83 protein-coding genes, 1 tRNA gene and 4 pseudogenes (1 of these 88 running past the window's edge) are annotated in these 115,343 nt (G+C 41.5%); 48 read left to right on the top strand and 40 right to left on the bottom strand.

The window, feature by feature from the left end:
* Both V7K61_RS13545 and V7K61_RS13540 read right to left on the bottom strand, forming a co-directional pair.
* Nucleotides 1-2,456: the 5' portion of an efflux RND transporter permease subunit gene (locus tag V7K61_RS13545; protein ID WP_335053786.1), read on the bottom strand. The gene continues 955 nt to the left of window position 1, outside the view; only the first 2,456 of its 3,411 coding nucleotides appear in the window; its start codon is at nucleotides 2,454-2,456; its stop codon lies beyond the left edge, outside the window.
* A gap of 43 nt (nucleotides 2,457-2,499) precedes the next feature.
* Nucleotides 2,500-3,030 (bottom strand): PadR family transcriptional regulator, encoded by a 531-nt coding sequence (locus V7K61_RS13540; RefSeq protein ID WP_335053785.1) that lies wholly within the window; start codon nucleotides 3,028-3,030, stop codon nucleotides 2,500-2,502.
* A 749-nt stretch (nucleotides 3,031-3,779) separates the two neighbouring features.
* On the opposite strand from V7K61_RS13540, the gene V7K61_RS13535 reads away from it, so the two are divergent.
* From V7K61_RS13535 to V7K61_RS13525, 3 genes are all read left to right on the top strand, one after another.
* Nucleotides 3,780-4,019 carry a hypothetical protein gene (locus V7K61_RS13535; RefSeq protein WP_335053784.1) on the top strand — a complete coding sequence of 80 codons (240 nt, stop codon included), beginning with the start codon at nucleotides 3,780-3,782 and terminating at the stop codon, nucleotides 4,017-4,019.
* A gap of 82 nt (nucleotides 4,020-4,101) precedes the next feature.
* Nucleotides 4,102-4,326, top strand: coding sequence for a hypothetical protein (locus tag V7K61_RS13530; RefSeq protein WP_335053783.1), 225 nt, complete (start codon nucleotides 4,102-4,104; stop codon nucleotides 4,324-4,326).
* Between the two features lie 195 nt (nucleotides 4,327-4,521).
* Nucleotides 4,522-5,340 carry a PD-(D/E)XK nuclease family protein gene (locus V7K61_RS13525; protein WP_335053782.1) on the top strand — a complete coding sequence of 273 codons (819 nt, stop codon included), beginning with the start codon at nucleotides 4,522-4,524 and terminating at the stop codon, nucleotides 5,338-5,340.
* A 62-nt stretch (nucleotides 5,341-5,402) separates the two neighbouring features.
* On the opposite strand, the gene V7K61_RS13520 is transcribed toward V7K61_RS13525, so the two are convergent.
* A complete protein-coding gene (locus V7K61_RS13520) occupies nucleotides 5,403-5,936 on the bottom strand; it encodes a hypothetical protein (protein WP_335053781.1) in 534 nt (177 codons plus the stop codon).
* Between the two features lie 133 nt (nucleotides 5,937-6,069).
* Between V7K61_RS13520 and V7K61_RS13515 the strand changes: the two genes are divergently transcribed.
* From V7K61_RS13515 to V7K61_RS13480, 8 genes and pseudogenes are all read left to right on the top strand, one after another.
* Nucleotides 6,070-6,711 carry a GNAT family N-acetyltransferase gene (locus tag V7K61_RS13515; RefSeq protein WP_335053780.1) on the top strand — a complete coding sequence of 214 codons (642 nt, stop codon included), beginning with the start codon at nucleotides 6,070-6,072 and terminating at the stop codon, nucleotides 6,709-6,711.
* A 178-nt stretch (nucleotides 6,712-6,889) separates the two neighbouring features.
* Complete coding sequence (locus V7K61_RS13510) at nucleotides 6,890-8,917, top strand: amylo-alpha-1,6-glucosidase (protein ID WP_335053779.1); 2,028 nt, start codon at nucleotides 6,890-6,892, stop codon at nucleotides 8,915-8,917.
* 65 nt (nucleotides 8,918-8,982) lie between these two features.
* Nucleotides 8,983-9,332: pseudogene (locus tag V7K61_RS13505) on the top strand (MGH1-like glycoside hydrolase domain-containing protein); the annotation flags it as partial.
* Nucleotides 9,333-9,771: 439 nt separating this feature from the next.
* A complete protein-coding gene (locus V7K61_RS13500) occupies nucleotides 9,772-11,205 on the top strand; it encodes a sensor histidine kinase (RefSeq protein WP_335053778.1) in 1,434 nt (477 codons plus the stop codon).
* 396 nt (nucleotides 11,206-11,601) lie between these two features.
* Nucleotides 11,602-12,276 carry a response regulator transcription factor gene (locus V7K61_RS13495; protein WP_094351405.1) on the top strand — a complete coding sequence of 225 codons (675 nt, stop codon included), beginning with the start codon at nucleotides 11,602-11,604 and terminating at the stop codon, nucleotides 12,274-12,276.
* Between the two features lie 55 nt (nucleotides 12,277-12,331).
* Entirely contained in the window at nucleotides 12,332-12,544 is a 213-nt protein-coding gene (locus tag V7K61_RS13490) for a CopG family transcriptional regulator (protein ID WP_335053777.1), read from the top strand.
* A gap of 282 nt (nucleotides 12,545-12,826) precedes the next feature.
* Nucleotides 12,827-14,173 carry a hypothetical protein gene (locus V7K61_RS13485; protein ID WP_335053776.1) on the top strand — a complete coding sequence of 449 codons (1,347 nt, stop codon included), beginning with the start codon at nucleotides 12,827-12,829 and terminating at the stop codon, nucleotides 14,171-14,173.
* A 207-nt stretch (nucleotides 14,174-14,380) separates the two neighbouring features.
* Nucleotides 14,381-19,060, top strand: a complete 4,680-nt coding sequence (locus tag V7K61_RS13480; RefSeq protein WP_335053775.1) for a response regulator — start codon at nucleotides 14,381-14,383, stop codon at nucleotides 19,058-19,060.
* Nucleotides 19,061-19,285: 225 nt separating this feature from the next.
* On the opposite strand, the gene V7K61_RS13475 is transcribed toward V7K61_RS13480, so the two are convergent.
* Nucleotides 19,286-19,717 (bottom strand): ATP-binding protein, encoded by a 432-nt coding sequence (locus V7K61_RS13475; RefSeq protein ID WP_335053774.1) that lies wholly within the window; start codon nucleotides 19,715-19,717, stop codon nucleotides 19,286-19,288.
* Nucleotides 19,718-19,871: 154 nt separating this feature from the next.
* Here V7K61_RS13475 and V7K61_RS13470 point away from each other — a divergent pair, with 154 nt between their 5' ends.
* A complete protein-coding gene (locus tag V7K61_RS13470) occupies nucleotides 19,872-21,062 on the top strand; it encodes a SpoIIE family protein phosphatase (protein WP_335053773.1) in 1,191 nt (396 codons plus the stop codon).
* Between the two features lie 42 nt (nucleotides 21,063-21,104).
* On the opposite strand, the gene V7K61_RS13465 is transcribed toward V7K61_RS13470, so the two are convergent.
* The 3 genes from V7K61_RS13465 to V7K61_RS13455 all read right to left on the bottom strand — a co-directional run bounded on the left by V7K61_RS13465 (nucleotide 21,105) and on the right by V7K61_RS13455 (nucleotide 27,308).
* Nucleotides 21,105-21,431 (bottom strand): STAS domain-containing protein, encoded by a 327-nt coding sequence (locus V7K61_RS13465; RefSeq protein WP_335053772.1) that lies wholly within the window; start codon nucleotides 21,429-21,431, stop codon nucleotides 21,105-21,107.
* A 355-nt stretch (nucleotides 21,432-21,786) separates the two neighbouring features.
* Nucleotides 21,787-23,778 (bottom strand): glycosyltransferase, encoded by a 1,992-nt coding sequence (locus tag V7K61_RS13460; protein ID WP_335053771.1) that lies wholly within the window; start codon nucleotides 23,776-23,778, stop codon nucleotides 21,787-21,789.
* A 701-nt stretch (nucleotides 23,779-24,479) separates the two neighbouring features.
* The gene (locus V7K61_RS13455) at nucleotides 24,480-27,308 is read right to left on the bottom strand and encodes a DUF3131 domain-containing protein (protein ID WP_335053770.1); all 2,829 of its coding nucleotides are present in this window, start codon (nucleotides 27,306-27,308) and stop codon (nucleotides 24,480-24,482) included.
* Nucleotides 27,309-27,725: 417 nt separating this feature from the next.
* On the opposite strand from V7K61_RS13455, the gene V7K61_RS13450 reads away from it, so the two are divergent.
* Nucleotides 27,726-29,036: a hypothetical protein gene (locus V7K61_RS13450; RefSeq protein ID WP_335053769.1), complete on the top strand. Its 1,311-nt coding sequence runs from the start codon at nucleotides 27,726-27,728 to the stop codon at nucleotides 29,034-29,036.
* A gap of 30 nt (nucleotides 29,037-29,066) precedes the next feature.
* Here the strand turns inward: V7K61_RS13450 and V7K61_RS13445 are convergent, their stop codons facing one another.
* Entirely contained in the window at nucleotides 29,067-29,744 is a 678-nt protein-coding gene (locus V7K61_RS13445) for an S-layer homology domain-containing protein (protein WP_335053768.1), read from the bottom strand.
* A gap of 240 nt (nucleotides 29,745-29,984) precedes the next feature.
* Here V7K61_RS13445 and rpiA point away from each other — a divergent pair, with 240 nt between their 5' ends.
* Both rpiA and V7K61_RS13435 read left to right on the top strand, forming a co-directional pair.
* Nucleotides 29,985-30,695, top strand: a complete 711-nt coding sequence (gene rpiA / locus V7K61_RS13440; RefSeq protein WP_335053767.1) for a ribose-5-phosphate isomerase RpiA — start codon at nucleotides 29,985-29,987, stop codon at nucleotides 30,693-30,695.
* 321 nt (nucleotides 30,696-31,016) lie between these two features.
* Nucleotides 31,017-32,648 carry a serine/threonine protein kinase gene (locus V7K61_RS13435; protein ID WP_335053766.1) on the top strand — a complete coding sequence of 544 codons (1,632 nt, stop codon included), beginning with the start codon at nucleotides 31,017-31,019 and terminating at the stop codon, nucleotides 32,646-32,648.
* A gap of 261 nt (nucleotides 32,649-32,909) precedes the next feature.
* On the opposite strand, the gene V7K61_RS13430 is transcribed toward V7K61_RS13435, so the two are convergent.
* The 4 genes from V7K61_RS13430 to V7K61_RS13415 all read right to left on the bottom strand — a co-directional run bounded on the left by V7K61_RS13430 (nucleotide 32,910) and on the right by V7K61_RS13415 (nucleotide 36,932).
* Nucleotides 32,910-34,088: a CapA family protein gene (locus tag V7K61_RS13430; RefSeq protein ID WP_335053765.1), complete on the bottom strand. Its 1,179-nt coding sequence runs from the start codon at nucleotides 34,086-34,088 to the stop codon at nucleotides 32,910-32,912.
* A 217-nt stretch (nucleotides 34,089-34,305) separates the two neighbouring features.
* Nucleotides 34,306-34,390 (bottom strand) — tRNA-Ser (locus V7K61_RS13425).
* A 439-nt stretch (nucleotides 34,391-34,829) separates the two neighbouring features.
* A complete protein-coding gene (locus V7K61_RS13420; RefSeq protein ID WP_335053764.1) occupies nucleotides 34,830-35,165 on the bottom strand; it encodes an STAS domain-containing protein in 336 nt (111 codons plus the stop codon).
* Between the two features lie 321 nt (nucleotides 35,166-35,486).
* Nucleotides 35,487-36,932, bottom strand: a complete 1,446-nt coding sequence (locus tag V7K61_RS13415) for a PQQ-dependent sugar dehydrogenase (protein ID WP_335053763.1) — start codon at nucleotides 36,930-36,932, stop codon at nucleotides 35,487-35,489.
* Between the two features lie 65 nt (nucleotides 36,933-36,997).
* Between V7K61_RS13415 and V7K61_RS13410 the strand changes: the two are divergent.
* The 5 genes and pseudogenes from V7K61_RS13410 to V7K61_RS13390 form a co-directional block, all read left to right on the top strand.
* Nucleotides 36,998-37,285: pseudogene (locus tag V7K61_RS13410) on the top strand (hypothetical protein); the annotation flags it as partial.
* Nucleotides 37,286-37,486: 201 nt separating this feature from the next.
* Complete coding sequence (locus tag V7K61_RS13405; RefSeq protein WP_335053762.1) at nucleotides 37,487-37,759, top strand: hypothetical protein; 273 nt, start codon at nucleotides 37,487-37,489, stop codon at nucleotides 37,757-37,759.
* 226 nt (nucleotides 37,760-37,985) lie between these two features.
* A complete protein-coding gene (gene ilvD, locus V7K61_RS13400; protein WP_335053761.1) occupies nucleotides 37,986-39,692 on the top strand; it encodes a dihydroxy-acid dehydratase in 1,707 nt (568 codons plus the stop codon).
* Nucleotides 39,693-39,924: 232 nt separating this feature from the next.
* Nucleotides 39,925-40,263 carry a hypothetical protein gene (locus V7K61_RS13395; RefSeq protein WP_335053760.1) on the top strand — a complete coding sequence of 113 codons (339 nt, stop codon included), beginning with the start codon at nucleotides 39,925-39,927 and terminating at the stop codon, nucleotides 40,261-40,263.
* Between the two features lie 236 nt (nucleotides 40,264-40,499).
* The gene (locus V7K61_RS13390; protein ID WP_335053759.1) at nucleotides 40,500-41,513 is read left to right on the top strand and encodes an alpha/beta hydrolase; all 1,014 of its coding nucleotides are present in this window, start codon (nucleotides 40,500-40,502) and stop codon (nucleotides 41,511-41,513) included.
* A 241-nt stretch (nucleotides 41,514-41,754) separates the two neighbouring features.
* Here V7K61_RS13390 and V7K61_RS13385 read toward each other — a convergent pair whose 3' ends face one another.
* The 3 genes from V7K61_RS13385 to V7K61_RS13375 all read right to left on the bottom strand — a co-directional run bounded on the left by V7K61_RS13385 (nucleotide 41,755) and on the right by V7K61_RS13375 (nucleotide 50,760).
* Nucleotides 41,755-47,172: an ATP-binding sensor histidine kinase gene (locus tag V7K61_RS13385; protein ID WP_335053758.1), complete on the bottom strand. Its 5,418-nt coding sequence runs from the start codon at nucleotides 47,170-47,172 to the stop codon at nucleotides 41,755-41,757.
* A 428-nt stretch (nucleotides 47,173-47,600) separates the two neighbouring features.
* On the bottom strand, nucleotides 47,601-48,155 hold the full coding sequence (locus V7K61_RS13380) for a RidA family protein (protein ID WP_335053757.1): 555 nt from the start codon (nucleotides 48,153-48,155) through the stop codon (nucleotides 47,601-47,603).
* A gap of 955 nt (nucleotides 48,156-49,110) precedes the next feature.
* Complete coding sequence (locus V7K61_RS13375; RefSeq protein ID WP_335053756.1) at nucleotides 49,111-50,760, bottom strand: Ppx/GppA phosphatase family protein; 1,650 nt, start codon at nucleotides 50,758-50,760, stop codon at nucleotides 49,111-49,113.
* A gap of 349 nt (nucleotides 50,761-51,109) precedes the next feature.
* Here V7K61_RS13375 and V7K61_RS13370 point away from each other — a divergent pair, with 349 nt between their 5' ends.
* The 4 genes from V7K61_RS13370 (at nucleotide 51,110) to V7K61_RS13355 (ending at nucleotide 56,512) form a co-directional block, all read left to right on the top strand.
* Nucleotides 51,110-51,991: a 4-hydroxybenzoate solanesyltransferase gene (locus tag V7K61_RS13370; RefSeq protein ID WP_335053755.1), complete on the top strand. Its 882-nt coding sequence runs from the start codon at nucleotides 51,110-51,112 to the stop codon at nucleotides 51,989-51,991.
* 296 nt (nucleotides 51,992-52,287) lie between these two features.
* Nucleotides 52,288-54,042: an asparagine synthetase B family protein gene (locus V7K61_RS13365; protein ID WP_335053754.1), complete on the top strand. Its 1,755-nt coding sequence runs from the start codon at nucleotides 52,288-52,290 to the stop codon at nucleotides 54,040-54,042.
* Between the two features lie 368 nt (nucleotides 54,043-54,410).
* Nucleotides 54,411-55,067 (top strand): pentapeptide repeat-containing protein, encoded by a 657-nt coding sequence (locus tag V7K61_RS13360; protein ID WP_335053753.1) that lies wholly within the window; start codon nucleotides 54,411-54,413, stop codon nucleotides 55,065-55,067.
* Nucleotides 55,068-56,116: 1,049 nt separating this feature from the next.
* Nucleotides 56,117-56,512, top strand: a complete 396-nt coding sequence (locus V7K61_RS13355; RefSeq protein WP_335053752.1) for a hypothetical protein — start codon at nucleotides 56,117-56,119, stop codon at nucleotides 56,510-56,512.
* 99 nt (nucleotides 56,513-56,611) lie between these two features.
* On the opposite strand, the gene V7K61_RS13350 is transcribed toward V7K61_RS13355, so the two are convergent.
* The 3 genes from V7K61_RS13350 to fraC all read right to left on the bottom strand — a co-directional run bounded on the left by V7K61_RS13350 (nucleotide 56,612) and on the right by fraC (nucleotide 59,209).
* A complete protein-coding gene (locus V7K61_RS13350) occupies nucleotides 56,612-57,391 on the bottom strand; it encodes an ABC transporter permease (protein WP_335053751.1) in 780 nt (259 codons plus the stop codon).
* Between the two features lie 210 nt (nucleotides 57,392-57,601).
* Nucleotides 57,602-58,609 carry a septal junction protein FraD gene (fraD, locus tag V7K61_RS13345; protein WP_335053750.1) on the bottom strand — a complete coding sequence of 336 codons (1,008 nt, stop codon included), beginning with the start codon at nucleotides 58,607-58,609 and terminating at the stop codon, nucleotides 57,602-57,604.
* Nucleotides 58,610-58,669: 60 nt separating this feature from the next.
* On the bottom strand, nucleotides 58,670-59,209 hold the full coding sequence (gene fraC / locus V7K61_RS13340; RefSeq protein WP_335053749.1) for a filament integrity protein FraC: 540 nt from the start codon (nucleotides 59,207-59,209) through the stop codon (nucleotides 58,670-58,672).
* A 398-nt stretch (nucleotides 59,210-59,607) separates the two neighbouring features.
* On the opposite strand from fraC, the gene V7K61_RS13335 reads away from it, so the two are divergent.
* Nucleotides 59,608-60,744: a cob(I)yrinic acid a,c-diamide adenosyltransferase gene (locus V7K61_RS13335; protein WP_069068662.1), complete on the top strand. Its 1,137-nt coding sequence runs from the start codon at nucleotides 59,608-59,610 to the stop codon at nucleotides 60,742-60,744.
* Nucleotides 60,745-60,809: 65 nt separating this feature from the next.
* Nucleotides 60,810-61,013, top strand: a pseudogene (locus V7K61_RS13330) (helix-turn-helix transcriptional regulator); the annotation flags it as partial.
* A 91-nt stretch (nucleotides 61,014-61,104) separates the two neighbouring features.
* On the opposite strand, the gene V7K61_RS13325 reads toward V7K61_RS13330, so the two are convergent.
* The 3 genes from V7K61_RS13325 to V7K61_RS13315 form a co-directional block, all read right to left on the bottom strand.
* Nucleotides 61,105-62,073 (bottom strand): PleD family two-component system response regulator, encoded by a 969-nt coding sequence (locus tag V7K61_RS13325; protein WP_335053748.1) that lies wholly within the window; start codon nucleotides 62,071-62,073, stop codon nucleotides 61,105-61,107.
* Between the two features lie 76 nt (nucleotides 62,074-62,149).
* Nucleotides 62,150-62,677 (bottom strand): response regulator, encoded by a 528-nt coding sequence (locus V7K61_RS13320; RefSeq protein WP_335053747.1) that lies wholly within the window; start codon nucleotides 62,675-62,677, stop codon nucleotides 62,150-62,152.
* A gap of 528 nt (nucleotides 62,678-63,205) precedes the next feature.
* Nucleotides 63,206-63,442: a hypothetical protein gene (locus V7K61_RS13315; RefSeq protein WP_335053746.1), complete on the bottom strand. Its 237-nt coding sequence runs from the start codon at nucleotides 63,440-63,442 to the stop codon at nucleotides 63,206-63,208.
* Between the two features lie 622 nt (nucleotides 63,443-64,064).
* On the opposite strand from V7K61_RS13315, the gene V7K61_RS13310 reads away from it, so the two are divergent.
* Nucleotides 64,065-65,075, top strand: coding sequence for a cyanophycin synthetase (locus V7K61_RS13310; RefSeq protein WP_335053745.1), 1,011 nt, complete (start codon nucleotides 64,065-64,067; stop codon nucleotides 65,073-65,075).
* 65 nt (nucleotides 65,076-65,140) lie between these two features.
* Here the strand turns inward: V7K61_RS13310 and V7K61_RS13305 are convergent, their stop codons facing one another.
* Nucleotides 65,141-65,491, bottom strand: coding sequence for a hypothetical protein (locus V7K61_RS13305; RefSeq protein ID WP_094351438.1), 351 nt, complete (start codon nucleotides 65,489-65,491; stop codon nucleotides 65,141-65,143).
* 384 nt (nucleotides 65,492-65,875) lie between these two features.
* Between V7K61_RS13305 and V7K61_RS13300 the strand changes: the two genes are divergently transcribed.
* Nucleotides 65,876-66,097 carry a hypothetical protein gene (locus tag V7K61_RS13300; protein WP_335053744.1) on the top strand — a complete coding sequence of 74 codons (222 nt, stop codon included), beginning with the start codon at nucleotides 65,876-65,878 and terminating at the stop codon, nucleotides 66,095-66,097.
* A 230-nt stretch (nucleotides 66,098-66,327) separates the two neighbouring features.
* On the opposite strand, the gene V7K61_RS13295 is transcribed toward V7K61_RS13300, so the two are convergent.
* From V7K61_RS13295 to gatB, 9 genes are all read right to left on the bottom strand, one after another.
* Nucleotides 66,328-66,807, bottom strand: coding sequence for a YbjN domain-containing protein (locus V7K61_RS13295; protein ID WP_335053743.1), 480 nt, complete (start codon nucleotides 66,805-66,807; stop codon nucleotides 66,328-66,330).
* Between the two features lie 163 nt (nucleotides 66,808-66,970).
* Entirely contained in the window at nucleotides 66,971-67,828 is an 858-nt protein-coding gene (locus V7K61_RS13290; RefSeq protein WP_335053742.1) for a nitrate ABC transporter ATP-binding protein, read from the bottom strand.
* A 163-nt stretch (nucleotides 67,829-67,991) separates the two neighbouring features.
* Nucleotides 67,992-68,384: a hypothetical protein gene (locus tag V7K61_RS13285; protein ID WP_335053741.1), complete on the bottom strand. Its 393-nt coding sequence runs from the start codon at nucleotides 68,382-68,384 to the stop codon at nucleotides 67,992-67,994.
* A gap of 84 nt (nucleotides 68,385-68,468) precedes the next feature.
* Nucleotides 68,469-70,469 carry an ABC transporter ATP-binding/substrate-binding protein gene (locus tag V7K61_RS13280; RefSeq protein ID WP_335053740.1) on the bottom strand — a complete coding sequence of 667 codons (2,001 nt, stop codon included), beginning with the start codon at nucleotides 70,467-70,469 and terminating at the stop codon, nucleotides 68,469-68,471.
* Between the two features lie 121 nt (nucleotides 70,470-70,590).
* Complete coding sequence (ntrB, locus tag V7K61_RS13275; protein WP_335053739.1) at nucleotides 70,591-71,430, bottom strand: nitrate ABC transporter permease; 840 nt, start codon at nucleotides 71,428-71,430, stop codon at nucleotides 70,591-70,593.
* Nucleotides 71,431-71,512: 82 nt separating this feature from the next.
* A complete protein-coding gene (locus V7K61_RS13270) occupies nucleotides 71,513-72,895 on the bottom strand; it encodes a CmpA/NrtA family ABC transporter substrate-binding protein (protein WP_335053738.1) in 1,383 nt (460 codons plus the stop codon).
* Nucleotides 72,896-73,470: 575 nt separating this feature from the next.
* Entirely contained in the window at nucleotides 73,471-74,595 is a 1,125-nt protein-coding gene (locus tag V7K61_RS13265) for a hypothetical protein (RefSeq protein ID WP_335053737.1), read from the bottom strand.
* Between the two features lie 131 nt (nucleotides 74,596-74,726).
* Nucleotides 74,727-75,968 (bottom strand): bifunctional ornithine acetyltransferase/N-acetylglutamate synthase, encoded by a 1,242-nt coding sequence (gene argJ / locus V7K61_RS13260; protein WP_335053736.1) that lies wholly within the window; start codon nucleotides 75,966-75,968, stop codon nucleotides 74,727-74,729.
* Between the two features lie 665 nt (nucleotides 75,969-76,633).
* Nucleotides 76,634-78,109, bottom strand: a complete 1,476-nt coding sequence (gene gatB, locus V7K61_RS13255; protein ID WP_335053735.1) for an Asp-tRNA(Asn)/Glu-tRNA(Gln) amidotransferase subunit GatB — start codon at nucleotides 78,107-78,109, stop codon at nucleotides 76,634-76,636.
* A 129-nt stretch (nucleotides 78,110-78,238) separates the two neighbouring features.
* Between gatB and V7K61_RS13250 the strand changes: the two genes are divergently transcribed.
* Complete coding sequence (locus tag V7K61_RS13250; RefSeq protein WP_335053734.1) at nucleotides 78,239-78,751, top strand: DNA topology modulation protein; 513 nt, start codon at nucleotides 78,239-78,241, stop codon at nucleotides 78,749-78,751.
* Between the two features lie 383 nt (nucleotides 78,752-79,134).
* Here V7K61_RS13250 and purH read toward each other — a convergent pair whose 3' ends face one another.
* Nucleotides 79,135-80,655, bottom strand: a complete 1,521-nt coding sequence (gene purH / locus V7K61_RS13245; protein ID WP_335053733.1) for a bifunctional phosphoribosylaminoimidazolecarboxamide formyltransferase/IMP cyclohydrolase — start codon at nucleotides 80,653-80,655, stop codon at nucleotides 79,135-79,137.
* A 228-nt stretch (nucleotides 80,656-80,883) separates the two neighbouring features.
* Here purH and V7K61_RS13240 point away from each other — a divergent pair, with 228 nt between their 5' ends.
* From V7K61_RS13240 to coaBC, 7 genes and pseudogenes are all read left to right on the top strand, one after another.
* Nucleotides 80,884-81,462 carry a Uma2 family endonuclease gene (locus V7K61_RS13240; protein WP_335053732.1) on the top strand — a complete coding sequence of 193 codons (579 nt, stop codon included), beginning with the start codon at nucleotides 80,884-80,886 and terminating at the stop codon, nucleotides 81,460-81,462.
* 343 nt (nucleotides 81,463-81,805) lie between these two features.
* Entirely contained in the window at nucleotides 81,806-82,591 is a 786-nt protein-coding gene (locus tag V7K61_RS13235; protein WP_335053731.1) for an RNA ligase family protein, read from the top strand.
* A 78-nt stretch (nucleotides 82,592-82,669) separates the two neighbouring features.
* Nucleotides 82,670-83,827, top strand: coding sequence for an AAA family ATPase (locus V7K61_RS13230; protein WP_335053730.1), 1,158 nt, complete (start codon nucleotides 82,670-82,672; stop codon nucleotides 83,825-83,827).
* A 710-nt stretch (nucleotides 83,828-84,537) separates the two neighbouring features.
* Nucleotides 84,538-87,183: pseudogene (locus V7K61_RS13225) on the top strand (beta strand repeat-containing protein); the annotation flags it as partial.
* Between the two features lie 288 nt (nucleotides 87,184-87,471).
* Nucleotides 87,472-88,077 (top strand): alpha/beta hydrolase, encoded by a 606-nt coding sequence (locus V7K61_RS13220; RefSeq protein ID WP_442936313.1) that lies wholly within the window; start codon nucleotides 87,472-87,474, stop codon nucleotides 88,075-88,077.
* A gap of 154 nt (nucleotides 88,078-88,231) precedes the next feature.
* A complete protein-coding gene (gene isiD, locus V7K61_RS13215) occupies nucleotides 88,232-88,444 on the top strand; it encodes a protein IsiD (RefSeq protein ID WP_094351471.1) in 213 nt (70 codons plus the stop codon).
* Nucleotides 88,445-88,519: 75 nt separating this feature from the next.
* Nucleotides 88,520-89,731 (top strand): bifunctional phosphopantothenoylcysteine decarboxylase/phosphopantothenate--cysteine ligase CoaBC, encoded by a 1,212-nt coding sequence (coaBC, locus tag V7K61_RS13210; protein WP_335053728.1) that lies wholly within the window; start codon nucleotides 88,520-88,522, stop codon nucleotides 89,729-89,731.
* A 25-nt stretch (nucleotides 89,732-89,756) separates the two neighbouring features.
* Here the strand turns inward: coaBC and V7K61_RS13205 are convergent, their stop codons facing one another.
* Nucleotides 89,757-90,236, bottom strand: coding sequence for a DUF6985 domain-containing protein (locus V7K61_RS13205; RefSeq protein WP_335053727.1), 480 nt, complete (start codon nucleotides 90,234-90,236; stop codon nucleotides 89,757-89,759).
* Between the two features lie 114 nt (nucleotides 90,237-90,350).
* Between V7K61_RS13205 and V7K61_RS13200 the strand changes: the two genes are divergently transcribed.
* From V7K61_RS13200 to V7K61_RS13170, 7 genes are all read left to right on the top strand, one after another.
* Nucleotides 90,351-91,121, top strand: coding sequence for a lipoate--protein ligase family protein (locus V7K61_RS13200; protein ID WP_335053726.1), 771 nt, complete (start codon nucleotides 90,351-90,353; stop codon nucleotides 91,119-91,121).
* A 183-nt stretch (nucleotides 91,122-91,304) separates the two neighbouring features.
* On the top strand, nucleotides 91,305-92,816 hold the full coding sequence (locus tag V7K61_RS13195; protein WP_335053725.1) for a restriction endonuclease-related protein: 1,512 nt from the start codon (nucleotides 91,305-91,307) through the stop codon (nucleotides 92,814-92,816).
* Nucleotides 92,806-96,219: a hypothetical protein gene (locus V7K61_RS13190; RefSeq protein WP_335053724.1), complete on the top strand. Its 3,414-nt coding sequence runs from the start codon at nucleotides 92,806-92,808 to the stop codon at nucleotides 96,217-96,219. Before V7K61_RS13195 ends, V7K61_RS13190 begins: the two co-directional genes overlap by 11 nt.
* A gap of 2 nt (nucleotides 96,220-96,221) precedes the next feature.
* Nucleotides 96,222-99,392: an RNaseH domain-containing protein gene (locus V7K61_RS13185; protein WP_335053723.1), complete on the top strand. Its 3,171-nt coding sequence runs from the start codon at nucleotides 96,222-96,224 to the stop codon at nucleotides 99,390-99,392.
* Between the two features lie 523 nt (nucleotides 99,393-99,915).
* Nucleotides 99,916-100,272, top strand: coding sequence for a hypothetical protein (locus V7K61_RS13180; RefSeq protein WP_104900334.1), 357 nt, complete (start codon nucleotides 99,916-99,918; stop codon nucleotides 100,270-100,272).
* 104 nt (nucleotides 100,273-100,376) lie between these two features.
* Nucleotides 100,377-101,399 carry a spore photoproduct lyase family protein gene (locus V7K61_RS13175; protein ID WP_335053828.1) on the top strand — a complete coding sequence of 341 codons (1,023 nt, stop codon included), beginning with the start codon at nucleotides 100,377-100,379 and terminating at the stop codon, nucleotides 101,397-101,399.
* 576 nt (nucleotides 101,400-101,975) lie between these two features.
* Nucleotides 101,976-103,457: a site-2 protease family protein gene (locus V7K61_RS13170; RefSeq protein ID WP_335053722.1), complete on the top strand. Its 1,482-nt coding sequence runs from the start codon at nucleotides 101,976-101,978 to the stop codon at nucleotides 103,455-103,457.
* A 62-nt stretch (nucleotides 103,458-103,519) separates the two neighbouring features.
* On the opposite strand, the gene V7K61_RS13165 is transcribed toward V7K61_RS13170, so the two are convergent.
* The 5 genes from V7K61_RS13165 to V7K61_RS13145 all read right to left on the bottom strand — a co-directional run bounded on the left by V7K61_RS13165 (nucleotide 103,520) and on the right by V7K61_RS13145 (nucleotide 110,606).
* Complete coding sequence (locus V7K61_RS13165; RefSeq protein WP_335053827.1) at nucleotides 103,520-104,773, bottom strand: glycoside hydrolase family 10 protein; 1,254 nt, start codon at nucleotides 104,771-104,773, stop codon at nucleotides 103,520-103,522.
* Nucleotides 104,774-104,826: 53 nt separating this feature from the next.
* A complete protein-coding gene (gene nifN, locus V7K61_RS13160) occupies nucleotides 104,827-106,137 on the bottom strand; it encodes a nitrogenase iron-molybdenum cofactor biosynthesis protein NifN (protein WP_335053721.1) in 1,311 nt (436 codons plus the stop codon).
* A complete protein-coding gene (gene nifE / locus V7K61_RS13155; RefSeq protein WP_335053720.1) occupies nucleotides 106,137-107,540 on the bottom strand; it encodes a nitrogenase iron-molybdenum cofactor biosynthesis protein NifE in 1,404 nt (467 codons plus the stop codon). The genes nifN and nifE overlap by 1 nt, the downstream gene beginning before the upstream one ends.
* Before the next feature lie 359 nt (nucleotides 107,541-107,899).
* On the bottom strand, nucleotides 107,900-108,856 hold the full coding sequence (gene nifH / locus V7K61_RS13150) for a nitrogenase iron protein (RefSeq protein ID WP_094331809.1): 957 nt from the start codon (nucleotides 108,854-108,856) through the stop codon (nucleotides 107,900-107,902).
* A 559-nt stretch (nucleotides 108,857-109,415) separates the two neighbouring features.
* Nucleotides 109,416-110,606 carry a substrate-binding domain-containing protein gene (locus V7K61_RS13145; protein ID WP_335053719.1) on the bottom strand — a complete coding sequence of 397 codons (1,191 nt, stop codon included), beginning with the start codon at nucleotides 110,604-110,606 and terminating at the stop codon, nucleotides 109,416-109,418.
* 541 nt (nucleotides 110,607-111,147) lie between these two features.
* Between V7K61_RS13145 and V7K61_RS13140 the strand changes: the two genes are divergently transcribed.
* The 4 genes from V7K61_RS13140 (at nucleotide 111,148) to V7K61_RS13125 (ending at nucleotide 113,929) form a co-directional block, all read left to right on the top strand.
* Nucleotides 111,148-111,513, top strand: coding sequence for a hypothetical protein (locus V7K61_RS13140; RefSeq protein WP_335053718.1), 366 nt, complete (start codon nucleotides 111,148-111,150; stop codon nucleotides 111,511-111,513).
* A gap of 99 nt (nucleotides 111,514-111,612) precedes the next feature.
* The gene (locus V7K61_RS13135; RefSeq protein WP_335053717.1) at nucleotides 111,613-111,987 is read left to right on the top strand and encodes a hypothetical protein; all 375 of its coding nucleotides are present in this window, start codon (nucleotides 111,613-111,615) and stop codon (nucleotides 111,985-111,987) included.
* 483 nt (nucleotides 111,988-112,470) lie between these two features.
* Nucleotides 112,471-113,112, top strand: coding sequence for a hypothetical protein (locus V7K61_RS13130; protein WP_094353381.1), 642 nt, complete (start codon nucleotides 112,471-112,473; stop codon nucleotides 113,110-113,112).
* A gap of 10 nt (nucleotides 113,113-113,122) precedes the next feature.
* Nucleotides 113,123-113,929: a pentapeptide repeat-containing protein gene (locus tag V7K61_RS13125; RefSeq protein ID WP_335053716.1), complete on the top strand. Its 807-nt coding sequence runs from the start codon at nucleotides 113,123-113,125 to the stop codon at nucleotides 113,927-113,929.
* Nucleotides 113,930-114,029: 100 nt separating this feature from the next.
* Here the strand turns inward: V7K61_RS13125 and V7K61_RS13120 are convergent, their stop codons facing one another.
* Both V7K61_RS13120 and V7K61_RS13115 read right to left on the bottom strand, forming a co-directional pair.
* Nucleotides 114,030-114,365 (bottom strand): XisI protein, encoded by a 336-nt coding sequence (locus V7K61_RS13120; RefSeq protein ID WP_335053715.1) that lies wholly within the window; start codon nucleotides 114,363-114,365, stop codon nucleotides 114,030-114,032.
* Nucleotides 114,353-114,535 carry an element excision factor XisH family protein gene (locus tag V7K61_RS13115; RefSeq protein ID WP_335053714.1) on the bottom strand — a complete coding sequence of 61 codons (183 nt, stop codon included), beginning with the start codon at nucleotides 114,533-114,535 and terminating at the stop codon, nucleotides 114,353-114,355. Before V7K61_RS13115 ends, V7K61_RS13120 begins: the two co-directional genes overlap by 13 nt.
* A 24-nt stretch (nucleotides 114,536-114,559) precedes the next feature.
* On the opposite strand from V7K61_RS13115, the gene V7K61_RS13110 reads away from it, so the two are divergent.
* Nucleotides 114,560-115,270 (top strand): hypothetical protein, encoded by a 711-nt coding sequence (locus V7K61_RS13110; RefSeq protein ID WP_335053713.1) that lies wholly within the window; start codon nucleotides 114,560-114,562, stop codon nucleotides 115,268-115,270.
* Nucleotides 115,271-115,343 lie beyond the last annotated feature (73 nt).

The raw sequence follows: 115,343 nt of genomic DNA, 5'->3' as shown, positions 1-115,343 counted from the left end.
GTGAGGACGCTATTGGCAACATCACGCTGGGTCATACCCAATTGTTGAGCCTCGGTGCGATCGACATCAAGACGTAATTTCGGCGCATCGACAACTTGCTGGAGATGTACATCTACAGCCCCAGGAATACGCGTCATCCGCGCGGCGATTTGTTGGGCAATTTCAAAGTTGGCTTTTGAGTTTTTCAGAGGGCCAGATATTTGCACGTCAACAGCAGCAGGCAAACCGAAATTGAGAATTTGAGTCACAATATCAGCCGGCTCAAAAAAGAAAGTGTAGTTGGGAAATGTCGCTTTCAATTTCTGGCGGAGTTCCTTGACGTAAGAAAAAGTTGCACCAGATTCTTTTAGGGAGACAAGAATATCAGCATCAGCCTGTCCAATTGTCGCGCCGTTGTAGCCATAAGTAAGGTTAATGCCACTGGTGGGTAAGCCAATGTTATCCAGAATCAAAGCGAGATTCTCTTTCGGTACAGTCTGGCGGATAACGCCTTCAACTTCGCTGACAATTTTTTCTGTCTGTTCCAAACGAGTACCTGGTAAGGCTCGAACATGGAGGCTAAACTGACCACCATCGACTTCCGGGAAAAAGTCTTGACCGACGAACGGCAACAAAACTCCGGCACTGACGATAAATGCACCAAATAGCACAAAGACTATGTGGCGGTGATTTAATGCTGAGGTCAGAACGTTGTAGTACCAACTGCGAAATTTCTCAAATTGTCGGTTAAATTTTTCGTGTAACCGCCATATCCAATCTTTCTTCACAGATTTGGCAGTTGTCGTTGTTGCTTCTTGTGCCTGGTGGTTATCGCTACCATTATTATTGTGAACTGGCGAATCTATATGATGGTCGCGATTATCATGGATTTCAACTAGTGAAGAATGGCTGTTGTTACCATTATTGTTTTGAACTGGCGAATCTAGATGATGGTTGTTATTACCATTACGATCCTCGTTTTCTCTATGCCAGTCTGCTTCATGTGGTAAAAGATAACTTGCCATTGTCGGTACTACAGTCCGAGATAGCACATAGGAAGCAAGCATCCCAAATACTACCGCCATCGCTAGGGGGACAAATAGGTACTTTGCCACTCCACTGAGAAACACGACCGGCACAAAGACAATACAAATACATAATGTTGCTACAAGTGCGGGAGTGGCGATTTGCTGTGCCCCATCTAAGATTGCTCGCTTGATGGGTTTACCTTGTCCCAGATTTCGGTGGATATTTTCAATTTCCACTGTGGCATCATCTACCAAAATCCCAACAGCTAAGGATAAACCACCTAAGGTCATGATGTTGAAAGTTTGTCCCAAACGACTCATGACAATAATTGAAACTAGCATCGAGAGAGGAATCGATACGGCTACAATTACGGTGCTGCGCCAACTTCCCAGGAAAATCAAAATCATTAGCGCGGTGAGACAGGCTGCAATCAATCCTTCTTTGAGAACGCCTTCAATAGAAGCTTTCACAAATATAGATTGATCGAACAAAAACGCTAGATTCAGTTCTGGAGGCAAGGTGGATTGGATACGAGGCAAAGTTTTTTTGACTCGCTCGATCACATCAATGGTTGAGGCATTCCCACTCTTTAGGATACTCAGTAAGCTCGATCGCCTGCCATTCTGACGGACAATGTTCGATTGCACGCCAAAGCCATCTCTTACCTGCGCGACATCACGAATGGAAATGACAGTACCATTAACTTGCTTAATTGGTAAGTCATTGAGGGCTTCCACCACACTTGGACTATTGTTGATTTGTACGGCGAAGTCGCGATCGCCTATTTTCATATCCCCTGCCGGCAAAACCAGGTTTTGGGCACTGACAGCATTAGTCACATCTTGGGCAGAAATGCCATTAGCCAACATCGCTTGGGGATCGATATCAACCATAATTTGCCGAGGTTTACCACCATAGGGCAGAGGTACACTCGCTCCTTGCACTGTTGCTAATTGGGTACGGACGAAGTTGGTTGCATAGTCGAACAGCGCTTCTTCTGGCAAGGTTTTGCTACTGACACTCATCTGGATAATCGGCACCGAAGAAGCGTTGTATTGAATGATGAATGGCGGTGTAATTCCAGGTGGCAAAGGGCGGAGAATTGTTTGGCTGACAGAGGTAATTTGAGCCACTGCTGAGGCAATATTAGCGTTGGGTTGGAAAAAAACCTTGACGACACTAACACCACTTAAAGATTGCGACTCAATATGTTCGATGTCACCAACGGTTGTTGTCATAGCGCGTTCGCTAATGGTGACAATTCGCTGTGCCATTTCCTCAGATGTGGTACCAGTGTAAGTCCAAACTACGCTGACAACCGGAATGTTAATTGCGGGGAAAATATCAACTGGTGTACTAAATATCGTGACTACACCCAGGATCACAATCATCAAAGCGGCGATCGCGAATGTATACGGAAGACGTAAAGCAATTTTGACGATCCACATAGTTAGTTAGGATACTTCAAAAGTTTTTGGTGTTAAAGCTTTTCTACTGTGGCGTTTGAGCTAATTGCAGTTGTTCTGTTTGGAGTTGCTCAACTAGCCACTCAATCTCCGATTTGATCACTTCAAATGCCCGCCTTTGCACTTTCCCTTGATAAAAATCATTACTAATTTCAACTGCTTTTTTCTCTGCAAGGCGTAACTGACATGACATTAATCGATGTTCAATTAACTGCACTCGTTCTTTGGGTAATAAATGGCTAAAGAAAAAAAATTTGATTAGAAATCGCGATCGCGCATTCACCCAGCTTTCATGAGGATATGCCAACATCTCTTGATACCAAGTGTTTTTGCCGAGGGGTGTAATCTCATATACCTTTCCACAATGTCCACCTTCTTCTCCTTGTTCTGCACATAAAATCACTTCACCTTGTTCTTCCATGCGCTTCAGCAGAGGATAAATCGCGCCATAGTTGACACAAATACTGCAACTCATAAACATCTCTAGTTGCTGTTTGAGCCGATAACCGTTTAATGGTTCTCGCTGTAATAAACCTAATACTGCCAACTTCAGCATTTTGATATATCAATCTGATATGTCGATCAACAATATCAAATTGAGCTTTTTTAGCCAAGTACCCAAGGTTCAATTGTCAGCATTCTTTGTCATGCCTCACGATGCTAGCCGGATAAATTATCTCTGGGGTAGGAGCAAGTGAGACGCCCACCTCACAATAGTTAGTTGAGTATTTTTTATTTGAAAGTCCCTTAGTGCCAAAAGTGAGGATTCATTGGCGTATTTAAACAGGATTTGTAGTATCTTATGCTGTTTAAATAATTTTCTCTACAGTTTACCTTGAGCTAAGTAACTAAGTTACTTGACCTAACACCTAAGTTACCTTATAGTTAGTTTAACAGTAGAAACCACGGTGACTTAGTAAGGTTACGGGTGAATTCAAGAAACTTAGTGAGTAAGACATAAAGGCAAAGACTGGAACTGCAAATTCTAAAAAAGGCAAGTATACAAATTGCCTGTAGGAATTTCGAGAGTTCAATGCGCGTAGTGCGCGTTCTGTGCTGTTACGCGCATTGAACGCCTAATTTTTGATATCCAGATTGCCCTGGTAATTCATCAAAGAGCTTAATTTTTCATGAGCCGCAAATATCAAAACCACCTTTGTTGGTATTCCCACTCCACTCAGGAGTAGGACTTTTGTCTACCTTAACTTGGTGGGAGCAAAGCTGTGGAGATTCGCTGTTTCCTTAGTGTGGTCGGGGGAGCGCAAACTGCTACCTAGATTCAACTTTCAAAACAGGAAAAAAACTATGAAACCCAGTCTCAAAGATAACGATAATCTGTTGTTCAGGTGGTTTTGTATAGGACTCAAATATTTTCTGCTGGCGCTGCTGGGGCTGGGAATAGCCTTTGTTGTGTCTCACACTTTAGGGGCAAATGCGATCGTTGGGATGCTTTTATCCGCAAGTCTACGGTCATGGGTTGCCAAGATAGCGATTTTCCTAGTCTGTCTATTTGCGATCGCCATGATGTTCGAGTCTTGGGGTTGAGACTCATACTGACCATAAATAGCCTTTAGCTGAGTGAAGTTCAGCTAAAGGCTTCGTAATCTTTTCACTTGGAGATCATATCATGCCTAACAACAACAACGGCTCTGGGGTAGAAACACTTTCGCCACTTTTAGTAATCTTAGTGGCAGGGTCAATTTCTTTAGCGATCGTTAACAAAGCTAATCACCCGGCATATTTTGACATCGTTAAAATAGCTATAGCCTACAGCTTTGGCTCAATCAAGTCCCAAGGAAAAACTAAACATTCCAATTACCAGGATGAGGTAGATAAAGACGAGTTGAAATAGCAGATGTAAAGGCAGTAAAAAATACCTGTTTTTTACAGATAGTCTACCAAAGGTGAGTTGCAGATTATACAGCATATTTCAAGTTACTGAAGTACACAACGATTCATCTCAAAGCCAGGTATAAAGCCTGCTTTACTTCTGACTCCTGAATTCTGAATTCTGAATTCTGCTGTAATTTCCTTCTAAAATAGAAGAATGCTGTCAACTCCCACTCAACTACTGCGACTGTCTCAAGGACAACTTAACTTACTAGAAGCTTGTCCGCGTAAATTTCAACATACCTATCTCGAAAAACTCAACTCTCCCTCAAATCCAGAACAAGAAGAACGGCTAACTTTGGGTAGTCGTTTTCACTTGCTAATGCAACAGCGAGAAATGGGTTTGCCAATTGGTAGTTTCCTAGAAGCAGATGCTCAACTACAAAGCTGGATGCTAGGTTTTGCTGATGCAGCGCCAGAAATCTTAACGGCTGCATCAGATAATCAAACTTTCCGTGAAAGCGAACACTACCGCACTCTGCAAGTTCAGGATTATTTGCTGACGGTTGTCTATGATTTATTGATTGCAGATAACCAACAAGCGCAAATTCTCGACTGGAAAACTTATCCGAAACCACCCAATAAACGCAAGTTAGAATCCAACTGGCAAACACGGCTTTATCTATATGTATTAGCAGAAACTAGCGACTATTTGCCAGAAAAAATTTCTATGACTTATTGGTTTGTCCAATCTGAAGGAAAACCGCAAAATATTAAATTTAATTACAGTACTGCTCAACACGCACAAACAGGAAAGAAACTTAATCAACTATTAAGTCAGTTAACTAATTGGCTGGAAAATTACCAAAATAACCAGCAGTTTCCCCAAGTAGTGGAGGGTAGCAAAACCTGTGATTCTTGTCAGTTTGCCAAACGTTGCGATGCCTACGGCGGTAAACTACGCATCCAATCTACTGAAGAAGCAGTGAAAGACTCATTGCCAAGTTTTGACAGTATTCAAGAAGTCTCACTTTGATTTGATCCGCAGGATTGTTTCGCTAAAACAAATTCCTTATATCTTTAGACTCTTGCGTAAAGTCAAAAAGTAATGTAAAGTCCTTTGTCTAAATCTAAAGCATTTGCAAGCATTTTTATTAAAAGAGCTAGATTCGGTAAATACTCTTTTTTTTCATTCAATAACAAACTAAGCAATTCAAAATTATTCTTCACTTGCTCAAGAGATTGAAAATACGACCCCATTTTGCCAGGGTTAAAATAGTTTCCTGGAACGCCGAAACTTTTACCTAACAAGGGAGATATATCTTTATCCAGTTCATTGAGTAACATATCATAGAGAGGCAACCAATCATAACCAAGTCCAATATCACATTGAGGATTATAATACTTGGTAATTGCAAAATCACCATACTGGCTTATGTCATTTGTCTCGATCGTTTCTTTCCAAAAAGAATCTAAAGGTTCGCCTTCATCAGGATATTTCAGGTATGAAAAATTATTTTCGATAAAGGTAATCAAATCGTTGCTTTGGTTAATAACAAGTGCATTGACTAAGATATCAGCCAATTCTTGAAGAAACGTATCGTAATCAAAGACAAATGCTTTATGCTCCATTGACATTTTTTAAAATTCCTTGTCGCCAAAATTTAACATAGTGCTGTTAGCTGACAAAATAAATCTTCTTAAATAGTTGAGAACCCTAAAAGCCCGTAATCATCTATGTAAATAAATCACAACTTCTAAATTTATGTCAAATTTTGATGAAACTGAAGCAATTTATGTGCGCGAATTAGGAATTGATGACATTGCTCCTGTTTACCACTTGGGAGAAAGCTTATTTACCAGCGATTTATACCCTTATTTATACCGCACCTGGGACGAATGGGAGGTAATTGGACTTTACAACACCGATCCAGAATACTGTCTTGTGGCCGAAACAGACGGGGAATTAGCAGGATTCATTTTGGGAACCATTATCACCAAAGCATCCTGGACTTATGGATACATTTTATGGTTGGGAGTTAGTCCAAAGTATCAGCGTCGGGGAGTAGCAGACAAGTTGGTTGATAAAGTCGTCGCCCGGATGATTGAAGATGGGGCGCGGTTCATGTTGGTAGACACTGACCCTACCAATACTTCAGCATTAAAGTTTTTTAGTCGCAAAGGTTTTGGTAATACTCGTCAGCATATTTTCTTGTCGATGAATTTAAGCAAGCACGAATATTATGGCAGATTGATTGATTACGAACACCAAAAAGCTGAAAGAGCCGGTTACAAGCGATCGCGTCCAGCAATTCGTGCCCGGAAAGCTGATAGTGTAGCTAATGAAATCGTTCTCAATCCTCTAGCGAATGAATCTCCAATAACTGAGGAGCAATCTCCAACCTAACAAAAGTGAGGAGTAGCCCTTTCAAGCTGGGTAAAATTTGGGGACGATCTTTTCTCCGTGTTCTCTGTGCCTCTGTGGTTCAATAAATTACTTTCAAACCGTAGATGCATAGAAAACGCAGAGAGAAAAGCATGATAGCGATTGTTAATTTTGAATTTAGAGCAAAGTGGCGTGACTTATGTGTATAGAATTTGGGCGGGAAATCTGCGGCAATCTTGACATTGCAGAATCGCGGGAGTGGTTAGTTAGTAACGGTATTGGTGGTTACGCCTCTGGGACTGTGGCTGGTTTATTGACTCGCCGCTATCACGGATTATTGGTAGCAGCATTGAAACCACCTCTGGGTCGTACCTTAATGGTGGCAAAACTAGATGAAACTGTCCTGTACGATACTCGCTCTTATTCTCTAGACACCAATCGTTGGGCAGATGGTATTGTTAGTCCGCACGGTTATCAAAATATTGAACGTTTTTCTCTGGAAGGTACAATTCCTGTATGGTCTTTTGCTGTTGCTGATGCCTTATTAGAAAAACGGGTGTGGATGCAACAAGGCGCGAACACAACTTATGTTCAATATACTTTGCGTCGTGCCACTCAACCGCTAAAGTTGACGCTCAAAGCAATAGTCAACTACCGCGATTATCACAGTGACACTCAAAGCAATGGTTGGCAGATGTCTGTAGAGGAGGTGGAACAGGGGATTTGTGTAACTGCTTATCCGGGTGCTGTACCACTATATCTACTGAGTGATTCACCTAAAGGCGATGCCTACGGCGGCAAGCTACGCAACCCCTCACGCCCTAGTGTATCTGTTGTCCACGATTGGTATCATGGTTTTGACTTAGCAGTTGAACGCTATCGGGGATTGAGAGATAAAGAAGACCACTTCCACGCCGCCACCTTTGAAGTTACACTGAATCCTGGGGAAGCGATGGCATTTGTAGCCAGCACAGAAAAAGAACCAAATCTCAATGGTGAAGCTGCACTTAAGTTACGTCGCGCTCAAGAGCAGAAGTTAACAGGATTTTGGAAAACTAATCGACCCCTCAAGACTAAGGAATCACCTAGCTGGATCAACCATCTAGTACTCGCTGCTGACCAGTTTCTTGTCGATCGCTCATTGCCAGAAGACCCTTACGGCAAAACCATCATCGCTGGTTATCACTGGTTTAGCGACTGGGGACGCGACACCATGATTAGTCTACCTGGTTTGACAATTTCTACTGGTCGCCCAGAGGTAGCACGCTCAATTCTTCGCACCTTTGCCAGATACGTAGACCAGGGAATGTTACCTAATCGCTTTCCCGATGTGGGTGAGCAACCAGAATATAATACAGTCGATGCCACTCTCTGGTACTTTGAAGCAGTCCGCGCCTACTACAGCGCTACAGACGATGATACTTTGCTAGGTGAACTCTTTCCCATACTTGCAGACATCATTGATTGGCACTCTCGCGGTACACGCTACAACATCCACCTCGATGCCGCCGATGGCTTACTTTATGCAGGCGTTGCAGGCGTACAACTCACCTGGATGGATGCCAAAGTTGACGATTGGGTAGTTACGCCGCGAATTGGCAAACCGATTGAAGTTAACGCCCTCTGGTACAATGCTTTACGGACAATGGCAAAGTTTGCCCGTCAGCTTGGAAAACCACACCAAGAATATGAGGCAATGGCAGAGCGGGCAAAGTATAGATTTTCTCGCTTCTGGAATGAAGAGACAGGTTATTGCTATGACGTTTTAGACAGTCCTGATGGTGATGATGCCGCGTTGCGTCCTAACCAAATATTTGCTGTGTCATTACCAGAAAGTCCGCTCACACCTACGCAGCAAAGGGGTGTGGTTGAGGCTTGCGGGCGATCGCTGCTAACTTCTTATGGGTTGCGATCGCTAGCCCCAGATCATCCTCAGTATCAGGGTAAATACGGTGGCAATCAGTATCAACGGGATGGAGCCTACCACCAGGGAACCGTTTGGGGTTGGTTGTTGGGGCCGTTTGTCTTAGCACACCTGCGCGTCTACAAAAATCCCGAACAGGCTCGTCAATTTTTGGAACCAACGGCTAATCACCTCAACGCACACGGTGTTGGTAGTCTCAGCGAAATTTTTGATGGTGATGCCCCGATGACTCCACGGGGATGCATTGCCCAAGCGTGGACAGTGGCAGAGGTTTTGCGTGCTTGGTTGGCGACAACGAGTTGATGCGAGGAATAACTTAGGACTTAAAGATTGATTTACTAAAGTGCAGATATGCACAGGGCGATCTTATGACAATTTTAACCCAAGAAGAAATTAGATTAGCAGAAGCCCTAACTCACAAAGCCCATTGGCGCAGATGGGGGCCATATTTAAGCGATCGCCAATGGGGAACAGTGCGCGAAGATTACAGTCCCAACGGTACAGCCTGGGACTATTTTACCCACGATCAGGCTCGTTCTCGCGCCTACCGTTGGGGTGAAGATGGCATTTTGGCATTTCTGATAATCATCAACGACTTTGTTTTGCGTAGGCGTAGCCCGTCGTAGACATCGCACTTTGGAATAGCGAAAATTCTATTCTCAAAGAAAGAATTTTTGGTCTAACTGGTAGCGAAGTAAATCATGGGGAAGATGTTAAATTAATCCAGCAATTTGGTGAATATGAAGCACAGTATCAAGAACCAGAAATAGAAAAGGATAAAGACGCGATCGCTTTAACATAACAACATCCAAATCTGATTCTCTCGAAATAGTGAAAAAGGCTTGTTGTTACCACCCCGCCTCGGAATCAATTTTGAGGATTAAAAATTTTAAGGTAATTCTCAGCAGAAATTAATTTAATTACTAGTAAATGCATTTAGATTATTATTAGATAAAAATTCGCGGATTTGAGATGGCAATTAAATAAAAATATTTAGCAATCTTTTTGGAATGGCTGCACTTTTCACTGTAGGTATGCAACAGAAGTAAGTTAAAATCAGCTATAACTAAAGATGTAGCGGTTAACAGTAACTTTACATTTAGCAGTCTGATTTTATTTTTCAAGCCTTATTAAACACCTAAAATGCAACCGAAACAGTGAAGCAAATCATAAAATTTGGGATAAATATAGATCCATTTTCCTTACAATCACGCCTCACGGTTGGTATTGCATCATTTTCCGCTTTAGTATTAGGTAGCCTTGCTACATGGACTAGTTGGAAAATGCAGCAAATTTTAGTTGATAGTCATAAATATAATATAGAACAAATTGCCAAGCGCTTGCCGCAAGATGTGCAAATTTATAGTGAAATGATGCAACCTGAAACTGGGTTGCAAAAGGCTATTAATAATTTAGCAAATACTAACACTCTATTATGGCTAAAAAGTCCCGATCATAAAATTTTAGCAAAATCTACCACTTTGGATTTATTATCTGATACTACGGTAGCTGAATTAATGACCCTGACTAAGATGCCGATTAAACCACAAGTTTACAAAGTGAACCAAAGCTACTTTGTTCTATGTGGTAGTTCTGTACAAGTGCAGGGTAAGTTATTGGGTGAGTTATTTGTAGTCAAGGATATTACTCGCGAACAGAGAATGTTTGTGGTAATGGTGCAGAGTTTAGGTATTACTAGTATTTTGGCAATTATTGTTTTAACTGCTGCGATCGCATTTTATATTAAGCGCTCTCTGCAACCCCTGCGTCAGCTAAATCAAATGGCTTCTGTGATTTCCGCTGAAGATTTAGGACAAGCGCAGCTATATCTTGATAATGCACCCAGTGAAGTTAAAGAATTAGCTCAAACTTTAACCATGCTGTTATCGCGCCTTTCCCAATCATGGGAGCAAGAGCGAGAATTTGTAAGTAATGTTTCTCATGAATTACGCACGCCTTTAACAATTGTACATGGATATTTACAAAGCGTCTTACGAAGGCAGAATAACTTAACCCAAACTCAACAAGAAGCTTTAGAAACTGCGGCATCGGAAGCTGAACGCACTATTCGTCTGCTACAAGATTTACTTGATTTAGCACGTGCAGATAGCGGATACCTATACTTTCAAATGAAATCTTATGTGCTGAATGACTTGGTTGAAGAAGTTGTTATGATGGCAAAAAAATATAGCGATCGCACAATTACAATCGAGTCAGAAATTTATCCAATTGAGATCAAAGCAGATTATAGTCGCTTTAAACAAGTGTTATTAAATTTAATTGATAATGCCATTAAGTATTCTGAGGCTGACACATCCATAATTTTTAAGTTAGATCGGCTTCAAGATCGGGCTATTATTCAAGTTTGTGACAAAGGTTTTGGTATCCCTTTGCAACAGCAAGCACGGATATTTGAGAGATTTTACCGTGTAGATGAATCTCGCTCTCATACTACTGGGGGTTGTGGTTTGGGTTTATCGATTGTTAAGACACTTGTAGAAGGTATGGGAGGCAGTGTCAGTGTGGAATCAAAGTTAGGAGAAGGGAGTATGTTTACAATCAGTTTACCTACATATAGTAGTTCCATCTGATTTGTAAAATTTGCAAGATTCAGATCCCCAGTTTCTTGATTTAATTGCAGACATAGTAAAGATGACAGAGAAACTTGGTGTTGCTGAATTCCAGGATGAAAAGGATTTTGCGTGATTTCAAAACCTTTGTAGATAACTTGCAATGCAACATTTCTACACCAAGATTCATACATCTAATCAGCAATGCCAGAAATTTAAGCATCGGGTAATCTATTTAGAAGTCACCCCGTTTCCTGTGAAAATAAAGGCAGCCCTCGTTTAACTGGCAAAGCAGGTTTGGGTTTATCGATTGTGAAAAACCTAACCGAAGGTTTGGGAGGCAAAATTGCCATCCTTTCAAAGCCAGGTTATGGGTAGCACTTTTATTCTCACATCACCTGCTTTAGGAGCAAAAATATGACAGCACATATCCTTTTGGTGGAAGATGAAGTCAAACTGGCGCGATTTGTTGAATTAGAACTTAATAGCGAAGGATACCGGGTAAGTGTCGCCCATGATGGCATCGCGGGCTTGACTCTGGCGCGAGACTCATCACCAGATTTAGCGATTCTGGATTGGATGCTTCCAGGGTTGACAGGTTTGGAAATTTGTCGGCGTTTGCGAACAACAGGTAGTACAGTACCAGTGATTTTGTTGACAGCAAAAGATGAAGTGAGCGATCGCGTCGCCGGATTAGATGCAGGAGCCGATGATTATGTAGTTAAGCCCTTCAGCATTGAAGAACTATTAGCTAGAATTCGCGCTCATCTCCGGCGCACCCAAGAAACAGACGAGGATTTGTTGCAATTTGAAGATTTAAGCTTAAATAGGCGCACTCGTGAAGTATTTCGGGAAAAACGAAGCATTCAGTTAACAGCAAAAGAATTTGACTTATTAGAATATCTCCTTTCACATCCCCGTCAAGTATTTACTAGAGATCAAATTTTAGAGAAAGTTTGGGGTTACGATTTCATGGGTGATTCTAATATTATTGAAGTATATATTCGTTATTTGCGACTTAAGTTAGAAGAAAATAATGAAAAACGTTTGATTCATACAGTCCGTGGTGTAGGCTATGCACTACGGGAGTAATCGTAATAACGTGGTGAGAAGGAGAAAAACAACATATTCAAGATAAAAGAGAATTATGAAGAAAAAATGGGCTGTTAAACGACTGACAGTAAATCTCACAACCCAGGAAATGAAGAAACTTGAACAATACTGTACTCTCACAGGAAGACCAGCAACAGACGTAATTAGAGAATTGCTCCGAGGTCTTGAGGTTGACAATACTGAAAACTCTGAGATGGGAAAAGCAGACTCAACAATCACTGTTGGCAGTGGGTCAAAATCACAGTAAATATCGACTCGAATATAGCGTTTCCTAATCAGAATGAGGTACAACTTAACCTCACCCCCAACCCCTTGATAACAAGAGGGGTTGGGGGTGAGGTTTTAATATGTACTTCATGCACCTGGGAACTTCTATATCCCGCCAAATTAACGCTTTTACACCTTTTGCCTTTCCTGTGTCTTAACAAGCATCGATTATGGGCATCATAATCCCAGTCCGAATACATCAGCTAGCAGCCAGAAAACTATTTGGCAGCAAGTTTTTCATTTATAAATATAGTATCAACCGATGGTATATAGTTTTAGACCTTATCTCTTTGTTTCTCGGTATAGTTTGTACGCTGTATTTCTTTTGGGATGCCTACAGATTCAATTGGGAGTAATCTGTAGCGTAGGTATTTGGATATTATCAGAAGCTAAATTACAAGCAGCCCAAGCACATCAGACCTGGAAATCACCTTCAGAATTGACCAAGCAAGTCACCACAATAAATCCTGAGTCAGCAGAGCAATACTCAAAACCACTCCCCTATCGATTAAAATCAACACCTATTTTGCTGGCGGCACCCGAAAACTTCAATCCTGATTTGCGATTACCGCGATCGCTACCCGAACCACCGCAGAATTCTAGTCCACCATCGCTACCCGAACCGCAGCAGAATTCTAGCCCACCATCGCTACCCAAACCACCGCAGCAGAATTCTAGTCCACCAACAACTGCCACCGAAGCAAAAACGCCGGATGCAGTTTTGGAAAGTATTCATACAGACTATCACTATCAGACAGATAACTTTGGTCAAACTAATTTTTTCTTAGAACCAACAGTTCAGTTTCGATTGAGAAATGGCAATAAAATATTTTTCAAGACAGGTTTTAACTTCTTTGAGCAACGCGGCGTTGAATCAATTACTAATTTTCCTTTGCAAGTTGGATGGCAAGGAAAAATTGGACAAGTGACTCTACAAACAGCAGCCGGAGTCGATGTGTTCAATCGTTTACCTACAGCTATCAATCTCAATGTTAAGGTAGATGTTCCCATTTCGCCGCCGCGAGTTTCGTCATCAGGTCGATTGCTATCGGCAGTAATAATATCAGGTAATTTAGAACAAGAACCCTATAAATCCAATGCTCGAACTTTAGACAATCAAATTACTGCTTGGCGATTTGGGCCTGATTTATACTGGCAGATTGACCGTAATACCAGCTTGTTTTCGTCATTGCGTTTGGGTAATTACAACGATGGTAATTCTGAGGTGCAGTCTTTTAGTAGGTTAGAGCGCAAGTTCGGACAATTTTCTTTGGCAGCTAACTTATTCACTTGGAGTTACGATCGCGATTTAGAACGCACAAGCGGCTATTTTTCTCCACCAGATTTTCTAGTTTACAACGGTGAGGTAGCTTGGGAGGGAGATATTGCTCAATTCTTACGCTGTCGCCTTGCTGCCAACTTAGGACGGCAGCGACTTAAAGGAGAATTTGACAACGCCAATACCTATCAAACGCGCTGTACGGTAAAACTGTCGCCCAGTATAGAAGCAGACTTGAGCTATAGCTTTAGTAATATCCGCAATAAAGAAACCGACGGAAGCGCCTACGGTGGTAATTCCTTCACAGGACAGTTGCGGGTCAAGTTTTAACAAAAAAGAATTCAGGAGTCAGAATTCAGAAGTCAGAATGAATATAGAATCAAGCACTATATATTTTTGATTTTTTGATTTTTTGAAAATTATAAACTTTGACTATCAAAGTATTCTTAATTTTAACTTCTAACTTCTAACTCCTGGATTCTGAATTCTGAATTCTGAATTCTGTTTTTAAAATCCAAAATGGTATAAGGCTGGAGAATGAAAGCACCATTACCTGATAACGAAACACAGCGAATCGAATCTCTTTTGCAGTATAAAATACTCGATACTCCTTCAGAAGCAGCCTTTGATGACCTCACCCGTTTAGCCTCGTATATTTGTGGAACTCCCATTGCCTTAATCAGCTTAATTGATACTAATCGCCAGTGGTTCAAGTCAAAAGTTGGTTTGGATACCCTACAAACACCCCGCGATTTGGCATTCTGCGCCCATGCTATTCTGCAACCTGAAGTTTTTGTTGTGCCTGATGCAACAGTTGACGAAAGGTTTGCGACAAACCCCTTTGTCACCTCTGACCCAAATGTTCGGTTTTATGCTGGTATCCCGCTGACTAATCCTGAAGGATATGCGCTAGGAACACTTTGTGTAATTGACCATGTACCAAGAAACCTCTCTCCAGAACAACTTGAAGCATTACGAATTATTGGCCGCCAGGTAATTAAGCAACTAGAAATGCGCCGCAATTTAGCAAGTTTGGTATTGGCAAGTGATACACGCAAACAGTCCCAGAAGACACGCAAACAATTTTTTCAAAGGATAGCCGCAGGGTTTGGGTTAGCATCGGCAGTTTTAGTTTTGATTGGCGTGATTTCTTTTCAAAACACATACAGGTTGATTGATACGAATAATCAGGTACAACAAACCCAAGAGAAAATCAATAAACTAGAAGAATTACTGTCCGAGATGAAAGATGCTGAGACTGGACAACGCGGTTACATCCTCACTGGACAAGAAAGTTATCTAGAACCCTATCAAGCAGTAGTTGGAAACATCGATCGCAAAATTGTAGAACTGAAAGATTTAATCGCAGATCAACCTAACCAACAAAAGCAGTTCGTAACCCTTGAATCTCTGATAGCTGCAAAACTTGCCATACTCAAGCAGACTATATACCTGCGTCAAAATCAGGGATTTGAGGCGGCGTTGCAGGTAATCCAGACAAATCAAGGAAAACATCTCATGGATGATTTCCGCAAAATCATTAATGAGGTAGAGAATGACGATAGAGGGTTACTTCAACAGCAGTCACAAGCTGCAAAAGCCAGTGCTAACAACACAGTTTTGACACTGGCGATCGCTATTTGTTTAAGTTTTTTGATTCTGGCCATAGTCTACTACTTTATTTACCGTGAAGCAAAAGAGCGGAAATTAACAGAAGAAATACTGAATCAAGAACGCAATTTTATTTCAGCAGTCCTTAATACAACCAGCGCTTTGGTAATAGTTCTTGACCCGAAAGGGCAAATCGTTCGCTTCAATCAAGCTTGCGAACAAATTACTGGTTACTCATTTGATGAGGTGAAAGGGAGGCATTTCTGGAACCTGTTTCTACTTCCTGAACAGGTAGAGCCGGTTAAAGCAGTTTTTGAGCAGTTGCGATCTGGTGAAGCGCCCAAAGAATACGAAAACTATTGGGTAACTAAGGATGGCAGCCGACGGCTCATTTCTTGGACTAACACTACCTTGAAAGACTATGAGGGCTACGTTGAATACATTGTTGCTACAGGTATTGACATCAGCGATGTCTTTGAGGAACTTCGCTTACGCAAACGAACTGAACAGCATTTGAAAGCAGAGTATGCTACAACCCGTGTCTTGGCAGAGTCAACCACAATCAATGAAGCCATGCCCCAAATCTTGCAAGGAATCTGCGAAAGTTTGGGATGGGATTTAAGTGAATTTTGGATGGTAGATCGGCGAGCAAATCTACTGTATTTGCTAAATTCATGGTATAAAATCTCCTTCGAGATGCAAGAATTTGACATTCTCAGTCACCAGACCACGTTTGCACCAGGAATTGGGCTACCTGGTCGTGTCTGGGCTAGTCTTGAACCTGTTTGGATCGCTGATGTCGTTAAAGATCGGAGTTTTATCCGCTCTCAAATAGCTGCCGAAGCAGAACTACATGGAGCTTTCGGTTTTCCGATCCGTAGTGGTAAAACAATCATCGGTGTGATTACCTGCTTGAGCCATAAAATCCAGCAAGCTGACCCGAATTTGGCAAAAGTTATGAATTCTATTGGTGAGCAAGTAGGGCAGTTTATTGAGCGCAAGCAGGCAGAAGAACAACTCCAACGCCAAAACTTGCGATCGCAACTATTTACTGAAATCACCCTCAAGATTCGTCAGTCTTTGCAAATCAAAGAAATTCTCCAAATCACTGTCACTGAGGTACAAAAAATTCTCCATAGCGATCGAGTTTTGATTTATCAGCCTTTGGCAGATGGATCTGGAGCCACGGTAGTTGAGGCAGTCATTTCTGGCTGGCTGGCAATTAAAGAGAAAGAGCTAGTCGATACTTACTTTCAAGCCGAATATATCCAGCAGTATTATCTACAGCAGTACCGTCAAAAACCGGATCTGGGGCTTGCTGACTTGGATATAGCTGAAGTCCAAAAAAATCATCTCGAATTACTGCAACAATTTGGAGTCCAGTGTAATTTAGTCATACCGATTCTTGTCAAAGAAGAACTCTGCGGTTTACTTATTGTCCATCAGTGTGGCAGTTGCCGCCAATGGTCTAGCTTTGAAACTCATCTTTTACGGCAAATAGCTGACCAAGTAGGTATTGCCTTAGCCCAAGCCCAAATGTTAGATGCAGAAACTCAACAACGACGAGAACTTGAAATTGCGCGTCAGCAAGCGGAATTAGCTTCTCAAACCAAAAGTGCCTTTTTGGCCAACATGAGCCATGAAATTCGGACTCCCATGAATGCTGTGTTGGGGATGACAAGCTTAATGCTAGAAACTCCCCTAAATTCCGAACAGCGGGATTTTATGGAAACAATTCGCATTAGTGGCGATGCTCTCTTAAGCCTGATCAACGAAATTTTGGATTTGTCCAAACTAGAGGCTGGGGAAATGGCACTAGAAACTCTAGATTTTGACTTATCTACCTGTGTAGAAGAGGTGTTGGAATTATTAGCTCCCTCAGCCCATCATAAGGGATTAGAAATTGCAGGATTAATCTATAGCAACGTCCCCACCCGCCTCCAAGGCGATGCTGGCCGCCTGCGGCAAATTCTTATGAACCTGATTAGCAATGCAATCAAGTTCACCAGCAAGGGTGAGGTAGTATTACGAGCAGAATTGCGTTCGCTTTCCCTAACTACAGCCACTATCTATTTTGCGATCGCAGATACCGGTCTTGGCATTACCCCTGAAGATCAATCCAAACTCTTTAAGCCATTTACCCAAGTAGATGCTTCCACCACCCGTAAATATGGCGGCACAGGTTTGGGATTAGCCATCTGCAAGCAACTGGTAAGCTTGATGGGAGGAGAAATGGGCGTAGAAAGCCGCTTGGGGAAAGGATCTAAGTTTTGGTTTGAAGTAACTTTTGCCAAGAAAGTTGACCCTATTTCCTTAGAAGGCGAACGCGAACTTTTACTCAATCGGCGCTTGTTAGTGGTGGATGATAATGCTACAAATCGCAAAATCATCTACCATCAAGCTACCAGTTGGGGGATGCTGGTGGATCAGGCTGCTTCGGCTACTACTGCCCTCAAAGCTATTCAGGAAGCCGCCAAGCAAAAAAATTTCTATGACGTTGCTGTGATTGATATGCAGATGCCAGAAATAGATGGCATGACTTTAGGAGAAAAAATTAAGGCAAATTCTGCGATCGCCGGGCTACCTTTGATTATCCTTACCTCTACTAATCAACGCGATGAAATCCAGCGATCGCTAAAAATAGGATTTGCGGCTTATTTAGTCAAACCTGTTAAGCCTTCCCGACTCCTCGATACCATCATGACCATCTTAGGAATGCAGCCAGAAGAGGAGTCAGAAGTCAGAATTCAGAATTTAAAACTGAAAAATTCTGAAAACAACCGCAACTATTATTCTCCTAACTCCCACAAATTAAGAATTCTCTTAGCCGAAGATAATTTGGTGAATCAGAAAGTCGCTTTGAAGCAACTCAAAAGTCTGGGTTATAGCGCTGATGTCGCTGGTAATGGGAAAGAAGTTTTGCAGCTATTAGAAAAAATTCCCTACGATTTAATTCTGATGGATTGCCAAATGCCAGTTCTCGATGGTTTAGAAACCACAAAAGAAATTCATCGTTGGCAAGAAAGCAGCTTTGCTAGTGGTTATCGTCCTGTGGTAATTGCAATGACAGCTAATGCCATGAGACAAGACCAACAAATGTGTCTAGATGCCGGTATGGATGACTATTTGAGCAAGCCAGTAATAAAAGAAAAATTGGCGGGAGCGCTAGAACGTTGGGGAAATGCGATCTTCGAGGCAAAAGAAACAACTGCCACAGAGCAAACTACGACAGATGTCGGTACAGTTAACCTTCCAATTGATTGGGAACGTTTGCACCAACTCTCAGAAAACAACCCAGAATTTGAATTGGAACTACTGCAAATATTTGTTGAGGATATTCAACCTCGTCTAGAGTTAATTAAAATAGCGATCGCAGCTCATGACTTTGAGCAAATAGTACTCCAAGGTCATCAAATTAAAGGTTCTAGTGCCAATATGGGAGTTACAACCATGCATCTGGCAGCAGAAAAACTAGAACAATTAGCTTATAAGCAAGAGCGTCGAGGTTCTAATAACTTAATCGTAGAGTTAGAAGATTTTATTAAACGCATCCAAGAATTTTTAACAGAACAGAATTCAGGAGTCAGGAGTCAGAATTCAGTATGAATTCTGTACGACACAACGACCGGCTCAGTGCATCGCTGGCAGATGAATAAACGGGTTTAAGTCCCCCACAAAACAAGAAAAATTGGTGGTCAACAAGAAAGTTGCGGGTCTAAATCCCCAACTAATTGCATTCTGACTCCTGTTAGCGATAGCGGGGCGTTTAGCCCATTCTGACTCCTGAATTATTTTTTAAGCAGGAGTCAATAGTCAGTATCTCCCGACTTTCTACTCCGATCCTTTTTTGTAAGATTTACTCATAAATAAACAGTAACGATTATCTCCTGTCGGCTCATAGCTCAACTTGTCAGCAATGGCGGACATGATTTTTAAACCCCGCCCGCGCTCTCGATCGTTATCCTCAAATTCAGATGTTTGGTGCAATTTCTGTTCTAAGTTAAATGCTTTGCCTTGAGACCAAATGCGAATTTCGATGTATTCATCTAACCGCACAGCTTCCATCTCAATCGGAGTTTCAATAGGTAAATTTTTGTGGGCATGTTCAACAATGTTGGTAAAGCCTTCGATCATCAGCGTTTGACATTGCCACCAAATTTCTTTATCGGTAATAGGTGGTTGATTCATTTGCTCGAACCAAGATAAAACTTGAGGTGAAGCTGTCAGGTCTGTATTGACTTTGAGATAAATTTTATGATTCACTTCTTAACTAAGAAAATAAATTTTTTAAAATCATCATATTCGTTAATTAGTTTATTTAATTTGAGTACTTTTACTATACATGAAACGCTAAATTGCATATAACTTGAATTAAAGCAACTATTTATCGATCATTTTACTTAGAAAACTGTAATTTATGTTTAAAATTCTGGTTATTGATGATGACCCGACGGTGCGAGCAGTACTGAAAAGCACACTCCAAAGGCAGGGTTATGAGACTACTGTAGTCAGCAATGGCGAAGAAGGAATTAAACAAGCACAACTGCTACATCCGGCTCTGATTATCTGTGACTGGATGATGTCCCAGGTAGATGGGTTAGAAGTGTGTCGTCGAATTAGAACAGATCCAGAATTGGCAACTACTTTTTTTATTCTATTGACGGCTAGGGGAGCAGCTCGAGGAGAGGAGGAAGATAGAGTTAGGGGACTTGACGCTGGAGCGGATGAGTTTATCTCTAAACCGATAGAGATGAATGAATTGAAAGCACGCGTAAGAGCAGGACTAAGGTTACACCAGCTAAATCAGGATTTACAAAGTCAAAAGCAAGCTTTGGAGACGCTAAATCAGGATTTGCAAACTCAAAAGCAAATTTTGGAAGCAGAATTGTCTGAGGCCGCTGATTATGTGCGATCGCTTTTACCCTCACCGCTTGTAGGAGCAGTAACTACAGAAAATCTGTTTATTCCCTCAGCACAACTAGGGGGTGATTGCTTCGACCATTATTGGATTGACGAGGATCATTTGGCAATTTATTTGTTAGATGTATCAGGTCATGGGGTGGGTTCAGCCCTCCTATCGGTATCCGTACAGAATGTTTTGCGATCGCAATCTCTACCTAACACTAACTTTTGTCAACCAAGTGAAGTCCTAAAAGCTCTCAATCATGCCTTCCAAATGAGTAAGCACGGTGATAAATACTTTACAATCTGGTATGGAGTTTATCACCGCCTTAAACGTCAACTCATTTATGCCAATGCCGGACATCCACCAGCTTTACTGTTATCTAATACCTCCACTAACAACATCGAAGTTAAACAGCTAACTTCTTTAGATTTACCAATTGGCTTTTTACCTGAAGTTCAATTTGAGGATGCAGTTTTGGAAGTCGAAGAAAACAGCACTTTATACATCTTTAGTGATGGTGCTTATGAAATTAATCAGTCAGATGGTAAAATCTGGGGGATCGATGCTTTCATTGAATTACTAACCAAATATAGTCAAAAACATACTTGCAACCTCAATCAACTATTAGCAAAGATTCTCACCTTAAATGCTCAAGACAATCTTGATGATGACTTATCTTTAGTAAAAGTTAATTTTGGTTAGAATAGTCAAATATGCATAGTTAAGTTTGGATTGGATAATAGCTTATTGTGTTGCCAATATTTGGCGGCGAAATTCATCTTTATCAGCAAAGGTTTGAAAAATCCTATCCATTTTAGTCAGTTCAAACAACATCCTGACTTGATCGCTTATCGAACAAACAAACAGTTTAGCATTAGCAGTTCGTACCATTTGCATAGCTGATACTAAAGCACCTAAACCAGAGCTATCAATAAACTTGACTTCTTTCATGTCGATCAACAAAATATCGGCTCCGTTTGCTAGCATACCTCTAACTTCACGACGTAGTTCGTTACCTCTAATACCATCTAAAATTCCAGATACTTCTAGTACTTTTACACTCAAATTCATGGTTTTATTTCCCTATTGTGTATTTATGTATTTATATAGGACTCATATTTGATTTTTGAACAAAACTCAGTACACCTTTATTCCTTCTTCCCAGTCCCCAGTCCTTACCTCTACGAGTGATTCAGAAATCAAAGACGCTCGATAGCGCAGCGTTAGCGACGCAGGAGCGTCTGACTCGCTACCGGATTGCTATATTTTGGCATTAACTTCATGCAAACTGCAAGAGATAAAGTCTACAATTATTTTTGTTTTAATACTTGCTGATTACTATTATTTGCTATAGCACTAAAAAAGCTAGCGTCAACCCATTTCCGAGAAATTTAAAAAGCTTCAAAATAGCCATATTTTTGACCTTTTAAACATCTTTTGGAGGCTGCCAAACAGATGCGCGGATGATCGCCCACAAAAGTAATAAATTATAGATAGCCCATGCACCATTGAGTAGGTGAACATCAAGATTATTTAAATGACCAATTGCGAATTGGTAAAGGCTCCATAACATTCCCAAGATGGTAAGGATAAAAACAACCAACTGTGGCCAAACAAGCCGGAGATAAATCCCGGATTGGCGCTGCTTAGGTGTGACTTGGAAATTGAGTTTTTGTCCTGTTAAGACACTCCATACAGCTTGGATTAATAAGGGAAATAAAGCGATCGCATATTGTTCAGAACGCCATACTTCTCTAGCTGGAATGCCCCAAGTAGCTGTAAGGAAAGTCAGACGGTTAATAATAAAAGCTGGGAAAAAGTGTATGGCAAAGTCAGACCCATAGGTTTTAACTGGAACAATGTCCGTAAAAAAATAGATAATTGGACAAGAAATAAAAACCAAAGTTGCAAAACCAGAGAAATAACTATACATCGTCTTGAAATATTGCAACCTTTGCCAAAACGTTAGCCCTGATTTTGTCAGTGGATTTTCCCTCACTAGCACTTGGATAGTTCCTTGTGCCCAGCGTAGCCGCTGTTTAAGAGTAGAACTTAGATCGTCTGGGGCTAAACCTTCTGCCAAAAGTTCATTGTGATAAATAGATTTCCAGCCAGCACTATGCAGACGCATGGCTGTATTCATATCTTCTGTAATGCTATTACTGGATACACCACCAACTAAATCAAATTCATCTAAACGTTTTTCATCTTTGGCAAATTCATCAGCAAAATTTTGCAGTCCGACACTAACTAATGCTTCACGTCTGAGGATCGCATTTGTGCCCGTATAAAACGCGGCATTCATGCCATCTTTACCTTGTTGAAGTGGCCCATAAAATAAATTTGCTCGATGTCCAAAAGGATCGCCTGGAGGAATATTGTAAAAATCCTGGCGCGTCTGTACAAAAGCAATTTGATTCTGGTCGTATTTTCCGGTTGAAAGATTATAGGCGTAGAAATAAGGCAGAACTCGCTTGAGAAAATTTCGCTTGGGAATGTGGTCAGCATCTAGAGTAACAATAAAATTTCCTGAAGTTTCTCCAGAAAAAATTGCGTAATTGATGTTGCCTGCTTTGGCATGATGTGCTACACCAGGCGTCTTAGGACGAGCAATGTAGCGAAAACGAGTGAGTTCAACTAGTTCTAGTTCTTTTTTGTAAATAGCTTCTTCTAAATTTTTCCGTTCGGTAATTAGGCGATCGCGTAGCGTCTCCGCAGGAGAATCGCTAATACTTTGATGAGTCGCAGGTAGCCAAAGAATCAGCGATCGCAAACTTTGCACAAATCCAGCCGCAGGCTGATTCACCACTGATTCTGATGTTTGCAGCCATTGTTCGGCAGCTTGAGTCTTAGGTGTCAGATTTTCCAGTTGCTTTAAGCGTTCCAACAAACTATAGTGTTCTGCATCAATCCGTTCGGCTTCTAGCTGTAATTGTGCTGACTGCAAATCTTCAATACACAATCTTTCTGTCATCGCTCGCATATCAGCTGAGTTACCATCATCCAGCACATAAACGCGTAACTTGATTGGGGGATAATCCATTGCTAGGGCGGCTTTGGCAGTTTCTTCGACAATTTCCGGCGCCTCATTGTAGCAGGTTACAAACACATCTACTGTTGGCCAGTCGGCTCTGGGTATGGATGGGGTCATCTGGTCGAGAGACTTAATTTGTCTAACTAAAGGTCGCCACAACCCAATTACAAACATTACGCCACCGAAATAGCTGTAAATCTCTGCTATCAGCAAAGGAATAGATATCCAGAGGGCATCAAAATTGATCGAATGGGTGATGCGCCATTGCAAATACCAGATACCAAAAATTAAATTGATTTCTGCCAGATAACGAAATAACAGCGTTCTTTTTTTGAGTAATGAGCGGCTGTTCCCAGAAAAGTTTGTCAGAGAAACTGAAGTCATCTTAGTACCGATAGTTAATGTATCTGCATCCCCATCAAAATAAGTATTCCCTAGTTAAATTTGTGACTAACAACTTTTTGTTGACAAACCCAAAATTGGCGTTGCTGAATTGAGTTACGAATCTGGATGTAGAGATGTAGCACTGCTACGTCTCTACAAGGATTTTGGTATTACTAAGACTTATGCAAAACTACACACTGTAGGGGCAATTCTATGAATATTAGACCTCTTGCAAAAGTCCCTAACACCCCACCCCCAGCCCCTCCCCGCAGGCCTACCGTGTATACACAAGTCAAATTACCCCCCTTAATCCCCCCTTGGAAAGGGGGGAAAAAGAAATCAATCTAGTTCCCTCCCCTTTGCAAGGGGAGGGTTAGGGTGGGGTAAAACGGACACGAAAAACCAGGTGAGTAAACTATTTCAGGCTTGTGTATACACCGTAGCCCCGCAGGCGGGGTGGGGTTCTTTTTTTGATTTATGCAAGAAGTCTATTGGTGACAACGTTTTGCCCTCACCTCCAGCCCCTCTCCCATCCGTGAGAGGGGAGCTAGATATTCAATTCCCCTTCTCCCAAGGGAGAAGGGGTTAGGGGATGAGGGCGTGAGGGATTTGCAAAACGCCTGTCCGATATAGTTTTCGGCTTAAGTTGACACCAATGTTTTATGAATTGCCCCTATCTGAAAATCAGGATTTTGGTTATGTTATTTTGTGCCAGTTACTAGGTGAGTCTTTTCACTATCTGAAACCCAGTAACTTCCAGAACTATCAGAAGTTAACTTGGTTTGTTGTGTGGCAGTATTTGGTAGACCTCGCCCAGAATTTCCCTTGCTAACTGTCTGCCACCAAAGGGAGTTCATAGTGGTCGGACGAATTAAGGGTTGTCGATTTGTCACATTGTATAGCAAGGATTGCAAAATCATACTGTTGGTGCTGCTGGTGAAACCAACTGCTGTTTTGCCGGTGGTTTCATAGAAGCCCTCATAAAATCCAACTAATGGATTATATAAGTCAGTCGTTCCTTCCTGTAACTGTTGACTATACTTATTGTCTGGAAGCAGGGCATGATAGGCAAAAGCGACTGCTGTACTTACCAATCGCCCTTTTGGTACTGGTTGACCGTCATCTCCTAAAGCTACCCAAGACTCCCCTTGTCCAGTAATTGTACTGTGGACAGTGTAAGGTTTACGATCAATCAAGGTTGTTGCTGAGGCTGTGAGAGTGCCGGTGCGACGGTAACGTTCAGCTTGTGCTTGGAAAATTGGCTCAAAGAGCGATCGCATTTTTGGATCTAGTCCAAACTCCAATGCATAGAGTACAAAAGGATTACTAACTGTGTATTGGTTAACTTTAGAATTAGTATCTGTGCGATGGCGTTGAATTGGGACTTTCAATCCTTCCACTGAGGCAGTTTGATATTCACCCCCAACAGCAGAACGATCGAGATTAAACCCCCATAATTGAAAAGCACGAGCGGCATATTCCTCATAACCCAAGCGGATTTCGGGGTTAACGCGGGTGAGATATCGCCCATCTTCCTCTTTGGTAACGGTGGCACTAGAAAGAATACCTTCACGCACCACACGCAAGTATGACCAATCCAGGACAATTTTATCTACAGCAGCCGTGTATTCTGGATGACAGCTTTTTAAGTTGTAAAGCGCTGCCAGCATTCTACCTAAATCTAAAGCTGACCAGCCGTTGCCTTCGGGAACTGGATTTCCACCATAATCGACTGGTTGGAGCGATCGCGTATCATAACTCCGACTCGGCAATTCACCAGCAAATAACGGTAACTTTGTCAAGGCTCCTAATAGATGGCGGGTACGCTGGTCAAATTCTTTGGGGGTAATTGTATCGAGCGATCGCGCTGCATGGAGTGCTGCGAGATAATCTCCCAATCCCCAGAGGGTTGCACCTTTGAAATCACTGCGATCGTCTATCAGCCCACTCTTGGGGTGATAATTTGCTTGGAAGTATCGCCAAGCCGCCTCTGCATAGCGCCGTTCAACAGGCGTTAGTGGCCGATCTAGTTTCAGGTTAGATGATGGCTGGGGACTATCCACTGGTGGAATTGGTGCAACAGCTACTTCTGTAGGTTTAGAAGTTGCGATCGGAGTCGTAACAGTAGAATTCGGTTGATTTGCAGGTGTTGCGATCGGAGTCGTAACAGTAGAATTCGATTGATTTGCAGGGGTTGCTGAAGAAGTATTCTCACTAGGCTTGCTAGTAGACACACTCGCAGAAGTGGAAGCAATTAAAGGGTGATTTCCCCTAGATTTGTAGTATAAAATCTCCAAAATTAACCCATTAGTATTACCAGTCAAAGCTTTGTTGGGTTGTTTTGATTCTTCATAGATGCCAGCATAGTAACCGCTATCATCAGGACTGCGAAGATCCTTGACTGCATCAAAAACTTTTTGGGCATAAGCATTATCTGGAAACAGATAGCGCCAGCCAAAAGCAGCTTTTGTACTGAGGCTGCGAAACTGTGGATAAGGTTGATTGGTATCGGTAATAGTTGCCCAATTTGTACCGTTGGCGTAAACGGTGTTGTAGAGAAAATAAGGTGCTTGGTCGATATTATCTTCTGTCACCGCAGTTAACTGACCTGTGGTATCAAAACGCCGTTTTTGTACGTCTAGAACCTTAGCAGCAAAATCAGCTAACTCACCCTGCAAGCCAAATTCAATCCCATCAAGGATATAAGACTCACTCACAACATAATTATTAGCGTTGGTGGTTTGAAAGTCACGCGTATCAACGGGAATTTGCACACCATTAACTTCGACCAATTTAAACGGTTCTAAAGCAATAGCCTTGGATGCAGAAAAACCCCAAAGTTGATAACCCCTAGCGGCGTATTCTTCGTAGCCGAGTCGTCCTTCTTGCACTAGTAAGGTTTTGTTGTCAGGGAGAACAGTAGCACCATAAAGTTGTTCATCTTTGAGCGATCGCGCCACCTGCCACTTCGCTATAATTCCTTTGAGCCAGTCATTATATTGAGGATGGCAGGTACGGATGACATCAAACGCAGCCATTATTCGCCCAACATCCAAAGCAGACCAGCCAAGACCACGCTCTAGCGGATTGTTACCATAATCAACCATCTGTGCAGTGGCTGCGTTATAGACTTTATTTGGTAAGGCATCTTCAAATAACTTCAGACTGCTAAGAGTCGTCAAAAACTTATTGAGGCGGGAATCAAAGTCTGCTTGATCGGTAAGATTCAACCATCGTGCAGCATTCAATGCCATCAGGTAGTTACCCATATCCCAGAGTGTACCTGAAGGATAACCCCCAGTAGAATTGGTAAATCCCGTTGCTGGCTGATAATTTTTGACAAAATACTGCCAAGACGCACGAGCATAAGTTTGTTCTTCAGATGTAAGCGGGGTTGTAATATTGCTACAGCTATTAGAATTTTGGGATAAGACTGGTGTCGGAATGTAAAACAAAAATTGCAAAAATGTTCCAATTAAGAACAATGCAATCCATCTCAACAGCTTTGGTTGAGGGGGTTTGTATATCATAATTTAAAGAAGAAGTTAGGAGCGTCATAGCCCGTCTGTACAGTTATAATTCATAAATCAAGTTTTATCCGGTATAAAAAACAGACTTGGCGATCGCTTTAGTCAATAGCGGTCAACCATTTTCACCGCAGAGATGCCACTTCTACTAATCTGTCGGCTAGTCCTGTAGAAAATGGAAACTGGAGCGATCGCAGCTAAGATACTCAAAATTAATTTTTAAACTAAACCGTTTAGTTTAAATAGTGATTAGTAAATTTTTGACTTACTTGTAACTAATAATTTCTTGAGAAGTTAGGATGAAATCACAATCGAACTTTAGTTGAGACGTTTCCTTTCCCAGGCAATAAAAGCATCAAACAGCAATGCCTCTTCCGTCGAATTCTACCAATTTATAGTAAATCTCACTTAGCAAATCCCATGCCACATCGTCATTATCCTCCCGCCTACTTACGCTATCTCAAAGCCAGGTTATGGAATCTAGGGCGGCCTGGTTTTTGGGGAACTGCGATTTTTTTATCTGTAGTTGGGCTAGCAACCTGGCAATACTGGTCAAACCCAGATATTTTCGTTTATAAGCAAAAAAAACCAGTCGTTTTACAAAAGTCTGCTGATTCCTCACTGTCAGAAGAAAACAAAGCTATTGCAGCAGATATTGATAACCTGCCAGTTTTATTTAATGACTTTGACCAAGCAACTCTCTCATTAAACGCAAATGCGCCTGAAGAAAAGACTGACGCAAAAAAGAGCAAAGGCTTATTAGATGATGCAATTAACAAACAAAAGTCTGCTAATACCAAATTAAATCCTGGTTTAGGTGTTAACGGCGACACCTCCCCAGCCGCGAAAAATCCCTTTGTCCAACAAACAGACAATTTATTGCGTACTGGAACAGTTGATAGTAGTAACCCGTTTCTAGGTCTTAAAACCTTAAATACGGCGTCTGAACCAACAGGGGCAGACCAAACATCTTCTAGCCTGGGTGTTGGATTCACTAATCAAACCAATAAGAATCAAAATTCTCTCTCTATCAACCCTTTGCAAGCAGCGCTTAATCAATCGACAAACCAGAAATTGTCTAGCTTCAATGGTACCACTCCAACTCAGACAAATGCTTTAGGGCAAGTCCCCGCTCCAGGAACAACCCTAATGCCACCCATCAATAGCTTAACCAGTCAGAATTCTCTACCAAACACAGGCTTAACTCCTGGGACAGGCAACACGTCAACGGGTACGAACTTCCCACAAAATCCCTACAGTAATTTAAATAACGGTCAAGTAGTGCCTAATAATGGGTTAACTACGGGTACGAACTTACCGCAAAATCCTTACACTTATTTAAATAACGGTCAAGTAGTGCCTAATGTAACACCAAATAATACTGTACCTTACTCTAGCCAGAGTCCGAGTCAAAGTGTTGTCACACCCACAAACCCCGTGGGATATGGGAATTATGGCTTGCAGCAACCAACGCAACCACCACAAACTAATTATGGGAATTATAGCTTGCAGCAACCGATGCAACCACCACAAATTAATTATGGGAATAATGGCTTGCAGCAACCGACTCAACTACCACAATCTAATTATGGGAATTATGGCTTGCAGCAACCGACCCAACTACCACAAACTAATTATGGGAATAATGTGTTGCAACAGCCAACACAGTCTAATTCCGTATATCTTCTTCGCCAACTTCGAGACAAGTATAAAAATCCGGGTCAAAACTGATTTTAAGCACGTTGGCTCGATCAAGTCTAGTTAAGGTGATTGTGGGCTATTTGGAATCACCGGAACTTCTGGTGTTTCGGGTTGTTGCTGTTGTCGTTGCAAATATTTACTCAATACATAAGCCATATCCCCACGAGTTACGGGTTTTAATGGGGAAATATTGCCTTGAGCATCTGTATTCAGAAATCCCTCAGTAGCTACTGTAGCGATCGCTTTTCTAGCCCAAGTTGGGATAGACTTTTCATCTGGATGTGAAGCCAGAATCTCATTTACAGCGGTATCGGGAAATTGAAATACACCATAAGCCTGGGCGAAAATAGCCAGAGCTTCTGCCCTTGTCACCTTTTGATTAGGGAAGAATTCATTACCCCGATAGCCTTTCATGATGTCAGTTTTTAAGACTGTCTGTATATCATTAAATGCCCAATAAGAACGAGGAACATCTGGAATCGCTAAATTTTCTTTGGTAACAGCTTCTCTTTTATCTAACCGAAATGTCTTTACCATAATCGACGCTAATTCTGCCCGACTCAGTAACCTTTCTGGATAAAACTTACCATCGGGAAAGTTTGTCATCCATTTGACAGCAGTTACTTGTTGAATGGAATCAGCTGGTATTCCAGAATTAGATTCTGGTACTTGAGCAATTGCTGGCAAGCTTTGTAGTACTGCCATTAAGGAGAGAGTAATTGAAAGCTGACGTATCATGATAACTACTTTTAGCTGCTAACGTGAATTAAAAAACTACGTTACTGAGGTTAACGCAAAATTTAGTCTCAGTTAATGACGAATTTCGGCTAGGCAATGTTGCTGCCGTTACGTAGTGCGTTAGCTGGTTTTGATCGTCAAGGGAGTAGAAATCAGCAAAAACTTGTTTTTTCCCTTTGATGTTTTGGCGTTATCTGCCCACTACTATGGACTATAGTCAGTTTTTCAGGAGTTTTGGGAATGACAGCAGCAGCAGATCCCGTAAAGTTGATGAAGCAAGAAGTTGGCAAAGCCGCCGCCGCCCTAGTCAAGTCGGGTTCCATTGTCGGGTTGGGTACGGGGTCAACTACAGCATATACGATTCAGTTTTTGGGCGATCGCCTCAAGTCTGGTGAACTCAAAGATATCATTGGTATACCTACCTCGTTTCAGTCAGAAGTGCTAGCGAAGCAGTACGGTGTCCCTCTCGCCACCTTGGATGCAATTGACCACATCGATATTGCCATTGATGGCGCAGATGAAGTCGATCCGCAGAAGAATTTGATTAAAGGCGGTGGTGCAGCACATACCCGCGAAAAAGTTGTAGACTACCTAGCAGAACAGTTCATCGTCGTGGTAGACAGTGGCAAGTTAGTAGAGCGTTTAGGTTCTACTTTCGCTGTACCCGTGGAAGTGATCCCAATGGCAATTACTCCTGTAACCAATGCCATCAAAAAACTCGGTGGCAAACCAGAACTCCGCATGGGTGTAAAAAAAGCTGGGCCAGTAATTACTGATCAAGGCAACTTTGTCTTAGATGTCAGATTTGACTCTATTGAAGATCCAGCCGGACTAGAAAAGACATTGAATAACATTCCCGGCGTTCTGGAAAATGGTATTTTTGTTAACTGTGTCGATTTAGTTTTAATTGGCGAAGTCAAAGATGGTCAGCCATTAGTGCGGCAACTGTAAGAATTTTGGATTTTAGATTTTGGATTTTAGATGTCTCTAAAATCCAAAATTAAGCAATGTTACTTTTTATAAAACCTAAAAAATAGCTTTAGCCCGTCTTCCGCTTTAGGCTTGCTGCACTCCCGCGTTATCATCTGAGAAAGATAAAACTGTTGCGATCGTGGGGAGGTCTTTCTTACTTCAAGAATTCCAATAACTAAATCATCCCGTAAGATAGACAGGCAAGAACCCTGCCCGATAAAAATATGGGAAAATTTTTGGGAAATCCCTCAAAACTCAGGACTCGCTACTTATCTGCTCACTCAGGACTCAGGACTCTTTATGTTAGCAGGCACAATTTTGCAGGATGGAAAATATACCCTAATTCAAGAAATAGGGCGGGGTGGCTTTGGCATTACCTTTAAAGCTACGCATCACTACTTGGGTCAGGAGGTGGTGATGAAAACCATCAATGAACGGCTGCGACAACATCCTGATTTTGCCAAATTCGAGCGCCAATTCCAAGATGAAGCCAGACGATTAGCTACGTGTATTCACCCAAATATAGTCCGAGTTAGTGACTTTTTTGTGGAAGCTGGACTGCCTTACATGGTGATGGAATACATTCCTGGCGAAACTTTGGGAGACGCATTTGTATTACCAGGGATAACTCTGCCAGAAGCCACAGCAATTCATTACATCCGGCAAATTGGGGCAGCGTTGCAGGTAGTACACAACAACGGTTTGTTACACCGCGATGTCAAACCAGATAATATTATTCTTCGGCAAGGAACACAGGAAGTAATACTAATAGATTTTGGCATTGCCAGGGAATTTAATGGCGGTGTCAGGCAGACCCATACAGGTTTGGTTTCTGAGGGTTATTCTCCCATTGAGCAGTATATGACGCAAGCGGCGCGTACACCCGCCACGGATGTTTATGGTTTAGCAGCGACTTTGTATGCACTGTTGACAGCCCAAGTTCCCATGCCAGCATTATTGCGCGATCGCGAACAAATGCCTTCCCCCCGCGAACTGCAACCACACTTGAGTGCTGCTGTCAACCAGGCGGTAATGCGCGGTATGGCAGTAGAGTCTCGTTTTCGGCCAGCGACAGTTGCTGAGTGGCTGCAATTGCTACCTGGAAATGAGGTGAATGGGACATCGCAAGTTTTACCCACTTACGCAGTGCCAACTGTCAATTTATCTGCCCAGCAAGCAGCAACTGTCATTGGAAAAACAGCCCAAAATTCTATTCATAGACCATCTGTGTTGGCGCAGCCCAACCCAGGTATGGCTAAGGAAACTGTACTGGCTAAAAATCTGGGGTCATCTAAAGTATTTATTGGTATGGGTGTAGCCTTAGTTGCTGCTACGGCAGGTTTTGGGATAGCGAGTTTATTACCCAAATCTCAGCAGCAGCCGACTGCCAAGCCACTTGTTGAAAAGCCAACTCAAGAATCAGGCGCGAAAGCACCTAATTTTGATAGTACATCTTCACCCAGAGGTGAAGAGACTAACACTACCTCAAGAACCGAAACAGCACCTGGCTCTAATTCTAAGCAGCGTCGCCGCAATCGTCGTTCTTCTCAAGAAGAATCTACCAGCAGCCCTACAAGAGAATCACAACGCGGTGATTCCGAACAATCTACACCTTCACCTAGCGTTTCCCCCACACCCTCGTTAGTGGAGAAACTAAGGGCAATCCGCTCATCTCGAAAAGCTTCCCCCGCCCCTGCACCATTGCCATTCCCACAAAATAACTTACCCGCTTCTAGTCAAAATCCTGCCTCCCCTCAACCCGTAAGTCCATCAAAACCTCTACTTATACCACCAGCACCACCAGCAGAATCCAAACAATCAGATCCTTCTGCTGTGGTAGTACCAACACTGGAAAAGCAAAATTCACCGACTAATAGTCAACCCCAGAATATTCAGAAGTTCGAGGAAAAGCCACAAGATGACAATAACTAGTACCGCAAGGCGGAATTCAAAATTCAAAATGACGCTCTCTACGAGACGCTAAAAGCGTAGCTTGCTTCCCCGTAGGGGTACGCGGACTCGCTAACGCTGCGCTAACAAAATTCAAAATTAATACAGCGTAAGCGTTTCATTGGTTTGGAATGGGTGGTTTATTTCCGCCGTGTTGTACTAGTCAATTTTGGATTTTGGTAAAGCAGCGCGATGAGTCCTATTAACTAATTACGAATTACGAATTACGAATTACGAATTATTTTAGGAAGGATTAAGTTTATTCTGTACAACAACTTCCCCCTTCTTATTAATCTTCACCGGATTCTTGGGAAAAGCTTGATTATTCAAATAACGCATAAGTTTTACAGTTTGAAAACTCCGATCGATATGAGGAATTCCCTGCCGATCCATCCGAACGGGAATAATTTTACTTGAAACCAAATCTCCTGTTGAGTTGAGTTTGACTTCTAAAATCATTGAGTCACCTGTTTGGGCATTTGTAGATAAAGTCCGATATCCCAAAAAGTTTCCTAAAGAATAGGCAATGATTTTTCCCTGATAAATTTCCATCGCTCTGGGAACGTGAGGCCCATGTCCTAGCACTAAGTCTGCTCCGGCGTCAATCATGTTTCGAGCAAACGCGATCGCATTACCTCGGTTTTCTCCATAAAAAAACTCTGTTTGATTCTTAACGTGTAGTGCCCCCGTTCCTTCCGCTCCAGCGTGCATCGATACTACTACAATATTGGCTTTATTTTTGGCTTCTGCCACGAGTGCTTTAGCCGCTCCTAAATTATGGATGGAATTATACATTTCATAAGGAGAAAATCCGATCATTGCCACAGGGATATTGTTAGCTTCCAAATAAAGAATTTGATTTTTATGACCTAATGTTGCAATGCCCACAGCCTGAAGATTTTTCATTGTATCTTTGAACCCTACCGGGCCAAAGTCCATTGCATGGTTATTTGCCATATTGAACACATTAAAACCAGCCTCAGCAAATAGCCGAGCATATCCAGGTGGAGAACGAAAGGCAAAGACTTGTCCTCGACTAATATCTTTAGCAGTATAGGGATAATTAGTTAGGCTACTTTCAAAATTCCCAAACAAGATATCAGATCCTTGCAAGTGAGTTCTCACTGACTTTGGTAATAATTGATCTCGAAAACGGGGTAATCTATGGTTAGGGAAATTAGTGCCGGGAATAATATCTCCAACAGCTTTGATGGTGATAGTATCTGGAAAGGTTTGTTGTTGTGTTTTTGATGGTGTAACAGGAATAACTAATGGAAATTGCACAGCCTTAGTAGGCATAGTAGCAGCGTTTAATCGCTGTGATTGACCAAGCCGGATAATGACTCCTATACTAATACCCAGATATAAAGAAATGCTGATTAGACTAAATGAGAATACTCGCCCCAAGCTGCGATCTACCATCGTTCACTCCTCACACGATGGCATTAGTTTATCCCAAAAATCTGTAAAATCTGTATTAGCGGTGTATATTTTAGTGGTTTTGGCAAATATTTGACTACGTAAATATGAAGCGATAATCCTATCTAACTTGCAAATAAACAGACAAATTCCTCAAGAGCCTTGCTAAAGGTAGGCAAATTTCCGCCACATGGTAGTAAATTTTCAGTAATCTTTTGAACGGAGAGGGGGGGATTCGAACCCCCGTTGGGTTTCCCCAAAACGCATTTCGAGTGCGTCACCATGAACCGCTCGGACACCTCTCCAACTATTTATTCAGACATTTGAGTATATATTCTACATTCAAATGCTGTAAATTTAGGGAAATCTTGCTGAATTCCCTATACTACTATAGCATTATCGCTTTTTTTGCGTAATGCAATCCTCCAAAAACACCAACGGCAAATTAAGGTCTGTAGACATCGAAAAAGACATCACAAGATTCATCTTACTTACATTAGCATGGCTTAAAAATAACAGTCCTCGTATTATTCTGTGAAATATTTTTTAACTCTTTTGTTAAGAAAGATGTGACTAATGCATAGATCCTGAAACTAAAAATCCCACCTTTTCATAGGTGGGATGAGTTAAGTATTGAATTGGTTACAGGGACAGGCAGAGCAAAAATCTTAAATCTCTACTGTACTTAGATATTTAGTAACTTGTTTTTTTCAGTATCAGTACAGACAACAAAAATCCCACTAATTAGAATGATTGAAGTGCTTCTGTTTCACTGTCATAAGTCTCAAAAACCGTTATGAGTTGGGTTATCGTCAGAATATCATTAACTTTCGGGGGAAGATTTGTTAATTTAAGTTTCCCACCCTGGTTATTTGTTGTAGTATAACCTGATACTAACTCACCTATTCCCGAAGAGTCGATTGTAGTCACTCCGCTTAAATTGAGCAAAATATTTCTAGCACCATCTGCAAGTGCGCTGCTGATAGATTCGCGAAGGGTTAAATCACCTTGGCCAATTGTCACTTTGCCTTTTACATCTAAAATAGTCACGTCTTTCACAGTTCTTGTTTCTATTGACATAGTTATGCTTCGTTAATAGTGTTGGTTTTACAAGAACTTATCACGGCTGAAAAATTGTTACAAGGACAGTTAAGACAGATAAGACACTTAAGGAAAAAAGATAAATAAGTTTAGAAAAATTAGATTCTCGCAATCTATTTTCGTTTGGCGTTGTCTATGCTGTCATATCATCTCCGGCTTAATACTTATGTCATTGCTAGCGGAGCGTAGCAATCCCAAACCTTTGCGATTGCTTCATTCCACTTCGTTGCATTCGCAATGACATATCGTAAGGGATTTACCGAACTTGATATCACCCGTTGGGCGAATGTCGAATTTACTTTACTTGGTAGGCATAGAGACTTCCCAAATTCCTTGATTTCCGCCATATTCTAGAACATAAATCTTATTGCTAATAATCTCAGCATCAATGGGATTACTAAAACCTCTGACAAGGCGCGTAGCGTTAAGTTTATACTTGGTATTTCCTACTTTAGTTAACTTTAAATGCAGTAGGTCTTGGCTAGCATCTTTAAAAGGGCCTACTAGTGTTTCGCCAGTGGGATCGCCTGCTGTCCAACTCAACATAAATCCATCTCTGTTGAATTCTGGAATCATTACTCCTTGTGTATCAAAAACTAATCCTAAAGGAGAACGGTGTGTTGTAAAAGTGCTAAAAGGTTGCCCAAGAACACTGGCATCTTTGATTTTTCCATCTACAGGATCGCGGTAATTATCTGCGTCCGGCCCAAGATTAGGAATTGGTTCAATCAAATTTCCAGTAGGCCGAATAGGAAAGGTTGGATCGTTACGATAGTAGCCCCTTTGGATGGCGTTAAATTGAGGGCTTAACAATCGGTCAGTGGCAGGATTATAATTGGGAAATTGTTGTGGATTGTCTGTCCCCCCAATACGCCAAGGAAAGCCGTAATTACCACCTAAACGTAGCCAATTTAATTCTTCTGACATATCGCGATCTGGCCCATTTTCTGTGCCAAATAAATCACCATTGGGTGCAAAAGCCATATCGAAAGTATTACGTGTTCCTTCTGCAAAAATATAGCCAGATGTCTTTAAAGTTGCTCGATTGTTTGCCAGAAAGAGATTGTTACCATTACTAGGAAGACGGAGTATACAGGCGGTTAATCCGACTTCGCGAGTATTGGGATATAGACCATCAACAGACTGAACCTCACCATGATCGGTACGAGAACCGCTATTCACATAGATAAAGTTACCGTCCAGGCTAACAACTACGCCGTTGAAGCGATGGTCATAAGCTGTTTTGCTTTTGGGATAGGCTGCACTCTTAGCTAAGATAGACCAGATACGCTGTTTTGTACTCGAATTAATTACACCTTTAACAATAATAGCTTGAGTTTGGTTATTCACAAGGTCTGCATTGCCAACTAAATAAATTGTGCCGTTAGGGCCAATGGCCATACCTTGAGTTTCACTTATATTATGATTACTAGAGTTGTACACAAGGGTTTTAGTAGAGGAGGCTAAATTGACTTGATAAATCTCACCATTTCGTTTGAGGTAATAGAGAGTATTGTTTCGTGGATCTTTTACAATCCGCACAGAGGGAGAGACTGAGAGTGTATTAATAATATTGCGAACCTTGATATCAGGACGCAGGGCTTGAGGTACAACACTTACTCCAGTAGTGCTATGATTTAAGAAAACTATCGTAAATAATAGTGTTATTGTAAATAACAGCGCTTTAACAGCAAAGTTCCTGAAAAATCTGCGTTTAACTTGGTTAAATGATTTAGTGTTATTCATGATTTTCTTGATAAAATAGTCAGTTAGTTTTGTTGTTAAATCTCTCTTGGTGAGGGAAAATTTGTGGATTTTTAGCTTGGGTCTTAGGAGACCATAGTGCTGAAAAATTTAAAGCTTTATGGGACATTGTTTGCTCTTGGCAGTGCTATTTTTATGTGACGGATGGAAAGTTTACCATATCGTCAGTAAAACATATATGACTACGTAGAAGGTGAAAATACACATTTACGTGATTATCTTACACGCCTACAGACGCTCCTAACGTCTCTACCGCTTCGCTATCGAAAAAATTATGCTATTCCAAATCAATAGATGTGCTTAAATATTCAATTCAATTGTTACTTAATTACTGAGTGTATAAAAAAGTATTCGTATTTAGCTAATTCATCCTGCATTTATGCAACGCCTATTAGTGCAATCATGCAATCGTACTACCCTCCCATCTTTGAAAAGCGAAAAGCAATCCGCACCCGAAAAACTTTCCAACAAAATATTTCGGATTGTCTAATAACTTAATGTATTCTGGGATATCTTACCTTGTGGAAAGCCAAACAATGACTATGAATATGCAACGACTCATCAAAAAAACTTCTAACCCAATTCGCAAGACAACAGAAGTAACTCCACCATCGACTGAACTGATTGAGATGCCTGAGAGTCAAGATATTCCTGAATCGGTGGTTGAACCAAATCTACCTGTGTACATCGAAGCATCCGAATCGGACTACATCAGTGAACACTATCGCCCTTTGCGCTCCGTTGGTAACTCTGGCTGGCAACCGTCTGATGTGTGGCGCGAGTTGAGAGTTGATAATTTCTGTGGGTGAGTAGTATTAACGCAAAGAGCCATTCGATTTATGGCTGAATAAAATTATACGTTTGTCTAATTCCTGCTGAAATGTTATTCCTCAGCTACAGCAATGAAGTAGCTCAGATTTCGTAGTCCCATTTTTTTGATACTTTATAAGTATCAATTTGAAATAAATATATATTGGACATCTCAAAAAAGGCTACATATCATACTCATACAGAGATTTGATTGAGGCCAGAGCAATGAGTGAAAAAACAACGTCAGAGAATTTCAGAAGTAAAGTTGTTACACAAGGGGTACAGCGATCGCCAAATCGGGCTATGCTGCGTGCAGTAGGTTTTCAAGAGGAAGACTTTAAGAAAGCAATTGTCGGTGTGGCTAATGCCTACAGCACCATCACTCCCTGTAACATGGGGATTAATAAACTAGCACTCATAGCTGAAGCTGGAATTAAACTAGCCGGGGCAATGCCGCAAATGTTCGGCACAATCACTATTAGTGATGGGATTTCTATGGGAACTGAGGGAATGAAATATTCCCTAGTGTCAAGAGAAGTGATTGCTGACTCCATTGAAACCGTCTGTAATGGTCAAAGTATGGATGGTGCGATCGCTATCGGTGGCTGTGATAAAAATATGCCAGGGGCAATGATTGCAATCGCACGGATGAATATCCCGGCTATCTTTGTTTACGGTGGGACAATTAAACCAGGACACTACAACAGTCGTGACTTGACTGTTGTCAGTTCCTTTGAGGCTGTGGGTGAATACAGTGCTGGAAAAATTGACGACACCGAACTGATGGAAGTAGAACGCCACGCTTGTCCTGGTGCTGGTTCTTGCGGTGGGATGTTCACAGCCAATACTATGTCCTCGGCTTTTGAAGCGATGGGTATGAGTTTACCCTATTCTTCCACAATGGCGGCGGAAGATGATGAAAAAGCCGATAGTACTGAAGAATCAGCCAAGGTATTAGTAGAAGCAATTCGCAATCAACTGTTACCCCGGCACATTATCACGCGCAAATCTATAGAAAATGCTATTTCTGTAATTATGGCTGTGGGTGGTTCAACTAACGCCGTGTTACATTTTCTAGCGATCGCTCGTGCGGCTGGTGTAGAACTTAATCTAGATGATTTTGAAACTATCCGCGATCGTGTCCCGGTTTTATGCGATCTAAAACCCAGTGGTAGATATGTCGCTACAGACTTACATCAAGCTGGTGGTATTCCCCAAGTGATGAAAATGCTATTGGTGCATGGATTACTTCACGGTGACTGTATCACCATCACAGGTAAAACCATCGCCGAAATTTTAGCAGATGTCCCCGATGAACCACCAAGCAATCAAGATGTGATTCGTCCTTGGAATAACCCGATGTATGCCCAAGGTCACTTAGCCATCCTGAAAGGGAATCTTGCTACAGAGGGAGCAGTAGCAAAAATTACTGGGGTGAAAAATCCTAGCATTACCGGTTCTGCACGGGTATTCGATTCCGAGGAAGAATGCTTAGATGCCATCCTTGCAGGGAAGATTAAAGCCGGTGATGTAATTATCGTCCGCTACGAAGGGCCGAAAGGTGGCCCTGGGATGCGGGAAATGCTAGCGCCCACCTCAGCAATTATTGGTGCGGGTTTAGGCGATGCAGTGGCGTTAATTACTGATGGACGCTTTTCAGGCGGTACTTACGGGATGGTAGTCGGACACGTCGCTCCCGAAGCTGCCGTTGGTGGTGCGATCGCTCTGGTCGAAGAAGGTGATAGCATCACTATCGATGCTAATTCTCGCTTGTTACAAATCAACATTTCTGATGCAGAATTAGCCAGTCGCCGCGCCAAATGGCAACCCCGTCCACCCCGTTATACAAAAGGCATCTTAGCAAAATATGCGAAGTTAGTTTCCTCTAGTAGTGTTGGTGCTGTCACAGACTTGGATTTATTTCATGAGTAGGGAGTAAGGTTGGAGACGCGATATATCGCGTCTCTCTACAAGAGTATGGAAAGACGACTTTCTGACATTGACTGTGAAACTTATTTCATCATTTTAGCGATCGCTGTAGCTTCTTTTAAGTCGCTATACTTATGTTTTAAAGTAGAAAGTAGTTGATTCAAAGTGTTTGTTACTACCAATGAAAGTTTTAGGGTCAGTCTTGCCAATCCTGTTGCTGCTATGCAGTCCTGCTATGGCAGTTGAGCTTAAAGGACAAAATATTGATGGTCAAAAGCTGCCTGCTAGAGCTTATTACTATGCAACTGGTGGGGTCTACAAAGTTCAGGTGCGCTTTCACAACAAACGAGCCACAATTTACTTTGACGACGGCAACCAAACAACTATACAGTTGAACCAGCAAGCGATCGCTGACTCAAAGAATATTGAAGGTTTTGGAAAACTAGGACAATATCCTCTAAATAGAACATTCAGTGTGGGGTTGGTGTATGACAATAATTGGCTCGGTAGCAATGATAGTCAATTCCAACAGTCTAATCCGCTAGACGGGTTGTGGAAAATTAGTTTGGAGTGAATACACATCCGACTTTAAAAAGGTTTCTCACTTCTGGCAGGGTAACTCAAGAATATGTCCTCTGCTAGACTCGGAGTAACTACTTAATTCATAAAGTAACATATATCTAGGACTCCTATTTAATTTTTGAATAACTAAGCTGCTTAAAAGCTTGCCTGACGAAGATTTCCTTTTGAGTATACTGAGCAGGATTCAAGTAGGATTACTATATATATATGGACATAATAATTACATAAATGAAAGTTGGCATTCAAAATACAGTAGAAATTCTAGAGCAAGTTCACCAATTAGAGTCCGCACTAGGTCTTAAAAATGAAGCCTGCCGTTCTAAATTTTTGATTCATCCTGACTTCACGTCAAAAGTTTTTTTGTTTTTGCATGGTTTTACAGCAGGCCCTTACCAGTTCGAGCCGCTTGGTAAAGCCTTCTTTAACAAGGGATATAACGTTCTGATTCCTTTACAACCTGGTCATGGACGCTCAGGTGACTGGAAGTCTCAAAATCCTCCACCCCTGGCAACAGATATTGAGATTTATCAACAATTTGTCATCAAATGGTTGCAGATTGCCAAAACGCTAGGTCAACAAGTTGTGATTGGTGGATTATCAACAGGTGGAACTTTAGCTGCTTGGTTAGCTTTAGAGCATCCTCAAGAGATTGACCGCACTTTATTGTTTACGCCTTATTTAGGTAGCCGTTATTTAGTATTCGATCAACTCATCAAAATTCTGCCAATTTACTTTGAATGGTTCAACAAAGATGCACCTGGGAATTTTGGTTATAAAGGTTTTCGTCTCAAGGCCTTACGGATATTTCTAGAATTGGGATATCAGGTTTTAGACAAGGCTCAAGGCTGTGTTTCTGCTCCAATCTTAATGGTATGTAGTGAGGCAGATGGTGCTGTTAGTCGCTCGAAACAGCAAGATTTCTTCCGAAGAATACTTAAGCAGCAACCGAAATCCTGGTATTACTGTTTCGATGATTCGCTTCACATTGAACACCGAATGATGACAAAATTGGAAGATAATGATTATGAAGAACTGGTAATTACCCTCGCTAAAGCATTTGTTGAGAGTAATTTAACTTGGGTAGAGTTTCAGGAAATGGCAAAGCGGATAGCGCAGGGGCAAGGCCATGACCAAATCATCCGAGAACTCAACTTTGACGAACAAGTTTTTCAACAGCTATCTGCAATGATGACTCAAGGTTTTGGCTGTGAGCATCTTAAATGTATTAATCCAGATTTCTAATGAGTATCCCAATTTTGCAAAAAATGGAGAGGTTAAAAAATATTTGCCATTTTGAAATTTAGTTCAAGTTTCGATAGGTTCAGTTAACAGCTATTAGTGTAGATAATTGGTTTTTCAAGACGCGATTTTTCGCGTCTCCATATCAGCATTTTGGGCTTATATGAACTGTATTGGGCTAAAGACGCGATGAATCGCGTCTCTACAAATGATCGATTTGTCGCATTCTTTTTTGAAATTGGTATTAATTTTGAGTCTGAGCCAGAATCGGTAAGATAATCACAAATTCTGTTCCTTCACCTTGGGTAGAATTCACAACCAGTGAACCGCCATGTTTTTCTACAACAATAGACTGAGCGATCGCTAATCCTAATCCCGTTCCTTTACCGACACTTTTTGTAGTAAATAAGTGGTCAAATATCTTTTGCTTGACTGATTCACTCATGCCTTGACCATTATCAGCAATGCTCACCTCAACTTGTTTATTTTTTAAAGATGTGGTAATTGTAATCCGGTTGGGATTGGCTTGAATCTCTTCAAAACTCTTACCTGTATTTGATTCATCTAAGGCATCAATGGCATTCGCTAGGATATTCATAAACACTTGGTTTAATTGACCAGGGAAGCATTCAATTTTGGGTAAATTTCCGTACTCATTGATGATTTCAATAGCTGGACGTTCTTCGTTAGCTTTCAGGCGATGTTTGAGAATTAAAATCGTACTATCAATGCCTTCATGAATGTTAAACGGTACTTTGTAATCTCTATCAGCACGGGAGAAAGTACGCAGACTGGTGCTAATGTTCTTGAGCCTGTCACACGCTATTGTCATCGAATCAATCATTTTGATCAAATCTTCTAAGCTATATTCCAAATCGATTTCTTCGGCATGGTTAAAAATTTCATCTCCGGGAATAGGAAACTTTTGTTCATATAGTTTCAAGTGTTCGATAACATCAATAAATGTTGGTTTAGCTTGTTTGAGACTCGCAGCAATAAAACCAAGAGGATTATTCATTTCATGAGCAACGCCAGCAACTAAGTTACCCAATGCAGACATCTTTTCACTTTGGACGATTTGTAATTGAGCTTGTTGCAAATCTTGTAAAGCTTGCCCAGCTTGCTGATAAAGCCGAGCGTTTTCTAAGGCAATTGCTGCTTGGGAGGAAAGTAGGTTAATTACCTGCAAACGGTTACTAGTAAATACTCCTTGACTCAATTGATTTTCTAGGTAGAGAATCCCCACCAAATGACCTTGGTTAATAATGGGTGTGCATAATACACTTTGAGGTTGATGTAGGAGCATATATTCTCCAATTACACCAGGAATATTTGTTTGACAATTGTCTATAATGACAGTTTCTTGAGTATTCTTAACGTAATTTATCAGCTTTCGGGGAATATATTGACAAGCATCTATTAGTTGTGAATCAAGAATGGTTTTGACATCAGTCTGGGAATTTGGCTGTTGATCGATAAAGGTAATTGCCCGCACTTGCCAAGTATCTTTTTGAGGAAGAATTAATACAGATGTTTTCGCACCAGAATTTTCTAAGATAATGCGAGTGAGAATGCTGATAAGTGCGTCTAATTCGATACAACTGGAGATAGTTTGAGCTGCTTTGAGAATGCAGGTTAAATCTAGAGCATCAGAAATATTAGTGCTGCTGGTAGTGTAACTAGATGTACGAGCAACACTGGCTATGGTTTCTAAGGGATTTAAGTTGAATTCTTGCTGTTGCAGAATAGGTTTGAGTAATTTGGGATAGCCTTTTTCCAAGTCATCAGTTTTGGCTTTTGCTCCCCAACGGGCATAACTGTAATATGCTTGTTGCAGATATCCTTCTGCGGCTTTTTCTTTACCCCATTCTAGGTAAAATTTGGCAGCAAGTTCGTTAGCGATCGCGGCTTCCTGAATATAGTCATTGGCGATCGCTCCTTGGATCGCTATTTCATAATAATCTGCGGCTTGTAAGCGATCGCCAGTTACACGAGCTTGTTCAGCTAAAATTAAATTGTACTTGTGCTGATAATTTACGGGTGCATGAGCCGCCCATTCTTGCATTTTTGACTGGTTTTCGGCTACTTTCTGGAGATAAAGCTGTTGCTGTGCTTCATTTACCTGAGAACAAAGAGCTAACAAACTCAAAGATTGATAGAAATTCCGCAAAGGAACAATTAATAAGCCTGCTGCTCCCTGCTCGTACTGCTCAAATTTTTGAGAAGATTCCCAAGCAGATTCATATTCACCAAAAAGATAAGCTAGGAGCGTTTTTGCTAGATAGACATAACAAATACCATTGATATTGTTAGTTTCAATTAAAGTCGGTAACATTTCGACTTCGTGAAAATGCTTACCAATTAAACAACAGGGATTAGCCACTTCTCCTTGTAAATTTAGCACCGTCTGCCGCCAGATATTTCCCCAAACCAGAGATACCTCTTGTTTTATTTGCTGCATTAGATCGCAATACTTATCTGCTTCCAGCACAGCATTTTCTAAGTTTTCTCCACTCCAAAAGAGAAATTGACAATAGCAATTGGCACAATAGCCTACATATTCTAAATTTCCGGTTTCTAATCCACTTTGCAATCCCTCCAAAAATAGATCCAAAGTAGATTTAATTGAATCTTTCCAATGTTTAATAAACAGGCTAAATGTTAAATAAACCCTACTTTTAAGTTCTTTAGTTTGAAATTTTTCTAAAAGTTGTACCGCGAGTTTACCAAACTGATACCCATCTTCAATTGCACCAATACTGCACAAAAATAATCCATAGAGACTATAAGCGACAGCTGCCTGTGGTGAGTTGCCGTACTTGATACAAATCTCGATCATTGTAAAAATTTTGAGCGGCAATAACATCGGTTTGGCTATATAAACTGGAGCAAACAAACCCGATAATATGCGGAGCGCAACTAATTTTTGGGGATCAATGATTTCTGGCATATCTGCCAATGCTGCTATCGATTGATGAACAAACATTTGTTTTAATTTGTCATGTTCATCAAAAATAATTTGAGTATTACTGTCTTCAGGTAACGTCAAATCTAGTAATTGCAGTGCTTCTCTACCTGTGGCTATTGCTTCAATGAATTTATTTTGTGCTGTATAAGATTGGATTTGAATCTCATAGGTACGAACCTTTTCTAATGGAGATTTAGCATTTTTGAGGATAATCTCTACTAATAATTTTGATGACTCAAAGTTTGTATTGAGATATTCTGCCTCAGCCGCAGATTCGTAAACAGCAAGAGCCAAATCGTAGCTGCTTTGCCAAGCATTTATCGGTAATAAAAGAATTGCCACTTTTAAATACTCAACTGCTGTCGCATAAGCAGTCGAGTTTTTAGCTTTACAACCAGCTATCAGATTTAACCGGGATAAATGTTCTCGTTCGTCAACTTCCTCTAATAATTCCAGTCCGTAATTGAATTGGTTAACGATCGCAAAAATTCCTGACTCTTGCTGCTCTTTAGGTGTATTCTGTAATAACAATTGCCCAATTTGCAAGTGTGTTGACTGTTTTTGTGCATCTGGAATGAGTGAATAGGCAGCTTGCTGGACGCGATCGTGTAAAAATTTATATACAACCATCTCAGACTGTTCTTGAGTAGCTGCTTGATTTTCGGAACCAACAAAAAACTTATAAACCTCACTTTGCGGCAAAATCAACCCTTCTTGCAAAGCCTTCCACAAACAATCTGCGGTTTCTACCTCCGATTGTTTAGAAACAATCGCTAATGTTTTTAAATCGAACTGATTGCCAATACAAGCGGCTAGCTTCAATTGTTGTTGAGTTGATTCTGGTAGTCTTCGTAGTTGGAAAACCATAAAATCAACAACATTGTCTGCTAGAGTTTGCTGATTGATTTGAGAAATATCACATTGCCAACACCCCTCGGCAAAATTGAATTGAATTAGTTGGTCTTGATGTAATGATTTCAGTATTTGAGTTGCAAAAAATGGATTTCCTTGAGCTTTACGGTAAATCAATTGTGAAAGAGATAATGCCACATTCTCTGCACAATTTAATGTATCTGCTACAAGTTGATTCAATTCTAATTGGTTGAGTGGTTTTAGGTTAAGACTATTTACCTTGACACCTGTTTTGCGAATTTCATCCAACATCACCATCAACGGATGGGCTGGGAATACTTCATTGTCTCTATACGCACCAATTAACAATAAATATCCCTGATTAGCTTCATTCATTAATAATTGGATGAGTTTCAATGAAGCCGAATCTACCCACTGCAAGTCATCTAAAAATATAACTAAAGGATGTTCTTTAGTTGTAAATATTTGGAGAAATTTTTGAAATAGTAAATTAAATCGGTTTTGTGCTGCGTTACCTGATAATTCTGATGCAGGTGGTTGTCTGCCAATAATTTTTTCTAATTCGGGAATGACTTCAATAATTACCTGTCCGTCTTCACCTAATGCTTGAATAATTTGATTTCGCCATTGTTGTATTTGGACATCACTTTCTGCTAGTAATTGCTCCATGAAGTTACGGAAAGCTTGGACAAATGCAGAAAAAGGAATATTCCGATTAAATTGGTCAAATTTGCCTTTGATAAAATAACCGTGTTGACGAACAATAGGTTTATGAACTTCGTTAACAACCGCAGTTTTACCAATCCCCGAAAACCCAGCTACTAGCGTTATTTCTGTTGCACCCAGGCTGACATTTTGAAATGCTTCTAGCAGAGTTTCTACTTCTACTTCTCGTCCATAGAGTTTATCGGGGATAATAAATCTGTCGCATACATCTCTTTGGGCAATTGGGAAACTTTCAATTTTACCTGTTGTCTTCAGTTGATAAAAACAATTTTCTAAATCATACTTCAATCCTAATACACTCTGATAGCGGTCTTCAGCATTTTTTGACATTAATTTGCTGACGATATCCGAAATTACTGGCGGAATTTGTAAGTTAATTAAATGTATTGATGAGGCTACCTTAGCAATATGGGAATGCACCAACTCCATTGGATCGTTTGATTGAAAAGGTAACTCACCTGTGAGTAATTCGTAAAAAGTTACACCAAGGGAATAAAAATCAGTCCGGTAGTCAATTCCCCGATTCATTCTCCCTGTTTGTTCTGGAGAAATATAAGCTAGTGTTCCTTCTAATACATTGGGGCTGATTAGCGTTTGCGTTTCCCTTGGTAATAGAGAAGCAATACTAAAGTCGATTAATTTAACTTGTTTGGTTTCTGGATTAATTAAAATATTGCTCGGTTTGATATCTTTATGAATGATGCGCTGATTATAGAGTATTTCTAAGGTATTACACAGTGCGATCGCTATTTGAAAAAACTCTTCCAAAAACCTACTATCTCGCGTTTGATCGCGAACAAAATAATCTTTTAGAGAAATGCCACCAAAATCTTCCATCACCAACGCATAGGCATTTTGATACATCTCCAGGCTGTAGGTTTGGACAATTAAAGATGAGTTGAGATTTTTGGCAATGGTGTACTGATTGCGAAACTGCACCAGTTCATTAAAGGAGGGATATGGATTTTTCAGCAGTTTGATTGCTACAGGTAATGAATCAGTTTCTCTAAACCCTCGATAAACTATAGTTCTCGAACCATTGTAGATTTCTTCAATGATTTCGTATCCAGAAATATTAACATGAGTGCTAAACATACTGTTAAATCCTAGTGATTTATAAATTGATTGTTCCAAAATTAGTAACCGCAGCAGTGAAGACAAGCTTTGAAAGCATCAAATGCAGAGATAGAATATCCTACACAAAAGCGTCAAGGTTCTCAGTAGGAAATTAGGAAGCTGCAAAGCGTAAGCTAGTAATTTGTCAACTCAAAAATGTACTTGTGAGGGCTTGGGGAAAGATTAAAGGTAAAAGGATTAGAAACCTTTCACCTTTTCCCTTTAATCTTTAAAAAGCCAAGTTAACAAAAGCTAACTATTAGCACCTGCTGGGATTTTTAGTTAGGTTTTGTAGTCTGACTAAAGGCAATTACCTACTCAAATAGTAGAGACTATTCTTGATTGACAGTAGCGGAAGTCTGTTATTCCGCCGACTGTGATTGATAGGGTTATATTGAAACCAGCCCTCAACTACGGTTTTCTGGAATTACCGCATAAGCATCAATTTCAAACAACATACCGTCAAGTGCAAGTCTAGGAACGGGAATAAGAGTGTTTGCTGGTGGTTTATTCCCCCATAAATTTATAATTTCACGTCCTAACGGGATCAATTTACTTTGGTTGTGATCCACTATAAGAACAGTAATTTTTGCGACATCTTGTGGTTGGGCCCCAACCGATGCTATGGCATAACGGAGGTTTTTAAAAGCCTGTATTAACTGCTTTTCAAATTCATTGGAGACAAGATTCCCTTGTAAATCGGAACCAAATTGACCAGAAATATAGACGGTTCTCGCCCTTGATGGTGTCACAGCTATATGGCTATAGCCATTTTGGGTTGGATTATATAATGTTGGTGGGTTCACCAATTTCAACTCTTTGCTGTCTTTAGCGTTCGCTTCCTTTTGTGTTACCACCATTAAGGCGGTAGTTATTCCACTACCTCCAAGCCACAAAAGTGCATTTCGTCGCGAGAAGTTTGCTACTAATGAATTTACAGCACTGCTAATAGGTCTAGTCATTAAAGCTCCTTAAATGTGAGTTCTCTATTTTTGCTCATACTTAGTTTTATTATCTATCTAATCAAGCTAAAAAGCACTAGCTATCAAACTTATTCAGTGTAATCACATGGATAATAGGTCTGGATCGGTTTCAGTTCCTTTAGCTTCCGATATGGATACAGTTAAAACTTATACTAAATCAGGTTATTAACCCTCCAAGAACTGTATTAGGCGATCGCAGTGCCTGAATAACTTCAGAGCGCAAACAACAGCTACAGCAGTTTTCATCTATTTGAACCACACCTGTGGTAGGGGCGCAAGGGCAAAAGCCCCTACTTCTTTCTAAGCTTCTGCGCAAGTTTCTTTTGCAGCCCTCAATATTATGTCTGCATGATTACTTATTAAACTAGTGAAATTTTATATAAGGATACCTAAGTTTCCCGGCTTAGATATCCACTAGCAACATAACCTACATTTAATAGATTGTTAACTCTATTCTAATTACTAATGTTTGTTTTTAAATGGTTCTTGGGACAGTTATAAATTCGTCCTTAAGTTAGATGTCAAAATTAGATGAATATTTTAAAGCAATAGAGGTTACAAATTTAATTAAGATTTTTGTTATACAATAGAATGTTACTTGTTAATCATACCTTCCTAAAAAGTTATTTATTAAATAAATTTTTCTGAGTTTTACCTTAAACTTTTATACTGAGACTAACTTCTCAAGCTGATTAGCGATCGCAAGCATATAGCGGTTATCGGTTGAGTGAGGTACAAGAACCCCACCCCCAACCCCCTCCCCGCAAGCAAGGAGGGGGCTAAGATGTACCTCATGTGATTAGGAAACGCTATAAACATAAGGGATCTGCGGGTTAATAGTGTCCCAACCAGGCAGGTTTATTGGTACTTTATTTTCATGCAAGTCCCTAAGCTATGTGCAGGTGCGTTACACTGCGTTAACGCACCCTAATTTCTAAGACAAGTTAGGAATACTGGACTTTTCTAAACTCGCTACTAATTTCACTCCAAATTCTTCCTCAAACACTCCTTTTTTATAATTTAAGCTCCAAAGTTCTAAATCACAATCATCATCCAATTGAGTTGGGAAAATTAGCAGATTGACCTGATTAAGTTGTGGATAATACTCACATTGTACTTGAGCAACTGCACCAATTTGTCGTCTATCTAATGCTACTGCCAATCTTAAAATTGCACTTAATTGACTAACAATTTGTCGCTGTTGTTTAGTCAGCAAACTCTGGTAGTTTTCATGTTTTTTCTTGGGCGGCGATTTGCGATGATAACGCGCTAAATTGGCAATAATTTCAATCTCAGTTTCTGTATAACCGAGTAATTCACCATTGCGAATTAAATAGTAAGAGTGCTTGTGGTGAGACGAATGGCTGATATAGTGACCGCAATTGTGTAATATTGCCGCTGCCCACAGCATTTGTCGCTCGTCAGTTCCCCAATGATGTAGAGTACCTTGAGTTTGGTCAAATAAACTCTCGGCAAATTTTGCCACGCGATCGCTGTATTCTAAGTTGATGTGGTATTTGTCCGCCAGTTTGAGAACATTCCGTTCCCGAACTGAACTTTGGTAGCGCAGCTTATCTTCAATTAAACCGTGGGTTAGCATCCAGTCTACAATTACGCCTTCTCTCAAAGAACGCTCACAAACTGTTACCGATTCACTACCCAAAAGGGTCATTGCTTCCTGTAATATGACTGCGCCAGCGAGGATAACTTCAGGGCGCTTCTCTGGCATACCAGGAATCTCAGCCCTTTCGGAATTACTCAGTTTCCGCAAGCGATTTACCAACTCTTGTAAGTCTTGAAGACTAAACTGGTAGCCGTTAAGAGTCGAAGGAATAACACCCGACTTTTCTCGTGCATGAATCATTGCCAGGGTTTCAATTGTGCCCGCCGTACCCACCAAACGCGGAGATTCCCCAGACTCTAGGTTGGCTAAGATTTCTTCTACAGAACGTTCCAACATCCCGCGTGCATAAGCTTGCAGATACTGGAACTCAGTGTTGCTGATGGGATCGGTAGTGATTAACTCGCTAGTGAGTCGCACTGCACCAACTTTGGTACTGGTGAGAGTGCGGGCTTGCTGACTATCGCCTAAAATTAATTCTGTGGAACCACCGCCAATATCAATAATCATGTGGGGCTGGTTGTTAAATTCCATCCCCGACAGCACGCCAAGATAGATGCGCCGCGCTTCTTCTTGACCAGAAATCAAGTTAACGCTTAAACCCAACTCCGTTTCTATTGTGTGCAAAAAATCTTTACCATTAGGTGCTTCTCGCACAGCACTAGTTGCCACAGCAATGATTGTTTCAGCGTTGATAGTTTTGGCAACTTCTTGAAAGCGTCCTAAAGCAGCGATCGCCTTTTCAATTATCTCTGGCTTGAGTTCTCCAGTGGTAAGATTGCGATCGCCAAGCCTCACGGTTTCCTTTTCTCTAGCAATAATGCTAAAAGCTGGTAGTGTGGGGTCAATCTTGACTACTACCATGTGTAGAGAATTTGTTCCCAGGTCAATGGCAGCAATAATCCGATGTTGCTTAGATGGTTGAGTAGGAATACTCTCCCAGCTAGAAACTAAATTCAGCATCTAGTTTTCTCTCTCTATTAAGAAATGATGGCAAACGGTGATATGTCGGGGTAGCTAGCACTGATATTTATGACAACACACTTGCTCAGACTGAGTGCTGTTAGCGGTAGCAGGGCGTTGAGCCAGTGCTGAATATTGAGTAAATTAAAAAATACTCAGCATTCGCAACTCAGCTTGGTCGAGGGTAACTGAGCTATGTATATTCACCCTACTATTTATAACCTGAGTGACTATTTAAAAATATTTAAAGTTGCCACTTTCGGTTCTGTTTTTACAAATAACAAATAACGTTATTCTATAGATGTAAAGAAGTGTGAATTCATCTCTCTAAAGTTATTTGTTGATTTCTATGCTAACGACGCCAGAACGCCCCCAGTCACCAATTTGGCTTGTAATTATCCGGCTTTTACGCTGGCATAAACCAGAAGGGCGGTTAATTTTAATGATTCCTGCCCTTTGGGCTGTGTTTTTGGCAGCTTCAGGAAAACCGCCTTTACCTCTGGTTGGTGTGATTATATTGGGTACTCTGGCCACGAGTGCGGCGGGGTGTGTTGTCAACGATTTGTGGGATCGGGATATCGATCCAGAAGTGGAAAGAACACGCGATCGCCCCCTCGCTTCTCGCGCCTTATCTGTGAAAGTTGGGATTGTAGTTGCGATCGTCTCTTTAGCGTGTGCAGCAGTTTTGGCCTTTTATCTTAACCCCCTGAGTTTCTGGTTATGCGTGGCAGCAGTGCCTGTAATTTTGCTTTATCCAGGTGCAAAGCGGGTGTTTCCCGTACCGCAACTGGTACTTTCCATCGCTTGGGGTTTTGGGGTCTTGATTAGCTGGAGTGCGGTAACGCAAAGCATTTCTCAACCAACTTGGTTGCTTTGGGGCGCGACAGTACTGTGGACATTGGGATTTGATACAGTTTACGCCATGAGCGACAAAGAAGACGATCGCCGCATTGGTGTTAATTCTAGTGCCCTATTTTTTGGTAATTATGCCCCTCTAGCTATTGGAATTTTCTTTGCTGGCACAATCTTGTTATTGTCTTGGTTAGGCATAGTTATACATCTGCACTTAGCCTTTTGGATTAGCCTTGCAGTTGCCACTATCGCATGGGTTTGGCAGTCTCTGCGATTAAGAGAGCGATACTTACCTAATTCTGCTTATGGTGAGATGTTCCGGCAAAATGTGTGGATTGGTTTTATTTTACTTGCTGGGATGATTGCTGGATCTTTATAAGGAGTAAATTGGATTTACCCCCCTTAATCCCCCCTTGTAAAGGGGGGAAACAAATATCCGGTTCTCCCCCTTGACAAACTACGGTGTACACACAAGTCTGAAATAGTTGATGAACCAGGGTTTTACCCCACCCTAACCCTCCCCGTATGTATTGGGGAGGGAACTAGATTTCCGGTCTCCCCCCAATACATCGGGGGGATTAAGGGGGGTAATTCGACTTATGTGTACACCGTAGCCTCGCTTGCTCTTAGGTGATTGGATATAGGATTCTTACTAATATGCCTTGAAAATTTCCCATGCTATTTGATGCGTTTAAAAATCGTAAATCTCCTAAAATCGAATTCATCAAAACTAACCCAACCTGGCGCGTAGCTTGGGGAACAGTTGATGCAAACTATGAAAATATAGCTTGGCGAGATGAAAAAATTTCTGTAATTTTACCACCCACAACTTCGGAATTGCCGACGGAGAAATTAGCAATCAGTTCTAGAGGACGATTTGTTGTTGTTGGTGATGTTTGGTTAACTAACCAAGTGCAATTGCTGCAAAAGTTGGGAATTGAACCAGATAGCTTTCAAGGAAGTTCTTTGCAACTGGTGGCTAATCTTTGGGAACGATGGGGTAATGAAAGTCTTAGCCAACTTGTGGGGATGTTTGCGCTAGTTGTTTGGGATAGAGAGAAACAGGTGTTGAGATTGATTCGCGATCGCATCGGTGTTCGTACTCTCTATTACACTACCACTGGTTCAGTTCGTTGGATTGCGCCTCAACTGAGAACTTTAGCATCCCATCGTTCATCCGATTTAGATTTGGTGGCGTTGCGAGATTATCTTTGTTGTGCCTTTGTTCCCGGCGAACGAACCCTTTGGGAACAGGTGCGGGAACTCCGACCTGGAACCGTTTTAGAATTTCCCGACCACAAAGTTACAGCTTATTGGCAACTTCAAGAACAGATTGTAGCAATAGATCAACCCTTAGCATGGCATGGCGATCGCTTGCGAGAACTCCTAGAGCAAGTTGTTCAAGAATATTTACCACCAGCAGATGAACCCGTTGGCGTTTTTCTTTCTGGTGGTTTGGACTCTAGCAGTATCACTGCTTTAGTAGCAAAATTCCACAAAGCACCAGTCCACACCTTTTCGATTCATTTTGGTTCGGAATGTCCCAATGAGTTAGAATTTTCCAGTCTCGTTGCATCCCATTGTCAGACGCAGCACCACATTTTAGAAATTACTTTTAAGGATATGTGGGCACGCCTGCCGGAAACAATGGCTTATTTAGATGACCCCATTGGCGACCCACTGACTGTTCCCAACCTGTTGCTGGGACGACTGGCGAGAGAAAGCGTAGAAGTAGTTTTAAATGGTGAAGGTGGCGACCCTTGTTTTGGCGGGCCAAAAAATCAGCCGATGCTAATTAATAGTTTATATGGCTCTGTCACCAATCAGGATGCATTGCAAGCTTATTTAATCTCCTTTCAAAAGTGCGCTGTTGATTTACCGCAACTTTTAAAACCAGAAGTTTGGACAGCAGTACAAACAGCACCTTGGGTTTTTGCTGAAGATTTATATTCTCAAGCTAGCTATCTGAATCGTTTGATGGCAATGAATATCAAATTTAAAGGCGCTGACCAAATTCTGACCAAAGTTAGTAACTTGACTCAAGCTGCTCTTTTGCAAGGTCGTTCTCCTCTGTTTGACCAACGAGTAGTAGAGTTAAGCATGGAGATACCTCCAGAGTATAAGCTTTCTGGAGTGGAAGAAAAAGCAGTTTTAAAGCAAGCGATCGCAGATATTTTACCAGACACAATTATTCATCGTCCCAAAAGTGGCATGATGGTACCGGTGCAGTTAGGATTTCGGAAATATTGGCAGCAAGAAGCCAGAGATTTATTGCTAAATCGGAATGCAGCTATCACTCCTTACTTAAACCAGTTGCCAATTCGTAATTGGTTAAACTATCAAGGAGATACTTGGAGTCGGTATGGAGTAAAGCTGTGGTTGCTTGCTAGTTTAGAAATTTGGTTACAAGTAAATCAAAAAGCGCAGTAGTGAAAGCAACAAAAAGATACGCCATTAATATTACTTATGGTAATTTTGAATTTGGAGTCAGCAACATGATTCTTGTTATATGAATATTTCCTGACTTATGTCAGCATTTTTTGTTTTAAAAACCACTGAAAAAACGCATTTTCAAGTGATTGCCGATTTTCTTTTAATTTATTTTTGATTATTTACTGAGCTAATCTCCGTTTGCGGTGTACTCTCAATATACGGTAACTACCAATACTTCTCGGTTAAGGGTAAAGAAAAAACCTTTAACCAAAACCCGATTCCGAATTAAAAATGCCTAACCGAGAAGTATTGCGGTAACTAACACACTCAACCTTTGAGATCAATTACACCCAGAGGTGAATACCATGAACAATTATGCTCAACAACAGGAATTTATTTTAAGTCAAATCACAAATAAATATTTTCAGCGCCGAGATTTCAGTGGATGCGACTTTAGGGGAATCGATCTGAAAGGAATTGATTTAAGTGGTATTAACTTAATTGGAGCAGATTTGCGGGGTGCAAATTTGTCTGGCTGTGTTCTAACTCGTGCTAATTTAAGTGGCGCAAATTTGATGCAAGCTAGCTTACGTGATGCTAATTTGTATGAAGCATCTTTGTGTGAAGCCAATTTGACTAATGCTGATTTAACGAGAGCAAATTTGTGCGGAACTTTCTTATGGCGGGTTAAATTTACAGGTAGTAATCTTTGGGGCGCTTCTTTATGTGATGTGGATTTGAGAGAAGCAGACTTAAGTGAAGCCAAATTAATTGAAGCATCGCTGATTGAAGCTAACTTAAGTTTTGCAAATCTCACACGAGCAAAGCTATGTGGAGCAAAATTACTAGAAGCTAATTTGACTGAGGCTAACTTAACTAGTGCAGATTTGACATGGGCAAATTTAACTAAAGCAAACTTGAGTAAGGCAAACCTTTGGAAGACAAATTTAATTTATGCGAAGTTGCGAGATACAATTATGCCTGATGGCACAATTGAGCAACCTCAGATAGTTATTTATTAGCTAGAGTTAGCCTTGTAAAGAGATAATTTTTTGATTTGGTTCCCATGCATAGCATGGGAATACCTATATAGTCATCCTGTCTATCAAATGCCAGAACAGAAACCAAAGATTTTTTCCTTCTTTATATATAGGAATCCGATTTGATTTATGAAAAAATCTAAGTATGCGTAGGGTGTGTTATCGCGTAGCGTAACGCACCAAAGCCTTCGGATGGTGCGTTAGCCAGAGGCATAACGCACCCTACGTATATTTCAAAAATCAAATATGAGTCCTATATGTTTTTTTAGAGACTTTTAGTTCTGTTTTCTCTATAACTACCGTGTATACACAAGTCTGAAATAGCTGATTAACCAGGGTTTTACCCCACCCTAACCCTCCCCTTATAAAGGGGAGGGAACTGGATTTCTGGTTTCCACCCCAATACATCGGGGGGATTAAGGGGGGTAAGTTTCTGATGAATCGCTTGCTGTTCGTCAAGAGAATGCGATCGCACTTGTGATTATCTTACTATGCGATCGCTCTAAAAGTAAAAGTGTCAGGGGGCGATCGCTCTGAACTTGATATTACCTATAGGTTAACAACTATAAGTACTATTTAAGTCGTACTTCATACAACTTAAACAGTACTTATTAATAGTGAAGCTGTAGTTATAGACGCTCATTATCTAATAAGTAAACTTGAAGCCTTAATTAATAGAGCTTAAAAATTAACTATAAGGATTACTTATCATATAAGTAATCTTTAAGCTGTAGTTAATACGACTTATTCTGTGATTATGAATGCTCAAGCTGTAATTAACATAGCTTTTTCTGTAGTTATAAATGCTTAAGCTGTAGTTCACACAGTTTCTTCTGAATTTAACACAGCTTCTTTTGTAGTTATGAATGCTCAAACTGGAATTAAGATTAGATAAACACTTTAAATAAATTAAGAGAATTTACGAGTATCTATTTCATAAAAAGTATCATTATTTTTGTGGATTTTGCTGAACCAGAATATATTTTTAATAGGGCATAGTAACTATATAAATATTACCAGTAACTAAATTTATGTCTTTGAGAAAACGTACATCCCGCGTTCTAGAAAATGCTGAGTTAAGATTTGCTGGACTCAAAGCAATTGATGTCAATCTGGATCTTGGAGAGACTTGTAATTTAAAAATGCTGACAGAACTAATTGAGCAATTACGCGGCAAGTTAGAAGCTCATAATACTGCTCTCAGCACGATTGACTCTTCCAAAGTAGAAATTGACAAGTTAGAACAAACCTTGGGTACTTTCTCCGAAAAAATGCTCATGGGAATCGGCTTTAAATACGGCAAAGATAGCCGCGAATATGAGATGGCTGGTGGAGTTCGCAAAAGTGAACGTATCCGTAAAAGCAGAGCGACTCGCTTGAAAACTATTGCACAAAAAGCATCTAGCCAAGGTACTCAACCCTTGTAGATGTGTAGTACAGTTCAGCAGAGGCAGGGGGGACAAGGTGACAAAAATTAGAATTTACAACAAGTCTTTCCACTTGTACTCTCCCCCCATGCCCGATACCTAAAATTCGCGTTGTGAAAAGATTAGAATAGCGATCGCTAACAACATGGCACTATAAAGTAAGCCATAACCAGCATTCATAATCAGTGCAGTGGTGTCAGGTAGTGCTTGCAGACCATATACGGCATCATTTTTCAAATCTAATCGAGATAAATCTGGCAAGAAAAGAAACAAAGCTTGAGTTAGACGTTCCATACCAGGGTTACGGCTAAGACGACCAAGTTGTACTAAATCTTGAGTAATATTTCCGATTAAATATACCGCAAAGGTTAAAACAGTCGCTAGCAGAGAAGCAGTAAAAACACCGAAGGTAATAGCCACGGCAGTAATTAATGACAACTGCAAAAATAAGAACATTGCAGCAATTAGAATGCTTGCTGTCGGATGAGGAATATTGCCAATTTGCAGAAATACCAGATAAATTGCTGTCATTGTAGCGACAAGCACAGCTAGAACTGCGGATAAACCCAAGTATTTGCCGACGATAATTTCGCTGCGACTAACAGGTTTAGCAATTAATACTAAAATAGTGCGTTTTTCAATTTCTTTATTAATTAGTCCCGTACCAATAAATATCGTAATAATTAACCCGATGGCATTCATCGCCGCCATCCCAAAGTCTAAAAACATTTTATCTTCAGCCGTAGCTGCAAATTCAGGAAGGACGCGGAAAGCAGTGGCGAGTACTAGCGCATAAAAACCAATAATATATAGAATGCGATCGCGTACCACTTCCTGAAATACATTCTTTGCCAATACAAAAATTCTGTTAATAGTCATTTGTCATTTGTCATTGGTCATTTGTCATTGGTCATTGGTCATTGGTCATTGAGAAGAGGCAAAGGGTAAAAAGGTAATTTTATTATTCTTCCCTCTGCCCCTCTGCTCCCCTGCCCCTCTGCTCCCCTGCTCCCCTGCTCCCCTGCTCCCCTGCCCCTCTGCTCCCCTGCCCCTCTGCCCCCCTGCCCCTCTGCCCCTCTGCCCCACTCCTCACTGCTGCGGAGGCGGTGAACCAGGAATTAATTTACTGGCGCGATCGCATTCAATTTCTGCAACTGTAATCTTATTCTCTGGATTAGTAGCTGCTGCAACTGGTTCAATGCGACAAGATTTTTTTAAGTAATAGCCTCGTGGGTTAGAACTCGGGCCTATCCAAATACTTAATAAATCTAATATATATCCAGACTTCGTATTAGTTACACGCGGTTCAACGCGCCATAGTTCCTTCTCTTCATATTTACTCAGGTTCTTTTTAATGATTTCCCTACCCAGATTTCCTACCCGTTGTTTCGCATCTAGCAACCATTTCTCTACTTCTGACCAAGGTCTTTCAGCTATTTGTTCTACTACGATTGGTTGAAGTTTTTCTAGAATTACAAGGCCATTTTGGGGAATTTTTACTGCTGCTTCGGTTCTGACAATAAAGGTACTATGTTTAAAAGTATCTGCTTGCAAACTCGGATATTGTCGTAACCAATTATCCGTCACAAAGTGAAACTGAATCCAGCAACTTAGCAGCATACTACTAGCAACTAAAATTATGATTCTTTGGCGGTCTTGTGGCTTAGGAATGCGAGCTTTTGCGTCGGTATCATTTCCTTCAATAAACTCTGGTATTGCGGTAATTAGTGCTGAAATTGTTGGCCAAAAAACGATTGTTCTTGGTGTAATTACATCTCGTTGATCTCCAAATGCAAAAACACTCACTAAGAATCCAGTGATTACTGCCCCGACTGGCATAAAAGTCCCAGGAACCCTCAAAGGATCTTCAGTTGTATACCAAGCTGTACCAGCAATTAAAAATAACCAACCGAAAAAGGCAATTATATCTTTGATATAACCTGTGGCAAAATATGAGAGTAGCCAAGAAAAAACACTCATATAAATAAACGTCTGCCAAGAATAAGCTTTGGGTGGAACTAATAATTTTCTAATTCCTGCATAAAGCCCTTCAGCAAATTTAAAAACCCCAAAAACATCTTTTAGTAGCGTATTCATATTCCTCCCTAAACCCGATAAATCAATAATGTTCCTCTAAAATAAACAAGTAATTTCTTGCTATTTTGAACGAAATAATAAAATAATGGTTATTGCACTATAGCTCAGAGAATTTGCTATTAGTATAGTAGTAACTAAATTAGTATTTTGGAAATTAAGGGTGCTAAAACGACGCCGTTGCAAGCGCTGGGATGTTTTAGGTTCCTCTTCTTTTTTCGCAAATGATTCATTTAATGAGAATAACAAGACTCTTAAAATGAAAAATTTCATCAAAAAGGTAGCAAAAAAAATTATACAAGCAGTTAAAATAATTAAAGGTTGTGTGTTCGGCGATTTAAAATTATTAAAAAACATATAGTTAATTAATTCTGATTTAACCTGTATTGGCAACATTGGTTCTGAGACAAAAAATATGAACCAACCAATTACACTGGAAAACAGATTGATAGAAATTGCATAAAAAGTACTGGTTTTTTTGTCAAATTTTAGTCGAGAATGCAAAACATAAGCTTCGATGGGGATGGCAATTAGTACAAATAAAAAGTCAAACAGAAATCCACCAATGGGAAAAATCCTGGGAAGCATCCAATTGTCAGGCATAAATGGTTACGGGTAAGGGTGAACTGTAGTGAGTATAACTGGGATAGTAAGGGTGATGGGGGAAATTATCCCATTGTTCTTGTCCTTTACTATGCGGGTGTGCCAGTATTCCTCTATTGATATTGTTAATAGATCGAACTGACCCTTGTACAGTCGCATTACCTGGATTTCTCACAAGTTAGAAATCCAAGGGGTGTGGGAGGTGTGGGAGGTGTGGGAGGATGGGGAAGAAGTCTTACCCCCCACACTCCCCACACTCCCCACACTCCCCACACTCCTCTTCCCCTGAAGCCTACACTATGCGTGAGAAATCCGGGATTAGAGGCGTAGTTTCTCTATCTGAGAGTACAAGAGGTTAGGTAAGATTAAAGACTGCCATAGTTATAGCTTTTCAAGAGATGACAAGAAACGGTATTGGGATTAGGACGGCGCAAGTGCGTCAAGAACGGCTTATTGGTCAAATTCACGTCTACGATGGTCTGGGTAAAGGTAAATCTCAAGCGGCTTTGGGGGTGGTTTTGCGCTCTATTGGCTTGGGAATAAATACGCCTAGCAATTCTAATCGTGTTTTACTGCTGCGGTTTTTAAAAGGGCCAGAACGTGATTATGACGAAGATGGCGCGATCGCAGCTTTGCAACGCGGGTTTCCCCATTTAATTGACCAAGTTCGTACCGGGAGAGCCGAATTTTTTGGCCCAGAGGAAATTACCACCTTTGACCGAGATGAAGCAATGCGGGGTTGGGATGTGGCTAAAGGTGCGATCGCTAGTGGTTTATATTCAGTTGTCGTCTTAGATGAAATTAACCCAGTTCTGGATTTGGGTTTGCTACCAGTGGATGAAGTGGTAAAGACATTAAAATCCAAACCCCAAGAGTTAGAAATCATTGCTACCGGACGCGCCGCACCCCAAAAGTTGCTCGATATTGCAGATTTGCACTCAGAAATGAAACCTCATCACCACCCAACAGCCAAAGCTCTCTTTCTGGAAGGGATTGAAATTTATACTGGTGCTGGTAAAGGTAAATCTACTAGTGCTTTGGGTAAAGCCTTACAGGCAATTGGTAGAGGAATTAATCATCCAGGGTCTACCCGTGTATTGATTATGCAGTGGCTTAAAGGTGGTAGCGGTTACACAGAAGACGCCGCGATCGCCGCTTTGCAGCAGTCATATCCAGAAGTGGTGGATCATCAGCGTTGCGGTGGAGATGCGATCGTCTGGCGAAATTCCCGACAAGAATTAGATTATGTAGAAGCCGAACGAGGTTGGGAAATTGCCAAAGTTGCGATCGCCTCTGGGTTGTATAAAACTATTATTCTCGATGAACTCAATCCCACTGTTGACTTAGAACTACTCCCCGTTGAACCCATTGTTCAAGCTTTACTCCGCAAACCCCGCGACACCGAAATTATTATCACTGGCCGTTGCCAAAATCCACCTGCATACTTCGACTTGGCTAGCGTCCACTCAGAGGTTTATTGCCACAAACACTATGCTAATCAAGGTGTAGAACTTAAACGAGGTGTAGATTTTTAGGAATTGCTGATTAATTGATTGGTCAAAAGTTACTGCTGTTTGTATTGTTTTCATTGGAGATTACCATGATTGAGACAACCCGTACCTTTACTCCAGATTGGGTATCTCCTCCCGGTGATACTATCGCTGATATATTAGAAGAGCGTGATTGGACACAAGTACAGTTAGCAGAGCGATTAGGCTACACTACGAAACATATAAGCCTACTTATCAATGGCAAAGCACCCATCAATGAAGAAACAGCTTTAAAGCTAGAACGAGTTTTAGGGAGTACAACAGCATTTTGGCTAAATCGCGAAGCCCAATATCGCGCCGGTTTAGTACGGATAGAAGAAGAAAACCGCTTAAAGGAATGGACAACTAGCAGGAATTTTTACTTCTGGGTAGTAAAATATTTTGCACAAAGCGATCGCGTCCTGCTGCCTTTGCTTTATACAACGCCCGATCCGCTGCGGCAATCATTTCTTCTAAGTCAGAATCTGGCTGAGGAATTTCTGTCGTAAACCCAACACTAATAGTTACATGAGAACTAACTTGGGAATTTTGATGGGGAATCGCTAGTCCTCGGACAGCATGACAAATTTTTTCGGCAACATGAATCGCCCCCTCCGTGTCTGTGTTAGGTAAAATCACAGCAAATTCTTCCCCACCATAACGGGCAACTAAATCTCCGGGACGTTTAATCATATCTTTGATCGCTTGAGCAATTTTCTGAAGACAGCGATCGCCTACCCGATGACCATAGGTATCATTATATAATTTGAAGAAATCAACGTCGCAAAGAATCAGAGAAAGCGGACGTTGCTCGCGTTTTAGGCGCTGCCACTCTTGGGAAAAATACTCTTCAAACCGTCGGCGATTCGCTATTTGAGTTAATCCATCGATAGTAACTAATCGCTGCAATTCCAGATTCACAGCTTCCAGTTTTTGCTGTAACTGAGATTGCTGAATCAAGCGTTTTACCCGTTGTCGCAAAACTGGCCAGTGAATTGGTTTCGTAACAAAATCCATTGCGCCCACTGCAAATGCACGGTCAACTGACTCTTGATCTTCAAGTCCTGTAATCATTAAAACTGGAGTATGCTTGTTAGAATCCAGAAGCTCCAACTGAGTGCAACACTCGAATCCATCCATATCCGGCATTATGGCATCAAGGAGTACTATATCAGGGTGCAATTGGTTAAAAACACTTATTGCCTCTATGCCATTTTGAGCTTCCGCTATTTGATAGCCTTCCCGCTCTAAGAAATGCCGCAATATCAGGCGAATAAAAGGTTCATCATCAACAATTAAAACTAAACATTGGCTTTCTTGAGCAGTGGCTTTCATGGTACTTCCTTCGCAAGTTCTTTTTCTAAGGCAGTTTTAATTTGTTCATATTCTTGATACAGTAGTGAAAGTAATTCTAGATTGTTTTGTTACTGCTGCGTACCTGTGCTTCTAACACCTTGCAAAGCTGCGCCAAGGCGATCGCTCCAATAGAAGCACTGCTGGACTTGAGTTTGTGTGCTATCTGCCATATAGTCTGGATATCCTGAGTTGCGATCGCTGTGCTGATATGTTGCACTAGTCTAGCTGTCTCTGTAAGATAATACTCAATCAGTTCATCAAATGCCACACGATCTCCTCTAAGCATAAGCTGCAAGGATTGGAGGATTTTGGCATCAATTTTGGCACTTTTTAATGTCTGGTTTTGCCCTGACTGTAAGAGATTTGACGAAGGTTGCAATTCTAGGCGCATCACTTCCCCTTGTTGTTTGATAGAAGTGAATTCAGAATTTCTTTGGGGTGGACATTTGCTGAGTGCCTGAACTAACTCTTGCAGTTGAATGGGTTTGCTAATGTAGTCATCCATACCAGCGGCAAGACAAAGTTGGCGATCGCCCTGCATAGCATTGGCAGTTATAGCGATGATATGGGGACGAAAACCCACCTCCCATTCTTGACAGATTCTCCGAGTTGCTTCAAGCCCATTGCTGACGACATCTGCAAAGAGTGCCGCCCATCTCTTACTAAGCCGCTTACTAATGGCCTAACAAGTTGTTTTGAGCAACTTATCTGGTTCATTGAGATGGAAGAAGGTGCTACAAATCAAAAGATCCCCAACTGTTTGAAGTAAGTTGGGGATCTAAGCCTCTCGTTAGAGAGCAAATTAAATATAGTGGTTCACGCAAATTTTAAGTAGACTACGCCCGCGATCGCAACAAAAGGGTAATGGAGATTAAAAACCAATACAGTCCAGATAAACCCAAAACCAGATTGTAGAGACGCGATTTATCGCGTCTTGATTTATCGCGTCTTGATTTATCGCGTCTTGATTTATCGCGTCTTGATTTATCACGTCTTGATTTATCGCGTCTTGATTTATCACGTCTTGAAGACCAATTATCTACACCAATAACCTTTAACCCAAGCGTATTGGATGAAAAACAAGGGTTAATGCCATTCGCTTGTACTTACTTTAAATTACAGCTTCTTGGCGTTGACAATCAAAAACAACCATGTAGGAAGCATTTGGTATTTCTTGAGGAAGGTGCCGCATATAGCCATCGGCATCAGAACGGCTGCGAAAGCGAGCAACAATCTCCCGTTGCGTATTAGGAAGTAGACGAGCGATCGCCCAAGAATTGAGGCGTTCTTTATACGCAATAGTGTGATTGTCTGATTGAGAAGTTTTCTTATCCGTATTTTCTGGCATAATTATGTTAACCGTATGAAGTTTAATGAAGGGCGTTAATTAGTTTCTAGGTAGGAATGCACTAACGCTTTTTTTAATGCTGCTGCCACCTTGTTATTCGATTATTAATAAATTGTCAACACTGAGCGCTATATTTTAGACCAATTAAGTTGTAATTTTCAGGTACAAATGAATCTCAAAGCCTTAACTTGCAATTGTTTCCAGGAAACAACTATGTTCAAGCAAAAAGTTTGGCAATTATTGGGTTTGCATGATTTATATGCATACACATAAGTAAAGTCCACATCAGTGGTAAAACAAACATTAATGTCTGAAAACATACTATTTATAAGCTGAAGAGAAAATGAATAATAATGTACGTAGAATTAATCAGCACGTACACAGTCTTAATTTTTCTATAGTGCGATCAGTAAAGCTACATTGCAGGCATTTACATTTTTTATAGTTAGTTGAGAATAATTAAACTTTCATAGTTGATTGAAATATTCAAAAATGAATTTTTCTTTAGCTTTTGACTAGAGCTTTAGGGACGAGACATGATGCAATTGTTTAAATTAAAAATTCTTGACTAATTGTCACAAAATAGTTAAAATCTTCTCGGCAAAATTATAGTTTATCGATAATGAAAATACCATTTGTAACATCAATAATTCAAAAAGTAGCAGAGGAAATAGGAGCAGTAGTTTTAGTAGACCCAGAATGCAGCTTTATGGGACTGATTACATTTAAAAACGGCAATAAAACCTTTTTTCGTAGTGCTAGGTTTAGTATTAATTCTTCTGGTTCAGTAGCGATCGCTAAAGACAAAGGAGTTTCAAACTTTTTTTTAAATAAATTTGGCTATAAAGTTACTGAAGGAAAAACATTTTTTAGTGACGAATTATGCGAAGAGATAACTAATCCTAGAAATATAGATGCAGGATTTTATTATGCTAAGGAGTTGGGATTTCCTGTAATTGTCAAGCCGATTAATCTTAGTCAAGGAATGTTTGTCACCAAGGTTCACAATAAGCAAGAATATTATCAAGTCGCTAAGAAAATCTTGCAAAAAATCTCAGGATTTATTGTTGAGCGGTTCTATAGTGGCAATGATTATAGAATTGTAGTACTTGATGATAAAGTCGTTTCGGCATATCAAAGAATCCCCTTATTTATCATCGGAGATGGTCAATCTACTGTTTTGCAACTTATGCAACAGAAGCAAGAAACTTTTATCAAAAATGGTAGAAAAGAAATTATAGATTTTGAAGATTACAGAATCAAAAAAAACTTGCGAAGACGGAAGCTAAATTTTAGTAATGTTATACCTAATAATAATATAGTCTACCTTTTAGATAATGCAAATTTATCAACTGGAGGTGAGGCAATAGACTTCACTGACAATATCCATCCTGATTTTAAAAAATTAGCAGTAAATATTACAAAAGATATGGAATTGAGATTAGCAGGTGTGGATATTCTTGCTAGTGATATAACGTCACCAATGGAAGATTATACAATTATTGAAGTAAATGGCGCTCCTAGCTTAACTCACTATGCATCATTTGGTGAAGTTCAGACGAAAAGAGTCGAAAATTTATATCTCCAAGTTCTCAAAGTACTTGAAAACGAGAATAACAGAGTAAATTATTGATTTTGACTGGAGGCGAAGCAGGGATTGCTCCCCTCCTGAACTATTTTTCAATTTTACCTATCTCTTCACCAATCCTTATCTAGTAGGGATTCAAATTCAGCTTGTAAGGCGTTTATATCCGCCAACCTTGTGACTAGTAAGTTATCTTTACCAGCATCATTTAAACGTACTTTCCAATAACGAATACTGTCTGAGTTATTCAACCAAAACTTAATCACCGTATCTACTACTTGATCCAGATTCCAATCCCACTTTGCTGGAACTGATTCCACCGATTCTAAAAACGTATCTAGCGTACACCTATGCATTCCCAAGTATTCCACACCTTGGTGGGGTGGTTTTTGCCCATTTTGCTGTTGCTGATTAAAAAACTGCAAAAGTGGAGATATTCCTACAATATCAAAAGTGTATTTCATGCCAGTACTCTCAACTTTATATTACTTACAGGAAATATTTAGTTTTTTCTACTTCTAAAATAATATCTGGAAAGGAACTAAAGCATCTGTAAAAAGTGCAGTTTTGGTCTATATCATAGGCGTTAAATCTCAGCTACAAATTAGCACTGACAAGCATTGAGTGCTAATATTTATTTGAGAGTTTGATTGATTACTAAAAAGTTTCAGGCATTAATTCAAAGATGTATATATCTTTAATAATTATTTAATTAGTTACGTTACGGCTTGTAAAGGCTAGATCCTTTTTAAGGCTTGTGATGATAAATAAAGTGGCTGTGTAATGAAATCAGCAGCCCAACACGTATGCTAGATGCTCTCCAGTCTGCCAACCTGGATTTCTCACTTGTGAGAAATCCAAGGGGTGTGGGAGGTGTGGGAGGTGTGGGAGGTGTGGGAGGATGGGGAAGAAGTCTTACCCCCCCACACTCCCCACACTCCCCACACTCCTCTTCCCCTGATACACTATGCGTGAGAAATCCGGGCCAACCAAACCGCCTTTCTGGAGCGATCGCACCCAAATATACAGATGGGGTCAAGTCAAGGGAGTATAAATTTAAACTCACTTGACAGTGCAGTTTTAAAAGTGTCACTTACTAGACTCGCCTTTTGATTGAAGCAGTGATACTATTTATTTGTGTGAGGAGCAAGTTAAAAATAAAAAACGCCTGGGGTGGAAACACGGCAACACTCCCAGGCGTTTTTTAATTGGTACACAGAAAAAAGTCTTTGCAGATTCGCCCAAACCGGATTGCTATGCATCGGATGTAGCAATAGCCCAATCTAAAATCTAAAATTCCTTAAGTTGCACCAAATTCAGTTTGTAAGGCTTCATCGTTATTATCAGCGATCGTTGCCACAACGGTAATTAGCCGAGACACTTCGCCAGGAGATAACTCTGCTAAGGTGCGTGTGGATATTACAACCACCCGATTTTCAATAATACCGAAACGCGCTTCAAAAGTGCTGGAGCAGTTTAACTCCAAAAGATACCGCATCAATTTAGGTTCATCTTTGGCAGGTAAATTTAGCACCGCAGACCAAACTGTTATGGTGTCTTCATCGGTTGTGCCGTTGAGTTGGACAAATACTTGCACACTTCCATACTTAAATTTCCAGAGATAAGCACCCTCTGGAGTGTGGCTAACCATCGCACTATTATCTTGTTCCAAAGAATCGATGACATTTTCAATTACCTCAACATGGTTAATGCTTGTCGTCTCGGAGATTAAATCATTAACGGATTCATTACTAGTTAGGGTTTCTGGGTAGCTTGTCATACAGATTTTTTCTCAACATACTCGTTCTACACATACTTTATAACTTGTAGACGTAGTTGTAGGGGCAATTCATGAATTACCCCTATTAATTGCTCCCGCCACCATCTGGTATGGTAGCGGGAGGAACAAAGAATTATTCTGGAAAAATCAATGACGATCGCGCTTAACCTACATCATCATGAGCAAAGCGGTTAAAGAGGAAGTCTAGGGCATAGTTACGCAGTTGGTAGTATTGGGGATCTTCCATTATGCGGCTGCGATCGCGCGGACGAGAAAAAGGAATTTCCATAACTTCACCAATTTTCGCATGGGGGCCATTGGTCATCATTACCAATTTGTCTGCTAAAAATAGTGCCTCGTCGATATCGTGGGTAATCATCAGCACTGTACAACGGTTATCGCCCCAAATTTTCAGCAATTCTTCTTGTAATTCTTCTTTGGTGATGGCATCCAGCGCCCCAAAAGGTTCATCTAAAATTAAGACTTTGGGACGAATCGCCAAAGCACGGGCGATAGAAACCCGTTGTCTCATTCCGCCAGACATTTGCATTGGTTTCTTTTCCATCGCGTCCGCCAGTCCCACCATTGCTAAATGATCGCGGACGATCGCTCTTTTTTCGGCTTGTGGTTTGTTGGGATAAACGGCGTTGACAGCTAAGTAGATGTTTTCAAAAGCAGTTCGCCAAGGTAGCAATGCATAGTTTTGGAAGACAACCATCCTGTCTGGGCCTGGTTGGGTAATGGGTTCTCCTTCGAGTAACACTTGCCCGGATGTGGGAAAGTTAAAACCGGATACCATATTTAGTAGTGTCGATTTGCCGCAGCCAGAATGACCGATGACGCAAATAAACTCGCCCTGTTCGACGTTGAGGTTAACGCCGTCGAGGACGGTGAAGGGGCCTTTCTTTGTGGGATAAACTTTGGTAACGTCTTTAATTTCTAGGAAAGGTCTGCGGGTGGTAGTTGTAGTGGCGAATGGTTTTCCTAGTGTGGTTGTAGCTGTTGAGTTGCGGTTTTGCATGGTATTTGGTATTTGGGGATTAAAAAGCTTAATGTAGGCGATGTGCAACTGAATATTCTGACCTTTCTTCTTCTAAGGGCTACCGTGTATACACAAGTCTGAAATAGCTGAAAAACCCAAGGTTTTACCCCACCCTAACCCTCCCCTTGGAAAGGGGAGGGAACTAGATTTCTTTTTCCCCCCTTTCCAAGGGGGGATTAAGGGGGGTAATTCGATTTGTGTGTAGAAGGGAGACGTTAACGGAGATAAAAGGTGGATTCATCCGGTTCAAACACTCGTTAACGGAGATAAAAGGTGGATTCATCCGGTTCAAATACTCGTTAACGGAGATCAAAGGTGGATTCATCCAGTTCAAACACTCGTTAACGGAGATAAAAGGTGGATTCATCCAGTTCAAATACTCGTTAACGGAGATAAAAGGTGGATTCATCCAGTTCAAATACTCGTTAACGGAGATCAAAGGTGGATTCATCCAGTTCAAATACTCGTTAACGGAGATCAAAGGTGGATTCATCCAGTTCAAACACTCGTTAACGGAGATAAAAGGTGGATTCATCCAGTTCAAACACTCGTTAACGGAGATAAAAGGTTCGCGCGTGATGTCCTACGCCTTCCACTCCTTCTTTTTCTCGCGATTTTTTTATGAAGCAAGTCTCCTTCTTGGTGCATCAAGAACAACTTCCGCGACAGAAAAATCACGTTTAATTTTCAAGCTGTTGAGATAAGCGATCGGATCGTCGGCGTTAAAGGGAGTACCATCGAACAGTTGGATCGGTTGGCGAATATAGCTAATATCTAAACCTAATTCTCGTGCGGCGGTGCTGAAAACCCGCACTCTACACACCCGTTCCACAACTTCTACCCAATTTCTGGGGAAGGGAGTGTCACCCCAACGCGCCAATTGACTCATAATCCAAATTTGTTCGGTGCGGCTGGGGCGGTTAATGGCAGACTCAGAATAAAACTGGTGATGGGCATAGTCTTGCAACGGATGGTCTAAGTCACAGGTGAGATTATCTGGATCTTCGAGTTGAATGTATTCTAAATCAGTGCTGACGTACTCTCGCCCTGCTAAAATTTGCCGAATTTCTTGGGTATTTTCGGGATTTGCACAATATTGGCAAGCTTCTAACAAAGCTTTGGTCAAAGCAATATGCGTATTTGGATAATTTTCTGCCCAATCTTCCCGCACACCAAGAACTTTACCGGGGTGTCCCAGCCAAACTTCTAAGTCGGTAGCGATGGTAAAACCGACATTTTCCACAGCAGCGCGGTAGTTCCAAGGTTCGCCGACGCAGTACCCATCAATGCTTCCGGCTTTTAAGTCGGCTACCATCTGCGCTGGGGGAATGGTTTTCATGTCCACATCGCTATCAGGGTCGATTCCACCAGCTGCTAGCCAATAACGCAGCAGCAAGTTGTGCATCGATGCGGCGTGTACTACCCCCATTGTGTGCCGTTGTTCGCGGGTGCGAAGCAGATATCTTTTGAAATCTGATAAGGTTTGTACACCTTGGTCATAAAAGTGTTTTGCCAAGGTGATGGCGTTACCGTTGCGAGTCATGGTGAGGGCGGTGACAACGGGCAGAGGTTGGTTATTATGTCCTCCCAAAGTTAGCCACATCGGCATCCCTGAAGGCATTTGAGCCGCATCCAAATAACCACCACTGATGCCATCTTCTATACCCCGCCAGCTACTTTCCCGCACGAGGTTAACTTCATCTAAACCATGCTTGACAAAAAAGCCTTTTTCTTTAGCAACTGCTAAGGGGGCGCAAGCTGTCAGAGGTAAAAAGCCAATTTCTAGGTTAACTTTTTCTAATCCATGACGGGCAACGTCGGCAGTTTTCCGCGCCCGAATTTTCTTAATCCGTTTTTGCTGATTGAGGAAGTAAATCATCTCACTCCGCAAACTGTAGTAGCTGGGATGTTCTACTACTTCCATCCGCTTACGGGGTCTGGGAATATCCACTTCTAAAATGTCGCCGATTTTAGATTCGGGGCCGTTGGTCAGCATCACGATTCTGTCAGATAACAGCACGGCTTCATCGACATCATGTGTCACCATCACCGCAGTTACTTGATTTTCTTCGCAAATTTGCATGAGTTGTTCTTGCAAATTGCCGCGTGTGAGTGCATCCAATGCACCAAAGGGTTCATCTAGCAAGAGTAATTTGGGACGAATTGCTAAGGCGCGGGCGATCGCAACTCGCTGCTTTTGTCCACCTGATAACATTCCCGGTTGTTTGTCAGCATGGGGACGCAAACCCACCATATTTATATGTTTTTCGATAATGGCATTGCGTTCATCTGCGGGTAAACCCTTCATTACCGAGTCCACGGCGAGGGCAATATTTTCTCTTACCGTCCGCCAAGGTAATAGCGAATAATTTTGGAACACCACCATCCTGTCTGGGCCGGGTTTGGTGATTCTTTGTCCTTCGAGAGTCACAATACCTTCAGTTGGCAAATCCAAACCCGCAATCATATTTAATAGTGTGGATTTACCGCAACCGGAGTGACCAATCAAAGAAATGAATTCTCCTTTTTTAATTTGGAGGTCGATTCCTTTGAGGGCGATATATTTGCCACCACCAGTTAATTCAAAAACTTTTTCAATTTGATCGACAGCTACGAACATCTCATTTGTCCTTTGTCATTTGTCCTTTGTCATTTGTCTTTCGTCACTTGTCCTTAGTACGTGGTCATTAGTCCTTAGCTTTATTACAAATGACTAATGACCAATGACTAATGACGAATAACTATTTCTGCTCTGCTGGTAAAATTTTGTTTTGTAGCCAACCCATCGCTTTATCTAGCACCAACCCAACAATGCCGATATAAACTAGAGCTAAAATAACTTCGCTGACGTTGTTATTTTGATAAGCGTCCCAGATAAAGAAGCCAATGCCGACAATACCGGACATGACGATTTCGGCGGCGATAATTGCTAACCAAGCTAAACCGATCGCAATTCTCAACCCGGTAAAAATGTAGGGTAATGCCGCAGGAATCAAAATATTAATGAAGTATTCTTTGCGGCTAAGTTGCAGAACTTTGGCGACGTTGTTGTAATCTTGAGGAATTTGGGTAACGCCGACAGCAGTGTTAATTAAGATGGGCCAAATGGCGGTAATGAAAATTACGAATAAGGCGGCGGGTTCGTTTTGTCGTAAAGCTGCTAAAGAAATTGGAACCCAAGCTAGAGGTGGTACTGTCCGCAGTAATTGGAAGATGGGGTCTAAAGCTTTGGACATGGTTTTATTCACCCCAATTAAAATGCCCAAGGCAATACCAACGATCGCAGCTAGGGTATAACTGATGGCAACTCGTTGCAAACTAGCGAGAATCTGCCAAAATAAACCTTTATCAATGCCGCCTCGGTCATAAAATGGCCAGAAAATCAGAACCCAAGTGTCTTGGATAACTTGTATTGGGCCTGGTAATGTGGCTCCGGGAATCCAAGCGAAGAGTTGCCAGAGAACGAGGAAGATTGAGATCGCGATCGTTGGTGGTATTAGGTCAGGAAATTGCTTTTTCAGACTGGATATAAAGCTATTACTAAATCTAGGGCTTGCAGGGCGTTTTTGAGCTATTGTCATGATGCTGTATTCTCCTGAAATTTTATTTGTTATTTGTTTTAGACGCGATGAATCGCGTCTCTACAAGAGTTTAATCGTGCCTCTAAATACTGACTTTTTTGATTTTGAGACTCTTCAAATATTCTTCTGGCTTTTCGGGGTCAAATTTGATGCCATCAAAAAACTCTTCTACCCCACGAGATGTATTTGTGGGAATGTCAGCAACGGCGATGCCAGCTTCTTTTGCAGCTTCTTTCCAAATATCTTCGCGATTGACTTTGTTGATAAGTTCCTTCGCTTTAGCAGCATTATTGTCTAGGTAATCTTTTGGCAAGAATCCCCAACGAACATTTTCAGTGATGAACCATAAATCATGGCTCTTATATGGATAAGAGACATTACCTTTTTCATCTTTCCAGTAGTAAGCAGCCATTGATTTATCATCAATTTTGCGACCATCACCCATGTCATATTTACCTTGGTATGGATCGGCTAGAATTTCTGGTGAAGAAAGATTGAAATAATTTCGTCCAGCCAGAATTTCAGCCGCTTCTTTGCGGTTGTCAAAATTATCTAACCACTGTTGGGCTTCCATAATTCCTTTTAAAATTGCTTTGGTAGCCTTGGGATTTTTATCAACCCAATCGCCTCTGATGGCGAGATATTCTTCAGGATGATTTTTCCAAATTTCTGCGGTTAATGCTGCTACGTAGCCGATTTTGTCTTGCACGAGACGATAAGGCCAGGGGTCGCCTGTACTAAAGGCATCCATTGTTCCGGTTTTCATGTTGGCCACAGTTTGCGCGGCTGGTACTGTGAGCAATTTGACATCTGCATCCGGGTCTAAGCCACCTGCTGCTAACCAGTAGCGAATCCATAAATCTTGGTTGACGTGGGGAAAGGTGAATGCAGCAGTGAAGGGGGTTGAAGATTTTAATTCCTTAAATAAAGACTTAGCGCTGGCGAGTTGTAAACTAATACCTTTGCCTTGGTGCTTATTTGCGATCGCAATTCCATTTCCATGTGTAATTAACTGACATAATACATACATGGGAATTTTTTGATTCCCCTTGGTAATTAAACCTTCTGAAATTAAATGTGGCATAGGCATCTGCCATTGACCGCCATCTATTCCACCACCGGAAGAACCAATTTCTACGTTGTCTCTAGCTGCACCCCAAGAAGCTTGTTTGGAAAGGTCAACATTACTCATGCCATACTTGGCAAAAAATCCTTTTTCCTTAGCAATAATTAAAGGAGCCGCTTCTACAATGGGAATATATCCCAGCTTAACTGTAGTAGTTTCTGGTGTTTGTTCGGGACTAATATTAGCAACAGATTGAGCAGTTGGCTGTACTTGAGTGCTTCCACCAGTGAGATTTTCAGGAGGATTACCCAAACAGCCTTTGAGGAATATAGCACCCGTAGATGCTCCGGCTGTGAAGATGAATTTGCGGCGAGAAATTTGATTAAAAAATTCTGTCATAAATATCTCCTGAAAACGTGAATGTTATTTTTTATAGCTATGACAATTTAGGCAAAAAACCTTGTGTTTCTTGCATTATTAATGATTAATCAAGCTATATTTGACCAAGCGATCGCAGCCATTTCATCAATGAAATAGCTACCTATATAAGAACTCGGTTAAATTATTGGCTCTGCTTTTATAGTGTGATGCAGAGGTGTCATTCACCTTGTTGAAATCAGTTTACAGCCTTTGAAGCCGAAATTGTTAACTTGGAGTGGAGATTATTAAACAAATATTAGATTGGATGTATAAGGAAAAATTTATCTATTATGCTTAACTATAGGAATAATTTTTAATATATAAACCCTTATTTATGAAGACTATTATGTTTACTTTATGATTGACTATCTTCACTTCTTTTGTAACTTAATTTTAGTAGTAATTTGTTATCTATAAGTTTTTGTTTATCACAACTATTATGTTATCTCTATAATTTAGGAGCGCACTGCGATGAGAGTGAGATGGTAAGGCTGGGAAAGTTGAAGACCTAAGCAAACACCCTAAATAGAGTATTTCTTATCTAGCGATCGCAACTATCTGCCGTTTCCAACACCACGAATAAACCCCGTCTCTTTAAGCAGTAGCCGTAGTTCTGCGTGACGAAGTTTAGTGTCCTTGTTGTTGTTTTCCCACATATCAGAAAAGAAGTCTTGCATCAGCGCAATGATGCTGCGGTACTTGACGATGCTGGTGACATAAAACTTATCTAACTTCATGATTCCATCAGTATGTATCTGCTCAATGTTGTCGAGTAATAGAGAGCGCAGTTCATAAGGTTTTAAGCCTTCTTTTATGCCATATTTTTCCATAATTCGGCGTTTATCTTTCTCCGAACACAAATCATACGGCGATCGAATCAGATGACCAAGATTCCGCAGAACTTCTCCGTAGTCATAAAATCTGTTCTGCTTAAAAAAAGATTCTTCATCTTTCGTCAACATAAAACTCTTATCAAGTACCAAACCAAAATCGGTCAAATATGTCCGCTTACCGTCGGTGAGGATATTGCGAAAATGTGCGTCAAAGTGGATGATTCCCTTCGTTCTCAAAAAGGTAATCGTCGTGCGTAAGTCATCCAGGGGTTTCTGAAGTTTGTTGGGGTTTTCTTGCAGCCATGTTTCCAGAATATGTGGTATGTACTCTAGAAACAGAACCAACTCATAGTTAGCGATCGCTCTATCTAACATATAATTGCCGGCGTTGGTACTATTGCCCCAGTACTCCACATAATCTTTTAGACGTTCCATATCGACATCCGCCCGCCGCCCAGAGAAAGGAATAATCCGATAATGGTACATTAGTGGGAAAGTGGCAATTGCCCCCGACAATACCCAGTTGGTTGTCTTGATATGGGTAACAAGTTCCCGGAAGACCCCAAAACCAGTGGAGCCGAAGCCGTAATTACAGTAAGTCGGCAGGTTATAGAGGTTTCTGGTGGAGAACAGGTTGTCATATTCGATGTTTGTAACCGGAACACGTTTCACAAAGACCTTGGATTCCCCAAGGACGATGGTGTGATTCATTCCCCAACCCGTACTCGACTCATTCGACTCACTATTGCCAAATAGAGAACCCAATTGTGCATTATCCAACTGAGCGATTTGTGAACTGAGCTTGAAGTACCTCTTTCTTCTAAGTTCTATATGCTTCTTAGGCATTTTCCCCCGTCCAGCCACAGCATGAGAAACTGTCAGACTATTCTGATACCAATTCAATTAATGATTGCAATACATCTTTGGCTAAAGACGCGATGAATCGCGTCTCTACAAGGCAAATAATTGGGAGTAGTTCAGGTAGTGTATTCGGCGTTAATCTTCACGTAGTCATAACTCAAATCACAACCCCAGGCTTTACCCACACCATAACCATTGCCAACGTTAACGGAGATTAACACCGTATCCTGTTGCAGATAAGCACCCGTTGCTGCTTTTTTCAAATAAGCACTCGCTGCTGCACGGTCAAAAGTTAAGGGTTGTCCATTTTCTAACATTAAGAAATTTCCTAGCTTAATTTGCAGGTTTTCTTGCTCAAAGGGCACACCTGCACGTCCGGCGGCGGCGGCGATGCGTCCCCAATTTGGATCGCGTCCAAAGATTGCAGATTTAACTAAGGATGAACCGGCGATGGTTTTGGCTATTTGTCGGGCTGAGAGTTCGTCATGAGCGCCAGTCACTTCCACTTCAATGAGACAGGTTGCACCTTCACCATCACGAGCGATCGCTTTGGCTAAATGCTGACAAACTGCTATTAACATCGCCTCTAATTTCTCTGCTTCTGCGCCCCATTCTATAATTGCTGGGGTGCGAGATTGACCGTTTGCTAAGGCGATTAAGCTGTCGTTGGTGCTGGTATCACCATCCACAGTGATGGAATTAAAGCTTCTATCAGCTGCCCTTGCTAACATCTGTTGCCAAAGGTGAGGCGAAACCACAGCATCACAAGTCACAAATGCCAACATGGTTGCCATGTTGGGGTGAATCATACCGGAACCCTTGGCAATGCCGCCAATTCTTACTGGGCGATCGCCTATAGTTGTCTCTAAAGCAATAGATTTTGTTACCAAGTCTGTAGTGATAATCGCCCCAGCAGCGGCATCTGAGCCTGTTTCTGATAGTGCTGCTACTACCTTGGGAATCCCGCTTCGCAAAGCATCCATCTTAATTCTTTGACCAATCACGCCAGTGGAAGCCAATAACACAGATTCAGATGAGATGTTCAGGGCTTGGGCTATTGCCAGAGCAGATTCTAGGGCATCAAACCAGCCTTGGTTTCCCGTAGCGGCGTTTGCCTGCCCAGCGTTGCAGAGGATGGCACGAGCGCTTTGTTTAGCTTGCAAGCGTTGCCGACAATAGTCTACGCAGGCAGCTTTGACTTGGCTGGTGGTGAATACACCCGCTGCGATCGCTTCTACTTCTGAGAAGATCAAAGCTAAATCTGGCAACCCCGAAGGTTTCAATCCTGCGGTAATTCCCGCCGCCTGATACCCCCTTGGTGCTGTGATGCCACCTGTGATTTCTTGCCAATCTGCCATTATTTTTCCTTACAACTATCGGTTTGGATAGGTCAATTTGTGTTTTACAAAAATGCTGAGTTAGGAGAGACGCGATTAATCGCGTCTGTACAGGAGTTAAGAGTTATTAGTTTTTCCTTACTTCCCCATTCCCCAGTCCTTTTTATTTGCTGATGGCAATAATAATGCACCAGTTGGCGATTGGCATAATTGTTTTTACCTTTCTTATGACGAAAAACCAAAACAAAAAAGGAGAGCCACTTGGTCACTCTCTAGATCGTCAGGATACATCTACTTACTAATCTCTCTGATTTGCTTTTTAAGGGTTAATACTTATTTATTAAGATTACTTCTAAAAATTTTTGAGGTTTATCCGTAAATACCACAAAAATAAAATAAAAAAGAGAGCTACTTAGGCAGCTCTCCAGATCATCAGGGTGCATCTACTTACCACAGCATATCATTTTACGTATGAGGGTTGTCACCAGCTTTTATATGAAGATTGTGTGAAGCAAGACCGGGAAAATACTTAGTTTGGGAAATTGGGCATTGGGTATTGGCAGAAGAGGCAGAGGAGCAGAGGGGCAGAGGGGAAAAACTTACTGAAACTTCTCCCTTGCTCCCCTGCTCCCCTGCCCCTCTGCACCTTTTGCTTCCTCACTCAGCAAAGTTAGCTTGACAGTTCGCTAGGCGTTCAGTTTTTTCTCGACCAATTCGTTAGTCAGCTTAGGATCGGCACGTTTGTCTGTCTTTTTGAGAACTTGTCCGACAAAGAAGCCTTTGAGGTTAGTGTTACCGTTACGATACTTTTCTAGTTCTTTGGAGTTGGCGGCTATGACTTCATCAATAATGGGTTCCAGTACACTAGGATCGGTGATTAACTCAAGACCTGCAAAGGCTTTTTCAGGAGAAATACCACTCAGCAAATCTGGCAACTTTTGTTTAGCTTGAGCATTGCTAATTTTGCCTGTTTCAATGCGAGTGATGATATCTGCTAAATTGGTGGGAGTCAGTCCGATTTGACTAATAGTGAGTTTTTGCTTATTGAGGTGGGCTGCAATATCTTGAGTAATCCAGTTGGCAGCAGCTTTGGGATTTGCTCCAGATGCGATCGCAGTTTCAAAATATTCGGCGATTGAACGATCTTCTGTTAACACTCGCGCATCGTAAGGGGAAAGCCCCAACTCATTTTCATAATGATGGCGTTTTTGGGCTGGTAATTCTGGTAGTTCGCTACGCCATTGCTCTAATTGTGCATTTGACACCTCAATTGGTGCTAAATCTGGTTCGGGGAAGTAGCGGTAATCGCTGGAACCTTCTTTCACCCGCATACTACTTGTGCATTGAGCGCCTTCTTGCCACAACCGAGTTTCTTGGATAATGCGATCGCCTGCTTCAATGGCGGCGATTTGGCGTTCAATTTCGTAGTCAATCGCCCGTTGGATGGCGCTGAAGGAGTTCATGTTTTTAATTTCTACCTTGGTGCCAAATTCCTCTCGTCCCACCGGACGCACGGAAATGTTGACATCGCAGCGCAGAGATCCTTGTTCCATGTTGCCGTCACTCACGCCGAGATACCGGACAATCCGACGCAATTCTTCGGCATATTCAGCAGCTTCGACTCCAGAACGCAGATCGGGTTCTGAAACAATTTCTACTAATGGGATACCTGCGCGATTGTAGTCTACCAGAGAATAGGAAGAACCAGAAAGGCGATCACTACCTGCGTGTACCAATTTTCCAGCATCTTCTTCCATGTGCAGACGCGTAATACCAATGCGTTTGCGAATCGGATTCCCCTCAGCATCTACCAACTCAATTTCTAACCAACCATGTTCTGCGATCGGTAGATCGTATTGAGAAATTTGGTAATTTTTCGGTAAATCTGGATAAAAATACTGTTTGCGGTCAAATTTACTATATTTAGCGATTTGACAATTTAGTGCCAAACCAGCCTTGACAGCGTATTCTAATACTTTCTCATTGAGTACAGGTAAGACCCCAGGTAAACCCATACAAATCGGGTCAATGTTAGTATTGGGTTCAGCACCGAATGCCGTAGAGCTATTAGAGAAAATCTTGGTGTTGGTACTCAGCTGACAATGGGTTTCTAAACCAATAATCGCTTCATACTCAGTTTTTACAGTCGTAGCAGTGGTCATAATATCAATAATTTGGGCATAATCCTTGTAGTGGTACTATTGTAGCGGCGTATTGAGTTGCTCTGAAGACGGTTATTTGGGTGAGCAATGCTTACCTTTTGAGCTTGAAAAGGGAGATGCACATCTAAGGTGAAGAAAATCTTAATCATTGGTTCTGGAGGTGCTGGTAAATCTACCCTAGCCCGTGAACTGGGAACCATCTTAGGTTTAGAAGTGATTCACTTGGATGCTTGGTACTGGAATCCTGGTTGGGTTGAGACTCCAAAAACTGAATGGCAGAGCATAATCCAAGACCTAACCCTACGAGAATCTTGGATTATGGATGGTAACTATGGCGGTACTCTCGACCTTCGTTTGTCAGTTGCAGATACGGTAATTTTTTTGGATTTTCCCAGAATTTTATGTTTATCGCGAGTGATTAAACGTCGCTTTATGTATGCAGGACAATCTAGACCTGATATGGCATCAGATTGCCCTGAAAGATTGAATTGGGAATTTCTCAAATATATCTGGTCATACCCAATTATTCGTCGTCCTGGAATTTTAGAAAAACTTAGTCAAGTAACACCAAACCAGGAAGTTATTATTCTCCGCAAACCAACAGAAGTCAGAGAGTTTTTACAAAAGATTTCCCACTATTAACTCTAGCTCTCGGCTGGCATTCCTACGACTAAAACAATACCCTTGGGTTAGCGATCGTAGTATGCAAATTAAAAAATGCCTGGGAGTGTTGCCGTGTTTCCACCCCAGACATCTTTTATTCTTAACTTGCTCCTCACACACAAATAGATATTATCACTACTTCTATTAAATGGCAAGTATATTGAGTGACATTTTCAAAATCCCACAAGCAATCTAATTGCTGACAAATTAAAAAGCGCCTGGGAGTGTTGCCGTGTTTCCACCCCAAACGCTTTTTATTTTTAACTTGCTCCTCACACACGACTCTACGATATCACCGCTTCTATCAAAGGGCAAGTAAATTATGTGACACTTTCAAAACTGCACACCTTACGGTCAATGATTTAGTGTAAAAAGTGACGTATACCAGTTAAAACCATCAGCAAACCCAGTTCGTTAGCAGCTTTGATTGAATCTTTATCGCGCAGACTTCCGCCTGGTTGAACAATGGCTGTAATTCCTGCGGCTGCGGCTGTTTTCACAGAATCATCAAAAGGGAAGAATCCATCGCTGGCGAGAGTTGCACCTTTGGCTTTTTCTCCAGCTTCTTCTAGAGCTATTTTAACTGAGCCGACACGGTTCATTTGACCAGCACCTACTCCTAGTGTAGTGCGATCGCTTGTCACAACAATGGCATTGGATTTCACGTGTTTGCAAACTTTCCACGCAAACAGCAATTCGGCTAATTCGTCGGGTGTGGGTTGACGTTCAGTTACAACTTGCCATTGACTGGTGTCAGCAATAACGTCATCGCTAGTTTGGACAAGGAAACCACCTGCGATCGCTTTCACTGTATCTTTAGGGCCACTGCTCAAATCAGCTAGAGTCAAAACCCGCACGTTAGATTTCTTAGCCAGGATTCCTTGCGCTTCCGCATCACAACTTGGTGCAACCACGCATTCTAAAAATGTTTTAGTTAACTCGCTAGCTGTAGCCGCATCAATCGGGCGGTTGAGCGCGACAATACCACCAAAGGCAGAAGTAGAATCAGCGTTAAAAGCTTTTTGGTACGCTTCAGAAATAGTTCTTCCCAATGCCGTACCACAGGGATTGGTATGTTTGATAATCGTTGCGGCTGGGGTATCAGTGAATTCAGCAATGATTCGGCGTGCGGCTTCCAAATCAACTAAGTTATTGTAACTAAGTTCTTTACCTTGCAGTTTCGTCGCGGCTGCCCATCCTGTTGGAGTAGTACCAGTTTGATACCAGACGGCGGGTTGATGTGGATTTTCACCGTAACGCAGAGATTGCAATTGTGTACCGCTAAGGGTGTACTGCTCTGCTTCTGCGAGGTAAGATGCGATCGCGTGATCGTAACTAGCAGTGTGCGAAAATCCTTTTAAAGCGGCCTTTTGCCGAAACTCTAGGGATGCTACGCCGTTATTTTGCCGCAATTCCTGCAAATACTCGTCATACTGTGCTGGATCGGATAATACAGCCAAATGAGCGAAGTTTTTCGATGATGCCCGTAGCATAGCAGGCCCACCAATATCAATTTGTTCAACGGCTTCAGCTAATGTTACCCCTGGTTTAGCGATCGTTTCCTCGAAAGGATATAAATTCACCACCACTAAATCAATCGGGCGAATTTGGTTATTTTCTAAATCTGTAATATCTTCGGGAAAATCTCGCCGCGCCAAAATTCCGCCGTGAATTCGGGGATGTAGGGTTTTGACTCGACCACCTAAAATTTCTGGTGAACCTGTGTAATCTGCAACTTTGGTGACAGGGAGTCCCGCATCTTTGAGTGCTTGGGCTGTTCCCCCACTGCTGATTAAATCAAAGTCAAATTCTTCAACCAAGCTACGGGCTAGGTCAATTATACCAGTTTTGTTAGATACACTCAGCAGGGCTAAACGCGCCATTGATCAATTCCTTAAAATTAGGCTAGAAGCGAAGGATCTCAAGTTTTGCATAAGCCTTGCTTCACTTCAAGACTATGAGGAATAATATTGACTCGTGTAATTTATATGCTTACATCCCTCAGAGTCAGTACTGTCGAAAATGCTGGAAATAAGGAATAAGTAGCTTTAGTCTCTCATATTTGCGATCGCCTAAACTAAAAGTAAGCATCTTTTACCCACATAACATCTATGGTTCAGTCTTCTAATCAACGCCTAACCCTAGAAGAATTTCTCGCACTTCCCGAAGGAGATATTACATACGAGTTTGTTAACGGTGAAGCTGTACCCAAATATAAAGATAATGAAATGTCGCCAAAATTTTTTCATGGCTCGACTACTGGTGCTTTATTTATACTATTGTCTGCATGGGCACAAGCAAAAGGTCGAGTTGTGATTGAATGGGCAATTAAACTAACACGAAATCAACAAGATTGGATGCCTGTAGCCGATCTGACCTATATTTCTTATAACCGTCTTCCTGCTGATTGGCTATTAGACGAAGCTTGTCCTGTCGCACCTGAATTAGTCATCGAAATCATTTCACCTGGTCAAACTTTTGGTGAAATCGCCGAGAAAGCGACTGATTATCTGAATGCTGGGGTTTCTCGTGTTTGGGTGGTTGATACAAAAGCTAAAACCGTAACTGTATTTGCGCCATCTTCCTTGCCGATTACTTATCGATCTCATCAAGTAATTACTGATGATTTGCTACCAGAATTGGAAATTACCCCTCACGCAATCTTTCAACAAGCTGGATTAAATCCCTAAAATTTCATTAGAAATCAACAGTTTTTAGCGATCGCTATTTTATGGCATCCAGCGAATTGAATCTTCTGAACACCATCCTGCTTGAAGATGAAGCAGATAACAAATAGTTAATGTAAAACATTGCTTGTTTGCGAAAACGCTACCTCAAACTGTGAAATATATGTATTATAAGAATACTACTCTTGGAAATCTGCGGTAAAGGCTTATGTAGTCCCTGGTATCAATCAAACTTACTTCAATGGCGAATGGTAAAAATCCTTAGATAACGGACTCTAGGAGACTTACTTGTTCGTGAAAATTTGCCAAGAAATTATTTGATTGCAGTAACCAACGCAGAAAACTCATGGAACAAATTTATAAATATCCGCGTACCCATCACATTGAGGGTTCGCGCTTGCAAGCTGGGGATGAAGACCTCAATAGCATTCCTTTTAGTGCGATTAAAAACCAGTATGTAGTAGTTGAAGAAAAAGTTGATGGTGCAAACGCAGCTATTAGCTTTACATCTGATGGACAAATCCGACTGCAAAGCCGGGGACACTACTTAACTGGTGGGGCGCGAGAAAAGCACTTTAACTTATTTAAACAGTGGGCACACACTCACGCAGCAGCATTTTGGGAAGTTTTGGGAAGTCGTTTTATTCTCTTTGGAGAATGGCTGTATGCCAAGCACACGGTTTTTTACGATGCTTTACCGCACTACTTTCTAGAATACGATGTGCTGGATTTAGAAAAGCAAGTTTTTTTGTCCACTAAAAGCCGTCAGCAGTTACTTGCTGGGCTACCTCTAGTTTCAGTACCCATATTGTTTGCTGGTGAACTCCAATCTTACAAGCAACTTATCGAGTTGCTGGGTGAATCGCATTATCAAACTGCTGCACATTTGCAACGTTTCCAGCAAATTTGTCAAGAACTTGGACTTGATGTTGAGCGTTCCCTGAAACAAACTGACCAAAGTTCTTTGATGGAAGGTTTATACATCAAAGTTGAGTCGGGAGATATCGTTATTCATCGGTATAAATATGTGCGTTCCAGCTTTTTAACAACCATTCTGCAATCGGATGGGCATTGGCTGAACCGCCCAATAATACCAAATCAGTTGTGTATCGGTGCTGATTTGTTCGCATGACCTTCTGGACTTTGTGGCGACAGGTGATAAAGGTCATTAAAAAATACAAAATCAATAAGTAAATTTGAGGATAGCAATATGAATACTTCGGTGCAATTTTGGTCATTTCCTTATTGCCCCAGCGATGTCTACGGCGGGCTGCGCCAACGCAACTGGTCGATAGATTGGTCAGCATTGGAAGCAAAATTTGATTGGTTGCGATCGCTTGCTGATTGCCCCCAAGACCCACGTTACCATGCTGAAGGAAATGTTCTCATCCACACAAAGCTAGTATGCGAGGCATTGGTGGCATTACCCCAATGGCGGGCATTGCCAGCTACAGAACGTTCTGTGTTGTTTGCTGCGGCTTTGCTGCACGATGTCGCTAAACCTGCTTCTACTCAAATAGAAACAGATGGTAGCATCACCTCCAAAGGTCACGTACTACAAGGTGCAAAAATGGCACAGGAGATTCTCTGGGATTTGGATGTGCCCTTTCATCAACGACAGGCAATTGTAGCTTTGGTGAAATACGGTAGCTTGCCTTTGTGGTTTTGGGACAAACCCAACCCCGAACGGGCAGTCATTAAAACAAGTCAAATTATTCGTTGCGATTTACTGGGTTTACTTGCAGAAGCAGATGTGAAAGGGCGCGACTGTGACGACCAAGTACAGTTATTGGAACGAATTGAGTTTTTTCGGGAATTTTGCCAGGAAAATCACTGTTTTGAGCAGCCACGAGTATTTTCGTCAGCCCATAGTCGGTTTGTTTATTTTCAAAAAGAAGATGGCAACCCAGACTATGCAGCTTATGATGATACACGCTTTCAGGTGGTGATGATGTCAGGATTACCTGGTTCGGGAAAAGATACTTGGATTCAAGAAAATCTCCCTGACTGGGGCGTAATTTCTTTAGATAAACTGCGAAAGACAATGGGAATTGATCCTAAAGACGACCAAGGTGCAGTAGCAAATGCAGCGAAGGCGATCGCTAAAGAGTATATGCGAAATGGACAATCCTTTGTTTGGAATGCAACCAACCTCAGCCGACAACTGCGGGGGATGCTAGTTCGTTTGTTTGTCAGTTACCAAGCCAGTATTCGGATTGTGTATTTGGAGGCAGCTTGGGAAGAACTGCTGAGAAGAAATTGCGACCGTACCGCAAAACTGCCAGAAAAAGTACTTTACCGGATGAAAAATCGTCTAGAAGTGCCTGATATTACCGAAGCATCCATTGTTGATTGGGTAGTAAGGTGAAAAACCTTTTGTTTGCCCCTCTCCTCACAAAACAAGTTGTCACTTGAGCGGAGGTTATCAATAATGAGATGCACAGGTTTTTTGTAACTTTTTGACATTGAACAGTTTAGGCTAGAACAGGAAATAATATGAAGATTACAAAAAGATATTGATTAAGATATAGACATCTAAGTAAATATTCGGTATCTAGTTATTATCTGGTTATTTAGTCTATTTTCAACCTAAACATCCACAAGCAATAACCCACAACGAGGATATAAAGATTCCTTCTCGTTTGCTCTGTCAAGTATTCTCTACTTTCAAGCTAGTAAGACTTACGCATTGACAAATCAACTCAGTTATCGTAACCGTGGTTTTTAGAAATTCAAGTTAATTTTTATACTCATTTAAGTAATGCATACGGTTTTTACTACCCTAAGCTACTGAAGAAGGATGATTGAAATAATCCTGAAGCTAGTTATTTTTCTAAATATCCACGCTCATCAATTTGTACAGTGCCTAAGACTTAGATAGTTCCAGATAGTTAGATAAGTGCTACGTAAGAGCCAAATCAAAGGGGGAATCTTCAAAGAAAAACTCGTAACCCTCAAGGGTGACACGAAAGAATGTTGAAACTTCAACACTAGACGAATTTTTGTGCCCTTAAACAGCACTAACTGCAACTTGAGAACTTAATTTACTGAAAAAATCGATTCAGGTAGGAAAAAGTTATGGCAAATATCATTGGAACCAACGGGAATGATACCCTACTGGGCACTAACAGCGCAGATACGATTAATGGTAATAACGATACCTTCTCAGATCAGGACAACGATTTTCTAACTGGTGGCGGTGGTAAGGATAAATTTGTTTACATAGACAAAGCCTCTGTTCAGAACACCGATACTATTAGTGATTTCGGTGGCGTAGGTAAAGGTGTAACTCCTTCAGCAGAAGTCATTGCCGAAGTGGATACCATCCAATTTGAAGGCTATTATTATACTGCCAGAAATCTGCTGCTTACTCAGAATGGCAGCAATCTGGAAATCACCTTTGAAGATGTGGCTGGTGCAAAAGTCATCCTTCAAAACTTCAAATTAGAAAACCTGGATAATCTACCAGCAACTTCTTCACGACCTGCTATTGGCAATATCCTGTTTGATGGACAAACCAGCATCACCGACAGTTTTGATGTGTTTAATGCCAACTCCACTCAAACTAACCTATTCAATAAGAACACAGTGACATTTCTCAATGACCTCGACAACAACATTACAGGTTTAGACAACTCAAATGATGTGGTCAATGGTCAAGGGGGTAATGACAAAATCGATGGCAAGAGTGGTAACGACCTGCTACGCGGTGGTATGGGCAATGATACTCTCATTGGTGGTGAAGGGGACGACTCCCTCAAGGGCGGTGAAGGGGATGACTCCCTTCTTGGTAGTACAGGCAATGACTCCCTTCTTGGTGGTACAGGCGATGACATCCTTCTTGGTGATACAGGCGATGACATCCTTTTTGGTGGTACGGACAATGACACCCTTCTGGGTGGCACTGGTAACGATCGCTTGACTGTTGGTTCTTCAAATGTTGATACTTTAGGAGGCAATCAGCTGCTCTATGGGGATGATGGCAACGATACTCTCTCTGCCTCAGGCTACGAAAGCCGATATGAAGACACCTATTATACCTCTGGCAATAACACCCTCAGCGGTGGTGCTGGTGACGATTATTTGATTGTTCAATTTTCAAAAGGCAATAACTTGCTGAATGGTGGTGACGGGAACGATACGTTCTCCGAGTACAACAGTGGCAATGATACGGTAGATGGAGGTCAGGGTGACGATTTGTTGTCCTATAATTCCTACACTGGAATCACTTCAACTTTCAATCCTACTACTAACGTTGGCTCAATTACAGCAGACACAAATCAGGTTAGCTACAAGAATATCGAACGATTAAATATCACAAGTGGATTCGGCGATGACAATATTGTAGGTAGTAATGGCAACGATACACTCGACCCTGGCAATGCCGGCAATGATACGATAGATGGGGGCGCAGGTGACGACTTGTTGTCCTATTATAATAATTCCAGTGGTGTTGGAATCACTTCAGTCTTCGATACTACCACGAATACTGGCTTAATTACCGCAGATACAAATCAGGTTAGTTACAAGAATATCGAACGATTAAATATTACAAGTGGATTCGGCGATGACAATATTGTGGGTAGTAATGGCAATGATACGCTCGATCCGGGCAAGGCTGGGAATGACACAATAGATGGAGGCGCAGGTGACGACTTGTTGTCCTATAGCTATTACTCCAGTGGTGCGGGAATCACTTCAACTTTCGATGCTACCACTAATACTGGCTTAATTACGGCAGACACGAGACTAGCTAGCTACAAGAATATCGAACGATTAGATATCACAGGTACAGACTACGATGATTATATTGTCGGGGGCAAGGGCAACGATACGCTCGATCCGGGCAGGAATGGCAATGATACGATAGATGGGGGTGCAGGTGACGATTTATTGTCCTATAACTCCAGTGGTGCGGGAATCACTTCAACTTTCGATGCTACCACTAATACTGGCTTAATTACGTCAGGCAGGAATCGCGTTAGCTACAAGAATATCGAACGATTAGAGATCGCATCAACAGAGTACGATGACAATATTGTGGGGAGCAATGGCAACGATAGAATAACAGGAAACTATGCTTTCGATGCCGGATACCGTGAACCTCAGTTAATTGAGATTATTAGTGGCAATGACATAATCGATGGCGGCAATGGTGACGATTTGTTGATCGTCCATGACAACGAGGGTAGCGATGCAATCACAACGACATTCAATACCACCACTAACACTGGCTCAATTACAGCGGGGATAAATCAGGTTAGCTACAAGAATATCGAACGATTAGATATTATCGGTACACAATACGATGACTTGATTGTAGGGGGCAATGGGAATGATACTCTTGATGGTAGTGCTGGCAATGATATCCTTATAGGTGGCAAAGGCAATGATAGCCTCTATGGAGGATCTGGTACTGATACCTTTGCTTTCAATAGTTTCAATGAAGGCATTGATAGACTTGATGACTTCAACGCGACTAATGAGCTGATTCGGGTGTCGCTTGCTGGTTTTGGTGGCGGGTTATCACCAGGTTCACTTTCAGCTAATCAGTTTACGATCGGAGCATCTGCAACCACTAGCACTGAGCGATTTATTTACAACGATGTTACAGGTGCATTGTTTTTTGACCAAGACGGCAGTGCGAGTTCCTTTACTCAGATACAATTTGCACAATTATCTGCTGGGTTGGCACTAACCAAAAACAATTTTGTGGTTGTTTAATCGTAATTACCGCTCTATCACTCTAAGCAGAAAGAATAGTAAATGGTCGGATTGCAAGGTGTCTAAAATAGCAACTCGCATCCGATTTATCAATGCAATTATAGCCAGCGATCGCGCATGGAATTTTTTCCCAGAGAAAGTTTGTAAATAATTTCCCCTAAATTACCTTGATGGCGATCGCATTCTTTAGGCAAGCAGCAAATGCCGTAAAATACTAAGTCTCCTTGAAGAGATAGGATCTATGTATAAAAGTAGAATTTTAGGAGTAAACCTCTGTCTTTACAAGCCATTACCATTCCCACAGCAACTTCTCAACCCCCAGCAGGCTTAATTGTCACTTTGCATGGTTGGGGTGCGAATGCTGAGGATGTAGCATCTTTGTTACCATTGCTGAATTTACCCAATTACCAGTTTGTATTGCCCAATGCACCTTATCCTTATCCCTATTCCCCCATAGGGAGGGCATGGTATGACCTGCGGGTGGAAAATATGTATGAAGGGTTGGCAGAAAGTCGGCAAGTGCTAACAGATTTCTTGGAATCTTTAGAAAGTACTACTGGCATACCTTTATCACGTACCATTTTGAGTGGATTTTCTCAAGGCGGAGCAATGACTTTAGATGTCGGCTCAAAATTGCCCTTAGCAGGTTTAGTTGTCATGAGCGGGTATTTACATCCTGACGCGCTAACGGCAGCTAAAAGTGGGATTCCGCCGACTTTAATCACTCACGGTAGATATGATGAAGTTGTGCCCCTGAAAGCTGCTTTGAAGGCACGAGAAACTCTCAAGTCTCTAGGAGTGGCAGTAGAATACCACGAATTTGATATGGGGCATGAAATAGATCCAAAAACGTTAGAAGTGCTACGAAATTTCGTTGTAAATACAATTGCTTAGTCAGGATTACGAATTTTTTATAAATTCTGGTACAAATTCTGACAATTTTCACGAACTTAATGACTTCTAATGAGTAATATATATTGGGTGGCTGCGTTCAGCGCAACTTAACCCATGCTGAAGGCGAGTGCTGCATAAGGGAGGGGCAAGTATTATGACAACTCTAAGCATTTCCCAAAAAGAAATTGCTGCCATGAGTGCAGTAGAAGTAGAAGAACTAGCTACACGTCTGGAACTGGATAATTATAGTAATGCTTTTGAGGGTTTAAATGATTGGCATCTATTGCGAGCGATCGCATTTCAGCGTCCAGAGTTAGTTGAACCCTATATCTACCTCTTAGACTTGGAACCCTATGATGAAGCTTAGTTGAGAGTTAGGAGTTAGGAGTTAAGAGTTAGGATTTATAACTATTTTGTAACTACTTACTCCTAACTTTTTACCATGACTAATCCAAAATTGAACAGGGTTCTCATTAGTGTAGGTGGCGGTATCGCCGCCTACAAAATCTGTGAATTGGTTTCGACGCTGTTTAAAACTGGGGTGGAAGTTCGAGTTATCCTCACCCGTTCGGCGCAAAAGTTTATTACCCCTCTGACAATAGCCACTCTATCTCGTCATCCCGCCTACACAGATGATGATTTTTGGCAACCAACTCACTCTCGTCCGTTGCATATTGAGTTGGGTGAATGGGCAGATGTGATGGTAATTGCTCCTTTAACAGCTAATACATTAGCCAAATTAGCCTTTGGTATGGCGGATAATTTACTCACAAATACCGTGCTGGCTTCTACTTGTCCCGTGCTGTTAGCACCCGCAATGAATACTGATATGTGGGAACAGCGATCGGTGCAACGGAATTGGCAACAGTTATTGACAGATAGCCGATATCATGGAATGAATACAGCATCAGGATTATTAGCGTGCGATCGCATCGGTGCTGGTAGATTAGCAGAACCTCCAGAAATTTTGGCTCACATCCAATCGTTGTTACACACTCAAGGCAAACGAGATTTAGTAGGTAAACGAGTTTTAATTAGCGCTGGGGGAACGCGAGAGTTTCTTGACCCAGTAAGGTTTATTGGTAATCCTTCCACAGGTAAGATGGGATTAGCTTTAGCGCAAGCAGCATTTCACCGAGGGGCAAACGTTACCTTGGTACATGGCCCAGCTAATTGGGATGTACCATTGGGAGTACAAGCGATTCCCGTTGTTAGTGCAGACGAAATGCAGCACGTCATGGTGGAATGTTTACCCAACGCTGATATCATTGTCATGTCAGCAGCCGTGGCAGATGTGAAACCACGAGATTATAGTACAGAGAAATTGCCCAAGCGATCGCTCCCCCAAGCTTTACCCTTGGAACCAGTACCGGATATAGTCGCCCAGTTAGCAGAACTCAAACAGCCGCATCAAATATTAATTGGTTTTGCTGCACAAACTGGGGATATTGTCAAGCCAGCATTAGAAAAATTACACAATAAAAAACTTGATGTTATTGTTGCCAATCCCATCGATCAACCTGATAGTGGTTTTGGGACTGATAATAATCAAGCCATATTTTTAGATAGTCAAGGAAATCAGGTAGAAATTGCACCTTGTTCTAAATTAGAAATGGCACATCAATTATTTGATTTTGTCACCAACGAATTTTAGATTTTGAATTTTGAATTTTGAATTGTTACCGTCCTGTTTCACCTATCTGATCTGCATCGTCTGCTACTCCATTGCGAAAGCGTACTTCTAAGCCGTGTTCTGGGTCCCAGTCACACTCAGCTAGCAACTCAAAGGTAGGAATATGCCGGTCATACTCAACGTGGGGCGGCACATAGATATATGAGAAAGTGACCTGATCCCAGACCTGAATGGGATTAGCCAGCAGCGGCATTGACTCATCTCCAATCATGTCACGATAGACATCATAATTTTGCAGCACCAGAGGAGCAGTGATGCGTAACACATCGGGTGGCAAGGCTAGAGCTTGCCGAATAGCTTCACGCTGAACCAATGAAAGTTCCCCAATCTGCCCGTGTTCAAAATCCACACAAATCGGTACACGGCGATCGCCCAAAACAGCACATTGTGCTAAAGTCCAGTGATTATCTTCCATTCTCATCTGTCCAAACTCAGCATCGTAGTAACTCGTTGGGGATTTCATCATCTTCAGGTACTACCTTTATTCATCAAAATTATGAAAAAATATGTTTATTCTTTGTTCATAGTTACATATTCTTGCTCAGGCCCTTACCAGTAATATCCCTCTCCTAAAAAACCGATGAAACAACTAGCAATGGAATCACCATCCACCTGGCGTTTCATCCCAATGCTTCAGACATCAGGGGGAGTGCAAATGGCGATCGATGCTTGGTTGTTCAAGCAATGTGAAAAGGGACAGCATCCGCCTACGCTGCGTTTTTATACTTTGTGTCCCTATGCTCTCTCCTTGGGACATTTGCAAAAACAATGGCCTGCCGAGTGGCATAATCTGATTTACCAGGGACAGCCACTCGATCTAGTTCGTCGGCCAACGGGAGGTAGAGCTGTTCTCCACCAGGGGAACTTAACTTATGCCCTGATTACCTCAGCTAGTACTGGAAAAAGTTGGGGTACTTATGAAAAAATCTGTAACTTTTTAATCCAAGGCTGGCAAACGTTGGGTATTGAGTTAAGTTATGGTTCTGCTGGACGAGGTTACATTCATAATCCCAGTTGCTTCAACACAGCAACCGCAGCTGACTTGGTTACTGCCGATGGAAGTAAATTTATTGGTAGTGCCCAACGCAAGGGAAGAAATACCATTCTTCAACACGGCTCGATGATTTTGTCTACAGACAAAGTTTTATTTCAAGAAATCTTTGAACAACCTGCTCCGTGGAATACCTCACTTTGCAATACACAGGAAGAGGATGGCTGGATTGCAAAGATTGTGGAGACATTGACAGAGACAGCAAAACAGTATTTTGGTATAGAACTAGTTATCCAACCATTCACCGATCTCGAATGGCAGGATATCCTCAAATTGCGATCGCTGTATGAAGTGCGTTAGCGTAGCTTACCGTAAGTATCGCCTATTCCAAAACTTGAGGTTATGTAATAAATAAGTATAATAACAAAGTTTTTTATAAGTAAAATCGCTGTACAGTGTAGTTTTGCAGTGTCAATAAAAAGTTAACATTTTAATTTACATCATTTAGTGTAAACTAATTAAAATGTAAATTAAATTGTAGCCATGTACTTTGAGGACGTGCGTGAGTGGCAGGGAACTGCGGAGGCTCTGACAAAAGAGCTAAAACGCCAGATTAAACACCTTGAACTGTCTATAGAATCACCTGCCCTGCGTACTGTTCGGTCGTGGAGAGCAAAACAACTTTTATCACAACCCAAAGGGCAAGAATTTGGATTTCGACAAATTTTGGAGGGTTTGGCAACTGCTCTCTTATTAAAGAAAGGTTGGACACTTGCAGCGATCGCTCAAGTTTTGCCTTCCTTTGGTGAAGATACTTTAGAGAGGCAAATTATTGCAGAGGCTCAAGGACACGATCCCACATGGCTACCTGCAATTTCAGCAACTTCTTTGCCTTTACCTACAGGACACCGCCCAGCGAGGGATCTGGCTGAAGATGCTGTGATGTTACTTGCTCAGGGAATTCTTCGCCAATATGACCGGGTTCTCCCAGGTCGAGAAATTGTGCGCCAAGAGGATAGTACGCTGCCACCAGAACTCTATCAAGCAATGTGCAAATTGGGTCGTCTATATATTGAAGAAGGATTAAGCGATCGCGCTGCTTGCGTGCATACTGTTTTAGATAACGCTCGATACTCTCTTGGTGGCGATCGCTGGCAGTTAGGAGTTTTTAACCAATCAGACTTTCGCTTTTCTAGCGTTACCTTAATCGATCCAGATTTACGAGTACCTACCTCAGACTGTGCAGAGATTGCCAATCTGAGCGGGGGTTTTGGCGAAGACAATGTGATTGAGCATCGCTTATATACTGACTTATGCCAAGCAACTGAACGATTGGGCGGTCGTCGCCAACACAAAGCTTACACCGCCCTACGAGAGTTATTTGGCAGGTACTCTCTAATAGGAGAACGGCAACTATTAGACTATTTGGTTGAAAACGACTTAACCCCTTTACAGGGAATGATTATTGAGAAATTCTTCAACTCAGTACCAGATATCTGGCTAGTTGATGGATTAGCACATCGCTGCGCCCACTGTGGCACACTGATGCGATCGCATCCCAACAAAAAACTTTTTTCACAAGGGCGCTGTCCAATTCGCCAGTGCATTGGCCACAACTTACCAAAAGTATCTGAAAAACTAGATCCCAAAGACATTTTACGAATTGCCGAGCCACGAATTCTTACCTACTGGACAGGCCCAGCAATTGACGAATTAGCCATTTTTGATACAGCCCGACAAAATAAACTCAATGCTGAACTTTACCCGGAGTCTGATTTATGCGATGTGGCAATTAACGAACGGGCAATTGGAATTGATGCCAAATCTTACACAAGTCCGGTGACTCTGGCTTTGCGTCTCAATCGTAGTATTGGCGGGCTGATTCACTATCGCCGCCGGATTCTTGCTGTGAGCGATCGCTTAATTGAAGATAACCCAAGCTACATTTCTACCCTCATCTCAACACTAGATAAAAAGGGCGATCCCGCCACTTTAGAAATTATGTCGGTTTCCTCCGTAATTGATTTTTTAAAGAAGATGCCTTATGCGAACTAAACCTGATTTCTGGAAAGGTATAAACCGAATTTGCTGGCTTTGCGTCTTAATGGAGGAATTTATTGATACTAATTCACTGGAGTACGCGCCAGTAATTATGTCAGGCATGGCCAGCATTTTAAATGCAGCTGTATTAGAGCAAGCCCGTCAAGCTATTTTCAATATGCGTCAGATGTCGCTGACTTTTGTTACACGGCAGTCAGTTCAACACGCAATTGCTCTCTATAACAATCATCATTACTGCAACCACACTAAAGGAGCGTATGAGATTGATACCGAAACACTCCACTTCAAAAGAACAGATCCTTTAGAAGATTCTCAAATTACACAAGCGCGTCAAATGTTAAGTACCCCTTTGTCATACGATTCGTATGGTTTTACATTTGCCGATCCTCGTCAGGCGATGGCGGTTGCATTAGGTGAAGAGTCAACCGCCGTCAAGTTAGACATCCCTCGTATAAATGCCCCCATTACTGCACGTCGTACACATTCTCTCAACCGCCAACCAAGAGGAAAGATTCGCATTCCCCTAAGTGAACTGCGCGATCTGGCTATTGAGATGGACGAGCGTGAAAAGCAAGATACTGAGCGACGACGTGGTAACTGGGCAGATCGTTTTGAACGCTTTGACCTGATGGTATCGGAGGCGGGAAAGGGGCTGCGGAAAGAAGAAGATGTTCTGGAATTAGAAGACATCAAGCATTTAATTGGTTTGCCAGGGTCAGGTAAAACAACCATTCTCGTGTTGATAGCTATCTGGCTAGGACTAAATGACTATAAAGCAATGTTTGTGTTTCCCTCCATAGAAGTTGCTAGACAGTACATGGCTGAACTGGCATTTCATCAAGTTAAGGTGGGAATGCTTGTCGGACAAAGTGATGAAACTCGCCGTGGCCATGCAGATAATATTGCTGAAGCTATAGCAACACGAGGTAATGGTGGCTTTGCCTACACCTTAGAACAGGCAGAAGTTTTTGGGATGAACTGCGTCCTACCAGCCTTTTCAACTGCTGATATGTCCCTGTGGGGCTTTGGTTACGCACCTTGCAACGAGATATTGCAAGGTGGGGGGAAACAGGGAAAGATGAAGAAATGCCTGTGTCCTTTATGGACAATGTGCGGTCGAAACAAAGCACCGCGAGATTTGTTGGATGCTAATATTTGGGTTGGTCATGTGCGATCGCTAGATACTCAAATATCACCTCATGCGATTCAGGAACAAGTACGATATTTTGAATTAATTGCCCGTACCTTCGATGTAGTTGTTTTCGACGAAGGCGACATGGTGCAGACAGTGTTAGATGGTTATGGGGCAGCAACCTTAAGTATTTCAGGCTCAGAGCGATCCATTCATCGGGTAATTTTAGAACAAATCCATAACCGCTTTGCTCGTGGTGAGAACTATCGATTATTTGATCGGGATGTAGAACTTTACAGTCGTGACTTGTCAGAATTTGGCAACCATAATACTTCCTTAATTACCACCCTTCAGAATATGTCTAAGTCGCGGGTGGGAGAACGCTACGAAAATCAATTACTGACTGTATTACGAATTGTTAGCGAACTATTGAATACTTTAAAGAAATCCTCTCAGCAAAATGATCTTGATGAACAAGAAGCCAAACTAGGCTTTAGTAAAAGTCGGGCGCTGACTGAATTTTGGGAAGCAGCAGCATATAACGCCTTCTACGATCGCACAGGTGTTGAGAACCCTCAAGACTTTAAAGCAGATTTGTGGCCTCGGATTTTAGGCTATAACCGTGAAACCCTTGAAAAGCAATGGAAAACTCTCATTAGTCATTTTCGCCGTTACCTGGCTGAAAATCTGATTAAGCGACGTGATGCGATCGTAGAAGAAATTGCCGAATTATTTCTCAAGCTCTGTTTTCCAGATCATTCACCAACAATAGAAGCAGAGGATTTAGCTAAATTACTTATAACTGTTACTTTCGTAATTGTGGGCTACCAGCGAATTGTACCAGGAACTAGAACAATGGTTGCAGAGGGATTCATTCGTGAAACCGTTGGGGAGTCAACTGCATCACCAGAACTGCGAAAATTTATTCCAGAAAGCATTTTAGGTTCATTTTCTGGGGTGGAATACAGTTTTTTCAAAGCACAAACAACACGTACCGCCGCCAAAAATGTGCAATTGTCCTACATTACATTTGTTGGTGCGCCTCGAATGTTAATGCATCGCTTTCATCGGTTATTAGATGCAGATGATGGACATCCCAGCCCAGCCGTTTTAATTACTTCAGCAACTTCATTTTTAGAAGCTAGTCCCGCCTACCACATTAACGCTGGCCCGCATTATTTACTAAAACCGCGTCAGTCAGAACATAAACCAGAACAGAGCGTTTATCGTTTCAAATGGTTTCCAGATAGTGAACGTAGTGATGAACCCCTCAAATATAGCGGTGCTGGCGAACTTCAACAACGTAATCTTCTGCGGATGGTGAATGCTCTTGTGCGCGGAGGAATTACTAAATCTGAAATTTACAAGTCCATGCGTAATTTTGATGTCAAGTTCGGTATTCGTCGTAAAGCTGCTTTAGTTGTCAATAGTTACGATCAGGCTCGCACAATCAAAAAGTATATTAATGACTATCATCCTGAAGTTGGACGGCATACAAAGGCAATTGTTAAATCCCTCAGAGATGGAGAACAACCGACGGATTTTATCACCTCTGCTCAGTGTGAGGCATTAGGAGACGATGAAAACTGTGATATTTTAATTTTTCCCATGTTGGCAATTAATCGAGGTGTCAACATCGTTTTCACCAAAGGAGACAGGAAACTAGATGCGGCAATCGGCTCGATTTACTTCCTGACTCGTCCTCATCCTACCAAAGATGATATGCGGCTGTTGTACAGCTTGGCAGGACAGGCAACACAAGAATTTGATAGTCGAGTTTTTAGTGAAACAGAAGATTTAAATGCGATCGCAACTTCTTGGCAGCAATCAAGAAAAGACCTTTGGAAAACTGCCAATAGATTGTTACGTGAACCCTTAATGGCTAGCCGTTTAGGCCCTGAACTGTTCAAATCGTTTACAGCTAATCAAATGGTTGCAATTTTGCAAACAATTGGGCGAGGAATGCGGAATGGATGCCCAGTATCAGTTTACTTTGTGGATGCAGCTTGGGCTAAAAATTCAGCAGAAGATAAACCCGACTCTGGGCGAGATAGTATGCTGGTGCAGATGCGAATCATTTTAGAAGAATGTGTCAACCATCCCGATCCTGTAATTCGGGAAATTTATCAAGAACTTTATGGCGCATTTTTAGCACCCTTAAAACGCATTCAAGGAGTAATTTACCCTGATGAACTAGCTAATTCACAAGATTTTACGGATGAAGAAGACGGTTTCAATGATTTTTCAACACTATTGGAGATGTAAAAATGAGCGACAATTATTCTGATGAAATTGAACTTGAAGAAGATTTATCTGAAGACGAAGAAACTGACGGTAATTTAGTTTCAGATACCTTTTATATTCAGCAAGGACAAATCAAGTTAATCAAGCAATTTCCCTTAGCTTTCACTGTACCTGATAATCTGCGTCCAATCATAGTAGAGGGTTTGACTCTTGCTTGGACAAAGGAAGCTCTGCTAAATTTTGCAGATATTCAAAAAGTAACTAATGTCAAAAATCTCCCCTATGCATCACTACGAGGATTTCTAGAAGTAGTACTAAAAGATGCAGCGCGAATTGAACCAGAAGTAGGTTTTACGAAGTCCGCATTTTATAATGCTAAAACCGGAGGTGAGATAAAACCTTTTGTTTACCTAACTGGTGGTAATGAAGAAGAAATCAATCCAGTTATTCGCCCAATTATTAATGATTGGTTCGCAAATTATCTCAGACCGTTTGTAATAAAAGAAGACATATCAACGGATATTATTGACCGCTTACAAGATTTGCAGGAAAGAGGAGAACTTCTGAAAATTTCTCCATTTAAATCTCAAGTATTCCCTTGGAATTGGTCTAAACAGACAGATACAACTCAGCCAACAGATCCAACAGATAAATATGCCTATCATGCGATAGTAGATTACGTAGCTCGTCAAATTGCTGGACAAGAGATTTTTCCACAGTTAGGCCCGATAAAACGTGTTATTTCCAGCAATTCTGGGATTGTAGAACTGATTACCGATTCGATAACCTTACCTGACACAAAAGGAAAATTCAGTTTTGTGGTGAGCTTGGAAGTTGTGACTTATCCATCTTTGCATCAACCTTTGTTGAAAGTTGAAGTTTCCAAACGTCGCTGGTTTACTCAGTTAAAAGATCCTAAGTATGACCGGAGAAATATTAGCGGTTTCATATTTTCTCAAGACTATCCCGATCGCGCCTTTAGCTATCGAGTAAAATGCGAGCAAGATAAAAATAACAAGCAAGAGAAGAAGAATTGGCGTTGGGCAACAGATACAGATTTTGAAATTCTGCGGAGAGAATTGAAACTGCCTCTGGAATCTTTTGATGGACAACAAATCGCTTTGGGGAAAGCCTCTACTGATAGCTGTGAGGTTGTTTTAACTTACCGTAATGGACTTCAAGATAATTCAGAAGAAGATGAAAATAGTTCAGAAGGATACGGTATTGAAACAGGTGTACCAGAGATTGATAAATTAGATGCCTTAGAAGCGATCGCTAAAATTCTTAACCCATTAGGAATAGAAGTATTCGATAAATACTCTCTTGTAAAATCCAGCCATAATCTGGATGAGGCAAAGAAAGTATCACGCATGATTAATCTTCCTACACTGCTTGGTGGGGTTTTGGAAGCTCTTGAAACAAATTCCGACTTGGAGTTTACCGCGAAATACCTCGATAAACTCGACGAAAGTCAAATCGATAGCTTGCTACGTAAACACTTTGACATTCGTTTAGAAGAGATTGAGTGGGGAAGAAAAGCTTTTCAATTTAATAAATTTACGCCGAATCAAACGAATGATCTCCAAACTATCATTCAGGCAAACCAAGCAGCGATGCAGCGATTGTATCCCAATAAACGACCATCACTGTTTATCTTTTGTGAAGCTGAGTTGCAAACTGAAGCGGAACTATTGCAAAAAATTACTCAGGTTTTGTGGGGAAACACACTCGAAATTTTTATTACCCGCTTGCCAGCAAATACTCACGGGCCACGAGAGATTTTACCTGGAAAAGACTTGAAAAATAAGGAGCGATCGCGCCAGCGAATTGAAGCATGGGAATCCACTGCAAAACAAATTGAAGACCCCAATAAGCCAACTTTCTCCTTGATAATGGCGCGGCAATTTTACGCAGATCCTACTGGTCAAAACACTGTTAAACATGACGATAAGGTTAATAAACCTTCAACCCGCCAAGCACTTGCAAAGGTTGGTAGTGGCGTGCAATTTCTTCTACCCATTGCAAAGACACGTAAAACAAAGCATCTCAAACTCGCAGACTTCTTCCATCGGATGCAGTCGGCTATGAAAGATTTGTTCTCAGCTCATTCTGGTCGGATTGATGGTGTAAAAGAAAAGGTTGATAAGTACTTGCAAAATATCCCACCAGAAGCTAGACCAAAAGAAATTTTAGGGTTCACAATCGTCCGTAAACAAAGGGGTCGCATTCGTGGTGTTATTGAGAATACATTTTTAGCAGTGGCAATGCGCCTCAACGTAGATACAGGAAAATGTGAGCTTTGCTGTGCTTACGAAAAAGGAAATTTAGAAATCAGCCCGTGGTTTAGCTTTCCTGATGCACTAGCTTTTATTGCCCAACTTACTCCAATCAAACTAGCTAATGATAAAGCTGTACGCAAGACTCGATTCATGAAATTTGTAAAACAAATTGTTTCTAACTCTGTGGAAGATGGGATGCAACCATTGGTTATGATTGATTCTTCCAACTGCGTCCAACTGTGGGATTGGCTTGCTGATAGCAGAATTAATGCTAATCAAATTAACCTTGGCCAGCAGTTTGAGAATATGCAGGATGAATGGCAAGGCGCACGTTTAATTCGCATTCGCCAAGAACTCGCCCCTGGAATTATTGAGAAAAAAGCCAGACATTTAATAGAGACTTCTCTAGAAGATACTAGGACAAAAGAAGAACTAAACAAACTGCCGCCTACACTTAAAATTCCTTCAGCTTCTAGTGCGACTGGATTATTTCGACTCAGCGTTACTAACCAAACTGGATGTGTGGCTTATCTATCTGTGGCACGTGAAGCACCACATCAATATCCACGTGGGCAAAGTTGTTATCGTTCAACCCACACCCTCGTTAAAAAAACTGATGCTTCTAAAGAGCCAATTTCTAACAAAGCTAGGTTAAAGGTTAGTCAACTCTCTACAAAAGCTCCTTTTGTCGGTCGCTGGCCTACTCCCAACCCCCTTGAGATTGTTGTTACCTTACGTCAACCAGAAGATAATCCTGATGACTTAGCAGCCCTTGTGGAGTCACTGCGCTACGGCTTTGGTCACTACAGCGATTGGACAGGTTTGCCTGCTCCCCTATTTTTTGAGCGTGTTGTACGGGACTACATCAGTGAATTTGCGATCGCAGATGAGGACATTGAATCAGACCAAGATTAAATATGCAGCCAGTGTAGAAAGACGCTACTAATTTATTTACAATCAAACTCGCACAAAGATGACTATTAGAATGCATCCCGACGCATTGGCATTGCAAAGGCACGCATTAACAATGCGGTCGATGTATTATACCAATTTGAAAAAAGAATGCGACAAATAGACCATTTGTAGAGACGCGATGAATCGCGTCTTTACCCCAAGATGTGTTGCAATCATTAATTGAATTGGTATTAGCATTGCAAGGGATTGCCAAATTTAATTCGCTACGAATTAATGAAATGCTGTACTTAACAAGCCAAGGTTAGGACTGCAACCTAAAACTTGAGTTTATTGAGCTTAGTGAAACCCTAAAACAAGCCCGAAAGCTGGTAAAAATAGTGTGACTGACACGAGAGATATCAAGCAGCAATTGGGAAAGGAAACTACTACCTTGAATTGGGTATAACCCGTATGGTCTATGGCTTCAAGTCACTTTTATAAATTTTACAATATAAGTAAGACATAAAAATAACGCTTCAATTATATGAAAATACTCTCATCAGAACTAGTCCATTTGGGATTTGGCAAATATGTACGTTCTGACCAAGTGACAGCAGTTATACCAATAGAAGAGGAGCGAGGCCCAGGGCGACGAACCTTTGTTCACGTTCAAGGGCAAAACGATCCAATTATCGCCTCTCGCGCTGAAGATACGATCGTGCGTGATTTAGTACAGGAACCACGCGAAGTTACCCAAGCCCGTCAGCAACAGGAAATTCTTCAAGATTTATTGGTTAATTTAGCTAATGTTAATTCTACTGTGCGCCGAATTAACCGTGATGAAGGCAGTTTGGATCTTGATTTGTTAGAGCGACGAATTAAGCAAGTCCTGGAAAATTAATTCCAGAAATCAGCAAACTTTCATAACGGAGAACGATATTGCTGAATACCATTACAGACCAAGTTTCAGTATCAGATACACAAACAAGATCGCCAAGGTTGTGGATACCTGAACGGGTACTGTTTACACCTGCTGCCCTAGATGAAGTTTGGGGGCAGCAGATTCTTAAACGCGTGCAGTCACTCAACTTACCAATAGAAGAACTATCACAGAACCGCCTGAAGGGACTGCGTGGTGAGTCTGAGCGGGATACTTACAACATCGCCAAGCGTACCTTAGCGGTGGTTACTGCACCACCCAGTTCTTTTAAACTGAGTCCTATTCCACCTTCTGCGGATTGGCAGTTTCACCTTGCCGAAGGTTGTCCGGCTCACTGTCAATACTGCTACCTAGCAGGTAGCTTATCGGGGCCACCTGTAATTCGCGTTTTTGCCAACTTACCGCAGATATTAGAGAATTCAGCTAACTACGAGCAACAGGGGAAAACCACAAGTTTTGAAGTTAGCTGTTATACAGACCCATTGGGTATTGAGCATTTAACTGGAAGTCTGGCTGAATGTATCCGTTACTTTGGCACTCGTAGCAATGCACATCTACGTTGGGTATCGAAGTTTGATGCTGTGGATGGATTACTTGATTTACCACACAATGGGCATACCCGCTGTCGGATGAGCGTTAATGCCGCACCAATTTCTGGTAAGTTTGAAGGTGGTACGGCATCCGTAGCATCCAGACTGAATGCATTCCGACGGTTGGCGCTACCACAAGAGCGTGGCGGTGGTGGTTATCCAATAGGCTTGGTTATTGCGCCAATTATGCCAATAGACGATTGGCAAATGCACTATAGTCGTTTGTTTGACCAGATAAACGAGGCACTGGATTTTGATTGTAACCTTACCTTTGAGTTAATCTCGCATCGATTCACACCTGGGTCAAAAGAAGTTTTACAAACTTGGTATCCGCAATCCAAATTAGAGATGGATGAGGCAAAACGCAGCGTCAAGCGTAATAAATTTGGTGGGACGAAGTACGTTTACGAGAAAGACACAATGAAGGCGTTGCGTAGCTTTTTTGAGAGTGAGATTAGTAGGCGCTTTCCAAATGCTGAAATTCTTTATTGGACTTAGAATAACACTTTGTTCATATAGAGTTTGAGCAAATTAATTATTGGGTTATACCATTTCTTTATGAGGCTGCGCCAAACCCTTTTGACTTCTTTCTTTCTTCCTTTGTGTCCTTTGCGTCCTTTGCGGTTCGTTTTTCTTTCTTCTTTCTTGTACTTAAATATGGTTTAGCGCATCTTCATACAGAATTGGTATTAGAGAGCGATCGCACAATAATATAGCGATCGCTCTCTTTTCAATTTGCTCAGGTGCGTTAGGGTAAAGCCGTAACACATAGAATTGGTATATAGCGTTTCCTAATCACATGAGGTACATTTTAGCCCCCTCCTCGCTTGCGGGGAGGGGGTTGGGGGTGGGGTTCTTGTACCTCACTAAACTGATAACAGTTATAAGCACTTCAGTGCTTAAAAATCCAGGACTAAAGTCCTTAATACGAACTTTTTTACCTCTCGCCTGGGTTTGGCTACGACCACTCAAAGCGAGATAATTTGAGCAGAGGACAGGCGACGTTATAAATTAATAAGTGTATCTGCAATACCGGACTTGTTCTGGCTTAGTCTCAATAGCAAAGGTTTGGAGATGTTTACTTTATCAGAAACTTCTATCCTGGCGGCAATCCTACTGGTAGCTTTAGGCATTTTGGGCTGGGGCTTTTATCGCGCTAGACCTTTTGGTAAGCTGGGAATCTTAGCCTGGTTACAGTCGGTGGTGTTGATGACTCCCTGGCTTTTGTTTTTTGGATTGTTTGCCGCAGGGATTTACATCAATATAGCGGGTATATTGTTCTTAGTGGTGACATCTGCTGGATTGTATGTTTACTTGGGCAGACAGTTACGCGCCGCTGGGCAAGATGACATCCTTAAGCAACGCGCAACCGAAAGACTCGCCGCTGCTTCCTCACTTGCAGCAAATTCCCCACAACTAGCAGTCACAGAACTGAAAGCGGAAATCCCGCCAATACCGGAAGATGACTTGAATGCAATTAAAGGTATCTTTGGTATCGATACATTTTTTGCCACAGAAACGATCGCTTACCAAGATGGAGCCATTTTCAAAGGCAATTTGCGCGGAGAAGCAGAAGAGACTCACAACCGTCTAACTGCAAGTTTACGGCAACGCCTTGGCGATCGCTATCGTCTGTTTTTAGTGGAAAACACAGACGGTAGACCCGTGATGATTGTCCTACCCAGCCGTAACGATCCCAAGCCGATGTTGCGATCGCAAAAAGCTTTTGCAGGTATTCTGTTGGTAGCAACTATTGCCACAAGTTTAGAAGCTGCGGGATTACTGCTGAATTTTGATTTTTTTGGCAATCCAGGTCGGTTTCAAGAAGCTTTGCCCATAGGCGCTGGAATATTTACAATTTTAGTAGCTCACGAAATTGGTCATTGGTTACTTGCACAGCGTCACCAAATTCGCCTTAGCTGGCCATTCTTTCTACCCGCAGTGCAAATTGGCTCCTTTGGTGCAATTACCCGCTTTGAGTCTCTGTTGCCCAACCGCAAGGTATTATTTGATATTGCCTTGGCAGGGCCAGCCGCAGGTGGTATTGTCTCTTTGTTAATGCTGGTGACGGGCTTGCTGCTTTCTGTCCCAGGTAGTTTATTTCAATTGCCCAATCAGTTTTTCCAAGGGTCGATTTTGGTGGGAAGTTTGGCGCGAGTTGTCCTTGGTTCAGCATTGCAGTCACCCTTGGTAAGCGTTCATCCCCTAGTGGTGATTGGTTGGCTGGGGTTAGTAATTACCGCTTTGAACTTAATGCCCGCAGGACAACTAGATGGTGGGCGGATTGTGCAGGCGATTTATGGACGCAAAACCGCAGGACGAGCAACGATCGCAACTTTAATTTTACTGGCGCTAGTGTCTCTCGGTAATATGATTGCCATGTACTGGGCGATCGTGATTTTCTTTTTGCAACGGGATCAAGAACGCCCCAGCTTGAATGAAGTTACTGAACCCGATGATGCTAGAGCCGCTTTGGGGCTTTTAGCTCTATTCTTGATGATTACCACGCTTCTACCCCTAACTCCTGGCTTGGCTGGGCGTTTGGGAATAGGATAGAGAGTGAGGAGTTAGGAGTTAGGAGTTTAAAGAACTCTGCTATCTCCCTACTCCCCACATTTCTACGGTTTCCAACCTGCTAGTAAATTGGGGTAAGTTGTTGGTGTAGGGAAGATTTTTTGTAAGGCAGCTTGACGGTCTTGGGGCTTTTCTTTGCTTATGTTCCAGAGGGTTTCATAGAAAAAGAATGAGACTCCAGCAAAATTGCGATCGCGTACTTTTTGCACTTGTGTCTGAATCTGCTGCATTGGCACAGATCGGTTTTTCAACCCAGCCAAAATGCCCACACTCACGGGAATATGGCTCTTGGCTGCTTTCACTTCTGGATACTCTAATTCGCTAACAAAGATATTCAAATCATCTCGATATATCTGCAAAACTAAGTCTTCAATGATTCCTAGCCGTTCCCACTTCTGCCAGTCTGCTAAAAAGAAGTCATAAGAAAAACGTTGAGGATTAGGAGCAACGGAAACCAGACAATTTTTTTTAGTAGCTTTAATGGCTGTAAATACCCGCTTCATAAACTCGGTGATTTTATTAGCTCTCCAGCGTACCCATTCTGGATCTTGAGAGTTTTTCGAGGGAGCTTTACCACCGTGTTCTTTTTTGTAAAGTGCCACTGTATAAGCATCGTATCCTAATTCTGATGGTAAGCCAAAATGGTCATCAAATTGAATACCATCGATATTGTAGTTTCTAACAATTTCAACGATTAAATCTTGAATAAATTGTTGTACTTCTGGGCGAAAGGGATTTAGCCAAACGCGATTATGTGTCCCTTCTTTGACAATCCGAGTCCCATCACTGCGACTTGTGAGCCATTGGGGACGATTTTTAGCTAATAGGGAATCTGCTGGTGCCATGAAGCCAAATTCAAACCAGGGAATCACTGTTAACCCTTTTTGATGTCCCACATCCACAATTTCTTTGAGGATATCTCGCCCTTTGAGTCCGGGTGTGGGATCGAGCGATCGCCCGATAACTTTTTGGGCAACTTTGCTAGGATACAATGTATATCCCCAATTCCACACCGCCGGATATATGGTGTTAAAATTGAGTTCATCAAGGCGTTGCAAAGATCCCTTGAGGCGATCGCGCTCAAATAAGACATCACTATCAATATTTGTTAACCACACTCCCCTTAATTCCGATTTTGGCGTTGACGGCAGATTTATTTGAGCGTTCAATGGGAACGACAACATCATCGTAGCGATCGCACTCAAGATCAGCATAACGACAAACAAAAAATACTTTCTACTTTGACGGATATTCCACCAAGAAGAAAACTCAACACACCACTCTACAAACCTTTTCATCATTATTTAAAATGTCTGTGTTAGTGAAGGAAACATTGGCATGATCACTAATATTAATGCCTAACCTTTGTTTCCTGCTCTAAAAACAGATTGCCAATATCAAATAAAAGTTGCATAGTCCCTCGATAGCCAACCTTGGTAAACTGACCACTATCTAAACGGTCAAAAATGGGAATACCTTGACGATAGAGAGGAATTTTTAAGCGTTGGCTGATCGCCACTCCATGAGAGTTGGTAATTAGTAAATCAGATCCAACCGCCAGTTGCTCAAAGTCTTCCAAATCGCCGATAGTGACGCTCTTCATCGGCAGTTTTTCTAGTAGAGGAAAGCGTGTCGTTGTCACTGCTGAGTGAATCTCAACTCCTAGCGATCGCAAAAAAGCAACTGTTGACCAAAGTAAATCTGGTTCCAGCGCCAAAGAAACTCGCTTGCAACCAAAGTAAAAGTGATTCTCCAACATCACGTGTTGTAACTGACGGCGTTGACGGCGGTATTTATTCGGTACGCTAACGCCACTGATATCCGCCAAAGCTTGCAGGAATTTATCTACTGCTGCTAGTCCGGTTAGTTCGCCAAATACCTCATAAGGTATATTGAATCTCTGCTCCAAAATTTGTGCCCCAGCCCGCATACTATCACCTAGTGCCAAAGTGAATACAGAACTGCCAATTGAGCGTAACTGTGTCAAAGTCGTGCCATTAGCTGTAATGGCACTAGAAGAATCTTCTATATGACCATCTAGAGAGCTAGAAAGGTCAGGTACAACAATAGGTACAAGTCCAAAAGAGGTAACAATCTCTTTGATTTCCTGGACATCCCCTGGTGTGAAAGCAGAACTCGCCAAAATAGTAATTTGTGTAGGGCAAGGGTCTTGTTTAGAGCCTTTTTGGGGAATTTCCCTGACTATACTCTCAACCGCACCAGCAAAGCCATCCTGTAATGTACCTTTGAAATCTGGTGTAGAGACAAGCACAATTGGTAAATAATCCAGTTCTGGGTGACGGTGGCGAATCTCCTTGACAAAGCGCCCCATATCATCACCTCTGGTTTCCACCAGTCCAGTGCTACAAAGACCGATAATTTCTGGTTTGGATCTCTGCACCAAAGTCAAGATTGCTTGTTCAACTCTTTCCTCACCACCCAAAATGGTTGCAACTTCGGTCATCGCCGTACTGGAAAGCGGAATCGCCTGACGGAAATGTTGTACTAATACCGCCTTAGTCAAAGCAGTACAGCCTTGAGAACCGTGTAATAAAGGCATCATTCCCTTCAACCCCAAAAAGGCTAAAACTGCACCCAAAGTTTGGCTTTGCTTCAGGGGATTAACTGCAACTGATGTACTCGTAACGCTAATAATCGCCATCAAATGTTCTCCTCTGAAGAATTTTCTACTTCAAGAACTGACCACGGGGCTGGCTGGTATACTTGCTCCCACACAGGGTTGTAAAAAGCGGCATACAGTTCTCGTGCTACTTCTAAAATTCCTATATACCCTGCATAAGGATGATTGCGTTCTTGATTAATATCTAGAAATGGAATCCTAGCAGTGAGAGAGGTGTCTTGATGGCGTTTATCAGCAATTAACATATCAACGTGATTTTCGTTAATTATCTGTAAAATTTCTTCAGAACTATTTTGCTCTAGAATTATGCCATCTTGACCCAGCAAACTTTTGACTCTAATTTGATCCTCGTCAGTATTATTCTTAGTCAGAATAGCAATAACTTCCATCCCCAATTTCTTAGCAGCAAAGATAATCAACCAACTCTTGAAACTTCCAATAGAAAGGATAATACGCTTACCTTGCAATCGGGTAATATACAGAGCGAGTTTTTCATCTATTGCAGCAGTTTCTTCTACAATTAACTTTTCTGTACCTTCTTGCAAATCAGAATTACCTAACTTTGCAGCAATATTCCTTAAACATTGATTGATTGACTCTATACCATAGATAGACTCTTCAATATAGGGAATGCCATATTTTTTCTCCATCCCTTTTGCCATGTTAATTAGTGCTTTGGAGGAGAGCAGCACGTTAAGTTTGGCGCGATGGGCATAGCAAACTTCTTTGTAGACAGCATCGCCTGTAATTTTTGCCAAAACTCTAATACCTAATTTCTCTAACAACGGCAAAACATTCCATATTGCACCTGCGATATTATGTTCGCCAATTAGATTGATGTCATAAGGTGTACTAGTATCTGGTTCAGCCGTTCCAATAACGTGTTCTAGCAACGCTTCACCAGCGACACGGTTGCCCAAATTTTGGTTCCCAATGAATCCAGGGCAATGTACAGGGATAGTAGGTATTCCTGTTTTTTCGGTAGCATCTTTGCAAACTCCTTCGATATCATCTCCAATGAGGGCGGTGATGCAAGTGGAGTAAACAAATACCGCCATCGGTTTGTAGCGTCTTGCTAATTCTAAAATGCCTTTGTACAGCTTTTTGGCTCCACCGAAGATGATATCGTTCTCATCAATGTCGCTGGTAAAACGTATCTTATACAGCATCGAACCAGAGGAGAGACTGCTGTAACTTCCCCAAATACTGGCAGCACAGCCACTTGGCCCGTGAACTACATGAGCAGCATCGGTGATTGGTACTAGAGTAATCATTGCACTATCAAAAGCGCAACTCCCTTGAGTAGTACCAGGTTGGGGTAATTGCATGGAGGACTTTTTTTTATGCAGTTTCTGCTGCTGACGAGCATCTTCGGAATTGGAGTCACTGAGTGAATCGTTGGTTTTTCCTGGAGTGGGATTCATTTGTTTGGTGACAATAGGTAGAATTTGTTAGATGTTAACTGAATTCCCAAAGGCTTTTATAGGACTTTCATTTATTAATGTATCTAAAACATGGAATAAAAGGGAATGAGAAAGATAATTTATCATTCCCTAAAATATAAACATCAACTAGGTTAGAGAAGGAGAAAACAAAAACATTAACTAAACTATTAAAGTATTAATTTTGCTGTGTATACTTTAGTAGATTAGTGTTAACACGGTGACTATAAAACACTCAGAGGTTAAGATTAGCTATTCGATTACCTCCATTTTAAAAGATTGGTGAGAAAGTGGGCGAGAATAGCCCACCTAATATTTACTTTGTATTTAGCACTGGAGTCTTAGCTACCGGAAACTATTTCTACGTTTCCTTTTTTAACTGCTTCTAGTGCTTCGCCTTGAACGTCTTCTAGCTTCTTAGCAGCATCTGCTTGGCTAATCATTTTTGCAGCATTTTCTTCACTTTCAAGGATGCCGAACTCAATCAACAAATCTTCTAGCTCATCCATCTCGATGGGTGTGGGAACAGTAAGATTTGTATTGTTGATAATCTTGTCTGCTAATGTGCGGTATTCATTAGCTTGCTTACTGTCAGGCGCATACTCGTTCACTGTCATCCGGCGTAATTCGGCGTGTTGCACGATATTGTCACGCGGGACGAAGTGAATCATGTGAGTATTCAATCTGGCAGCCAGAGTGCTAATCAGTTCATCTTCCCGGTCAGTTTGACGGCTGTTACAAATCAGCCCACCCAAACGTACACCACCAGTATGAGCATATTTGAGAACGCCACGAGCAATGTTGTTGGCCGCAAACATCGCCATCATTTCACCGGAGGTAACGATGTAGATTTCTTGAGCTTTACCTTCACGAATTGGCATAGCAAAACCACCACACACAACGTCGCCCAATACGTCGTAGGATACGAAATCTACGTCTGAGTAAGCGCCGTTTTCTTCGAGGAAGTTAATGGCGGTGATGATACCCCGACCGGCGCAACCTACACCAGGTTCTGGCCCACCAGATTCTACGCATCTGATATCCCGGAAGCCAGTTATCACCACTTCTTCGAGTTCAATATCTTCCACAGCGCCCCGTTCAGCAGCTAAGTGCAACACGGTGGTTTGGGCTTTACAGTGCAGAATCAATCGGGTAGAGTCAGCTTTGGGGTCGCAACCCACAATCAAGATGCGTTGACCCTTTTCTGCCATAGAAGCAAGGGTATTTTGGGAGGTAGTAGATTTCCCAATACCACCTTTACCGTAGAAAGCAATTTGTCTAATTTTGCCGTCGGACATGATGATTAATCCTGTAATTGTTTGTTTGGTGAGTCTGTCGGTTGATGAGGCGTTGGCATTTTGTGCCTACCGGAGGTACTTGTGCTGTTAAATTACAACAGTGACCTTATGTAGAACGTCATTGGAGGTGCGCGTTCTACAGCAAAAAGAGTCTGAAGAAAGAACATATTCAAGTTTTGGTCAGTTTTCGTTGACCATTAGTCATTACTCAAGGAATATTGCAAGTATTACCATCCGCTCACTTAAATGATTTCTCTAGCGGTAGCAATACCAATTGGAAAAAAGAAAGCGACAAATAGACCATTTGTAGAGACGCGATTCATCGCGTCTTTACCCAAGGATGTGTTGCAGTCATGAATTGAATTGGTATAATACCAATTGGAAAAAAGAAAGCTACAGATTCCAAGCCGGAAACTCAAATTGAAATCCGAATTACAAATTCAGCATTACCAGTTGTTGTAATCCCCTGAAGGTTGCTCATACCTAAAGAATGGTTGCAGCAGGATTTAAATTTACGCCAAGTTTCCCTAAATCACACAACCAACCATTGCAATCCACTCTAAACAGTCGCTACAACTTCTCCGATTTTGCTGATATCATAACCGCCAAGAATTTCAAATTGGGAGTGAACCATCCGATGTCCCAAAGTACTGAGCAACTGCTGTACTGGTGCTTCTTCTAAATATTCCTTAAGAATCACCAAATCATATCGTGACCGATGTAAAGGGATAAATCCCAGCCCAAAGGCGGTAGCGACAGATGCCGTACTTATACCTGCATCGGCAACTCCTCTGACTACAGCTTGGGCAACATCTTGGTGAGTTTTGAGTATATTGTCAAAGCCCTGAACAGCATCGAACGGTATCTGCTCCTTTTGGAGTGTTTGTTCCAAAAGCATCCGACTACCAGAACCGATTTCGCGGTTAACAATAGTCGCTCCCCCAGCAACTAAGTCGCTAACTGTTCTAATTCCCATTGGGTTCCCTGACTTCAACAAAAGTCCCTCCTCCCAGACACCAAGGGTAATCAGAACTGCTTCCCTTCCAGCCAGAACATCTCGAACAAAGGGAGTATTATACTCACCAGTCTCAGGATCGTACAGATGCATCCCAGCGATGTGCGCCTCACCTCTGCATAGACTGTGCAATGCAGCCATGCTATTGGCGAAGTTATATTGGACTCGCAGTTGAGGATGCCAGCGTTCGGTGGCTCTTGCCCATAGTGAAATCACAGGGGCACAACCAGCAATCACAACCGTGTTGTGAAGTGTGTCGAGATTATCGTCCAAAAGACGGACTCGAACTTTATTTGTACCTGTTTGACTAGTGCCTTCACCCTTCGGGTTCAGCAGTTTGCTTATGCCGGGGAACCCGTCCACCGCAACTGCTTCACCATCAGCCGGAATCATATCTTGGCGAAAAGCATCCTTACCAATCAAGGGATAAGCTATCCATTGTCCTCCCACACGAGCCACACTAACTCGTAGTTGCTGACCATTAGGAACAGGTTTGGCAAGAACTGCTTCAATTTCAGGTAAATCCCGCTCTAACCAGAATAGATCCTCAACTTGACAGCCAAGCGCTTTGGCCAAGCGAAGTGTTATGGCTACTGAGGGAGCATATAGTCCCGACTCTACACCACTAATAGTCTGACGAGTCACATTAGCGATGTTAGCCAAATCTTGTTGGCTCATGCCTAAGCGAGTTCTAATGGACTTCAAGTTATTACGGAGGTCACTATCCTGCTTCATTGGCTTTGTCTCTTGGTTTCAAAAAGCCGTAGCGGATTTAACTTGCATCTGCCAAGGCGAAAGTGAGGTCTAGGAGTTTATATCATTTCTCTTTGACGAGTTTTTGTGCTTTCGCTGTCTTGATTCCCCATATAAAAAGACTATCACATCAATTGCCAATTTGCTTGCCAAGCGCAAATTATTTTGGCGGGTGTTTGTTTTTTACTTGTTATCTTGGCTTAAAAGCCCCAAATTCCAAGAACCAGAGCATTTATTTAGCAGCAAGTTTTTACCAACTAAATTGGTAAATAGTAGCATTTAATACAGTTTTAGAGATTAGTTTCAGCTTTGATGCTTGATAGACGAGTAATACAAACAGTAGAAAACATACCAACCAATTTCGCTTTTTGGGGTAAATTTTGCCCTGACGAAAAATTACCTATTTGACTAAAGTGAATATGCACATAGCATCAGCAAAGAATTGCTGTTTTAAGTTTTTGCACAATCAATTAGGTATTTACCAAAGTATGCAACAGATGGTAACAAATTCATGGAGAGAGTAATGATTACAGAAGAAGACTTAGCCCAGCAATTTAACGTAATTATTGAACACACTCACCCACGTGTATGGAAACTGTTAAGCCAATGTTATGTGAAGATAATCAATCCTCATCCTCACTTAACAAGAGTGAATATGAAAACATGCATCCGCTATGCAAAATATATTGGTATTTATTGCCCTGACAGACTAATTAGTGGTGTATTAGAACAAAAAAACCTACTTAAAGAAGTAGCGGAATACTTGGGGCTAGTTGAAGTTGTTTGCTTGAATGCCAATAACTTGATGCGCGATCCACTCTCAAATTTCAAGCAAGCTTATCCCCAGTTGTGGTTAGAATTACTGTGGATTGTAACTCAAGAAAAATAACCTAGTAAACCTGATTTTTCTGCAATATTCAATCTGCAAAAAATCAAAATTCTCAACCTTCACCGCAGCTTCGGTACTTTTGAAGCTTGCTAAAAACTTATGAATCAACCATGCCTACATCCAGATGATTTGCCTTCACCTCAAACAATCAAGCTGAGTGAAATACTATTCAGACAGCTTGAAGAAGCAACTAAAAAAAACTTTTTTCTAGCGTGCGATCGCATGACACGGATTTTGTTATCGAGTTGTCATTGGTATTTCCAAATCAATAGTGGCGTTTTGACGTTGATCCTGATTTGTAATAATATGGAAAGTTATCGCAATATCATGAAAACTGTTCCCCAATTTGCCGATCGCTTAAAACAGTTTGCCAATAGAGCCAAAATTACTGTCAGTTGCCCAATTGACAAAGGTATACCGTGGGTACTCAGCATAGATAATGTCTTACCTGAAGGAGACTTGCCCAGTACCTGATAGATAAACCAGAAAAATCGCGATCGCCCTTCCGTGTGAATATTGGCGATCGCGCCGAAATCCCAAACCACGGCAAGGTGTCTAGGCGCTTTGTATCTGCTTATTTAACTGATTGAGAAGATAGGGATGAAAATAAAAACAACTTGAGCTAGAAAGAGCCATATTTATTGGTATTTAATCCTTGCGATTCCAGTTGGGAGATGTTGGGGAAGTATTTGGGGTAAAACTGGGGTAATGTAAAAGGGTCAAGATGTTTACAAAGCAGCCGTGTTAAACAAAAATTATGTCGTCCGATCAAAGTAGATTTTATTCCAAGACGACAATGGTCTTTTAAATAAGCATTAGCTTCTATAATTGCTATTTGACACACGGGTGTAGATCCGTTTAACGGATTTTGCCCTCCTTTATACCATATATTGTCAAGTTAGGCGCTTATATCTCGCATATAGATAACTTTTACCCTCACGACTGGAGAGCAAAATCTTGGGCATAGAATTACGCAGTTTCGTATTTCTCGACAACCTGCAACCTCAACATGCAGCATATATGGGAACAGTAGCCCAAGGCTTCTTACCATTACCAGGAGATACATCACTGTGGATTGAAATCTCTCCTGGTATCGAAATTAATAAGATTACGGATATAGCCCTAAAATCTGCCTCTGTCCGTCCGGGAGTACAGGTAGTTGAACGACTATACGGACTATTGGAAGTTCATTCTAGCTCCCAAGGCGAAACCAGAGCTGCTGGTCAAGCAATTTTGGCGTTCCTGGGAGTAAAAAGAGAGGAATGTCTGAAACCGCGTGTTATTTCTAGCCAGATTATCCGCAACATCGATGCTTATCAAACACAACTGATTAATCGCACGCGTCGGGGACAGATGCTACTAGCGGGTCAAACGCTGTATGTATTAGAAGTGGAGCCTGCTGCTTATGCCGCACTAGCTGCCAATGAAGCGGAGAAAGCAGCGAGGATTAACATTTTAGAAGTTCAAGCTGTAGGTAGTTTTGGACGGCTGTACTTGGGTGGACAAGAACAGGATATTCTAGCAGGAGCAGCGGGAGCATTAACAGCTATTGAAAGTGTCGCTGGTCGGGTAAATTCTCTGGGTGGGCGTCAGGAGTAAAGGAGAGAAAATGGCAAATCGAGAGCATCTAACTTTACTCAAAGCAGGTGCAGTTAAATGGATTGAGTGGAGAAAGAAAAATCCCCAGATTGAACCAGACCTCAGCGCTGCGAATTTGCAAGGCGATAACCTTAGAGGTGCAAACCTCCAGGGGGTAAACTTGAGAAAAGTTGATTTGGGTAATGCTTTACTCGTGCGGGCAAACCTCAGTGGTGCTGACCTCAGTAGTGCAAACCTCTATAAAGCCTTCCTGAATGAAGCTAACCTGAGTGCGGCTAACTTCAGTGTTGCTAACTTGAGTGGCGCTATACTTACGCAGGCAGATTTAAGTCATGCCAATTTGATTGGAGCTGACTTGAGTCAGGTGGATCTTAGAGGCGCTGCGATCGCATCTGCTAATCTAATTGGTACTGACTTAAAAGGCGCTAACTTGAGAGATGCCGATTTAGGTGCAGCAAAGTTGATACGGGCTAACCTCTCTTTTGCCAACCTGATTGAAGCTAACTTGATTGCGGCTGACCTCAGTGAGGCGAGTTTGTACGAAGCAGAAATTTTAGGGGCTTATCTTTACAAAGCTGACTTATACAAAGCTAATCTGACCAAGGCTCATCTAAGTGGTGCATACTTGTTGCGGGCTAACCTAAGTGAAGCTGATTTAAGTCAAGCTGACTTGAGTTGGACTAATCTTAGAGACGCGAATTTGGCAGGGGCGAATCTCAGAGGAACTAACCTTAGAGGAGCCGATATTCGGGGAGCTAATTTCAGCGGCGTAAATCTTCAAGAAACAATTATGCCTAACAATTTAATAAAATATTAGTTTACAAGAACAAGGAATTGACGTTTAGATTCATTTTTTGGGGTATCTCTTCCCACAAGAAGTATATAAAGTTTATGTAAAACTTAGTTTTTAGGCTTAATTAAGTAACAGCAAATTCAGTATACTGCCTGACATCGACTGGTTGGAAGGCGAGAACAATTTGATTTTTAGGAATACCAGCGTTAACAAGTTCGTTGGCTATACCGTATTCTGTACCGTCTCTTTGAATCCAGATTTTATCGTTGATAATGTCAATATGGACTAAGCAACCATGCACCCGTTGATTATTTTCCCAGCCTAGTGTTAGTAATAGGTAATGGTTGGCGGTTTGGTCTATAATTAGTTGTCTTTCTAGTTCTCCATAAGCATAGGTAAGCTGGGCATATTCGGTTAATATCTTTTGAATGATTTGGCGATAATTATCTAAGGTATCCATTGCAGTATCACTTCTCGTTTTGAGTCGAAGACAAGTAAACAAAGGCGTTGATTTTCTAATAATATTTTACCAGTTGGTTCTTGAAATAGTTCTGAGTAGGTTTCTTGACGAATAGCCAGATACAAGCGGCGGTCAGGTTCCAAGCGAGTAAGGATATCGTGTAGAAACAAAGTCCACCTTTCCTTCAGAATGTTATGCAAACGTGGACAAACAAGATTTGGAAAGGCGCGGCGCGCGTGGCTTTTATCTGTGTAGACGTGAATGGAATCGACCTGGTGCTATTGACTTTAAAGAATTTGTTAACAGATAATGTGAATAAGTACAGCTTAGGTAGTGATATGGAATTCAAATTTGTAGAACCGAAGCTTGAAAAAACAGTTAATCAAATTTGGAATACTTTAATTAAAATAAAAAATTATTGTATTGCTTCATCATTTGATGATCTAAAAAAATCTTTTAATTCTCCGCATTTAAAAATTAATTCACAAATATGGATTTTCAATGATAAATCAATTAAAAACTTGCGTGAATTTATTGAAATTGTTTATTTTAAAACCACTTATAAAAACAACAAAATAAAAGAGATTGCAACTTATGATACTATTTACAAATCTATACGGTTAGAGCTTGAATTAGAAATCACTAACTTTAATAAAGGTATTAGTAAGAGAAATTTTAATGATGCGCTTACAGACATTTTTTCCCGTATAGCTGAACAAATTAAAAATTATGAATGCTTTTTTATTTTAGATGGTTTGGAGTTGCAAGAGATAAATAAAATATCTTTTGGAAATATCAAGATAGTCAAATTTGATGACGATTTAACAGATAAATTTTATCAAAGTAGTAGTACAATTAACCCTTCATATGCTGAACATATGAAAAAAAATAGTGCGATTCGTTGATTAGTAAATCACGGTATCCAGTCCGCAAATAACTAATCCAGCCCGACAGCAGATTACTGTCAATAAAGGCTGA

This window comes from Nostoc sp. (assembly GCF_036918015.1).
In the GTDB taxonomy this organism is placed as follows: Bacteria; Cyanobacteriota; Cyanobacteriia; order Cyanobacteriales; family Nostocaceae; genus Nostoc.
The sequence above is the reverse complement of the archived record's forward strand: the minus strand, read 5'-3'. Positions and strand labels throughout refer to the sequence as shown.

Bases quoted from the DNA above. Each gene is read 5' to 3' on its own strand.
- V7K61_RS13520 (WP_335053781.1), bottom strand. From the start codon at position 5,936: ATGGAGCATAAAGCATTTGTCTTTGATTACGATACGTTTCTTCAAGAA.
- V7K61_RS13125 (WP_335053716.1), top strand. From the start codon at position 113,123: ATGGCAAATCGAGAGCATCTAACTTTACTCAAAGCAGGTGCAGTTAAA.
- V7K61_RS13455 (WP_335053770.1), bottom strand. From the start codon at position 27,308: ATGATATACAAACCCCCTCAACCAAAGCTGTTGAGATGGATTGCATTG.
- V7K61_RS13270 (WP_335053738.1), bottom strand. From the start codon at position 72,895: ATGACAGAATTTTTTAATCAAATTTCTCGCCGCAAATTCATCTTCACA.
- argJ (WP_335053736.1), bottom strand. From the start codon at position 75,968: ATGGCAGATTGGCAAGAAATCACAGGTGGCATCACAGCACCAAGGGGG.
- V7K61_RS13120 (WP_335053715.1), bottom strand. From the start codon at position 114,365: ATGGATACCTTAGATAATTATCGCCAAATCATTCAAAAGATATTAACC.
- V7K61_RS13485 (WP_335053776.1), top strand. From the start codon at position 12,827: ATGGTATATAGTTTTAGACCTTATCTCTTTGTTTCTCGGTATAGTTTG.
- V7K61_RS13355 (WP_335053752.1), top strand. From the start codon at position 56,117: ATGTCTTTGAGAAAACGTACATCCCGCGTTCTAGAAAATGCTGAGTTA.
- V7K61_RS13230 (WP_335053730.1), top strand. From the start codon at position 82,670: ATGAATACTTCGGTGCAATTTTGGTCATTTCCTTATTGCCCCAGCGAT.
- V7K61_RS13380 (WP_335053757.1), bottom strand. From the start codon at position 48,155: ATGACTAGACCTATTAGCAGTGCTGTAAATTCATTAGTAGCAAACTTC.
- V7K61_RS13470 (WP_335053773.1), top strand. From the start codon at position 19,872: ATGTTTAAAATTCTGGTTATTGATGATGACCCGACGGTGCGAGCAGTA.
- rpiA (WP_335053767.1), top strand. From the start codon at position 29,985: ATGACAGCAGCAGCAGATCCCGTAAAGTTGATGAAGCAAGAAGTTGGC.
- V7K61_RS13195 (WP_335053725.1), top strand. From the start codon at position 91,305: ATGTACTTTGAGGACGTGCGTGAGTGGCAGGGAACTGCGGAGGCTCTG.
- V7K61_RS13515 (WP_335053780.1), top strand. From the start codon at position 6,070: ATGTCAAATTTTGATGAAACTGAAGCAATTTATGTGCGCGAATTAGGA.
- fraC (WP_335053749.1), bottom strand. From the start codon at position 59,209: ATGCCTGACAATTGGATGCTTCCCAGGATTTTTCCCATTGGTGGATTT.
- V7K61_RS13540 (WP_335053785.1), bottom strand. From the start codon at position 3,030: ATGCTGAAGTTGGCAGTATTAGGTTTATTACAGCGAGAACCATTAAAC.
- nifN (WP_335053721.1), bottom strand. From the start codon at position 106,137: ATGGCGATTATTAGCGTTACGAGTACATCAGTTGCAGTTAATCCCCTG.
- V7K61_RS13205 (WP_335053727.1), bottom strand. From the start codon at position 90,236: ATGATGAAATCCCCAACGAGTTACTACGATGCTGAGTTTGGACAGATG.
- V7K61_RS13200 (WP_335053726.1), top strand. From the start codon at position 90,351: ATGAAACAACTAGCAATGGAATCACCATCCACCTGGCGTTTCATCCCA.
- gatB (WP_335053735.1), bottom strand. From the start codon at position 78,109: ATGACCACTGCTACGACTGTAAAAACTGAGTATGAAGCGATTATTGGT.
- V7K61_RS13235 (WP_335053731.1), top strand. From the start codon at position 81,806: ATGGAACAAATTTATAAATATCCGCGTACCCATCACATTGAGGGTTCG.
- V7K61_RS13415 (WP_335053763.1), bottom strand. From the start codon at position 36,932: ATGAATAACACTAAATCATTTAACCAAGTTAAACGCAGATTTTTCAGG.
- purH (WP_335053733.1), bottom strand. From the start codon at position 80,655: ATGGCGCGTTTAGCCCTGCTGAGTGTATCTAACAAAACTGGTATAATT.
- fraD (WP_335053750.1), bottom strand. From the start codon at position 58,609: ATGAATACGCTACTAAAAGATGTTTTTGGGGTTTTTAAATTTGCTGAA.
- V7K61_RS13375 (WP_335053756.1), bottom strand. From the start codon at position 50,760: ATGCTGAATTTAGTTTCTAGCTGGGAGAGTATTCCTACTCAACCATCT.
- isiD (WP_094351471.1), top strand. From the start codon at position 88,232: ATGACAACTCTAAGCATTTCCCAAAAAGAAATTGCTGCCATGAGTGCA.
- V7K61_RS13385 (WP_335053758.1), bottom strand. From the start codon at position 47,172: ATGTTTAGCACTCATGTTAATATTTCTGGATACGAAATCATTGAAGAA.
- V7K61_RS13480 (WP_335053775.1), top strand. From the start codon at position 14,381: ATGAAAGCACCATTACCTGATAACGAAACACAGCGAATCGAATCTCTT.
- V7K61_RS13420 (WP_335053764.1), bottom strand. From the start codon at position 35,165: ATGTCAATAGAAACAAGAACTGTGAAAGACGTGACTATTTTAGATGTA.
- V7K61_RS13495 (WP_094351405.1), top strand. From the start codon at position 11,602: ATGACAGCACATATCCTTTTGGTGGAAGATGAAGTCAAACTGGCGCGA.
- V7K61_RS13145 (WP_335053719.1), bottom strand. From the start codon at position 110,606: ATGAAGCAGGATAGTGACCTCCGTAATAACTTGAAGTCCATTAGAACT.
- V7K61_RS13310 (WP_335053745.1), top strand. From the start codon at position 64,065: ATGAAAATACCATTTGTAACATCAATAATTCAAAAAGTAGCAGAGGAA.
- V7K61_RS13110 (WP_335053713.1), top strand. From the start codon at position 114,560: ATGCAAACGTGGACAAACAAGATTTGGAAAGGCGCGGCGCGCGTGGCT.
- V7K61_RS13240 (WP_335053732.1), top strand. From the start codon at position 80,884: ATGGTTCAGTCTTCTAATCAACGCCTAACCCTAGAAGAATTTCTCGCA.
- coaBC (WP_335053728.1), top strand. From the start codon at position 88,520: ATGACTAATCCAAAATTGAACAGGGTTCTCATTAGTGTAGGTGGCGGT.
- V7K61_RS13180 (WP_104900334.1), top strand. From the start codon at position 99,916: ATGAAAATACTCTCATCAGAACTAGTCCATTTGGGATTTGGCAAATAT.
- V7K61_RS13405 (WP_335053762.1), top strand. From the start codon at position 37,487: ATGACTATGAATATGCAACGACTCATCAAAAAAACTTCTAACCCAATT.
- V7K61_RS13395 (WP_335053760.1), top strand. From the start codon at position 39,925: ATGGCAGTTGAGCTTAAAGGACAAAATATTGATGGTCAAAAGCTGCCT.
- V7K61_RS13290 (WP_335053742.1), bottom strand. From the start codon at position 67,828: ATGCAAAACCGCAACTCAACAGCTACAACCACACTAGGAAAACCATTC.
- V7K61_RS13190 (WP_335053724.1), top strand. From the start codon at position 92,806: ATGCGAACTAAACCTGATTTCTGGAAAGGTATAAACCGAATTTGCTGG.
- V7K61_RS13335 (WP_069068662.1), top strand. From the start codon at position 59,608: ATGACAAGAAACGGTATTGGGATTAGGACGGCGCAAGTGCGTCAAGAA.
- V7K61_RS13165 (WP_335053827.1), bottom strand. From the start codon at position 104,773: ATGAAAAGGTTTGTAGAGTGGTGTGTTGAGTTTTCTTCTTGGTGGAAT.
- V7K61_RS13490 (WP_335053777.1), top strand. From the start codon at position 12,332: ATGAAGAAAAAATGGGCTGTTAAACGACTGACAGTAAATCTCACAACC.
- V7K61_RS13370 (WP_335053755.1), top strand. From the start codon at position 51,110: ATGCTAACGACGCCAGAACGCCCCCAGTCACCAATTTGGCTTGTAATT.
- V7K61_RS13135 (WP_335053717.1), top strand. From the start codon at position 111,613: ATGAATCAACCATGCCTACATCCAGATGATTTGCCTTCACCTCAAACA.
- V7K61_RS13365 (WP_335053754.1), top strand. From the start codon at position 52,288: ATGCTATTTGATGCGTTTAAAAATCGTAAATCTCCTAAAATCGAATTC.
- V7K61_RS13280 (WP_335053740.1), bottom strand. From the start codon at position 70,469: ATGTTCGTAGCTGTCGATCAAATTGAAAAAGTTTTTGAATTAACTGGT.
- ilvD (WP_335053761.1), top strand. From the start codon at position 37,986: ATGAGTGAAAAAACAACGTCAGAGAATTTCAGAAGTAAAGTTGTTACA.
- V7K61_RS13390 (WP_335053759.1), top strand. From the start codon at position 40,500: ATGAAAGTTGGCATTCAAAATACAGTAGAAATTCTAGAGCAAGTTCAC.
- V7K61_RS13450 (WP_335053769.1), top strand. From the start codon at position 27,726: ATGCCACATCGTCATTATCCTCCCGCCTACTTACGCTATCTCAAAGCC.
- V7K61_RS13465 (WP_335053772.1), bottom strand. From the start codon at position 21,431: ATGAATTTGAGTGTAAAAGTACTAGAAGTATCTGGAATTTTAGATGGT.
- V7K61_RS13315 (WP_335053746.1), bottom strand. From the start codon at position 63,442: ATGCCAGAAAATACGGATAAGAAAACTTCTCAATCAGACAATCACACT.
- V7K61_RS13525 (WP_335053782.1), top strand. From the start codon at position 4,522: ATGCTGTCAACTCCCACTCAACTACTGCGACTGTCTCAAGGACAACTT.
- V7K61_RS13265 (WP_335053737.1), bottom strand. From the start codon at position 74,595: ATGCCTAAGAAGCATATAGAACTTAGAAGAAAGAGGTACTTCAAGCTC.
- nifE (WP_335053720.1), bottom strand. From the start codon at position 107,540: ATGAATCCCACTCCAGGAAAAACCAACGATTCACTCAGTGACTCCAAT.
- V7K61_RS13350 (WP_335053751.1), bottom strand. From the start codon at position 57,391: ATGACTATTAACAGAATTTTTGTATTGGCAAAGAATGTATTTCAGGAA.
- nifH (WP_094331809.1), bottom strand. From the start codon at position 108,856: ATGTCCGACGGCAAAATTAGACAAATTGCTTTCTACGGTAAAGGTGGT.
- V7K61_RS13430 (WP_335053765.1), bottom strand. From the start codon at position 34,088: ATGGTAGATCGCAGCTTGGGGCGAGTATTCTCATTTAGTCTAATCAGC.
- V7K61_RS13140 (WP_335053718.1), top strand. From the start codon at position 111,148: ATGATTACAGAAGAAGACTTAGCCCAGCAATTTAACGTAATTATTGAA.
- V7K61_RS13185 (WP_335053723.1), top strand. From the start codon at position 96,222: ATGAGCGACAATTATTCTGATGAAATTGAACTTGAAGAAGATTTATCT.
- V7K61_RS13305 (WP_094351438.1), bottom strand. From the start codon at position 65,491: ATGAAATACACTTTTGATATTGTAGGAATATCTCCACTTTTGCAGTTT.
- V7K61_RS13510 (WP_335053779.1), top strand. From the start codon at position 6,890: ATGTGTATAGAATTTGGGCGGGAAATCTGCGGCAATCTTGACATTGCA.
- V7K61_RS13460 (WP_335053771.1), bottom strand. From the start codon at position 23,778: ATGACTTCAGTTTCTCTGACAAACTTTTCTGGGAACAGCCGCTCATTA.
- V7K61_RS13445 (WP_335053768.1), bottom strand. From the start codon at position 29,744: ATGATACGTCAGCTTTCAATTACTCTCTCCTTAATGGCAGTACTACAA.
- V7K61_RS13530 (WP_335053783.1), top strand. From the start codon at position 4,102: ATGCCTAACAACAACAACGGCTCTGGGGTAGAAACACTTTCGCCACTT.
- V7K61_RS13360 (WP_335053753.1), top strand. From the start codon at position 54,411: ATGAACAATTATGCTCAACAACAGGAATTTATTTTAAGTCAAATCACA.
- V7K61_RS13295 (WP_335053743.1), bottom strand. From the start codon at position 66,807: ATGACAAGCTACCCAGAAACCCTAACTAGTAATGAATCCGTTAATGAT.
- V7K61_RS13535 (WP_335053784.1), top strand. From the start codon at position 3,780: ATGAAACCCAGTCTCAAAGATAACGATAATCTGTTGTTCAGGTGGTTT.
- ntrB (WP_335053739.1), bottom strand. From the start codon at position 71,430: ATGACAATAGCTCAAAAACGCCCTGCAAGCCCTAGATTTAGTAATAGC.
- V7K61_RS13170 (WP_335053722.1), top strand. From the start codon at position 101,976: ATGTTTACTTTATCAGAAACTTCTATCCTGGCGGCAATCCTACTGGTA.
- V7K61_RS13435 (WP_335053766.1), top strand. From the start codon at position 31,017: ATGTTAGCAGGCACAATTTTGCAGGATGGAAAATATACCCTAATTCAA.
- V7K61_RS13325 (WP_335053748.1), bottom strand. From the start codon at position 62,073: ATGAAAGCCACTGCTCAAGAAAGCCAATGTTTAGTTTTAATTGTTGAT.
- V7K61_RS13285 (WP_335053741.1), bottom strand. From the start codon at position 68,384: ATGAATCCACCTTTTATCTCCGTTAACGAGTGTTTGAACTGGATGAAT.